This window comes from Microcoleus sp. POL10_C6 (assembly GCF_036701585.1).
GTDB lineage: Bacteria > Cyanobacteriota > Cyanobacteriia > Cyanobacteriales > Microcoleaceae > Microcoleus.
Genome location: NZ_JAUBRB010000007.1, coordinates 57,672 through 161,528 on the forward strand (window position 1 = coordinate 57,672; position 103,857 = coordinate 161,528).

Here is a 103,857-nt window from a genome sequence, read left to right on the forward strand (position 1 = left end):
GCGGTTGGTTAGTTCCTCCCGGTTCCGCAGAAGCATTAGCCGTCGCGATGCGCGCGGCACTGGAAGCACCTTTAGAAAAGCTAGAACAAATGGGGAAAACAGGAGCAGAACGGGTTGCTCAACAACACAATGTTGATTTAGAGGCAAAAAAATTAGTGGCGCTGTTTGAGAGTGCTTAAGAATGTTGCAAAACCTATGGATTAACTGACATCTTGCACCATTATTAATAAGTCTTTCAAGGGCGGGCAGGATGCCCACCCCACAGGAAAATTAATTGTTTGTGGAACAGGCATCTTGCCTGTTCCTTTAATTAAGCTGTAATTGTTGGTGGAACAGGCATCTTGCCTGTTCCTTTAATTAAAGCAACCTACTTACAAACTTTTTAAGGAATAGGAACAGACCGCAACAACTTGTCAACAATCGTCTTAGCCCTTCTTCCCCCCGCCGGAATCAACCGGTGAGAAAGTACGTGCGGCGCCAAATACTTCACATCATCCGGGGTAGCAAAATCCCGGCCCTCCATAAATGCCAAAGCCTGGGATGCCCGGTGCAAAGCCACCGCACCCCGGGGACTCACCCCCAGAGTAATCTCCTCATCCTCTCGCGTCGATCGCACCAAATCTACAATATACTGTTTCAAAGAGCCTTCCACCTTCACAGCAGCGCACAAACCACGCAATTCCTGCACTTCTTCCAAAGAAATACAAGGCTGCAAATCTTCAACAGCAAAACTATCAGAAAGCCGTTCCAACATTTGCAACTCTTCCAACGCAGCGGGATAGCCCAAAGTCAAAGACAAAGTAAACCGATCCATCTGCGCTTCCGGTAGCGGAAAAGTGCCTTGATATTCGATCGGGTTCTGAGTCGCAATCACAAAAAACGGCGTCGGAACATTTCGAGAAACTCCATCTACTGTCACCTGCTTTTCTTCCATCACTTCCAGCAAAGCTGACTGAGTTCGTGGCGTCGCCCGATTGATTTCATCGGCAAGCAAAACATTAGCAAAAACTGGTCCGGGCAAAAACTCAAACTCTCCGCTGCGCGGATTCCAAATATTAGTACCCGTGATATCCGTCGGTAACAAATCGGGAGTACACTGAATCCGCTGAAACTTCCCATCGATCGATCGCGCCAAAGACTTCGCCAGCAGCGTTTTTCCCACACCAGGCACGTCTTCCAGCAGCGCGTGTCCGCCGGAAAGCACGGCTACCAACACCAAGCGAATAGCATCGGCTTTGCCAACAATAGTTTTGCCTAGATTTTGTTTGAGCCGCTCAATATGTTGTCTCATATCCCTGATTTCTAATTGTTAATTGCTAATTGCTAATTGCTAATTGTTGAAAAGATATCAAGATTGCCAAAATCTTGAGTCTTTGCCTTGCGGACTTCGTATTTGTACAACTAGAATTTAGTCTGACTCATCTTGCACCATTTTTAAAACCGATCGCCTGTTCTAGATCACATAATTATTAGACTTTAGCAGCTAATACGCTTCTAGCAATATCACAATCTGCCTGAATTTGAGTTTTGAGAGCATCCAGAGAAGCGAATTTTTGTTCGGGTCGCAAAAACTCTACCAAATTCGCGCTCAAGGTTTGACCGTACAAATCCCCAGACCAATCTAACAGGTGAACTTCCACAGTGGGTTGCAGCCCGTCTACCGTCGGGCGGCAACCAACATTCATCACCCCATTGACAAAAGACAAGTTTGATGGAGTGCCGGGAAATAGAGATTTGGGATTTTCCCCCTGATAGGAAGAACTTTCATCTTTGATCTTTTCCCATCCATGCTTCACCGAGACTCGCACCGCGTACACGCCAAAACGTGGCAAAAATTTTTCCGGCGGCAGTTCGATATTAGCAGTAGGAAATCCGATCGTCCGGCCCAGCCGCTGTCCCCCAACCACAGTCCCGACTAAACTGTAAGGTCGCCCCAGCAACTGATTGGCTCTTGTGAGGTCGCCGGATGCCAGACCTTCGCGGATTGCAGAACTGCTGATCCGATCGCCCTCACCGCAATTATGCAGCGGTACAAGAGCAACATCAATACCGTAACCAGAGGCGATCGACTGCAAATCCACAGCCGTCCCAGCGCGTCCCCGTCCAAACCGAAAATCTACCCCCACACTAATTCGACTCGCTTTTAGTTGTCGCACCAAAATTTCCTCGACAAACTCAGAAGCAGTCAAAGCCGCAAGTTCTCGATCGAACGGCAGCAGCACAAGTTGCTCGACGCCCATTGCTGCGAGCAATTCTACCTTTTCTGCCAGAGGCGTCAGCAGTTTTTTCGGTTGACCCGTAAAAAATTCTTGCGGGTGCGGATCGAATGTCACCACAGTGCAGTAAAGCCGATCGACCCCATCAGAATCGATCCCAGAGAGGCTGTTGCCCTCTGCCTTGGGGGCTATCAAACTATCGAAATTATGGCTGCTGCCGGCTCGATCGGGCGGTGCTGCTGAGTCGTTGTAGCAGGTCGCCGGAGGTTCGCTTTCCAAATTTTCATCTCTGCCAGCGTAGGAGCGCAAGTTTGGCCCCGACGCAAGAATCGTCGCAGAATTTTGCTCAGGCGATCGATTTAAAATTGGCTGCACGACTTGTCGATGCCCTAGGTGCAAACCATCAAAGTTTCCCAAGGCAACAGAAGTTGGAGTCAGAGCAGCGGTACAAGAAGAAGTTACCCACACGCTTAAAATTTTGACATACTTAGCCAGATTGCGATCGCCAGTCGATGTTAGATTTTAGATTTTAGATTTTAGAATTGACTCCACAGATAAATCTGGAAGCTGGAACTTTGGTCTAAACTTTTTGGTTTTCCACGACAGAAGTACGTGGCACGGTATCCGTCTTTAAGTGAGGTCAGCCCTCGCTTAAATGTCAGATTTCACCGATCAATATTTCAGAACCATCTGACAAGCTCAAATCCATCAGACATGAACTTGAGGCGCTTGCACCGACGCTTCAGACAAATCGTTATCAGGAGGCAACAATTGTAACGACAAACCTTCCCGCGCCATCAAACTGTTCGGGAACCTTTGAGCCACTTGTTCTCCCACCCTGTCTAAAAACTCGTCATTGTGCAGCGGATCGTGGTGAAAAATCACCAACTTTTTGACATTAGCAGCCTTTGCTACCTTCACCGCTTCCTGCCAAGTCGAATGTCCCCAGCCGACCTTGCTGCTCTTCTCGGCATAATACTCCTCATCGGTATAAGTAGCGTCGTAGATCAGCACCTCAGCATCCTGAGCCAAATGCAGCACATTTTCGTCTAAACGGTCGGGAAAATGTTCGGTATCAGTCACGTAAGCAGCCGCATACCCCCGCCAGTTGACGCGGTAGCCTATAGCTTCCCCAGGATGGTTCAGCAAAGCAGTTTCCACCTTAATCTCTCCGATTTCCAGCGGTTTGCCCACTTCTATATCGTTAAATTTCAGGTCTGCCCCCATAATTTGCAGGGGTACCGGAAAATTGGGGTGCAGCATCTGGTCATGGAGGCGCTGCTGGATAGTAGCCTGATTAGGAGCAATAGCCCCATAGATGTGAAAGCAGTTCCCAGGAATAAAAGCTGGGACAAAAAATGGGAATCCTTGAATGTGATCCCAGTGAGAGTGAGTAAAAAACATATGAGCTTTTACGGGCATCTGGGACAGGAGAGTTTGTCCCAAAACCCGCAATCCAGTACCGCCATCGAAAATTAGGCGGCTGTCACCCACTCGCATTTCTACACAGGGCGTGTTGCCCCCGTAACGTACTGTTTCTGCCCCGGGAGACGCTATGCTACCTCTAACGCCCCAGAAGTGAACCGTGAATTGGTTTTGCATACTAGACATGGGTTTTCTTGCAAGATTGTTCTGGCGAGTTGGCGAGTTATCGATAAGGTGTTTACATATTACTAAGGGCTTTATCATCAAACCCAAGTTCTTTAACGGTCGAGTTCCCCACTTGTTGGAAGTGCCAAGAGTCTCGCTCATCGCGAGAATGCAAAACTGTTGGGCTTGACAACTGAGCAATAAATTACAAGGTAGACTAATGAAGTCTCGATCGTAACTATTCTTTTCGTCTCTTCACTAGCCTAACCTCCGCAGACACACTTTGGGGCAGTAGTTCTGTATTAGTTTGGTCAAAAGCCGCTGTTTTTCCAGCCTCCGCACTTGGCGAACACGATCGCGCGGTCGGTTGTTTGCCTTGCTGCTTTACGGGTTAGAACGCGGATGATGGGCTTCCTGCTATCTACTCCGGTCGATCAACCATAATATGCAGGTGTCGGGACTTTTTTGCGCCGATATCTGGCTGATATTGCCGATCGGGCGTAAAGGCGCCTCTACAAGAATGACGGTTAATTTACCCGACTGGAGATGATCCGGCCATTTAACCGCTGCCCATGAGCATCAGGGACTCGTTTTTACCCGAACCCGGTTTAATTAACTCAACTCCCATTAATTCAAAAATCTTAGCAGTTTAGGAATGCTTCTGCTATTAATTATCAACTAATACTGTCTGGATTCTCGGCCCGCCCGGAGGCTGCGGTTCGTCCCGCCAGCGGTCAAGCTGAACCCAGCCTCATCTGACACCGGAGTAGCAGCGAGAGTCCGGGCCTGCTGGCAAAAGGCTAAATTTTCGTCGTGCATTTCTTGGCGGACGAATTGAATCACTCAAAATTCCCCTATTTTCGGAAATTAAAAAATTTTGATTTTTTGCCATCATGCCAACTCCGATCGCCTTTCTGTCTCCAGAGTGATGCAGAAATATTCGCTGTTAACCTCTAGTGATTTTCTCAAAAATCTTCAATAGCTCTATTTTTGGTAAGGATTTCTCGGAATTCAGCGCAGTTGCGGTACTCGCCACGGGGTTGAATTTCCGGTATCATAGAAGCTTAGAGTCTTATTTGCCGAGAATCTAAATCAGTGCTAAAAAAGCCTGGATAACTTTAAGTTATTTTTCAAAAAAGTCAGTATGAATCAAGTTAAAAAAACTACAACCAAGCTGAATAGATCGCCTGTGAAAGTGTCCGATCGCACTTTAGAACTCGGTAATCTTCCGTTGAGCGACCTGTCTTTAGAAATAACTGATGGTCAAGCTTTGAGAGAATTTAGTTTGGACGATCGCCCGCCGGCAACCCCAACAGCCACAGGCCGGACTGTCGAAACAAGACGCCAGAGGGTAAATGGCAAGACCTCCTGGGCCCGATCGCCTGTGGTTTCTACTGCGTTTCTCAAGTGGCTGCTAGAGAGTTTGACTCGATCAAAAGGTTGGCTGGGAGTTGTCACCCTGGCAGCAGTTTGGGGGTGGTGGAACAGTCAGTTACTTTTTTCCACAGGCCTGGGGATAGCAGCGATGATGCTGGTTTACCGAGGGCAGTCGTGGGACTGGCAATTGCTGCGGGCAAAAGGCGAGCAATTTTGGGAGGGCCCGAACCGTCGGTTCGTTTTAGCCGTCGGCACCGGCGGCATTGCTACCTTGGGCGCTTACATGAGTTTGGCGATTTGGGCGGACTCAAGCAGCCACTGGATGGCTTTGAGCGTGATTTTGCAGAATTTGGGCACGATCGCGATTGCAGGGCTGTTGCTGCGGCAAGGGTTGAGTCTGGGGGCCGCAAAAGATGAAGTGGCGCTCGATCGCATTCTGGCGGATTTGACTGATGCTGACCCCGTGAAGCGTTTGATTGCAGTGCGGCAAATGACCGATTTGGTGAATCAGGGTGGGTTTGGCCCTGTGAGTTCCGTCAAAAGTTCGATCGCCCGTTCCCGCGCTGCCGAGTGCTTTCGCCTGATGCTGAGTCGGGAACCAGAAGCTGTAGTCCGCAATGCCCTTCTCGAAGGTTTGCAGACTTGGGACGCTACTTATGGCTTTGTTGCTTCGGACAAATTATCTAAACTTATCTAAAGCTATTTTTAGATCGTCCGAGTTTACTTCCTACGCTATTGAGTGGAACGTAGTGGAAAGAGTCGGCTATCCCTGGCTGCCGAGGGTTCCCAGTTCAAAATATTAACGCTTGCATTCCAATTGCGATCGATATATCTACCACAAGCAGGACAATCATAAGTCCGAAGACGAGCGTGGCATATTTTTTTTATTCCCACAATTCGATCAAGTTTTAGAACTAGGGTACCATTGGTCTACTAGGATTAAATTTGCTCCATACATTTGGCATTTGTAATCGAGTTGACGCTTGAACTCGTAAAACCCAAGATCGGATATTGCCCCGCCCGTTTGTGATTAGCCATCATCCCTTTTATATTCAAGTCTTCTATTTTGATGAGCTTGAAAGTCTTGGCTAAGTAAATTGTTAACTTGTGCAAGAAATCTTGACGAATACAAGCTATTTGTGTGTGAATTAGGCTAATTTTATTGTAGGTTTTGCGCTGGTTATTGGAGCCTTTTACCTGCTTTGACGCTTGACGTTGTAAAGTAGCAAGTTTGGTTTTCGCACTGCCTATCAACGGTTTTGGTGCGGCGTTGCTGATTCACGGTAGGAATTACCTTTTCGCTTGAAGTTACAAAACTCACCCTGCGAGGGCTGATCGCAATTGGGACATCTTTAATTCATAGTTAATGCCTAGGTCGATTCCCACGGATGCCTGAGATTGCTGAACTGGTAAACGTTCTGCATCAACACACAATGAAATAAACCAACGACTGCCTTATTTTGAAAGAGTAAAAGTTTGAGACACGTAACCACATTCTAGTGGCACACGCCAAGCCGAAACGTTCCCAATGTAGGAATCTTAATGGTGTTAAGCTGTTGTGGCATTTAAATTGTATGTCAAAAAAATTTAAAGTCTTGTGGGGAGTAGGGGTTGGGCGTCCCGCCCGCCCTGAATATACAATTTAAATGCGCGACAGCTTACCACCTTTTAGAAGAACTTTTGGGCTAGATGAGTCAACTGTAAAAGATTGACTATTCCGGCGACTGGCGAAGTTTGGATGACCTGCTTTCCCGGAACGATACCGAGTAAACGCATCTTTCCAGTCAATCAAAGCGTTTTGGTAGACTCCGCTAGACAACCGATTCATCCAAGCGAATTCAGGTTGCTTCTTGACGTGGTTGGTGAGAACTTTTTTGACTTCATTTATCACCTTCGAGTCCGAAAGCTTGCCCTCACTATATATTTGAGTTCGCAAGCTTAACCCGAAATTAAACACAACCCGCCTTCATCCTGCGTGTTTTGCCATCAAAGTCGCTTCGTTGTTATTCAATTTTAGCGATCGTTTGACGGCAAACATAGTTAAACTTACTTGGAATTCTTTACTTGGTGAAGTATATGGGACTCTGAACAAGGATCTATATCCTCTACAATATTCTTAACTTTTGCTTGATATTTCCGTAACCCGTAGATGCGGGAAGAAAAGCAGTCGATAATCGAGAGTAAATCTTGAGTCAATTCTTCATGCGGTGAAAGGGTTTCGGCGTTGGCGACGATAATCGTTCCGCCATTCCACTGTAGAATTTGCTCGACCAATTCAAATCCAAATCGGCAGAGTCGATCTTTGTGAGCCACGTATAGCATCTTGACTTCGCCCTGTATTGCCCATTGTATGATTTGCAGGAATTTGGGACGATTGAAGTTCAGTCCTCCCCCAATCTCTTGAATGGAGTCCGTGATGGAGACACCTTGGGCCAAGCAAAATTGTTCCATAGCCTGTGTCTGGCGAAGTAACTCTGGTTTTTGTGCAGTGGATGAGACGCGGCAGTAGACGATAACTCGGTTTGGTGTTTTACCTGTTTTCAGATTTCGGGCGATACTCAGGTGACTTTCTGTATAAAGACGCTGGTTGCCTAGTGTCCTATTGGGGACTAACTTGCCTTCACTTTCCCAACGCCGTAAGGTAGAAGACGAAACTCCAACTAACTTTCCAAATTCTGCCACTTTCCACATAAAACTTCTTCTTAAGGATTAACTATGGATAAGTTTAGCGAACTATTTGGCAATTTAGTTCAAATCTAAAATCCAAACATTAAGTCATCGACTATTAGCTGACCGTCAAAAGCGTAAAAACTAATTCGATGAATATTCGGAGCTTTTACGCGCAGGGGAGCCCTAGGGGCGATCGGAGAATTAGACCCGACCAGATTGGGCGCCGGCATTTCATCCTGAACAATTGGGTTGCCGTCAATGTCACAAGCTGATAAAACAGTTCGTCGCGAACTGGTGACAAGTCCTGACACCCAGCGAACTGGATACTTAAAAGTTACTTCTATCAGTCCGCTTTTGGGGGCGCCCATTAACACTGTTGCCCCAGAACCCGTGAAAAATGCTGGGTTTGAAGGTTGGATGGCGACGGCATTGCTAAAAGTCACCCCCCAATGTGCAAACTGGTGTTCTACTACTTCAAAGCATTTCAAGTCTTCTAAAGCTACGCGGACGATCGCAGGTACTGTGGCACGCGATCGCACCTCTGACCCTGCGCCTGAGCGTTCTGGAGTGGCGACAACAGACTTTTTGCCGTTTAAATCCATGCTTCGACAGGCTGTGTCAAATTCTGCAAACCCGTCCGATTGAAGACTTTTCGCATCAACCATAAAACCCTCGCGATCCCTTTTTCTGAGCAGTTGCATTTTAGTAGACCTCCCTGAGATTAGTTGTTTCTTCTGTTTTGGAATTGATAACGGCGAGGTCAGTGATTGCCAAACCTGCAATTAGGAATCGAAACCCCATTGCCCGCCCTCCAACAAAGACTTTCGACCTCAAAAGCCACTGCTCCGCAAAATATCGTGATTAATGATTTGTGATTGGCGAGCGTCGGCAAACCTGCCGCCTGCCTGAAAGCCAGTTCTAATAGTCCTCCTTTCCGAGCGCCTGCTTTCCCAGTTAGCGAACAGACTCTATTTTGTTGAGGGGTCTTACCCATCATTTTGCTATTATCTCCCATCAGCGGTAGTTTGCAAGGGTAAGGATAACTACACAGCCGAATTGCCCAAATCGCAAAACTTACTTGCTGTCTGTAGTTTCACGCTTCACCTGTACTAAAATAGATTTAAATCATTACTCAATCTTTACAAAAACGCCACCAGCTTTGCAAGTTTTTTAAACAAAGACGGGGCGACGGAAAAGAATCTAAAATATAACAGCGATTAAGGTTAGTTTATGCTTGTACCCCTCGGCTTCGGTCAGCGATCAATAGTTACTTCTCTCGGCAGAATGGTTTACTACACTGCTGAAAAAATGCCTTGGATGGGGTTGCCGACCTCAACTTCGGAAAATAAGCCGAACTTAGTATTTTTTCACGGTTTTGGCGGCGGGTCGAGTGCCTACGAATGGTCGAAAGTTTATCCGGCTTTTGCGACAGAATATCGAATTTTAGCACCTGATTTAATCGGTTGGGGGCGATCGGAACATCCGGCAAGAAATTATCAGGTTGAAGATTATATCACAACTTTGATCGAATTTCTCGAAAAAACTTGCGGCAGTCCGACAGAGGTGATTGCTTCTTCGCTAACAGGGGCGATCGCGATTCGAGCTGCGATCGCACGGCCGGATCTTTTCAAATCTCTGATTTTGACCATACCCAGCGGTTTGTCGGACTTCGGACAAGATTACGGCAGCAGTTTCTTCGCTAAGCTAGTCAACACGCCGATTTTAGATCGCTTGCTCTACAGTACCGGAATCGCCACAGACGGCGGCATCCGTAGCTTCCTAGAACAACGCCAATTTGCCGATTCGCGTCGCGTTTACCAAGAAATTGTTGATGCTTACCTCCAATCTGCTTTGGAACCAAATGCAGAATATGCCGCCCTGTCTTTTGTGCGGGGAGATTTGTGCTTTGATTTGTCGCTGTACATCACTCAGCTAACAAGGCCGACAGCGATTATTTGGGGAGAAAAATCGCAGTTTACCGGGCCCGATATCGGCCAGCGGTTGGCAAATCTCAACCCCGAAGCAATCAAAGTTTTTCAACCTCTGGAAAACGTAGGTTTGACTCCGCAGTTAGAAATTCCCGCTGTCACGATTGGCTTAATTCGGCAATACTTAAAATTGCTTTCGGAAGGGTGAAAAAGTTCGGCAACGGATTTTTAAATGGATGTAACGGATGGAGGAAAAAGGAAGAAGGAAGTTCGGCAACGGATTTTTTAACGGATGTAACGGATGGAGGAAGAGGCAACAAGGAAGATTAATTACCCATTACCCATTAGTCCTTACCCATTACTAAGGACTAATGACTAATGACTACTGACTACTGACTACTAATTATTCTTTTACTCGCACGTCGATAACGCTGGCGTTGAAAATGTACTTGTTGCCTTCAAGCTCTAGCGTAGTGCCAATTTTGACTTTCGTATTACCTAAAACAGGGCCATTTTCAGTAAGTTGACCTTTTCCCTCTAAGGTAAACATCATATTTTTGCTGAAAGCTTCTTCTTCTCTGGGATCGGGGAGAGCTTTCAGAGTGCCGTTGGGCTGAGGAACTGCTAGGGTTCTGGTGAGAGTTTTGACCGATTTGATGGTAATCTGACCGGAGGGTTGATTGCGGATTACCACATTGATTTTATCACCTGGTTTGAACAAATCTTGAACGTTTGTTCCTTTGAGACCGATCGCAATTGCATCAATTTCTACAGGTTTGACACTGGTGCCGACTTGGGCGACGGAACCGCCAGAAGTGCCGGGAAAGAAAAAGATTCCGACTGCAACTAGCAGTACGATCAGAGCGGCAGCTACGTCTAGAATACTGAGTTTGCCGAATAGCCGGCCTTGAGAATCCAAAATTTTCATAATCGCCTATTATACTGATAGCGACAGGAGTATGTTTACAAGCTCAGGACTTACGCAGACATCGATGAAAAACAGATGGTGCTATTGCTGAGCTACCGCTGGCAATGACATACTTTATTGATGCGTAAGTCCTGAAGCTAAAAGATATTACCACAACGATCGCCCAAAATCCGCATGACTGGGGCACTTAACCCAGAAGGCAGTTAACGGCGGTTGGTTAGCCTTGGCTGGATCGCCCAGAAGCTGGTGGCGACGTTAAAAATTGACAAAAAGCTAGAATAGCAACTAAGCAGCCTCAAATTACGTCTGCCTATTTAGTGACTTTTCGAGTTTTTCCTACAATTTTATCTAACTTCTGGCACCTATCACTCATGTTAAAAAATTTTTGGTTGACTTGCCGGCGTACTTGCGGCCGGGGGATTTATCTGTTTCTGTCCCTGATTGTGGCTGCGGGTATCGGGGTGGTTTCCCCGGAACCGACTCAAGCATTTTCTTTGCCTGAACTGATTTTTCGGGGCATTCAAGTTATTCAATTGTCGAATATGTCCGATCGCCAAGAGGTGACTATTGGCCGACAAATTAATCAGCAGTTGACAAGCAGCGAGTTTAAGATTGACCGAGATCGCGACACTACAGAATATATCAACCGCATCGGTCAACGACTCGCTCAAGAAAGCACTCGCCCAAATATTCCTTATACTTTTCAAGTGATTGACGACGACACGATTAATGCTTTTGCAACTATGGGCGGTTTTGTTTATGTGAATAAAGGTTTGATGACGGCGGCGGACAATGAGGCAGAATTGGCAAGTGTAATCGCCCACGAAATCGCTCACATTAATGCTCGCCACGCGATTAAACAAATGCGTCAAATGGCCATAGCTTCAGGCGTAGCTTCGGCGACAGGGCTCGATCGATCTCAGGCGGTTCAGATTGGCGTGGAATTGGCTTTGCGCCGTCCCCACAGTCGCCAAGCTGAGTATGAAGCGGATCAGTTGGGATTGCAAACTATGGGGCGAGCGGGCTACGCTCAATCTGGGATGGTTGATTTTATGAAAAAGTTGCTCAATAAGCCTTCTCCTCCGAGCATTTTGAGCACTCACCCGGCAACTGGCGATCGCATTGCTGCTATTTCGCAGGCTATAGATCCAGATCTTGCTAGCGGTGAAGGTTTGGATAATGAGAATTACAGGCTAGAAATCCGCAGACTTTTAGGTTCGTAGAAATGTAAATCAGTCAGGCACTCTCTTATTTTCTCTTCTCTTCTCTTCTCTTTTCTTACTTCGCGATCTAGCGCTAACGCGCCGCTTCGCTAACGCGTCTTCGCGGTTCGTTAAAAAATAAATCCAGTTACTAGGGTAAGTCAGCAGCAAATTAATTTCGATTTAATAGATCGGACTTAAGCTGACATACCCTACAACTAAAACTTGATTTAACACTCCTGTGGAACAACAGAATCGATCGCAGGTTCCGGGGGTGCAATCGGCTGCGGCTTCAATTGCCTGACAACTTCGTCAAACGGCAAAATTCGGACTTGATGGTTAAATACATTTACTTGATAAACTCTGCGGTAGCTGAGGTCAAATCCTGTCAGCCAGCCGCTTTTGGGATGATAAGCACCCGTGTCAATATCCAACCACCCTTCGCCCCTGACTAATTCGCCCGGTCTCACCCCATGAAAGGTAAAGGTGATCGTGTGACCTGTGATAATTAATTTATTGGGAAAATAGGGTTTCGACATGGTGTGAAATTCCCTGCGAATCCAACAAAGTTGTTCGATCGACTGTTCATCGATCGACAGATGGGGGTCAACGCCCGCGTGAACCAGCCAGATGTCCCCTAAGTCCCGGTACGTAGGGAGCGATCGCAGCCACTCTAAGTGTTTGTACGGCATCATCCCTGTATCTCTGTAGCTTGCTACTGTCGCATCGCCGCCGCTGTAGAGCCAAGATTGCCACGCTCGCATATCCATCGGCACCCCTGACAAAGCCTCCAGCATCAGTTGTTCGTGGTTGCCCAACAGAGTTTGGTAGGGGCTTTGCTGCACAAAATCTAATACCTGAGCGCTTTTGGGACCACGATCAATTAAGTCTCCCAAAAAATAGACGCGATCATTCGAGCTGGGGGCAAGTGCCTCTAGCAGGGTCATTAAGCCGTCGTAATGCCCGTGTACGTCCCCGATAACAATGCGCCGGTGCTCCATTGTGTTTATCCGCTTCCCTGACTCAAAAGCCCCATCTCTAGCTTATAGCATCTGATTTTGCTGTTATTTGCCTCCCCTCTTTTACGGTGGAGGGGTGTCACCCATTATACTGCTTTTTATAAAGATTCTGTAAAGCTCACCAGTAGCTGTTTGCCTAGCTACTGATAGAAAAACAGGCAAGCTGTTAATTTTGCTTCTGCAACTGCTGTTACTGAGGCAAAGCTTTGAGTTATTTCACCGAAAAACGAGCGAGAAGCCCCGGGCTACCGACATCGGGAGGAAAGTGGCTGCGACTTCAGTCGCCTCGAATCAAAATCCATATGAATAACCGTCTTTTTTATGAATTGGTTTGCAATATTTATGACTAATCCCTGCTACTCTTCCCATCGTGGTGGCGATATCAAACGAGCCGGATGCACGGCATAGAACTCGTCCCGTGTAAGAGCCGATTTTCTTGCCGGCGGTGACGGTCGCACTGATAATATCACCAGTTTGAAAACCTTGATGAATTTGCTTTCTTGATTTATGACGAATTGGGAAGCCAAACTTATCTGTACCGCACATTTGTCGGGTTCCATGTCCGGCTGCCTTGATTAGCAGCGGTTGAGAAGTCAGCACCTTCAATTCTTCGACTTTGCTTACACACGCTGCATCTAACCAGTGGCATTTAGGCAGTTGTAAACGAGTCCGATTAAACTTCGTTTGACCGCCAGAACCCGTGGTCACAGGAAGTTCCGTTTTTTTGAGCCGATTGAGCAATGCCCAACGTGTCGAGTTGACCGCAGCAGCATCTTTAAGAGAGCGTTTTCTTTGTGCTTGGATACGTTTGAGAACATCAGATTTCTGGGATAGAAATTGCTCAATTTCTTGAGTATCTTTCTTTTTGTTGCAAGAATCGCAAGCCAGACAAAGATTCGAGATACGATTCGTCCCGCCTTTAGCTTTAGGGTGAATATGTTCAACCTGTAATGGTGTATTTGTAACACCACAATAAGCACAGTTTCTATCCCATTTCTCAAGAAGATATTCGCGAATTTCGTAACCCAAAAGTGTGCCTTGTTGGTATTCAATACCTGAGATTTCAGGGTTTTCAAGTTGTTGTAAATCAAATCGCACAAGTTCTTGAGCTATTGACCCAATCGGCGCAAGTTTGATTAGTTTGTTGACCCAGGTAAGTGTGGTTTCGACCCGATGTTGCAGACTGGGTGCTAGCCAACCTTGAGGGCGGGTGCGATTCAAGAATCTTGGTTGACGATAACGAGTGTGCCGATTGCGCCGTCCCCTCCGCAGTTGACGGCGTGAGAGTAGAGCATCTTTAATTGCCTGACCTCTATGAGTTAGTTCTGCTGCCCAAATGACTTGTGCGCCCTTCAATATGGCAAAACCTGTCACCCTGGAGCCAGGATCGATCTTGATCTTTAAATTGGGTAAGGTTGGATCATCCTGGTATTCTTTAAGTATCAGAGTGAAAGGAAACTTACGGTAAACCGCCGCTTGTTTTTGCTTCAGAAGTCGCCGTGCAAAGCCGGGATGAACTGGTGCTAGCGGTTGTTTCTTGGCATCAATTACAAAAACAAAATTAGACATTTTAAGTCCTCCATTGCTGGGTAAAGTTCGCTTCGAGAATGTTTTCTGAGCTTGTTATGCCAAAAGCACTGGTTTAACCCCGTTAAGCCTGTTTAACTTTTGGCGATAGAGCGGAAAACTAGCGTCGTATTCTCCGGTATCATGACTCGAAAAACGTAGGTCTAATCCTGTCTCTGGTAAGGTTCGGGCTTTCTCCTTGAACCGCTCGGCAAGAGTCGGACTTCTTGAAAGCCCCTAGCTTTAGCTATGGGGTTCCTTACTGAGTCAAAGCTTTGAGGAATGTCTGGAGTTCTGCCAAAAAACCTTTCTTTTTTAGAGGTTTTGCAGGTGTGGTGGAGTCAGGATCGTCGGTTCCGAGAGCTTTGGCTAAAATCCGCTCTAAGTCGTCTCCGACAGGTTTTTGGGCGGTTTCAGAAATTAGTTGGTATTCGTCGTTTGTTTCCAGCCACACTTGCCACGATTGGGGGTAGCAGCGGAATAAAGCAGCAGTGTCTAGGGGTCTGATGTAGTAGCAGGATTCAATTTTGCTGAGGAATCGATCGCGCAATTGTCGGCCCGCATAGCCTATACCTATGGTGGCAACATCTTCCAGGCGCGGGTTGAGTAGAATTACTGGGCGACCGGCCGCAGCTATATAAATTTTTTCAACTTGGGCCACTTCTACGGCTGCTGGATTGATCAAAATGAAAAGTTGATCTTCCGGTGATATTTTATCTTCAACAGGGGTGCGACTGCTACCCAAATCAGTGACTTTAAACGGTGTTTCTCCCCAGTCGCGGCGCGCGAGGGCTGCCGCACCAGTGTCGGGAAAAAAGACTTTTACTCCGGGGTAGATTTCCTCAAATTCTGGGAGAAATTGTAGGGTGATAGACTGTGCTTGCAGGGCGATTTCTGGAAATACTAATTCGACTTGCAGTAGATTTTTGCCGTCCGAGAGGGCAGCGGCGGTGGCAATGCGGGATTGGGCGATCGCCTCGTTGAGATCCTTGGGCAGTTCTGTCATTAATCTTATTGTTTTTACTCGACTTCTCTCAATCTAATTTTACCTGAGATATTGCACCATTCTCAATTACCTGTTTAGGAACAGGCTTTTCGGCCTGTTCCACAATAAAATTCACTCTTTGTGGAACAGGACGAAAAGCCTGTTCTTGAGAATGGTACAAGATGTAAGTTTGACCGCACTAAGCAACAAAAGCTAACACCGATACGGGCGAACCGGAACCTCCCACAAGGCGCAATATTCCGATAACTAAAGTGATGTCAGCCGCAGGTAACAAGTCGAGATTTGCTAGATTTTCCAGCACTATTCGCTGCTTTTCCAATACCAATTTGTTAACCGCAAAACTTTCATCTCGCCCGGTATCGACTCCGTGGGTGTCGGTTCCAACTCCGGCGATCGAGCGTTCATCTAGCAAAAATTGAGTGGCTGCTTTCCCAAATCCGGGAAAGTGGCAAATTCCGCGCTCGTCTCGGTTAAAAAATGCTCCCTGATTATCCCATTTTTCTTGCCAGCCAGTATACAATAAAACTAGATTTCCCGGTTCTATAAGTTTGTGCTGCCGTTCCCAAGTCAATATATCATCAATTGTTAAAGTGTAGTCGGGATTGGCAAGACTTTGCTCTCGGATGTCGATCGCAATTGCCGGCACAACTAGCGACTGCGGGGAATAACTATCAATGCTGGCACCTCCTGCATAAAAGCTGTTGGGTGCGTTGATGTGAGTGCCGCTGTGTTCTCCCATCGAGAATTTTCGCAGGAAATACCCGTCTGTTTCTATTTGAGCTACTGTGGCAATTTCTGTCGCTGGATCTCCTGGCCAAATGGGAATATTTGGGTGAATTGCATGGGTTAAGTCTACAATTTTGCTGTAGGCGATCGTTTTTAAGTTATTTGAGTTTAAGTTGTTTGTCATCAGGTTAAATATATCTATTATTTATTAAAAACAGTTGAGTTTTTGACACTCGGCGAGCTCAATATAAAATATAAAATCTAAAATCTAAAATTCGATTAGTCGATCGAGCGTTGCTTCCATCACATCCTTTGTTTGCCCGGAAACAGTATACACCAAAGCTTCTCGATAAACTCTCCCGGCTGGGTGTACCGCACCGTTAGCAGCACCGCTAGAAACTGCAACCGCAGCGTGCCCGCAACGCACGGCTAAATCAATGGCTTGAGCTCGCAGCGCTAATTGTTCTGCTTTCGAGCTATGTTGAGATTGTTGGAAATTCTCTGTTAGCCGATCGAGCTTTTGCTCTAGTTTTTGGCAAGCTGTCGTTATAAAAGGTGAATTCTTAGCCGCCGCCGCTGCTGCAATTACATCCAATCCCGCTCGAATACAGCCAAAAGTACCCGGAACAAAATTCAGTATATTTTTGCTGTCGTTTTCCGAAATCCAGCCGACAGGTTTAACTGAAATTATTTCCGATTCATGCAGCAACCAATTATCGAGAGTGGCTGTCACAGTATTAGTCGAGTTCATAGCGATTAACTGCATGATTTCGCTACAAGCTATTTTACCGTATTCGCGTTCAATATTGGCAAAAGGCACTAAACCGAAAACAGCGCGTTCGTCAGGAATTACCGCAGCTACAATAAACTTTTGAAACAATCCAAAACCTGTTACCCAAGGAACTTTTCCTGACAGTAAATAGCCCGCTTTTGTGGGAGTTGCGGTGACAGCCGGATCGCCCGATCGCCTTAAATGCGAAAACCCAATACCCAAGCGTAACTCTTTTTGGGCGATCGCGGGCAAGTATCTGCTTTTTAGCATTTCATTGTCGCTGTTGGCAAGCATCGCAGTTGCGCTGTGGTGCTGAGTTTGCAGGAAAGACAAAGCGCCGGAATATCGAGCCGTCAATTCCTGATATTGGTAAAAAATCTCCGGTGCAACTTCGGCACCGCCCCATTTTTGGGGAACTCGCAATGCTAAGAGCGATCGATCTTCCAATCCCGCAACTGCTGTTTTTAGCGCTTCCGAGTCGCTGTCGATAATTTCCGCGTGGGGTGCAACGCACTCTTGTAAGTAAGTTTTTGTGCTGTTGAGAATTTCTTGCGAATCCATTTTTTATAATTATTTTATAGTGAGTTTCACCTTATTTGGGAAAGTTTCACTTCCCACGGATAGGGATCTATAAAAACCCAGTTACTACGATTTTTGCGACAACTCACGAAAAATCTACGAAGCAACCGCATTTATGAGGTAATTTTATAGTAATTTTTATTCAAAATTGTGTGGGGCGGAAATCTAATTTCGCCCCAAAACTAAATTATTTCCACACTTTCCAAGGAGCCTTCCCTTCATCCCAAAGTTCGTTTAAATACTTGTACTCTCGAAAAGTATCCATCGCAAAGAAGAAGCCCTCATGACGGTAAGCCATCAACTGTCCATCTGCCGCCAAACGCTGCATCGGCTCTTGTTCTAAAATACAATCATCTCCCCCCAAATACTCAAATACCCGGCGGTTAAATATCATATATCCAACACTGATCCAGCCGTCGATTTGAGGTTTTTCAGTAAATTGAACTACGCGGCTATCGCTGTCTACCTCCAAAATTCCAAAGCGAGAAATCGGGCGAAATGTAGTGACAGTTGCCAGCTTCCCGTGAGATTTGTGAAAATCCATCAAGGCGTCAATATCGACATCAGCTACTCCATCGCCGTATGTCACCATGAAATTCTCGCGATCGATATATTTTTCGATCCGTTTTACCCGCCCTCCTGTCATGCTTGCGGCGCCAGTTTCAGCTAGTGTCACTTTAAAATCTTGTTCGAGATGTTCCTCGTGATAAGTGATGGTATGTTGGCGTCCCAGACAGATAGTAAAGTCATTGTTCATGGCTTCATAATTTAGGAAATATTCTTTAATCATGTTGCCGCGATAGCCCAAGCACACAATAAAGTTTTGGAAACCGTAGTGTGCATAGATCTTCATGATGTGCCAAATAATTGGATGCCCCCCCACCTCAACTAAGGGTTTGGGACGAAATTCTGTTTCTTCTCGGAGACGAGTACCGAGACCGCCAGCTAGGATAACTACTTGCATTTTGTCACATTTTTAAAGATGATAAATTAATTTATCATCAATCATCAGGGATTTTTTCAAAGAATTATTAACATTTTCTCATAGTGAGTGAAGCTTTGTAAACCGCCGAAATCACGAACTCTTATAAATAATTCTAGGGTGCGCGCGACCGCACCGTGTATTTGAATGCTGCGCGCAATTTATAACTAACAGTAGGGTGGGTACTGCGGACAGTATATTTGAATACAGCGCAATTTCTAACTTACGAATGGTAGATTAGGAAATAGACAAAAAAAGCCAACACCTATACTAAATATAAGAAATAGATTCAACAGCAATGAAAAATCAACTCGATCGCCTAAAAAAGTTTTTAGGTATCCTCTGTGCGATCGCCTTAATAATTATATTATTCCAATCGGCTATACCTGGTGTTTACGCCACGGTTGTTGTACCGGAAAGATCAACTATACCACAAACCACCCTAGCTTTTGTGCCCAACATACCGGGCGGCGGATTAGACTTTCACGAATCAGCAGGAGGACACACTTTAGAAAGACACGTTGGCAAAACAGAAGCAGCACTAGCACAGCGACTCGCAAGCGAAACGAGAATTTCTGCAGCATCTTCTTTTACTGACCGTTCCGTCGCTGAAGCGGCTATTGGAGAAGCAATGAACAGAAATCAAAGTGCGATCGACTCTTGGGTGAAAAGTCGAGGCAATCGTTATACGATCGACTACAACGCCAACAGAATAATTGGCATTACTCTGCGTCGCCGCGCATCCAAAGCAACTTCAACATCTCGCCTGAGAATCGTCCTCCAGCGCAGCGCCAAATTACCTCCCGGATACTTTATTCTCACAGCTTATCCCCAATGATCAATCCATTTCCTCATTTAACCCAATTTTTCAGTTCCTACTTTCACCAAGACTGGCCATTAGAAGCTGACACTCCCAGCGATGTAGTGAACAACTACCGCAGCAGCGAACCGCCCGCAAGTGTTGAAGCTGCATCGCAAGAACTCAGCAAACTGCTAGAAATGCCGATCGCCCCACCCGATTTAGAAGCATTAATCCTTGATGAATTAGGGTGTTACTACGACCCACAATCCGAAAATCAAACAGTCCGAGAGTGGTTGGAATCGGTGCAAAAATCTTTGAATAATCCTAGATAAAATCTATATATTTGTAGGGACACGGCACTGCCGTGCCCCACAATTTGTCTATATATTTGTAAGGACACGGCAGTGCCCAAAGCGTGTCAACTTAAGCTTTTCGTCCGCTAGTCCTCGCGCCTACCCGCCAGTCCGCCAGGGAATGAATTCCCTGTCTAATAGCCAAAGTCCTCTAAAAGAGGACTGAATAATTCATTAGTCCTCTTTTAGAGGACTTCAGCTTTGAGGCAGGGGTTTCAACCCCTGTCGGACTATCGGTTTAACGTTAAGTTGACACAAATGGGCGCCGTCGTGTCCCTACAAGTTGTCCACAATTTAATAGGATAGCTAGCTCACTTGCTAACCGTCAATAAGTAGCCTTCGTGGACGTTGAAATTAGGGATAACATAAGCCAAGCTGCCGCTACCCACCGACAAACTTTCTTCTTTAACGGTGACAAGCTTTGGCACTGATCCTTCTTGATTGTTGGGAATTTTTTCTAATTTGAGAGTGATTTTCTGACCTCTTTGAATACCTAGCTGCTCCAAATTCCCGAGGGTTAATGTTACCGTTGTTGCTGAGGAAAAATTGGGGTCGAAATAACCTAAAAGTATCTGTGCTTTACCTTCAGGATTTGACTTGCTGGCTAAAGCGACAAGGCGATTGTTATTTGACCAACTCCGCACCCGCGAATTAACTCCGTCAGCATAAGCTTTGTAAGTCCACCAAGCGGCTCTCGGCTCAAAAGTATTAGGCGTGACCATCCCACTCAGCGTATTGTTGAAGCAATTGCTAACTTTATTTGGCCCTTTACTCTCCCAACAAGCTCTGCAAGCACCGTCAGCTTTTGCATACTCTAAGTTATACAAATAACCTAAGATTTCTCCCGGCTGGTACTGCGCTAAGTTCCCGACAATTTCGTTGACGTAAATTTTTTGCAATTTCAGTTCCTTGTAAGAGGGACTTTGCTGAAAATTGCGTTTAGCCTCAATTACGTGATCGTCAATAAATAAAATCATCGTGTCGTTAAGTTCGTGCCATGAGAGGAAGTTTACTTCAAGTTTGTTAGCCTTGCAGTAATCCAAAAAAGCGGCGAGATATTCTTTGCTGTAGCGGCCGAGGCTTGGCCCGCCAATCATTGCTGACGGCCCCAATTCTTCCCGCAAGATTTTGTAAGCTCTTTTGTAAGTTTCAAAGAATTGTTCTCTGCTTCCGTTCCAAAATGGATCTTTCCAATCTGGTTCATTCCATACATCCCAAATAATTTTTTTGCCTTTATTTTGCTGTGCTAACTGTCGGATGAATGCTTCCCACGCGGGGTAGTTTTGATAGGGCCAGCCATTGGGATTGCTACCGTAGCCCCACAAGTCGCTGACTACTAACTGAAACTCGGCTCCGCTGGCGATTACTCGATCGTAAATATCGAGTCTCCCCGCCCGCCAAAGTTTGGGCTGCAAGGGTTTGATCGAGCTATCCGGCGGTTTGGCAGTGTCGATTCCGTGCAGGATGCCACTCATGGAAATTGTACCGGTGGCTGGCTGTCCAAAATCTACTGTAACGTTCGATCGCAGTTGGGCGATCGCTCTTGGCTGTCCCAAATAGGCTATTAACAGAACAGTGACAATAGCTAAACCAATTGGCAGCAGTTTATTAATACGTGGGAACTTGAATGTAAATTGCATATCTTTTCTTTGGTTGATGTTTGTGGAATGGGGATATTGCCCGTTCCTAAGAATGCTGCAAGAGCTCTATTTTAACGAACAGATGAAAACACTTCAAAACCCTGTATTAATCCTATCACTTGTTGCCACGATCGGGAGTTAATCAGCTCGTTGGCATCGAACGGAACTCCTTTCTCCGCAGCAAAAATACCAAAATTTTTCACCCAATCAAAGATAGTTTCTGTGGTAAAATAAGGTGTGCAGGCCCAAGCAGATTGCAAATTATTCACCATCGCGGACATATCTCCCCGCTCGTAAGCTTCCCAAGCTTTCCACACTAAATAATAGTATTTCAGCAGGCTATCCACTTGCTGTACCTGCTTTTTGAGTTTCGGACTAATAGAGAAACTGTCGCTCTCATCGTCACTTACAAATGCCTGCTCAATTATTTCTCCATATTCCCGAAGCATCCGTTCTTCTTTGAATAATTCTTGGGCTCGCGCTTTGCACGATTGTCCTGCAAGCCTGCGGGCTTCGGGATTTTCTGCCCATATTTCGACCGTTTCTACCAACTCTTTTACTGTTCCTGCTGGATCGATTGTAGGATCGGGCAGTAACTTTCCCGTGTCTCCCAATTCTTCGGGAATACCGCTGACGGCTGTGGCAATTACGGGCAATCCTTTCGCCATTGCTTCCATAATTGCTAGTGGCATTCCCTCAGCTTCGGAAGATAAAATAAAGATGTCGCTGGCGTCGAGCCAATCGGCAATATCCCAGCGCTGTCCTAAGAATTTAACCTGTTCTTCTACTCCCAATTTGCTCACAGTTGCTCTTAATTCAGGTTCCAGATTGTCGTGAGTAGTAGACCCAGGCCCAGCCCACACAAAGTAAATTTGGGGCCATATTGGACGATTTTTCAATTGGGCGATCGCCTGCAATTGATACTGATATCCTTTAATTGGAGTCAATCTCGCCGCCGTGAAACAAACAACAGCATCTTCGGGGATTCCTTGTTCTTGACGCAGGCGTTGGCGAGTTGAAAGATTCGGTGGCTCAAAATAACTATTTGGTCTGCCATAATAGATTACTTTGCCCCGTTCGAGACGTGCTTTAAATAGACTTTGGAACAAGTTTAAATTCTCGTGGGAAACCGCTACTGCTGCTTTGGCTACAATGTACTGGTAGGCAACTGCATCGAAATAGGGAATTTGATCGCCGCGATCGAAGGTCTCATAATTGCGATTGATATAACCCAGACTGATTATGTAGGGTATATTTTGCTCGATCGCAACTTGTTTTGCTGCAAAGTTAGCCATCGGCCAGCCGTCACTAAATATAATTAAATCCGGTCGAGCCTGGGCGTAAATCTTTTGAGCATCATCCAAATTGTAAGCTATTCGCAAAAACTCTTTCATCGTGTCGAACTCTAGCCAAATATGTTCGATACCTAGCTGTTTTTGTTCGGTAATTAAAGGATTAGAAGCTTGACTTTGAACGCTGGTTACTAGGTAGCCATCCGCAGCTAATTTACACATCAGCGAGTGGTTGAACTGAGCCAAACCGCCGACTCCTGAGTCTTCTGTGTACAGGAGTACGTGCTGTCTTGGCTGCCTAGAAGTCGAACTGGGAGCCGATTGAAACTGATAAGGATTGTTCGCTGCGATCGCCACTATGTCTTGCCATTCCTGTAAATTGGTTAAGGCATAGGCATCAAAGTTGTAGCCGTACTGTTCTGAAACCCCCTTAAAAGTTTCCAGCCAATTAAAAACAGTTTCAGTACCTGTCAAATGAGTGTAATACAGAGATTTTTCCAGACATTCGACCATTGCTGGCAAATATCCGTCGCGGTACATCCGCCATGCTATCCATACGAAACACTTGTAACGTTCCGCGCGTTTCAAGTCACGGATGTGCTGAGGCAAATCTGGCCGAGCAAAAAATTGCTCCATCAAAATTTCGGTATTTTTCATTAATTTGGAGCCGTTAGACATGATATTGCTGTCGTGCTGACGATAGCAGGTTAATATCTCTTTTAACCAAACTGACTTGCAGCCTTTTAAACCTAAACGTAGCACAAAATCTAAATCTTCGGTTGGCGGCAAGCGATGATCGAAACCGCCCAAGCGTTCCCACCACTCTCGCCGCAGCATCATTGCGCTGGGACGCACGGATTTGTAGAAAACAAAGGCTTCTAAATCTAATTTTGGTTCTTCTTCCCAAGGCTTGACTCCATAGATGCCTTCGTCGTTTTTGCCAACGATAACCCAACCTGTTTGCACCATATCTAATGTGGGGTCAGCGTCAAAGCAAGCTACTTGTTTTTCTAGTTTTTCAGGTAAGAAGAAGTCGTCAGCATCTAGAAAAGCTAAAAATTCCCCTTGTGCTAACTTGCAAGCATGATTTCGAGCAATTGCTGCTCCTTGGTTATCTTGATAGATGTATTGAATTAAATCGAGGTAAGGTGATAAAACTTGGCGAGTGTTGTCAGTTGAGCCGTCGTCTACGACGATAATTTCCCAGTTTTGATAAGTCTGGTTCAGAACACTTTCTAAGGCTCTGACAATGTAGCGCTCGCAGTTGTAAGCCGGGATAATGACACTGACGCGCACTTTTTTTTGAGTCATAATAGTAGTCATTAACTGTTTCCATTCTGGTAATTGTCTGAGAGAAATGGCATCAATGTTGCAACCGTAGGTCTTAGCAATTTCAGTAATGCGCTTTACCCAATCTGCTATAGTTGCTGTCAGGGAGTACGGGGTATAATCTAAAGATTTTTGCAAATAGTCAGTCATTTCTGCCGGATAGCCGCTGTAGTAAAGTTGCCACGCCATCCATGTCAGAGCTTCATACAACGCCTGATTTTCTAATTGGCGGATGTCCTCTGGCAAGTCGGCTCGACTGAAGAAATTTTGCTTTAATTTAATACAAAGGTTGGCCTGTTTTAGCGCTCTCTGGATGGACACATTTTGCCCGTGCTGGCGGTAGCATACTGTCACTTGAGGCAACCAAGCAGCTTCGCAACCAGATAGTGCTAAACGCAAGATTAAGTCGGCATCATCTACTGAATCATACTGAGAATCAAAGCCACCAACTCGTTCCAGCCACTGCCGCGAAAACATCATGGCGCTGGGAAGTAGGGGCATATAAACAATCCAGGTTTTTAAGTCTAGCTGAGGCAAGTATTCCCAGGGTGTTACATCGAAAATACTTTCGCCTTGCTCTTTAACCATTCGCCAGCCACTATTCACAATTCCTAGTGATGGCTGAGCGTCAAATAACGCAATTTGTCCAGCCAACTTATCTGACAGTAAAAAGTCATCTTGATCTAAAAAAGCAATTAATTCACTTCGGGATTCCTGAATTCCTCGGTTGCGGGCGGCGGCTACTCCTTGGTTTTCCTGATAAATATAGCGAATTTTGTCAAAATAAGGCTGCAATGCTTGGGGGGTGTCGTCGGTTGAGCCGTCGTCTACGACGATAATTTCCCAGTTTTTATAGGTTTGGCTGATGACGCTTTCTACCGCTTGCGCGATGTAGCGATCGCCATTATATGCTGGAATAATTACACTTACTCGCGGTGTCGGATTTGCCATTGACATGAATTTTATTGCTGATAAGGAAGGGTTCGGGAAAGGATTCTGAAACGGATGTAACGGATGTAACAGAGGTCAGGCAGAATGCAGATGCAATTCTACTGCTGACAGCAATCCGAATTTAAAAGGTAAATCGGGTATTTTAGCATGCATAAAATACAGATTCAATACCCTGTACTTCCTCGACTAATTGTTGCCATTCTGCTGAATTAATTAGAGAGTATGTATCTAATTTATGCCCTTGAGCTGACGAAAAATTGCCAAAATATTCTACCCAGTTTAATAGCGTTTCTGTACTCAAGAAAGGTGTGTACTTCAAAGACTTTTGAAGCGACTTCTGCATTCCGCTTAGATCTTTTTGACAGTAAGCCTGCCAAGCATTCCATACTAAAGAGCTGTAGTTGACCAGGCTTTCTATTTTCGCCATTGACCTCTGCACCTTTTTTTGAGTAACAAATGGATCTGTTTGGCGATCATCGCAAACTAAAGCTTTTTCGATCGCCTCCATCGACTCTGCCAACATCCGTTCCTCTTTAAACACTTTCTCGGCCCGCTGCTTGCAAGCTTGACCGATTTGATGTCGCAATTCTGGATTCATTGCCCAAGATTCTACAGTTTGCGCCAATTTCCTTGCGGTTCCCTCTGGATCGGTATTCGGATCGGGCAACAATTTCCCAGTATCGCCAAGCCCTTCAGGAATGCCGCCCACAGCCGTTGCAACTACCGGCAATCCCTTAGCCATCGCTTCCATAACTGCAAGAGAAGGCGCTGCATCTGCCAGAGAAGTCAAAATGAATATGTCGCTAGCATCCAGCCAATCTAGGATATCCCAGCGCTGTCCGATCAACTTTATGCGATCGCTCACCCCTAACTCTTTAATAGTTTCCCTCAATTCTATTTCTACATTGTCAGCGCTTCCCTCACCAGTTCCTGCCCACACAAAATACAGTTTAGACCACACCGGAGACTGCTGCAACTGCTTGATGGCTTCAATCTGATATCGATGCCCTTTAATCGATGCCAATCGAGCCGATGTGAAACAGACAATCGCATCTTCAGGAATGTTTATTTCTTGTCGCAGGCGTTGACGAGCCGCAGCATTAGGAGGTGCAAAATATTTGGGAGAACGCCCCAAGTAAATCACTTGTCCTCGCTCTTTTGGCAACTTGAAATCTTGGCATAATAAATTCAAATGTTCGTAAGCGCCAACAATCAAGGCTCTAGCTTGCAGGCAGTGGTAGAGCACTCCTTCTACATAAGGCACTACATCCCCGCAGGCAAAAGTTGCGTGTTCTGGCATAACTAATCCCATCACCATCATGTATGGTATTCCCATTTCAATAACTACCTGTTTAGCTGCAAAATTGGAAAATGGCCAACCATCGCTAAAAATAATCATATCCGGTTGATTGCTAGCAAAAAGCTCTCGTGCATCCTGAGTATTTCTTAACACCCGCTGTAAATCTTTATGACCGCTAAAATCCAGCCACAAGTGTTCTATACCTAACTCTCTTTCTCGCTCCAGCAAGGGGCTAGAATGTTTGGTTTGCACGCAAGTGACTCGATAGCCTAACAAGGCTAACTGACAAAGAATGGCATGATTGTACTGTGCTAATCCTCCCACTCCCGGATCGTCCGTGTTGTAGAGTAAAATGTGCGCTTGCGCTTTTGAATGTGTGGGAATATAACTCTGTTGAGATTGGGGTGGATTAGTCATCACCATCATAATAATCTCTTGCCATTCCGCTAACTTACTCAGCGAATAAGCGTCAAAATTTTCACCATATTCTTCCGAAGCCATCTGAAAACTTTCTAGCCAATTCAAAACTGTTTTTGTGGGCGAAAAAGGCGTATATTGCAATGACTCTTCTAAACACTGTGCCATCTCTGCTAGATGACCGTCGCGATACATCCGCCATGCCAGCCACTTTAAGCATTGATAGCGTTCCGGGTTTTGTAACTGCCGGATTGACTGAGGTAAATCGGGTCGAGCGAAGAATTTTTTCATCACAATTTCTATATTCTTCATTACGCGAAAACCGATTGACATGAGATTAGAATTGTGCTGGCGATAACAGGTAAGTGTTTCTTCTAACCAAACTGCTTTGCACCCCTTTAAAGCTAAACGCAAGGCAAAGTCTAAATCTTCTGCTAGTGGAAACTTAGCATCGAAACCGTCCAATTTTTCCCACCACTTTCGGTGCAGCATCATCGCACTCGGTCGCACGCATTTATAGAGAATAAAGCTTTCTAAATCTAATTTAGACGCTTGCTGCCAAGGCTTGACAGCAGAAATCTCTCGCCCGGTTTCATCGACGATCAGCCAACCTGTTTGCACCATATCTAAGGTGGGGTCAGCGTCAAAGCAAGCTAGTTGTTTCTCTAGCTTGGATGGTAGGAAATAGTCATCGGCATCTAGAAATGCCAAAAACTCGCCTTGCGCTAGTTGGCAAGCAATATTTCGGGCGGCTGCTACTCCTTGATTTTCCTGGTATATGTAGCGAATTCTGTCAAAATAAGGCTGCAATACTTGCTGCGTGCGATCTGTGGAACCATCGTCTACAACTATAATCTCCAAATTAGTAAAAGTTTGACCTAGGGTGCTTTCCACCGCTTGTACGATGTAGCGATCGCCATTATATACAGGTATAATTACGCTGATTAGCGGTGTTGGATTGACTGGTGACATTATTTAGCTCGCTGTTAACCTATTAATGTCTAGTTTATATTAATCTCGCGGAAATTCAGAACGATTCTCAGCTCGCTAGCTCTACTTACAGAAACTTGAAGTTTGGCAAAGTGTAGCATATAATTTTACATGGAATGATAACTCAAAAGGAAAATAAAAAATGAATTCGGAAACAGCGCAGGTGAATTTTCAGCAACAGGCAGAACTTTATTTAGCAACAGGCAACTTCGATCGGGCGATCGCACTTTGCCAACAAGTTTTGGCCTCTGAACCCAACTCTGCAGAGACTTGCAAGACCTTGGGAAAGGCGCTGCAAGCTCAGGGTAAACTAGAAGACGCAAGGTATTGGTATAAAGTTGCGATCGCCCTGCAACCCGATTTTGCCGAAGCTTTTGCTAACCTCGGCACTCTCTGCGCTACATTGGAACAGTGGCAAGAGGCGATCGCCTGTTACCAAAAAGCCATCTCCCTGCAACCAAACTTTGCAGGATTTTACCGTAATTTGAGCCGGATATTTACCCAAGTCGGCAAAGCTGAAGAAGCAGCAGACTGTTGGTATCAAGCACTGATCGTGGAACCGATAGAAATAGCAGAAGAATATCTCGATTTAGGTAATACTTTGTTGACCCAAAATAAACCCGAAAAAGCGCTAGTTTGTTACCACCGCACCATTTTTTTAAACCCCAGTTGTTGCGAAGCTTATTGTAAAATAGCAGAAGCTGCTAGCAACTTGAAACAGTGGGACGAAGCTATTGTTAACTACCGCAAAGCTATTAAACTCCAGCCGGATATTTCGGAGTTTCATTACAAATTAGGCAATATTTTACAAGCTAAGGAACTCTGGCGCGAAGCGGAGGCTGCCTACCGAAAAAGTATTGATTTAAATCCCAATTCTTTTTTGTCATACTACAACTTAGGCAGCGTGCTGCTCAATTTAGAAAAATGGCAAGAAGCTGCGATAGCCTACCGCACGGCTGTTGAAATTAACCCGGATTATTCTTGGTCTTACTACAGCATCGGTGCAGCTTGCGATCGATTAGAACAATGGTCTGAATCCGCCGCAGCTTACCAGCGCGCTACTGAAGTAGACCAGAATTTCTTCGCAGCTTTTCACCAGTTAGGAGATGCTCTTTTTAAGCTAGAAAAGTGGTCAGAAGCTGAGGTTGCCTACGAACGGGCGATCGCCCTAAATGCAGATTTATTTTGGTCTCATTATAAATTAGCTTTGACTTTAGTTAAACTTCAAAAGTTTGCAGAAGCAACACTCGCTTATCGGCGGGCGATCGCACTCAATCCACAATTCTCTTGGACTTACCACAATTTAGGAGAAGCGCTGTTAAAAACCCAACAGTGGAAAGCCGCAGCTACCGCTTACCAACGTGCTATTGAACTTAATCCTACTATTTCTTGGTCTTATTACAATTTAGGCGATGCTTTGAGTGGAAGTCACGCATGGAACGATGCTGTTTCCGCCTACCTTTGTGCGATTCAAATCGAGCCGTCTCTACCGGGAATTTACATAAAATTAGGTGAGGCTGTAATTAAAAGAACTCCGGTAGATTCAGATGTAGCAACTAGCTACTATCACCACGAAATGCAGCCGCAGCACGCTCCTGAATTTTACTGCGAAATCGCCCAAAAGTTTGCTGAGAGCGATCGGCTTAACGAAGCCATAATGTTGTACTTGATGGCATTAGAAATTAGACCAAAAGATCCAGAAATATCCCCCAAATTAGAGGAGATTTTAGAAAAACAGCGTCAAACAGGGGAATCTACTCTATTATTAGAGTTAGAGGCTAAGGATATTCGCGATCGCTACATTGCCCGAGTAGTCAAAGGCAAGACTTTTGCAGAAGTCGGCGGCTTGTGGGGAACAGTCAGCGAAAAAGTATCTGTAGCTAGCAAATACGGTGCAGTTTCTCTGACAATGATTGATGCCATGCCGGCATCCCTCAACTGGTGGCAAGATTTTCACGATCGGATGACAAGTTTAAATATTGCTAATTATCACTGTATCAATCAAGATATCACTCAGATTCAACTTGCAGACATTGGCGAACCTTACGATGTAGTTCACTGTGCAGGAGTTTTGTACCATCACCCCCATCCGTTGCAGATTTTAGTTGCCTTGCGTCAGATAACTCGCGAGCATTTAGTTTTCACTTCAGCTATTACCCAAGAAGTTATAGAGAATGAGTTAGGACGCTATGAACTTCCCCCTTCTGGAGTAATGTTTATTCCCGCTTTGGACGACGCCGAACGAGCTATTTTAACAGCTTATTGGCAGCTATACATCAACAACAACCCACTTATAGGGATAACTGAGAAAGCAGTTTTTGACATGAACAATTTTGCGGCGTGCTGGTGGCTGCCTACAGCTACTGCTTTAGAAGCTATGTGCGAAGTCGCGGGATTTAAAGTTTTAGACAAAGGATTGACTTGGAGCAATAATGCTCTGACTCTGCTGCTGGGGATTTGAGGATTGCTAAACGAATAATAAGAGGACTTGCTTGTGCACAAACGCCTAAACACCCGGTTTATGAGCGGATTCCTCGTTTTCTTTCCCCAATATTCCTACTAGAAACCGGGTGTTTTCCGTAAGTCCTAAATAAAATAGCTGCCAACATTTTTTGTGAATAAAACAGGAACTGGGAAATAATCAATGAACAATCAGCAACCAGGGACGCCGTTAGGAAACATTTTAGTAGTAGACGATACAGCAGAAAACCTGCGTCTGTTGTCTACGATGTTGACTCAGAGGGGATACACCCCCCGCTGCGTGATTAACGGAAAAATGGCTTTGAGAGCCTGCAATTCTAATCCACCAGATTTGATTTTGCTCGACATAATGATGCCGGAAATGAACGGTTATGAAGTTTGTCAGCACTTGAAACTAGAGCCTAAAACTCGCGAAATCCCGGTAATTTTTATCAGCGCTAAAGATGAAGTTTTCGACAAAGTAAACGCATTTGCTGTGGGAGCTGTTGACTATATCAGCAAGCCATTTCAGTTTGAAGAAGTGCTCGCCCGCATCGAAAGTCACCTTAGCCTGCGGAATTTACAAAAGCAGCTAAAAGAACAAAATATGCTGCTGCAAGAAGAAATCACGAGCCGCTTAGCCGTCGAAAAAACTCTTCAGGAAAAAAACCAAATCTTGCAACAAGAAATCAGCACCCGTCGCGCTGTTGAAAAAGCTCTGCAAGAGCAAAATTTGGTACTCCAACAAGAGATATCCCACCGCCAGCGCGCCGAATCTGCTCTATTAAAATCTAACCAAGAATTGGCGCGTTCAAATGCAGAACTAGAACAATTTGCTTATGTGGCTTCTCATGACTTGCAAGCACCTTTAGCAACCATTGCCAGTTACGCTCAACTTTTAGAAAAACGCTACAAAGACCAACTCGACAGCCAAGGTAGTAAGTTTATCGGCAATATCGTTCAGGGCTGCACCAGAATGCAAACTTTAATTGACGATTTACTCGAATATTCGCGCGTTGGCCGGAGTCGGAAACCTTTTCAAATGACAGATTGTAATCACGCAGTCGAGCAAGCACTCGCGAACTTGCAAGGGGCGATCCGCGAGACTAAAGCCGTTGTCACCTACAGCGAATTACCCTGGGTAATGGGGGATATTTCTCAACTCGTACAGCTATTTCAAAATTTAGTCAGCAATGCGATTAAATATCGCCACGATGCACCGCCTGTGGTTCATATTGCCGCTTGTAAACAGGAGGAAAACTGGTTAATTTCTGTCTCTGATAATGGAATTGGGATTGCTCCCCAGCATCAAAAACGCATCTTTCAAATTTTCCAGCGCTTGCACACTCAAAGAGAATATTCTGGGACAGGTATTGGTTTAGCAATTTGTCAAAAAATTGTGGAACTTCACGGCGGATGTATCTGGGTAAAATCGGAACCGGAGCAAGGTTCAACTTTTTACTTTACTCTCGCTTAATAGAGACATAACTTCGGCCACAGTTATAATCTATAAGGGAGGTAAAATTAATTACTTTCTATATTCTAAATCCTAACCTAGAAGATATAATCTAGAAGGTAATACTATTGAATATGGCCGATGAAAGCAGTAAAGAATTGGGAAGGAATGTGACTATCGGGGTGGGGAGATGGGCTATAGTTGCATTTTTTTAAACTGGTATAAATGCCCAGTTATAATAAAAATTATTTTCCGTTGACAGTCTAGTTGGTGCGTGATATAATTTTAATTATTAAACAAAATTTTTGTAGCGCTTGCTTACCCTCCCCAATCTGACGGTCAATGTATATGTACGTGCAATTGAATGACTGCCTTGAAAATAAAAGGTAAAATTCAAGTTAGTTTAACATTTTTTTGATTAATAAATATTATGAAAGCAGTTTTTAACTTAGCTTTGCCTCCTATCTGCTTTAAAGTTCTGTTAGTAGAAGACAACCCTCATGAAGCGGAGCTGATTGAAGATTTGCTGTCAGAAATTGGCGGCGCGCAGCGTATAGTGCTGACGAAAGTAGAGCGTCTCAGCGAAGCGCAGCAGCGATTGAATCAAGAAACTTTTGACATAATTTTATTAGACCTTTCATTGCCAGATAGTCTGGGAATCGAGACGGTGGCTCGGGTACAAGAGTACGGGGTAAATGTGCCGATCGTAGTTCTGACCGCCCAAAACGACGAAGAACTTGCCCTGCGGTTGATTGCGGTCGGCGTACAGGATTATTTGGTAAAAAGAAAAATCGACAGCGAACTGTTAATTCGATCGCTCCGTTACGCCATAGAACGCCAGAACAGTCAAGATGCTTTGCGAAAAAGTGAAGAAAAATATCGCTCGGTGGTGGAAAATTCCCTGATCGGCATTGCCATCATCGCTCCAATTATTGACAGCGAAATTCCTCTAAATTGCCACTGGATAGAAGTTAACGATGCCCTGTGCAATTTGCTGGGCTATGAGCGCTACGAACTCGTGCAAAAGAATTGGCTAGAGTTGACTCATCCAGAAGATTTGGAGGCGAATTGTGAAAATTTTTCTCAGATGTTAGCAGGTAGGCTCGACGGTTACATCTTAGACAAAAGGTGGCTCAGAAAAAACGGCGGAATAGTTCACACGCGAGTTTCCCGGCGCTGCATCCGTCGCCTGGACGGGTCTATCGACCGGATAATCGAAGTAGTGTTGGACGTGAGCGATCGTTACCGCTACGAAGCCAAACTGAAAGCGTCAGAAGAATTTTTAAACCACACCATAAATGCTACGCCAGACCCAATTTTTGTCAAAGACGAGCAACACCGCTGGATGATATTAAATGATGCTTTTTGTCAGTTGGTCGGCAAATCGCGACAAGAACTGATGGGCCAATCAGATTATGACTTTTTCCCCCAATCAGAAGCTGCTGTTTTTTGGACAAAAGATGAAGAAGTATTGACAACGGGTGTCTGCTTGGAAACCGAAGAAAAATTTACAGACTCTGCCGGGAAAGAACACATAATTTCTACAAAAAAAAGCGTCTTCCAAATAGCAGATGGTAGTAAAGTAATAGTGGGTACAATTAGAGATTTTACCGCATATAGGCAGCAACAAAAAGCCCTGGAACAAAGCGAAGCTCGCTTTCAAAAATTGGTAGCTAATCTGCCGGGAATAATTTATCAATTACGAATGTCAGCCACTGGAAAAATGTCTTTCCCCTACATCTCTTCAGGCAGCCGGCAACTCTACGAATTAGAGGCAGAAGCAATAGAGCAAAATGCGGAACTGATTTCCAGCGGAATTCACCCAGACGATCTCTTAGATTTAAAAGCATCGATCGCAATTTCAGCCACTACGCTGGAACCTTGGCAGCAGCAGTGGCGGCAGACTTTACCATCTGGAAAAGTTAAGTGGCTGCAAGGAGCTGCGAGACCAGAAAGGCTCACTAATGAGAGCAAATCTGGCAACGAAGGCGATATTCTCTGGGACGGTTTAGTGATGGATATCACTGAATTAAAGCAGGCACAAACAGAGCGAGATCGTTTTTTTACCATCTCCTTAGACTTGCTTTGTATTGTAGGTTTTGACGGTCATTTTAAACGTTTAAACCCAGCTTGGTCAACAGCTTTAGGCTACAGTATTAGTGAATTGTTTGCCAAGCCAATGATCGAATTTGTTCATCCAGACGATCGAAAAGTCACGGCAGCCGAAGGAGCAAAACTAATCGCGGGTAAGTCCAGTATCTCCTTTGAAAACCGCTACATCTGCAAAGATGGTTCTTACAAATGCTTCCTGTGGACATCATCGCCATTTAGTGAAGAAGGTTTAATCTACTCAGTCGGTCACGACATTACCTATCGCAAACAAGCAGAGTCCCAACTCCAGCGACAAGCAGTAGCAATGGCCGCTGCTTATGACGGAATCGCCATTTTTAATAATAATAAAGAATGTATTTATTCCAACGACGCTTATCTCAAGATGTACGGCTTGGCTAGCCCTAGCGAACTGTATGGGAAGAAATGGCAAATGCTCTACAGCAAAGCAGAAAATTTATTTTTTGAAATCCAAATAATGCCGATGCTCCTGCAAAAAGGGTACTGCAATATAGAAGCGATCGGTCAGCGTCGGGACGGTACTAAGTTCCCGCAAGAATTGTCACTGACCATGCTTGCCGGTGGCGAAATTATTTCTATAGTCCGAGATATAACTAATAGAAAACAGGTAGAGTCAGCCCTGCGATCGAGCCAGCGCCGCTACCAAACTTTAGCCGAAGCATCGCCAGTTTGTATATTCCATACCGACACCTTGGGAAATTGCCTTTATGTGAATAAACGGTGGAGCGAAATTACGGGATTAAACGCAGAATTAGCAGCAGAAATTGGCTGGATGAATGCCATATATCCCGATGATGTCGAGCGGGTAAAAAATGAATGGCATCGAGCAATTAGTGAGAAAATTCCTTTTAAATCAGAATACCGCTTTCAGCGTCCAGACGGTCGGGTAATTTGGGTGATCGGTCAGGCAATTGCAGAAATCGGAGACAAGCAGGAGATTAAAGGCTATATTGGCACTATTACTGATATTAGCGATCGCAAACAAGCAGAATTAGATTTGCTGCGAGTTACTCAAGCGGTGGAAAGCACCAGCGATGCGATCGGCATTGCTGACTTGACAGGGCGATCGCTCTACCACAATCAAGCCTTTGTTCAAAAGTACGGCTACACCGCAGAAGAACTAAACACAGCAGGCGGATTAACAGCAATTTACCCTCAAACTAAAGTGCTGCTAGAAATGTTTAAAACGATCCGTAAAGGCAAATCTTGGCAAGGCGAACTCAAAATCAACACTAAAAACAACGAACTGGTAACAACTTTATTTCGCGCCGACGGCATTAAAGATGAAACTGGTCATTTAATCGGGTTAGTGGGAGTAATTACCGACATCAGCGAACGCAAGCAAGCTGAGATGGCGCTGCTGCACCAATTAAGGCGAGAGCGGCTGGTAGTTGCCATGCTCGATCGCATTCGCTCCTCCCTCAATTTAGAAGAAATCCTCACCGCTGCTGTCGAACAAGTGCGGCAATTTTTGCAAACAGACCGCACAGTTATTTACCGCTTTAATCCAGACTGGAGCGGCGTTGTAGTTGTGGAATCCGTGGCACATAATCGAATTTCGATGCGAGATTTTAACAATCTTGACGGCTGTTTTAGAGAAAGATTTGTTGAGATTTACCAGCAAGGCTGTATTCGTGCTATAGAAGATATTTACGCTAAAAATATGACCGAATGTCACATTAAATTCCTCGAACAATTAGAAGTTAAAGCTAACTTAATAGTGCCGATTCTACAAGCACGAGAAAGCATTTCCCAAGTGCAACCGACGGCAGAAAATCAGCTCTGGGGACTCCTGATCGCCCACGATTGCAGTGGCCCCCGTTCCTGGGATTCCTCAGAAATAGAATCCCTCCGACAATTGTGCGTGCAATTGGCGATCGCGATCCAGCAATCCACGCTATTTCAACAAGCACAAACCGAAATTGCTGATCGCAAACTTGCAGAATCTGCCCTCCAACAAGCTGCATTAGCTGCTGAAAGCGCCAACCGCGCCAAAAGCGAATTTCTTGCGAATATGAGCCACGAACTACGCACGCCTTTAAACGGCGTTTTAGGTTACACTCAAATCCTCAAAACCGACAAAGACTTAAGCTCTGATCACCAAGAAAGTCTCAGCAATATTCAACAGTGCGGTCAACACCTGCTGATGTTAATCGACGATGTTTTAGATCTTTCCAAAATTGAAGCTAGAAAAATGGAACTCTACCCGGAAGAGTTAAATTTTATAAATTTCATGAAAAACATTGCTGATCTCTTTCAGATGCGGGCCTCTCAAAAAGAAATTTCCTTCAATTACGAACAAGTATCTCCCCTGCCTAGCTGCGTTCGTGTCGATCCAAAAAGACTGCGCCAAATTCTCATAAATTTACTCAGCAATGCCGTTAAATTTACTAACAGCGGCGGTGTGACTTTCAAAGTCGGCTATGTCGGCACAGGGGCCTGGAATCGAGGGCAAGAAGAAAATTATGAGTTCTCGACTTTGAGTTCGGAACTGAAAGAAAATTATATGCGCTTCGCCCACAATCCGATCGCAGCCAAACACGCTTTAAAAATCCGCTTTCAAGTCGAGGATACCGGCACGGGAATAGACCAAAGCAAGTTAGAAGAAATATTTTTTCCATTCCACCAAGTAGGAGGCAATACCTTTGTTGAAGGTACAGGTCTCGGACTCTCGATTACCCAGAAATTAGCGAAACTAATGGGTACCGAAGTTCGCGTCCACAGCACTTTAGGAAAAGGCAGCACTTTTTGGGTAGATATAGAATTGCCAGCAGCTAAACGGTACTTGGAGGTGTCTCCTTTGCAGGAAAAACGCTGGCTTGTCGGTTTTATCGGCAACAAGCGGAAAGTGCTAATCGTGGATGACAATCAACAGAATCGCGATTTGTTGTGCAGGCTGCTGCTGCGTTTGGGGTTTGAGGTTGCAGAGGCCCAAAACGGTCAAGAATGCCTCTGCAAAACAGTTGAATTTCAACCAGATGTCATTTTAATGGACTTGCGGATGCCTGTAATGGATGGCTTAGAAACGGCAAGAAGACTGCGGCAGTTGCCGGAAGTAAAAGATGTTGTGTTAATCGCTATGTCAGCTAGCGTTTTCGAGGCTACGCAGCAAGATAGCATCCTCGCAGGGTACGATGCTTTTCTTCCCAAACCGATCGAAGCAAATCACTTTTTGGAACAGTTGCGCGTGCGTTTGGGACTAGAATGGATTTATGGGGAATCTTCGGAAAACAAAAAGCGCAAACCTCCCAGTTTGTCACCAGCCTCTGATTTTCCTGCTTATTCTTCTCTGTTACCTGCGGCTTCTGAGTCGGTAGTAAAACTTTTGAAACTCGCAGCTATGGGCGACATTGAAGAAATTTTTGATGAGAGTGCTAAGCTGGAGAGTTTAGAACCTAATTTAATGCCGTTTGTCTCGAAGCTGCGCCAACTTGCTAAGGGATTTCAGCTCAAACAAATTCGGAATACTTTAAAGCAATATATCGATGGTCAGTAGTCAGTGGTCAGTAGTCAGTGGTCAGTGGTCAGTGGTCAGTGGTCAGTAGTGATATCATGTGCGATCGCTCGATCGGACATGATATCACTCTAATAGCCAACCCAATAAATCTCCTACTGTCAGTTGCAATTCCCTGGAAAAAGATGGCATGGGCAATAACTGTTCCGGTTCGTCAAACACCTCCGTGGATTGAGTCGGCCGATATACAAAAACCGATCGCTCCTCTGGATCGATTAACCAACCCATTTGAGTTCCATGTTTGAGACAATATAAAATATTTTTAGTAACTTTAGTTTGGCTTTGGTCGGGGGAGAGGATTTCAATTGTCCAATCCGGGGCGATCGCAAACACATTTGCCACACCACCATTTTCTTTACGGGGAATGCGCTCCCAAGTGAATACAGTCACGTCGGGAACGATCGCTCGACCGCCAAAAATGCACCGTAGTTCTGGAAATGCTCGCGCCACCTTTTGAGGTTTAAGAGCAGTATTAGCAGCGCTTGTCAACTCGCCTTGAATGACACTATGTTCTCCTTGAGCCATTGGTTTTTGAATGATTTCACCGTCAATGTACTCGCTGGCTGGTTTGGTTTCTGGCAACTTCAGAAACTCTTGGAGTGTCAAAGATTTTGGCAGGGTTTGTACCATCCAATTTTACCTATAAAATAGGAGTTTCATCTGCTATTTTACCAAAAAGTCCCCGACTCGTGCGGGTCTACTTACTTCATTTTTTCCGCTATATAGTAGTTCTCAAAAAAGTGAGGTATGCCCAATGCCCCATGCCCCATGCCCAATGCCCCATGCCCCATGCCCCATACCCCATGCCCGATGCCCAATGCCCGATAATATGAGAGACAGTTTTTGAGAGAGTTGGGATTGAAATTACTTTGCCTCAGTAACGGCCACGGAGAAGACGCGATCGCCCTTCGCATCTTGCAGGAACTGCAACAGCACCCGCATCCGCCAGAATTAGCCGTGTTTCCGCTAGTGGGTGAAGGGCAAGCTTTCGCTCAACTAGAAAACGCCCGCATCATCGGCCCGGTGCAGCGGATGCCTTCGGGCGGCTTTATTTACATGGACGGGAGGGAATTTTTGCGCGATGTCAAAGGCGGCCTGCTGCAGTTGACAATCGCTCAGTTTAAAGCCATCCGCGCTTGGGTGCGGACCCAACAACAGTCTGGGAATCAAGACGGCGTTATTTTAGCCTGCGGGGATATTGTACCGCTGCTGTTTGCTTGGCTCAGTGGCGCGCCCTATGCCTTTGTCGGTACTGCCAAGTCCGAGTATTATTTGCGGGACGAGGACGGGCCTCTGGCTCGCAAATCCAGGGTCTTTGGTGGGTGGAATTGGTCGCGATCGGTTTATTTGCCTTGGGAGCGCTGGTTGATGACTCGATCGCGCTGTCGGGCCGTTTTTGCCAGGGACGCGCTGACCGCCGAGACTTTACAAAAGCTGGGAATTCCCGCTTACAATCTCGGAAACCCGATGATGGACGGACTCGAACCGGAAAACCCCGCCGGTTTTTACGGCCCTGACGCAGAGTTTCGGGAAATCGAGCGATCGCTTATCATCACCTTACTCCCCGGTTCTAGAGCGCCGGAAGCCTATGCTAATTGGCTGCTAATAGTAGAGGCTGTAGCCGGAATTTTATCGCTGTTTGCCGATCGCAAATTGTTATTTTTCGGAGCCATTTCTCCCCAGTTAAACTTAGAAGCTTTGCGACCTAGTTTAGAATTTTTCGGCTGGCGACAAGACGGCGAAATTAGAACGCAGCGGCGAGAAGGAAGTATTTTGCGACCTCCCGTTTCTAGCGCTCAAGAAATGCAGCAAGAATCTCCTAATTTACTATTGCCCATGACATTTGTGCAGAGAAACGCCACGATGATTTTGACTCAGCAAAGTTTTAACGATTGTTTGTACGAAGCCGATTTAGCAATAGCAATGGCAGGAACGGCTACAGAACAATTTGTAGGTTTAGGAAAACCCGCGATCGCCATTCCCGGAAACGGCCCGCAATTTACTTTCGCTTTTGCAGAAGCTCAAAGTCGCCTGTTAGGCCCGTCATTAATTTTAGTCAAACATCCCGCCGAAGTTGCCGGCGCCGTGCAGTCTTTGCTCCGCGACCCCGACAGGTTGCAGCTAATCGCTGAAAATGGCTGGCGTCGCATGGGAGAACCTGGTGCAGCAGCCAGAATTGCCGAATGTTTAATTCAGCGGTTCGGCGGTGAATGCAGCAATTCTCAATTGCCTGCAATAGACTAGGGACAAAACAATGTTTTGTCCCTACCAAATATCTTTAATTCTACTTTTTAAACAAAAATCTCGTTGGCTAACTACTAACTTCCGTTGTCTGTTGTCTGTAGTGAGGAATGCAAGTCCTCTGATTTTTATGAGGACTTGCATTCCGATGCTGCAAACCAATTTTATTGTGGTTGTTCGAGTAGGTGTGCAGGGCCGCGCACCTTACTAATAAGCTGTTGCGGCATTGAAATTGTATGTCAAAAAAAATCCAAGTCTTGTGGGGTGGGCGTCCCGCCCGCCCTGAATATACAATTTAAATGCGCGACAGCTTACACCACTGGCAGAAAAATTTAATTCGCCGTTTTTTCCGAAGATGGAACCCAGAAATTAGCTTGAGGAATTTTAAAATCCGACTTAACCAACACTCCCGGTTCTCGCTGCACAGGCAGCACATCTAAAGTATCCGTTTGCGCGCAATATTTTAAATCTTCAATAACACCTAAACCGAGGAGGCGCTGACCGTGGCTGGCCCTTTCCAATAATTCGTGCAACCTATCTTGCCACTGCAAATAAAGAGCAATAGCCCCAAATACTTCATCGTTACCAGCAAAATCGCTCGCAGGAATACCGCTTTCTGCCAGGAGACTTTGGGCGATCGCACCAGCACAAACCGTATCTTCCAACGAATAACTCCCTTCCCAACCAGAACCCACAATCCAAATAGTTTCCGGCTGTTTATTTAACAAAAACTGCACCACTGATTTGCGGTTAATCAAAGCCGCCGTTAACACAGTTGCAGCAGCTTGCACTCGTTCCAGAGCGCGGGTACCGTTAGTTGTGCTGATAAAAATTCGCTTCCCCGTCACCTTTTCTGGCGTGCAGTCCAGCGGAGAATTCCCCATGTCAAATCCGTCAACTTTGCCGCCGCCACGCTCTCCAGCGCGAATCCGCTTATCTGCAGGCCATTTTTCGCTCTCGGCCATTAGCTTATCTAAGTCGCTGAAAACTTGGACAGCTTCCGCCCCATTATTCAGGGCCGTTGCCATTGTCGTAGTCGCGCGCAGCACATCAACTGCGATCGCGCAAGCCGGCATTTTGTCGCCTGGCGTAAGTTCCGGGGTATGGTAAATAAAAAGCTTCACTTTTGGGCAACCTGCGATAAATCCTCATCAGTCATAATAATAGAATTTGTACCCTGAGCGTAGTCGAAGGGCTTTCTTCCTTCTTCCTTCTTCCTTCTTCCTTCTTCCTTCTTCCTTCTTCTTTCTTCCTTCACCTATATGTCAAAACAGCTAAATTCAAACCCCGCCCACGCCGCCATTACCGCACCAATTGGACTTTTGGCAGGTTTCACCTATCCTTTGCGAGCTTTCACGCTGATTTTGCAAACTCCCAAGCTGTGGACTTATGTATTAGTTCCCGTGGTACTAAATTTTATAATTGGTGTCGGTCTTTATTTAAGCTTGCTATTTCCCAGTTTGGCAGGGATAGACGTTTTAGTTGCCGATTTGTCCGTCCGATTTAATGCTCTAATTGCGAGTTTTCCCGCTTGGCTGAGCTTTCTGGGCGTGTTAACAGTTGCTTTCGGCTGGCTGCTGCGCGTACTCCTAGTGTCAGGACTTTTGCTAATAATTGGATTTTTGTTAGTGCAGTTTGGCGTGATTTTAGGTTCGCCCTGGTACGGCAAACTTTCCGAACAATTGGAACTGCTGCGGAACGGTCAATTGCCCGCAGAAGCACCAATGAATTTGGCGAGTAGTTTTGGGGATATTCAAAGGGCGATCGCCTTTGAACTGCGAAAACTACAAATTTTGTTGAGCGTCGGTATACCGCTGCTGCTACTAAATTTTATTCCAGGAGTCGGCTCTATTCTTAGCAGTTTGGGTGGCGTAGCTTTGGGCGCGACTATTGTCTGTTTGGACTTTTTAGATGCACCTTTGGAGAGGCGCAGGCGACCTTTTCAGGAGAAACTGGAGATAATTTGGGCTAGTTTGCCTGCCAGTGGGAGTTTTGGTGTGGTTTGTTTGGGTTTGGTGAGCATTCCGCTGTTGAATCTGTTGGCGATTCCGCTGTGCGTGACGGCGGGAACTTTGTTTTTTTGCGATCGCATTTGGCCGGCGCGCTTTGCCCCAGAAGAAAGAAAGAGCGATCGAGAAACTAACATTACAACTTAAAAACTAGGGAGATGCTTCTTCCTTCGGCTGACTCTGGGAGTTAAGGCCCAAAAACGGGCTTAAAAACAGCCAGCTAATGAAGAAAAATGATGCTGTAAATAGCTGGACAATATCGATCGCCGACAAATATCCGTCAGATAATAGTGCAATAGTTCTATCTGTCAGCCCGAATATCCAAGAGAGAATCCCAAACAGCCAAATGCCTTTTTGGAGCATGGGCAAAAATGCTGAAACTTCGGAGTTTTGCTGCTTGTTCATTGATTTAGCCCTTGTTTGCGAAAAGTCTGATTAACCGGGGCACCCCAAGGGCTTAAGGATTTTTGGTGTCTCCTCGGATTCCCTTTGTTATCTATATGTTAAGAAATATTTCCCGATATGACAACGCGCCCTGAGAGGGATTCCCGCATCTATCTCAAGAGGTAGTTGGAGCGCTGACAAAGAGTTATATTTGCTACACTTTGGCAGCGACGCTAGAGATTTTGCCGATTTTTTGAGAGATAAATTGCTGACCACGGGTAGCGGCGGGATCTCTTGGCACAAAAAAAAGCTTGTAATTTATATTGAATTATGCAATACTACAGAATGAACAAGTCTGGTTAAAGAACGATCGTGAAGTTTGTACTGAGGAGGGAGAGTTATCAAAGCCCTAAAAGCCACAGGACAAACCATTTGATTATCAAAATCAACCGGACTTGATGTGAGTTCAGCGTCAATAAAATCGAACAATGGCACGCTTAAATCAGATTATTGCGATCGAAAAAGGCATCAAAAGCCGCTCGGTTCAAGAACTGGCAGAAGCTCAAAAAGCTCTCCAGAAGCCCGCTGTGCTTTCTGGAATCTCCCGCACTTACCGTCCCAAAGACGAAGAAGGCGAACAACTGCCGCCAGAGTCTAAAAAAGTTGAAGTCAAAGCCGAAGAGATTATCCGCAAAACGACTGAAGTTTTGACCAAACTCTTCGACGTAACCGCAACCAAAGATTGGACAAATTGTAGCGCCCGCGCAGACGTAACTGTAGATGGAAACGTGCTTTTGAGCCAAGTTCCCGTCAGCTATTTGCTATTGATTGAAAAGCAGTTAGCAGATTTGCAAGCATTCATCAAAAAACTTCCAGTCTTAGATGCTTCCGAGACTTGGAACTTCGATGCTTCGGCAGATTGCTGGGCCACAGAACCGGTGCAAACTCTCAAGACTTTTAAAACTCCGCGCAATCACGTTAAAGCTGAAGCTACCGAACACCATCCGGCTCAAGTCGATGTTTATTACGAAGATATTACGATCGGCTATTGGCGGACTGTCAAGTTTTCTGGAGCTTTGCCAGCGCGGCGGATCAATGAGTTGCTGCAAAGGGTGGAAATCTTGCAGCAAGCTGTTATGTTCGCCCGCGAAGAAGCTAACAATTCTGAAGTTGAGGAACAGAGAGTGGGAGAGCGAATTTTTCAGTTTATTTTTCGCTGATTGCTTGCTTTTTTGATAGTTATGGTTTAAGATATAAACAGAGTACAAGTTTAAACTCAAACTTCAACTTAAACCGTACAAATGTGACAGTGCAGGTTCGACTCCTGTCCCTCCTACCCAAAATAGAGCGCAAAATAGGGGGGTAGCCCAATTGGCAGAGGCAGCATTGCGTACAAATTCAACAGCAAGCTATTACTCTAAACTCAGCATTCACCGCCGATCGCTAAAACGAATGTCAGGAAAATCACATCATCGAGGTTGCTGGCTCATATCCAGCCCCCTCTACCAAACGCAGGGGGGTAGCTCAATCGGTAGAGCGCGATGCTATTAATCTTAAATCCTTGACTTAAATGTGATAGCGTGCCCAAATGGGCGGTAAATAGAAACCCAGTAGTAAGGTCAGAACTACTGGGTTTTATGCTAATTTATCAATCAAAGTGATCCGACTTCCCCAAAAAAGAATGCAAAAGCAAGCTCTAAACCGATACAGCGTCAGTCATTGCCAATCTAAAATCTAAAATCTAAAATCTAAAATGGTATGATTTATTGCATCAATCCTCAATGCGAACAACGCGAAAATCCTGCTGCTGCTCAAAATTGTCAGGCTTGTGGCACGGATTTGTTAATTGGCGATCGCTATCGTATCCTTAAACCAGTGCGATCGCCCAATCCCGCACGCCCCACAGACATCTTTGAAGTCGAAGATTTGGGAACCGGGGAAAACGAATGGGGCACTGTCAAAATTTTAAAAGTCTTGAAACACACCCACAATCCCGATTTAGTTCGCGTGTTCAAGCAAGAAGCGCGAGTTTTGATTTGGCTGGCCGGAAAGGGCTCAGTTCCCCAAGTCGAACCTGACGGTTATTTCCCAATTAAACTCCCTAATAATTTCCAGAAATTGTCTTGTTTGGTGATGGAAAAAATTACCGGAGAAAACTTAGCAGAATTCTTAAATAAAAACCAGCAGGTTTCTCAAAAACTAGCTCTTGATTGGCTGCAACAAATGACCAATATTTTGCAGGAAATCCACAAATATCATGTAGTGCATCGGGATATTAAGCCATCCAACCTGATGGTTGAAGCTAATGGAAAATTGAGATTAATTGACTTCGGCGCCGCCACAGAAGCAGATATAGATGCCGCACCCATAGGTTCTGCTGGATACGCCGCACCGGAACAAATTCTAGGTAAAGCAGGCGTGCGCTCGGACTTTTTTGCCCTAGGGCGTACTTTTGTACATTTATTAACAGGCATAGAGCCGATCGACTTTCCCGTTAATGAAAAAACTGGTAAAATTAATTGGAGGAACCAGGCTGTAGATATTGACCCGTTACTCCTAGAGTCGATCGACGAATTGATGGAACCGCTACCAGAAAACCGACCTGAAAATACCCAAGTTATTTTAGAAAAATTAAAAATTCACGACGCAGACCCCCTGCAAAAGGGGGACGCAACGTCGCTTCAATAAATCTCTTCCAACCGGCGAAAATCCCGCTCAACTTCCGCCCATAAAGCTCGATTGTGAGGGTCAGTTTTCACAGCCTTTTTCAAATATATTCTCGCCTTATCAACCTGCTTTTCTCCGATCAAATGCCGTCCCCAGCGCTGATAGGCGATCGCCTGCCACTGACGCACCTCCAAATCTTCGGGAACCCGCTGGGCCAAACCCTCAATCAAGGCGATCGCCCGCGGGAACCTCTGATATTTCAGCAACTGCTGCAACTCAAAATAAGCATCTTGCTTTAACTTTTGTTCTACCGCCGACAGATCCGTATGAGATTGAACCGCAGCCTCTTTTCGAGTCACCTTAACTGCCTGCGGTTGAGCTTTCACCCCCTGATCCGGCGGTGTCGAAGTAGGCGGCACAGTTGAATTGGCAACTTTCGACTCCGCAACATCGGGGGGGGCAACATTCACCAGGAACTTATAAGCCTCAGTAATAGCAATAAACTTATTTTTAGCCTGTTCGTTTCCCGGATTCACATCGGGGTGATACTGTCTCGCTAACTTCCGATAAGAGGTCTTAACTTGCGATAAACTCGCACCTGACCTCAGTCCTAACTGTCGGTAATAATCTGCAATATCCATCTAGCATGAATGAGCGTTTATAATACCATTAAATATGGCAGAATCCTTAAATGTAAAGATTCTGCCAAAATTTACTGCGAACTAGGTTGTAGTGCGAGGGTTGCCCACACTACTGAGGCAAAAAAATAGCTTACGGACGATCTTCGATCACTCTGTCAATCAAGCCGTATTCTCTAGCTTCCTCAGCGGACATGAAATAGTCGCGATCCATGTCCTTCTCGATTTTCTCGATCGGCTTGCCAGTATTCTTAGCATAGATATTATTGAGTTCGTGGCGCAGCCGCAGAATCTCTTTCGCCTCAATCTGAATATCCGTTGCTTGTCCCCGCGTGCCCCCAGAAGGCTGGTGAATCATGATTCGCGAGTGAGGCAAAGCTAACCGTTTTCCTTTCGCACCGGCAGCTAACAGGAAAGAACCCATCGAAGCAGCCAAGCCTACACAAATCGTCACCACGTCCGATTTAATGTGCTGCATGGTATCAAAAATAGCCATGCCTGCCGACACCATCCCGCCTGGGGAATTGATGTACAAAATAATATCCTTACCTGAATCTTCCGAATCAAGATAGAGCATCACAGCGATGATTTGATTGGCAATTTCATCGTCAATGTCCCTGCCCAAGAAAATAATTCGTTCCCGGTAGAGGCGATCGTAGATATTAATCCACTGAGTATCATAACCACCCGGCATTTTGTAGGGAACTTTTGGCACACCTATAGGCATAATTCGGAACTCCGTTTAGTTGGTAATTGGTGATCGGGCAATTGGTTATGGTTTATTAGTTATTTGTTACTTGTTATTTCAGGTTTTTTATTTTGTGGTTATAATGACCAATAAACAATAACCAATAACTAATAACTAATAACTAATACCCCCTAACCGAATTAGATGACTCCTGCAGGCAGCGGTTTCGGCAATTCTTCCGAACTTTCAAGAACGCGATCGATCAAACCGTATTCTTTCGCTTCATAAGGCGTCATGTACAGCAACCGATCCATATCTTTAGTAATCTTTTCGATCGGTTGGCCAGTACAGCTTGCAAAAATATCAAGCATTGTCGCTTTATTTGCCAGCACTTCCTTAGCCCGAATTTGAATGTCGCTTGCTTGACCCCGCGTGTAAGCCTTGGGTTGATGCAACACAATCGAAGCGTGGGGCAAACTCGCCCGAAAGCCTTTTGTACCGGCCGCTAACAGCATCGCAGACATCCCCATTGCCGAACCGAGGCAAATAGTGTGCACAGGCGGCTTAATGTACCTGATCGTATCGCAGATAGCGAAGGCTTCTGTTTCAAAGCCGACGGGTTCGCCACTGTAACCAGAAGTGCCGGTCGAGTTGATGTAGATTTTGATCGGCTTATCCGGGTCTTCGTACTGCAAGAACAACAGTTCAGCGATAATCAGTTCTGTTACCGCAGGCACCAGAGGCATCCCCAGATAAACGATCCGCTCCTTCAGCAACAGGGATGGCAAATCGGGAGGTGGCGTCCGAGAGTTCCCTTCCCCGTAGTATGGCGATTGCACAGCTTTAATTGGTGTGTTCATATAACCGAAATGTTGCCTGAACTGATGGAGCTATTCTTAAAGAAATAGTAACGCAATCTTTAGGTATCCCGCATGAAAGTTAGTTTGCTCCCGGTTTTAAACGACCCTAACCTTGACGCTGCTGCGCCCTCGACGCAGCGCCAGCTAGCTATTTCAGTGTCGGCGACGGCAAGCTCGATCGACTCCAGCGTACCCTTAAACCTGTGCCTGATTCTCGACCACAGCGGTTCGATGGGTGGACGCCCCTTGGAAACCGTCAAACAAGCCGCCGGACGGTTGCTAGACAGGTTGAAGCCCGGGGATCGCTTTTGCGCGGTGGCTTTCGACCACAAAGCCAAAGTCCTCGTCCCCAATCAAATTGTGGGAGACCCCAGTAGCATTAAACGGCAAATTGAGCAATTGCGCCCGGCCGGTGGCACAGCAATTGATGAGGGCATTAAGTTAGGTATTGAAGAGTTGGGCAAAGGCAAAAAAGAAGCTATATCTCAGGCGTTTCTGCTGACTGACGGCGAAAACGAACATGGCGACGACAGCCGTTGTTTGAAGTTGGCGAAACTGGCCGCCGAGTATAATATGACTTTAAATTCTCTGGGATTTGGCGATAACTGGAACCAGGATATTTTGGAAAAGATTGCTGATGCAGGCGGCGGTGCTCTGGCTCACATTCAGCGTCCTGAAGATGCGGTTGACGAGTTTGGTAAACTGTTTAGCCGCGTCCAAGGTGTAGGTTTGACTAATGCTTATTTGCTATTTTCCCTAATGCCAAAAGTGCGGTTAGCCGAACTCAAACCGATCGCCCAAGTTGCCCCGGATACGATCGAATTACCGGTACAGCAAGAGGGCGATCGTTTTATGGTACGCCTGGGAGATTTAATGAAGGATATAGAGCGAGTAGTTTTGGCTAATATTTATATTGGACAGTTGCCGGAAGGTACACAGGCGATCGGGCAATTGCAAATTCGCTACGACGATCCGACTGTCGGTCAAGGTTTGCTTTCCGATCCTGTTGCAGTTTCCGCTAATGTCCTGAAAGTTTATCAGCCGGCACTTAACCCGATGGTGCAGCAGCACATTTTAGCTTTGGCTAAATATCGCCAAACTCAACTCGCAGAAACGAGATTGCAACAGGGCGATCGAGCCGGCGCGGCGACAATGCTGCAAACTGCTGCGAAAACTGCTCTGCAAATGGGCGATAAAAGTGCCGCAACTGTGCTGCAAACTTCTGCTACTCGCTTGCAATCTGGTGAACAATTGAGTGAAGCCGATCGCAAGAAAACTCGGATTGCTTCTAAAACTATTTTGAAGTAATCGCGCGATTTGAAATTTTAAATAATTTTAAATTGGGCGATCGGACAATTTGGTGATGCGAAATCGCCTCTACAAAAACGAAACCCGCACCCAGGCGGGTTTCAATATTCTGAGTCTCGCCTGCAAAAGGCGAAAGTCAGTGTATGCCGATTGTTTCAAGCTGTGGATCGTGTAGAAGCTCGATCGTTTAGAATGTTTGTATCACCTCTCAACAGTGCTTGTAAGCTGTTGTGCATTTAATTTTTAGGTTGAGGGCGGGCAGGATGCCTACCCCATAAGAGGAAAAATTTATTTTAGTATGCAATTTAAATGCGGATTAGCTTATGAGCCAGACAATATCTGATAAAGTACGCTGGACTACCGCCGATTTAGAACTATTGCCCGATAACGGCGATCGTTACGAAATTATTGATGGAGAGTTATTTGTGACATGGGCAGCACACTGGAATCATCAAGAAGTTTGTGGTAACATTTGCATAGAGTTAAATAATTGGTCACAAAAAACAGGATTAGGAGAATCAGTAATTAGTCCAGGGGTGATTTTTACAGATGTAGATTGTGTTATTCCTGATGTGGTTGGGATTAGCAACGAACGCTTGGCTATCTTGCTAGACGAAGCGGGACATTTAACCGCCGCACCAGAGTTAATTGTTGAAGTGTTATCCCCCGGTGCAGACAATCAGACACGCGATCGAGACGTGAAACTCAGACTCTATTCGGTGCGACGAGTGCAGGAATACTGGGTTGTGAATTGGCAATTGCAGCAAATAGAAGTTTATCACAGGGAACAAGCAAGTTTAAGGCTCATTGCTACACTGTTGAGCAATGATGAACTAACTTCCCCTTTGTTGCCCGGTTTTAGTTGTTCGGTCGCTCAAATTTTTGCCTAAATTATGAAATCATCATTTTACAATTTAATTGCTACTCTAGTAATCTTTACTATCTTTGGTAATATATCCCCTGCTGTCTCTGCTAAATACTCAGCAATATTAATAGCTCAAAAAACGATTGTTCAAAATCCTGCTGAAGATTTATTCAAGAGTGCTTTAGCCAAATCAGAGGCAGGAGACATTCCAGGGGCGATCGCCGATTACACCGAAGCTATTCGCCTCAACCCCAACTACGCCAAAGCCTACAACAAACGCGGCATCATCCACGGCCGCAATCTCAAAGACTATCCAGCAGCTAAAGCAGATTTCGATCGCGCAATTGAAATTAACCCCAACTACGGCGACGCCTACTACAACCGCGCCAGAGTCCGCGAGTTCTTAGAAGACAAACCGGGGGCGCTCGCCGATTATCGTAAAGCAGCCGAACTCTATCAAAAAGACGGCAATACCAACGATTATCAAGATGCCATCAAGCATCTTGAAATGCTGCAAGAATAAATGGCTTTTGAAAACATAGTATAATATCCTGCGATCGGCGTTCATCCGCATTCATCTGCGGTTAAACACTCCAAATTAACTATTCAAAAAATGCCCGAAACTTCCACCGTCACCATCACCGTACCCGCCACAACCGCCAACCTAGGCCCCGGCTTTGACTGCATCGGCGCCGCTTTAAGCCTCTACAACCGCTTCCAATTCTCCCGACTCGAACCCTCAGCAACCGAGAAACTAAAAATTACCGTTACGGGCCAAGAAGCCGCCAAAGTCAAGACAGACGACAGCAATCTCGCTTATCTAGCCTTTGTCAAGTTATACGAATACCTGAACCAATCGCCGCCCCCTGTAGCGATACATATAGATATGCAAGTGCCGCTGGCTAGAGGTTTAGGAAGTTCCGCCACAGCTATTGTCGGTGGGTTAGTCGGTGCAAATGAGTTAGCCGGTGCGCCTTTGAGTCAAGTGGAAGTGATGCAATTGGCGATCGAACTTGAAGGACATCCCGACAACGTTGTCCCCGCTTTACTGGGAGGATGTCGCCTCGCTGCTAGCAATCCACCCCCCCAACCCCCCCTTAGTAAGGGGGGGCTAAGAGAAGAATTCCCCCTCCGTGAAGCGGGGCTAACAGAACAATCACCCTTAGATTTAGATGCGGAAATTCTACCATCACCCCCCCTTAGCAAGGGGGGGCAGGGGGGGGGTTCCTGGGAGATTTGCGATATTCCCTGGCATCCAAATATTGTGCTCGTGGTAGCCATTCCCGATTTTGAACTTTCTACAGCCGAAGCGCGCCAAGTTTTGCCCGCGGATTACAGCAGGGCTGACGCGATTTTTAATGCCGCACACCTCGGTTTGCTAGTGCGGGCTTTGGAAACTGGGAATGAAAACTGGCTGCGCTGCGCCCTCCAAGACAAAATTCACCAACCTTACCGGCAATCTCTGATTAAGGGATATGAAGCGGTGCAACAAGCCTCCGTGAATGCAGGGGCCTATGGAATGGTAATTAGCGGTGCCGGCCCAACGCTTTTGGCTTTAACGGATGCTACTAATGCTGATGCGGTTGTGAGGGAAATGGCTGCTGCTTGGATGGAATTTGGGGTAAAGGCAGATGTAAGGGCGATCGGCCTTGATACTCAGGGCGCGCAAGTCTCCCTTTAGTTATTCCAATCCTAGACACACAACATCTACATAACCGTGTTTTGTAGGGGCAATCTCTCGTGGTTGCCCCTCTCGATGGAATTATTCATATTTCTATTCTCTTTTCGGTAACTTCTGCCATTCCCTCTACAAAATTTTACCTGAAAAAAGTGCAGTCATTGTAGGGGCGGATTCACAAGAATTTCCGGCTACAACCAACCATTTCAAAAACCCGCCCCCACCAACGGTAAATACTGTTAATTAACTGTGACGCAGCGGAATCTCTATCTGAATTTTAGTGCCTTTACCCGGTTCGGAAAAACACTTGAACTCTCCTTTGTGCTGCTCTACAATTATCCGATAGCTGAGAGCAAGTCCCGATGATATGGGTGGTTCCGCAGGTTTTGCTCCCAAAAATGGATCGGAAATTTCGGCTGTGGTATCTTTGCTATGTGCGATGTCGTTATCAGCAATCTCAATCGCAATTCGCTGAGCATCTACCACCTGAGTGGTAATCAAAATCACAGGCTTAAATTTGATGGATTCCAACTCCTCTAACTCTTGAGCCGACTCTTCCAAAGCATCGATCGCGTGATTGATGATATTCAGAAAAGCTTGATTGAGCAGCCCTGCATAACACTCAATCTGTGGCAAATTGCCGAATTGTTTCATCACCTTGATGTCTCGCCTTCCCTCGCGAGCCGGCAAGCGGTGCTGCAACAACAACAGAGTATTTTCTAAACCGTCGGAAACATCAAATAACTGCCAGCCCGATCGATCGCTGCGGGAGAAATCCTGTAGCGACAAGATTATTTGACGGATGCGATCGCTCCCGGTACGCATGGAACTCACAATTTTTAATAAATCGTCGAGTACGAATTCCACATCCATATCTTGTTGTTTTTGCAGAATTTCCGCTCCGGGATTGACTAGATCTTTTTGATACAATCGCAGCAGTTCTATTAAATCGGTCGCGTAGCTTTGGACGTGAGTTAGATTGCTGTAAATAAAAGTAATTGGGTTGTTAATTTCGTGGGCTATCCCAGACACCAATTCGCCCAAACTAGACATTTTTTCAGTTTGCAGCATTCGATCGCGCGACAGTTGCAATTCTTGCTGGGTTAACTCCAACCGCGCCCTCAACTCGCGCGATCGCTTAGACGCGCGCACCCGCGCCAATAATTCCTGCTTAACAATCGGTTTAAACAGAAAATCGTCAAAGGGCGCATCCAATTCTTGGATTTCATCAAATTGCTCCGGTGTTGTCAGCAGAATAAAATAGGCTGTCGCCAATTCTCGTGAAGCGAAGCTATCCCGTAGGGAATCGGCTTTCACCAGCCGGCACACCTCCAAAAAGTTGATTTGAGGCGAAGTCCCGTCGCAAATTATCGCATCCGGGGACAATTCCCTCGCCAAGTCTAAACCCTCCTTGTCGTCGGAAACGACTCTCACCTGATGTCCCTCTTGGGTGAGTAACTCTTGCACAACTTCAAAAGTCACAGTATCCGCGATGATCGCCAGAATCTTTGCCATACTTCTACCACCTCCACAAATTACTTTTTAGGATACAACCGCCAGAATTGCGCTGACAGATTTAAAATTCCAAAATAGTTCAATTCCCTCAAAAAACAGTCCATCCCCGCTCCCTCAAAACCAAAAATAGCTCATACCATTTTAGATTTTATATTTTAGAGTAAAAAATTGGGAATGACTTACTGTATAATAGTTGGGAGCTTGCCTAAAGTTGCATATTTTTTGGGGACTGCTATCACGAGAAGGTATAATTTTAGACGGGTAATGCAAAAATGCAAATTTTCTCCTTCGTAATTAATGTTACATCAGAGCTTTCTGCCGAAAGACTGCTGAGGGCGATCGCAGATACTTTCTCAAATTGCGCCAGGAAACAATAAAAAACTTTAAAATCAATTAATAGTATCGTTAAATTCACCTTCTCGGTCAGCGCCTGAGAATGCCAATTACCAAAACCACCTCAACTTTGATTCAAGCCGAAACACTAGAACTATTAGAATGGCCGCGCCTGTGTCAGCACTTGGCTACCTTCGCGGCCACCAAACTCGGCGTCGCCGCCGCCCTCGACCTCGAAATCCCGACAACGATAGCTCAAACAGCAGAACTCCTAGCCCAAACTCAGGAAGCTTATCAGTTAGAGAGCCGCGCTGGCGGTGCTTTGAGTTTTGAAGGAATCCAAGACATCGGCACTTCTCTGCAGCGAGCAGAACTGCAAGGTTTGCTCAGCGGCGAAGAATTGCTGGCAATTGCTACTACCCTCGCCGGAGCAAGGCAATTGCGCCGGATAATTGACTCTCAGGCAGATGTGCCGACGCTCAAAGAACTGGCAGCCCAATTGCGGACTTATCCCGAACTAGAGCAAGAAATCCATCGCTGTATAGATGATCGCGCTCAAGTAGCAGACAGAGCAACTCCTAAGTTAGCAGGAATTAGAGTTCAAATGCGACAGTTGCGCGATCGCATTTATCAAATATTGCAGGGGATTTTGCAGCGCCAATCCAACGCGGTACAAGAACAGCTAATTACCCAAAGAAGCGGACGCTTTGTCATTCCCGTCAAAGCTCCCCAAAAAGATGCCATACCGGGCATCGTTCATGACTCCTCGGCCAGCGGTGCGACACTGTACGTAGAACCCCACAGCACAGTTAATCTTAACAACCAAATGCGGCAGTTGCTCAGGCAAGAACAAGCCGAAGAAGAAGCAGTCCGCCGCGCCCTAACGGAGCAAGTCGCAGCGGTAAAACCCGATTTAGACAGATTGGTGGTGGTAGTTACAACTTTAGATTTAGCGGCCGCTAAATCGCGTTATAGTTTTTGGTTGCAAGCAAATCCGCCGAAATTTATCGAATTGGGAGAGCCAGAATTAGCACCAAAAAATCCCGAAACAGAAGATGAGGAAAACTCAGAAAACAGTCAATTATTAATTCGCAACCTGCGATCGCAAATTACCCTGCGCCAGTTGCGCCATCCTTTATTAGTTTGGCAACAACAGCACGAGCAAGGCTTTCCAGTCGTGCCGGTCGATTTAACGATCGGGCCGCACATCCGCGTCGTCGCCATCACTGGCCCCAACACGGGCGGCAAAACTGTCACCCTCAAAACCTTGGGATTGGCAGCTTTAATGGCGAAAGCAGGAATGTTTGTTGCCGCCCGCGAACCCGTAGAATTGCCTTGGTTCGACAATATTTTGGCTGATATTGGTGACGAACAATCTTTGCAGCAAAGTTTGTCTACTTTCTCCGGCCATATCCGCCGCATCAGCCGCATTTTAGAAGTTTTACACAATAAATCGCAGGCTGAAGGGGAAGAAAAATCAAACCTTCCAATTACTAATTCCCAACAGCAAGACGAAGAAGTCATAGATACACAGAACACTGTTTCTGCTCTCCCAATTCTCAAACCTAAATTACAAATTCCCCAACCCCAAATCCCAATTACCAATTCCCAATTACCAATTCCCAAATCTTTAGTTTTGTTAGACGAAGTAGGAGCGGGAACAGACCCCTCAGAAGGCAGTGCATTGGCGATCGCCCTGTTGAAATACCTCGCCCAACATTCCCTATTAACAGTTGCAACTACCCACTTTGGCGAACTCAAAGCCCTCAAATATCAAGACTCCCGCTTTGAAAATGCCTCAGTAGAATTTGACGACAATTCCATGCAGCCAACCTATCGCTTGCTGTGGGGAATTCCCGGACGTTCCAACGCCCTCACCATTGCCAAAAGACTCGGTTTGCTAGCATCCATAGTCGATGAAGCTCAAACCTATGTCGGGGGAGCCTCTCAAGATGTCAATCAAGTGATTGCTGGACTCGAAGCACAGCGCCGGAAACAGGAAACCAAGGCCAGAGAAGCAACTCAACTGCTACACCAAACCGAAAAACTGCACAGAGAAGTTTCTCAAAAAGCAGCCGCTTTGCAAGAGCGGGAGCGAGAACTAAAAATAGCTCAGGAAGTGGCAGTAAATGAGGCGATCGGGTCGGCAAAATCAGAAATTGCTCAAATCATTCGGCGCTTGCAGTCGGGCAATCAAACGGCTCAAAATGCCCAACAAGCGACAGAAACCTTAAATCAAATTTCCCAAAAACATCTCCCCTCTCGACAGCAACCGGCTAAACCCAAACCGAGTTTTATGCCGAAAGTGGGCGATCGCATCCGCATTCCCAGCTTGGGCCAAACCGCCGAAGTCCTCAGCGGCCCAGACGCTAACGAAGAGTTGAGCGTTCGGTTTGGGATTATGAAAATGACTGTGAAACTGGGAGAAATTGAATCCCTAGACGGTCAAAAACCGGAAACTAAAGCTCAATTAGCCAAGGTAGCAGCCCAAGCCCAAGCACTCGCGGCGGCTAAAGCTAAGCAAGCAGCGGCGGAACCTGCAAAACCCAATCCCGAAATCGCCATTCGCACTGCTAATAATTCGATCGACCTGCGGGGCGCGAGAGTCTCAGACGCAGAAATCGAAATAGACAGAGCTCTTTCCAAAGCCGTGGAATACGGAGTCCTGTGGATAATTCACGGCAAAGGTACGGGACAGTTGCGGCGCGGCGTTCACGAGTTCCTCGCGAATCACCCGCAGGTTTCCCGCTTTGAACTCGCCAGTCAAAAAGAAGGAGGTGCAGGTGTGACGGTGGTTTATTTGAAGTAGTCAGAATTGAGGGATTTCTGGTGGATTACTAATTATATGTTTGGATGCAGCAAAACAAGCTGGAATGAATCTATGATTTAGACTGCCTATAGCGAGTGTAAATGAGTTGTGATTTTTTTTACGAACCGCGAAGACGCAAAGAACGCGAAGTTTGGAAAGAGAAGAGTGTTTCACGACTCATTTAGATTCACTATCTACTGCAAATGTGGCATAATTTAAAGTTTAGTTTCCACTTGAGTAACTGCCTGACTAATGAAAAAAACTCCCTCAAATGAAGTTTTGGTTGGCGACTGTCGTGAAGTGATGAAGACATTGCCAGAAAATTATATTTCTGCCTGTATCACTGACCCACCTTATAATTATGAATTTATTGGTCATAAATGGGATGACTCAGAAATTCAAAGGCGTATTGAAAAAGTCAATGGCAAGAAAAATAAAACCCTTGTTAAAAACATTCCCTATGGCAGTGGTTTAGCAGGTGGAGTCAGAAACGAAAAATGGTATCAAAGGAATCGTAACAATACTCTGGATTATGAAAAGTGGTGCTTTGAGTGGGGTGAACAGCTTTTTCGGATCTGCAAACCGGGTGCGACAGTTTTAGTTTTCAACAGCACGCGGACTGTTGCTCACGTACAAGTAGCGCTTGAAAATGCTGGTTTCTATGCGAGAGATATTCTTGTTTATAAAAGATCGAGTGGTATCCCTAAAGGTGTCAATATTAAACAACAGTTAGAGAAGAAAGGATATGAAAATTCTGAACAATGGGATGGTTGGCACAGTTGTCTGAGGAACGAATGGGAAGCAATCTGCGTACTTCAAAAACCACTGGTAAATAATTACTTGGAAACTCTACAGGAGTATGGTACTGGTCTATTTTATACTAAAGATCAGTTTGGTGGTTTTCAATCAAATATTTTAGAAGGTATACAGCGTGAGAAAACCGAGGAGTTTAACGTCCATTGCACAGTTAAACCAATCGCTCTAATGAGAAAGCTGGTCGAAATATTTGTACCGCGTTTGGAAAATTCTATTCTAATCGATCCTTTCGCAGGATCGGGAACTACTTTGCTGGCGGCGCAAGAATTTGGCATTAGGTATGTTGGGATTGAAATAGTACCTGACTACATAGAGATTATCAACAAGCGCCTTGATAGTTTCAGCGGTATACAGGGAATTCTCCCACTTTTTCAATAAGAAATGACTTTAAATCAAACCCGCTTATTGTTTTTATGAACTCAAACGAATCGTCCCCTGTGTAAACTTTCCAAGTCCCTACTTGGCACGCTGTAATAGCTGCGGGCAAATTATCTTGTCTAAGGATTAAAAATACGGGTTCGTAATTATAAGTACGAAGTAGTGGGCCATAAGATTTGAACTTTTTCAGTGTTCCAGAGTCTCCTGAGCCAATACGATATTTTGTATCTATTGCGTACCCATCAACAATTAGATCGCACGGCTGATCGCTTCCAACTTTAAATGCTGGCTGAAAGCTACTGCAATATGTTCTACACGTTTCAGTAACTAACAATTGCCAACACATACCTAACTCACGTCCCCAATATTGCCTATTTTCTTTTTTTATTATTGGATAAATACCAAACACATCCATTAAAATATCGTGTTCTTCATTCTCTTCTGCATAAATTTTATCGGTAAATGAGTTTTGGTATCTTGCTAAAATTTGCTCTAGTCTTCTTTCAGTCATCATCAATTACCAGATCAGCTAGACTAACTGATAATGCCTTGGCTATTTTGCTGGCATTAAGTAGCGTTATATTCCTTTCACCTCGTTCAACTGAACCAATATAGGTGCGATGTAATTCAGATAGTTCTGCAAGCTGATCTTGGGAAAGATTTCTGAGCTTTCTGAAATGTCTAACTTTTTTACCAAATTGCTCCGTAATACCCATAGAACGTGCCAGATGAAGCAATGACAACTATAATCTGACAGACTATAAGTAGCGACAGACTATAAGTAGCACTCGCTCTCGCGAGGATAGATATAAGCCCCGATAGTTTCAAAGCACTGATTTGATTTCGGTCACTCTGCGGCGTAGGATGGTTAGGGGTAAAAATATCTGGGTTTTGCGGATTGTGATCGATCGAACTTGAAGCCGCAACTTTTAACCCGCAACTCCGTCCAGCAGTTAGGATTGCCGGAATCAAAGCAACGAGCTATGGAGACAACTTAACAGATGTGCTGTTGCCCACAGGCCCAAAAGCTTTAATCAGTGCATACTGTTTGATATCCTGCCTCAACCAGTCTTAATTTCCCGTGCTGAAGCCATGCGCTCGACCGTAAAGTCCTCCGCTCCCAACGAAACGGGCCAATCTCCCAACTGGGAAGAATTGACCCAAAAAGCACCAGAACCTACCCAGTTGGACAACATTAAAGCCCAACTGGATTTAGTGCTGTTAGCCCTAGAAGCACTGGCAGAAATTGGCTCAGAGGCGATGCTCAAGGTAGCAGCCGAACTGAATTTAGAGCCAATGGTAGCCGATCGGGTAGCTTTGTGGCGGCTGCGCCAATCTAACCCGCTGCGGAAAGGCCAGGGAGGGCGCAAAAAACTCGATGTGGAGGAAGCTCGATCGCTCGTTTTGATAAGCTGTCATTTGGCAAAACAGCACCAAGCTTTAATCCGCCGCGCTGTTGCTTTGCTGGAACAAATGGCCGAGCAAAACCGCGAACCTCACACCATCGCTTTGTTGGGAGATTATATTGACAGGTTCAGCAACACTTATGGCTCGCGCATGGAAGATGCAGAAAATTTATCGGCCCGAGAGTTGACTGATTTGGCCCTCAAACTCCTGATCGATTTGCTATTTTACAGCAGTCCCGGCGGCCACCGCCGCCTCTGGCTGGCTCTTCTAGACCGTGCTAAGAATTAAACAACAGTCAGTAGTCAATAGTCAGTAGTCAGTAGTCAGTAGTCAGTAGTCAGTAGTCAGTAGTCAACAGACTTTCGGCTCTAAGAATTAAACAACAGTCAACAGTCAACAGTCAACAGTCAACAGTCAACAGTCAACAGTCAACAGTCAACAGTCAACAGTCAACAGACTTTCTGCTATGGTTCTCAAACGGTTCACGCCCCCCACTTGCACGCTGGAAATTACAGCCAAAAGTTCGCCTCTATCTCGCTGGGCGGGCCAACCGGTGTTTAAATCTTTAAGTTTCGAGCTGCGACTCGACGACCCCAGGCTGCCAGATACCCAACACGTTACTCTCAGGGGTGATCGAATTCAACTCGAAACCCTCCACGAAGCTGTCAGCAACTACGTCCAAAACTTGCTCGGCGAATCCCGCGATTGGGAAAGCAACCTCACATCTCAAACAGGCCGTATCCCTGCGGGTTCAGACTCGCCCGAAGTCGCGCGTAATGCCGTTATATTCGATCGATCCGTCAACACTTCCGAACTAGCCACTTCCAACCCCTACTCTCTCCCAACTTCCTACCTTCCGGTTCCCCCCCGCTTAGAACCCCGCGGCTTGCTTGCCCACAACTTGTTTTTAGGCTCATTGAGCGCCGTAGAATCCGGGCCAGTAGTTCCCTTGAGCACCCTGCAACTGTTTGACTTGGCCACAGCACTAGATGACTGCGCCGCCGAAGTGATGGCGCTTCCCAACCTCAACCGTGAGTCCCGACGGCCGTTGTCCTCACCCTGGCTCAAGGTGGCAGCAATGCTGGTCGCCAGCGCGGGCCTGACGACAGGAATTATCAAATTGCTCGATCGAACCGCCACCTCCCCCCAAACCGCCTCAGCCCCCGCCAATCCACAATTGAGCACCGCTCCAGGAAACCCCCAGTTAGCTGCAGGCGTTTCCCCCAGTCCAGTTCCCGCGCTACCGACACCCCCAGCACCAACACCCGCAGCCACACCCGGTTTACCGCCCCTGCCGCCCCCGCCCATCAACACCGCCACCTCCCCCAGTCCCAGCTTGCCCCCCATCGCCCTCGCCCCAAATCCCCCCAGCAACAGACCCAGCCCCATCCAGCAGCCACCCCTGCTATTTCCCGCCAACGGCAGTGCAGCCAGCGCCCCACAGAGCGCCCCAGCATTCCCTCAAGGGTCAACAATCACTATTCCCGCCCCCGAAGAACCACCCATTTCCGCCCCCCAAGCACCCGCACCAGTACCCTACGTGCTGCCCCCATTACCGCCGAGACTAGCTCCCGCCGTACCGCCCCCCCTGCCGCCCTCCCTGTCGGCTTCCCGATTTCCCGTTCCCCCGCCCCAAACCTTCCCCAGCCCCATCGAGCCGATTGTCCCCCCCGCCAGTACCGAACTCCCACCCCTTGAGGACGGTCAACCAACCACCGAGTCTGAGAATAACAACGAGGTGGCTGCAAGCAAAAAAAACCGCACTTTATTTGATACAATTCCTCAAGTTTCAGAAGCTAGAACTTACTTTGAGGAACGCTGGAAGCCTCCAGAAGGAATGGAACAAACTTTGGAATACAGCGTGCTGATCGATGAAACTGGGTCAGTTCAAAGTATTGTGCCGATGGGAAAAGCAGCAGCAGATTATATCGAGCAAATTAATATGCCATTAGCTGGTGAGCCGTTTGTTTCTGCAGTTTCTAATGGCAAAAACCCGAAAATTCGAGTTGTTTTGCGACCAAACGGTCGAGTACAAACCTTTTTGGAAGAGAGTGATTAAACGCTCTCAAACACATTGTCGAGATGGGCAAATCCCGGTAAATTGCTAATGTTAAACAATTTCAAATCAGATTTAATTTGTTTTCACTGTCAAGACTTGCGGCGGCGACGCATCGGGCGGATAAATAAAATCCACTTCTACAAGTCGCTTTTCTCCCGATTTCATCTCTAATTTTACCAAAGGTTCCCCCTGCTGTCCCCGCCGCTGCACTAAATGCACGTACCGAGTTTGAGGCACTTTATTGTCATCAGTATACCGCACTCGAACCGTCCCCCTAAAAAAAGTTTGAGGTGCCGGAGCTTCTAAAAAATTAAGTCCTCCTGAAGTTAATTTGTCTGTCTTAATTGGAGTTTGAATTGCGACAGTTACAGTTTGATTGTTGCTGGTAGAATTGTACAGCGGCAAGCTGAGATTGTATTGAATTCCGTAATTGCCGTGGGCGCGGTATGCTGTATCTGGGTAGCGGACTAGCATTCTCGCACTTTGCACTTGATTTGTTCCCAGCATTCCGCGCGGGAGGCTACTTAATGGGTAGGAAAATGCTGTTCCGGGTTGGGGAATTGCTAGGTTTGATGTGGCGGGGTTGTCTGAGAGAAGTGCTCGCCATTCTGAACCTAATGCTACACCGGCAACTCGGCCGTAAATTATTTGACCTTCGGTGATTTCTGGCGGTGTGGGAGTTCGATCGCGCGGCCCGGCTATATTACCATTGTCTAATAAGTTTTGCCATTCTGCTAAGTTGGGCGATCGCTCGTTTCCCTGTCCGTTCCCCTGTCCGTCAACTCGGGCAAACATCGCCAGACTAGCAACATAGACTATACCATCGCTCCGTAACCGCATCAAGGTCGATCGACCGTTTAGCGGCGGTACCAATCCCCGCACCGGTATCGGATGATTCATCAACAATTGGCTTTTTCCAGGTGGAATAATTAACCCCGGCTCAAAGTCAGACTGTCTCCTTCCTCTGAGAATATCATTCACAGCGCGACTTCCCGGCCCCGCATAAATATTACTGTTTGAATTATCGACTTGCGGCGGCAATTCAATAAAAGGTGCATCGGGTTGACTGAGATAACTCGCAGCTTGCAATATATCTAATTTTACTGGTTTGTTGCCCGGATTGTAAACAATTACTCCTTGATATAATGTTCGCAAATCTTCCGGGGAAGGTGCGCGGGCTATGTGGTGGGCAAATATGTCGAAACGTCCTTGAAACGGAAAGTTTAAATGTGCCGCCGGAAATCTTTTACCATCTGGGGGAAATGTCGAAAGCAAAATTCCTTCTTGCAGCACTAATTCTGGACTGTTGCTGTTAAATACTGGTATATTGTCTAACTGTCCGGGGAGAGGTCGCACTTCTTGGATTTGAACTTTTTCTTGAGGTGCGGGAGGGGTTTGGGCTAAGGGGATGATTGATATAATTGGCAGCATTTTTGAGATGAGTTTTTTTTACCGCAGAGGGCGCAGAGGACGCAGAGGAAGAGAGGGAAGAGAAGACTCCGTAAATATTGGCGTTAGGGCGGGTTTTGTACGGAGATTTTACGTACCAGTCCTAGCAGATATTGTGATTTTTACCTCGCCCACTGTTGTAATATGTAATTGTAAAAGTTTTCTAGGTCTACTTTATCCATTGCTTGAATTTTTCGCCCACCCATTTTAACTTTTGTGCGTCCTTGACTGATGCCTTCGGTAATAATTTCTGTTTCCCATTCTCGCAGTTGGTAAAATTCTGGATGTGCTAAATAAGCGGTTGCCAAAATGTCCCAAAAATAGTAATCTTGAGATATTGCTATGGCATAACACTGTCCTGCTAAGTCGGAAATTGGACATTTGCGCTGTTTTGCTAAGAGATTGGAAAATTCTACAGTCAGCGGTACATTATTAGTGATGTCTAAAGGACACATGACAACGGGAATTTGGGTTTGCCAAATTCTCTCGATTGCTATCGGGTCCCAGTAAGCATTCCATTCCGCCGACATATCTTGTCCGGGTTCCATATCTTTGCTAACATTGCCCATAACATTGAGGGCGCCTCCCATCCAGACAATTTCTTGAATTTTGCTTTCAATTTCGGGCGCGATATCTAAAGCTTGCGCTACTGTTGTTAACGGCCCCGTTACCATTAATGTGACTGGTGCGGCTGCATCTTGCAAAACTCGCACCATAAAGTTTTGTCCGGGTTCTGATATTAACGGCGTGTCAATGCTTCCTTTTTCATTTAGAATGGGAAGTCGATCGACTGCAAAGGAATCTCGCCGAAATAACACCGGAAATGGATTCAGTCCCCGCACCGTACTCGCCGCCACCGGAACCTCTGAACGCCCCATCAAATCGAGGATTTTGCGCGTTGCACTCACCGCCGGTTGAATGTAGCAGTCCGCAGGAGTTACAATTACTCCCAGAGTTTCGACTTCTTCCATTGTCATCAGCAACACGACAGAGAGATAGTCGTCAACTGCACCGTCGTGATCCATTAGTACGAGTTTTTTGGACATTTTGCTTCCCCGGTGACTGAATTACTGTAAACTACAAATATTAATTTTTTTGTGCCAGAAACACAACTGCCTCAACTATATGAATACAGTATCACCTTACGGCTCTTGGAAATCACCTATTTCTTCCGATTTAATTGTTTCTGGAACTGTCGGACTCGGACAAATTGCTATTGACGGCGATGATATTTATTGGGTTGAGGGAAGGCCTTCGGAAGCGGGGCGAAGCGTCCTCGTGCGGCGCACTCCTGACGGTACAATTAGCGACGTGACACCGCATCCTTTTAATGTTCGCACTCGCGTTAACGAATACGGCGGCGCTGCTTTTGCAGTTGCTGGCGGTGTGGTCTATTTTTCTCATTTTGCCGACCAACGTATTTATACTCAAACATTAAATTCTCAACCAGAACCTCTGACACCTACTGCTAATTATCGCTATGCAGATGCGATAATTGACAAGCAAAGAAATCGCCTGATTTGCGTGCGCGAAGACCATGCAGGTGAGGGCGAACCTCTCAATACTATTGTTAGCATTAATTTAGATAACGGCGAAGATATTCAAATCTTAACTCAGGGTAATGATTTTTATGCTTCCCCTCGTTTAAGTCCTGACGGTTCTCTACTTTCCTGGATTTGTTGGAACCATCCAAATATGCCGTGGGATGGCACAGAATTGTGGGTGGCAGAAATTAATGCTGACGGTTCTTTAGGTGAAAAATACTTAGTTGCTGGCGGGGTTGAGGAGTCGATTTTTCAACCGGAATGGTCGCCCGATGGAGTTTTGTATTTTGTTTCTGACAAGTCTAACTGGTGGAATTTCTACCGCTGGCAATCTAGAACCCCCCTCAATCCCCCCTTGGTAAGGGGGGAAGCAGAGATAGAAACCAGCTTGTGCGAAATGGCGGCTGAATTCGGACTTCCTCAGTGGGTTTTTGGAATGTCTACTTATGCCGTTGTCTCGGAAAGCAAAATTATTTGCACCTACACTCAGCAAGGCCAGTGGTATTTAGCGAGTCTTGATTTAACGACAAAGCAGTTGACAACAATTGAAACGCCTTACACTGATATTTCCTCCGTCAAAGCGCAGGGACAAAGAGTTGTTTTTCTGGCAAGTTCGCCGACTGAATCTACTGCTATTGTACAACTCAATTTAGCAACAAGCCAACTAGAAATATTGCGCCAATCGAGCAATTTAAGCATCAATCCGGGTTATCTTTCTGTACCGGAACCTATCGAGTTTCCCACGGAAAACAATTTGACGGCTTTCGGTTTCTTCTATCCCCCGAAAAATCAAGATTTCGCAGCACCTGCGGGTGAAAAACCGCCGCTTGTTGTTAAAAGTCACGGCGGCCCAACTGCTGCTACTTCTAGCAGCATGAATTTGAAAATTCAATATTGGACGAGTCGCGGTTTTGCCGTACTCGATGTTAATTACGGTGGCAGCACTGGTTACGGCCGAGAATACAGAAAAAGACTGCAAGATAGTTGGGGAATTGTCGATGTTGACGACTGCGCTAACGGTGCTAAATATTTAGCTCAAAAGGGTTTAGTTGATGGCGAAAGAATGGCGATCGCCGGAGGCAGTGCAGGGGGGTACACCACTCTGTGCGCTCTTACTTTCCGTGATGTGTTTAAGGCCGGTGCGAGCTATTATGGAGTTAGCGATTTGGAAGCTTTGGCAACGGATACTCACAAGTTTGAAGCGCGCTATCTGGATGGATTAATCGGGCCTTATCCTGAAAGAAAAGATTTGTATGTAGCTCGTTCGCCCATTCATTCCGCCGAACGTTTATCTTGTCCCGTTATCTTTTTTCAAGGATTAGAAGATAAAGTGGTTCCGCCTAATCAAGCGGAAATGATGGTAGAGATATTGAAAGCTAAAGGTTTGCCGGTGGCTTATGTTGCTTATGAAGGGGAACAGCACGGTTTTCGCCGCGCTGAAAATATCAAAAGAACTCTTGACGGCGAATTCTATTTCTATTCGCGGGTGTTTAAGTTTGAGTTAGCTGAACCTGTGGAGGAAGTGCAGATTTACAATCTTTAGCAAAAATTAAGTTTGCAGTTGCTATGTTTGGGCTAAAACGCAACTGCAAGCTTTAGCATATTTCGCAAATAGGGAATGTGATGTCGTTCACAATTTTTGCTGTTTGCTGTCACAAGTTTTGGCGGTTGATTGTCACACCTTTTAAGGAAATATACTGACAGAATATCAGAGTGCGATCGCCTTTTGTTACCGAAGAAACGCCCGATCGCGCCATCCTCGATTTTAGAGTCAATCGCTATGCAAACTCCTATCAACCTGATTCCATCTGCTTTGGGCGAGCTGTTTGCCGAAGTGAATCATAATGGCTACATTACTCTAGCCGATAGATACGGTTTGATGGCTGCTATTTTTGACGAAAATTTGACGGAGGAAGACAAACGCTCGATCGATCGGCTCCTGCGCTCTGTGTGCCGAGGAAGGATAAAATTAGTTAACGAATTGTCTATGATCAGGTAAGTGACGAGAATTTTCCTTAAGAGTAATTTTAAACATCTCAATAATCAAAAAAAAGTCTCAATTGTATCGTAATTGGGACTTCGAGGGAGGAAACTATTGTTATTTTGTGATCGATATAGAACTTATGCAAAAAAAGGTTGGGCGCGCGAATTATAGTCGTAGGGTGCGCTGCACCTTACATAATTAAATTCTGCCCCAACGAGGGAACAAGTTTAACGTGCAGGTATAGTTGTCGCCAACTGTAACTTGCTCAAACTTTCTTCAGGCTGAACATCCATCTGATAGCTAAGTGCCGAAGGAATCCCGAGTACGCAGCAGGGAAAATTATTGCCTAGTTCCCTAACCAGCCGATGGTTGCCAGAACCACAGCCCAAGAATAGTAAATTTGCTGATTCTAATTCAACCACGTTTTTCAGTTCTGTAGCAACCCGCCCGATGCGTAAATGAGCTTTAAATAAACCGCGCCATTCCTCAGCCAAACAGCGCGCTTGCCACAGCAACTTATCTGCTATCTCATACTCATTCTTTTGACCAAAAATTTCTCGAAAATAATGCGGATCTATCCAAGTTTTTGGCGGGAATACCGATTGGATTTCCCCTGGTAAAACCATCGCAGGCGCTGCACAATTAAGGGCGAATGTTTCCTCTAAATTAGACACTTTTACCTGGGCAGCCAAGGCATTTGCTACAGCCAATTTGCAAGTATCTTCGCCGTAACTTTTGGGCGCTTCGTCTATAACGTAGACGACTTGAACCGTGACTTCTTTAGTTGTTACTAAACGAGTTTGATGCGCCATCCAAAGGGTAATATCCAGAGCTATTTGACTTTGGGGAGAACTGTTGTAACCGACAATAAAATTGATTGTTTTGGTCGATTTTGAGGATTTTGATTTCTTAGAAACTGGTAATATTGGCTCCGGCAGCAACACCATTTCTTCTGCTAAATTTTGGTATCCCAATGCACTTTCAAAACGCGCTAACATTGTTTTGAGATTCACAGGCTTAACCTCTCTTAAGTGAATTGTTATGTCGATCCGTCGGGTGTTATTCGTCTTGAGTAAAGTAGCGATCGAGAAAATTCAAAGCATAGTTGCGGAGTTCGTAATAATCCTTCGATTCCCGCAACTCCTGGCGATCGCGCGGGTGTGCAAACGGCACTGACAAAATCTCCCCTATTGTCGCCGCCGGGCCGTTTGTCATCAGCACAATACGATCGGACATATAGATAGCTTCATCCACATCGTGAGTAATCATCATTGCAGCTTGTCTGTGATTTTCCCAGATATCCAGCACCTGTTTCTGCAACTTGCCACGAGTTAGAGCATCCAACGCTCCAAACGGTTCGTCCATTAATAACATTTTCGGTCGAATCGCCAAAGCTCGCGCAATCCCAACCCGCTGTTTCATGCCCCCTGAAATTTCGTCTGGATATTTATCGGCTGCCGATATTAAGTTTACCATTGCTAGGTGTTCGTTGACAAGACTAATCTTCTCCGGGCGGCTAAGACTTTGCAAAACTTCATCAACTGCCAGCCGAATATTTTCCCGCACCGTCAGCCAAGGCAGCAATCCGTAGTGCTGAAATACCATCATGCGATCGGCTCCCGGTTTGCGAATTTCTTTTCCTTCCAGTGTCACTATTCCCGCGCTCTGTTTTTCCAAACCTGCCACTATTTTTAGCAGCGTTGATTTGCCACACCCGGAGTGACCGATTACCGAAATATATTCGTTTTCTCCAATACTTAAATTGATATTTTCCAAGACGCTAAATTCTGTACCGTCAGCATTTTTATACGACTTAAACAAGTTGTTAATTTCCAGAAATTCAGGGTGCTTCTGGACTTGGCTGCTGGCTTCGATAGAAGTAGAAAAGTATTGAGTCACGGTATTCTCCTAAAAAGTAGTAAAGTGCTAATTGAATTTTCTGGCTATACCCTAAATCCTAAAATTTGCCAGTCGGTTTCAACCGACTTTTGCTATTAGCCAGGGACTTAAGTCCCTGGCGGGACATTAGGAAAAGCGCAACATCTCAAACATTAAGACTGATAAAAAGACTGAGGGCGGTTTGCTCGAATTTCAAAACTATTCAAATAACCCACCGGATCGCTTGGATCAAATGCCTTTTTATCAATAAAAAGTTCAGCCGCTTCCACTTGGTAATCCTCCTGGGGACAATCGATACCCATTTCGGCAACAATCTTGCGGTAAAGGTCGGTTCTCCAAGCTTTTTTAGCTAATTCCTCAGCATTTTTGGGAACTTCTTTAATCTGTCCCCAGCGAGCGGCTTGAGTCATCAACCAAATACTCTGAGACTGCCACATAAATGTTGAATGATTTCCGGCTATTTGAGGTAAGTTCTTAGGAATGTCATAGAAAATAGTTGCATCTTCCGATTGTATGGTGCGGTCTTTTTCGTCAAACCCTCCATAGTTGTAGTCGCCAACAATTGCTGGTCGCGTAAATTTGTCGATCGCCCCTTTTTTCGGTCTCGCCCCCGTAAACGATCGCTCAGTCAGCAGCGCCGATATTTCACTGCGATTTTCCGGCTTGCTGCAATACTGACAAGCTTCCACCATTGCCTTAACCAGCGAGTAATAAGTCTTCGGATTTTCATCAATGAATGATTCCATTACTCCCAAAAGGCGATCGGGATGTCCCAGCCAAACTTCCTTGCCTTGCACGAAGGTAAAACCCACTCCCAAATTGCCTTGAATTGCCCGCGTATTCCAAGGTTCGGCCACCATGTAAGCCTGCATCGCGCCAATCCTGATATTAGTTACCATCTGCGGCGGCGGCACAATAATTACCCGAAATTCTTTGAACGGATCGACACCGGCAGCCGCCGATATGTAGCGGACAAAGTATTCGTAAATCGAAGAACTCAGAACCACGGCCCAAACCCTTTTTTCCGACGGCTGACTGTCAAAAAAGGCTCGAAATTGTTTGCCAAATTCTTCCAAATTGCCGTTGTATTCGTGCCAGGGGCGTAAACCGGAATCCCACATAGCTTTGTTCATCGTCATGGCGTTGCCGTGGCGGTGAATTGTCATTGCCGCGCACAGGGGTGCGTGGCGCGCTCCTTCGGCGCCAACTCGGGCGTTTGTGACGGCGCCGGATACAACTGGGGATGCGTCGAGGCGGCCGAAGATTACGCCGTCGCGGGAGGTTGCCCAGCTTGCTTCGCGGTTGAGTGTGACGTTTAAACCGTATTTGCGGAAAAAGCCTTTTTTCCAGGCGATCGCAAATGGTGCACAATCGTTAACCGGCACGTATCCTACGGTTAAATTGGGTTTTTCTAAGGTTCGGGAATCGACAACCGGCTTTACGGCTGAGGCTTCTTCTGTGAGCCCTTTTGCCGATCGATCCGCGCTAATTGCACAACCAGATAAAGCCATTCCCGCCGCCACCGAGCCCATTCCTTGCAAAAACTCTCGGCGCTTCCATTCATTGGAAAACTTGTCACTCATATTTAATTCTCGATCGCTAATAGCTAAATGTCCGTCATCAAAAGCCCTAAGCTTTTAGCTAGCTAATGACTAATGACTAATGACTAATGACTAATGATTAATGATTAATGACCGAGCGATGCGTTACCAATTCCTGAACTTTGTCAACCGCAGCGTCGAGCAACAATCCAGTTAAGCCAATTACAAACACCGCTAAAAATACTGAACTCAGGTTCAAACGGCTCCATTCATCCCAGACAAAAAAGCCAATTCCCACACCACCTGTCAGCATTTCCACCGCCACAATCACCAGCCAAGCAATCCCCAAACTAATCCGCAAACCTGTAAAAATGTATGGCAAACTCGCCGGCCAAATTATCTTGGTAATCCGCCTCCAGCGCGGCATTTCCAACACTCGCGCCACATCCAGATAATCCTGGGAAACGCTAGAAACTCCCAAAGCGGTGTTGATAATTGTCGGCCACAAAGAGGTAATGAATATGACAAAAATTGCCGACGGCTCTGCTAAATTAAAAATCGATAAAGCTATCGGCAGCCACGCTAGCGGCGACACCGGTTTGAAGATTTGAATCAGCGGATTGAGCGCCATCATTGCCGGTTTCGACATCCCGATCAGAAATCCCACGGGAATCGCAACTGCTGCACCCAGCAAAAATCCCACCAACACCCGCCGCAAACTCGCTAGCAGCAGCCAGCCAATGCCTAAATCTCCAGGCCCGCGCTGGTAAAATGGATGCAATATGTAATCTAAATTAGCTATTAAAGCCTGATAGGGAGTGGGAATCAAATCGCTGTTGAAGCTGGCAACCATCCACCACAAGCCAAGAATTCCCAAAAAACCAGCCGCCGGCAACAAAACTGCATCTCGGATAACAACGGGTTTGACCCGCTTCCACGTTGCAACTCCTGCAAGTACGATCGCAGATAAATTAAGCTGTATGAACATTTCAATCTCCTTCAGAGTCAGGGCAGGTACAAGAATCTTGAACAATACCAACCTGAGACACTGACGAAGCCAAACAATCTTGTTCAGAAAGTTGGCTTTTCAGTCTCTTCTCAATGCCTGCGAAGTTAGCTGACGGGCTAGGACTGAGAGATGTCCTTCTCCTTAGATTTCAAAATCAAAAATTACACTCAAATTTGGCAATTTTTAACTTTGATTTTTAATTCTGTAGAGATTCGCCCCGAAAATTGGTTCCTCCGCTCCAGCCACACGCTTGGTTTGATCGCGCATTGGTGGATTAGGCTTGACGTTTTAAGCCAATTTAACTTAAGCTAGCACGACCATTTGATTTTGTCAATATGTCTTTAGAAGTAGCTATTGGCGATCGGCAAAGCTAAAAAGTTGAGATAAAATTCAAAAAATTAATTATTAAACTAACCTAGAGATAAAATACGATCGCTCACTTGATTTATATCTAAGAGCCATGATAGATTTTAGCCAAGCTCTACAAGGTCAAATTGACATAATTATCGAAAACTGGATTGAAGCTGTTCGGGGCGACGAGAAAATCGACACCGCCAAGCAACTCACCTACGATTCCGTGCGCGACAGCCTTCCCATCGTACTGAATGCGATCGTAACTATGCTGTCCCAATCAGAAGACAGTGACATGGGGAAAGTCATAGAAGAAAGTTTAGACCACGGAACTGTCAGGGCAAAACAAGGCTACGATGCCGAAGAAATTGCGCGGGAATACCGCTTGCTGCGGAGGGTAATTTTCGATGCTTTAGAGCCAGAATTGCTAAAAGGCTCAGCCGCTGAAGTGAACCGAGCTTATCGCTTAATTGACAGTGCGCTCGACGAAGCAATTGCTGACTGTTTCCAAACCTATACTCAGGCAAGATTCCAAGAACTACAGGAGTTGCAAAACCAATTGGAACTTACAAATCAAGAGCTGACTCGCTTACTTCGCGCCAGTCAAGAGAATCTATCTCACTTAGCTCACGAATTGAAAACTCCCCTCACCTCTATTATTGGCTACTCAGAATTGTTTTTGCGCCAAAAAAACAATTCTGAACTTAAAGATTCTGCTCCCAATTTGGCACATATTGATAAAGTCCTCAACAACGGCAGACGGTTACTTAGATTAATTAACGATACTCTCGAAATCTCGCGGTACGACGCGGGACGTATAAAATTGCAGTTAACTGCCACAAATGTGCGATCGGCGATCGGCACTGTTGTCGAAATACTGGAACCTGTGGCTAAAGCAAAAAATTTAGATATCGCCGTTGACTGCGATCCGGTTCTCGATCAAGTAATGACAGATTACTTGCGCTTGCAGCAAATTATCACCAACTTGGCGAGCAACGCCATTCGCTACACCCAAGTTGGCACTATTATCATAAAAACCGAATTATTGTCAGACACACATTGGAGTATCTGCATCACAGATACAGGAATTGGCATTGCTTCAGAAGACTGCGATCGGATTTTTACGCCCTATTTTCGAGCCAACAGCTCCCTGGGTTCTAGCATTCCTGACAGTACGGGCTTAGGGCTAGCAATTGTCGCTCGATTAGTCAACCTCTTGCAAGGTAAAATCGAATTAGTTTCTGAAGTAGGAGTTGGCTCCTCCTTCACTGTAATTTTCCCCTTAGAATTGGATGGAGTTTAGATTACTGTTAACTGTTGACTGCCAACTGCCAACTGCCAACTAATGACTAATGACTTCTTTAAATCAGAAACCGAAGAGTTACATAAACAGCCGCACTTATTAATTGCACAGCCATCACAGGAAGCCCGTAACGCAGAAAAGTTTGAAAAGAAATCCGGCGTCCGTGCTGTTCAGAAATTCCCGCTGCCACTATATTAGAAGAAGCTCCTACCAAAGTGCCATTTCCTCCTAAAGTTGCTCCATACATCATCGCATAAAACAGCGGCAGCACAGCAGGTGGAAACTGCCCTGCAAAATCCGGCGCCAGCACTTCTGCCGGTGCAAGCCCGACATTGACAACATACTGTTTTAGCAGTGGCACCATCGCCACTACCAACGGAATATTTGGCACCACGCTCGACATCAAACCCACAAAAAATAACAAAACTAAAGAACCCAGAAAAATATTTTTACCTAAAATCACTGCTAATATTCCAGATATACTGCCGATTACTCCGGTTTTTTCCAAACCGCCAATCAGCACAAAGATAGACATAAAAAATAGTAGCGTGCTCCAATCTAAATCCCGCAAAATATTATTAACAGAATCAATTTGGGAATGGTGAGCTAAAAGCATTGCCAAAGCAGCCCCCAACAAAGCAACGGCTGCCGGTGAAATAGGCACGGGCAGAGACTCTCCTATTACAAAAAATGTCAGCACGAAAGCTATAATTACACCGCCCACTGCTAAAACTCGTGGGTGATTGATTTTTGGGTGCGGCAAATGTTCCAAATCGTCTAACTTTTTGTTCCAAATTTCGCGGAACAGCCAAGGCAACATAACTACTATCACTCCTACTGCAATTGCCCCGCCCAAACTTAACTTTACCAGGTAATCTGCAAAGCTCATGTTAATAGCATCACCGACAATGAATGTCGCCGGATCGCCCACGATTGTCAGCAGTCCCGAACTGTTAGCTACAAATACCATTAAAATCAGTAACGGCACAAAATCTACACCGACTTCTTCTGCCATTGGCGGAATTAAGGGTGCTAGCAGCATGACTGTCGTGGCATTGGGCAAAACAGCACAAATTGGGGTAGTAATTGCGACAATACCCAGTAAGAGATTTTTGCCTTTGCCTTTAGCCAAAAGCACAATTTGAGTTGCCAAATACTCGAATACTTTGGTAGGCTCAAAGGCTCTCACCATTACCATGACTCCGAAAAATAAGCCCAGGGTGGCGTGACTCCGACCGATATATTCGATCGCGTTGTTTAACGTCATCACGTGGGTAAAAACCAGAATCACCGCTCCCAGAAATGCCGCAACTGTGAGGTGTATCCATTCTGTAATTATTAAGAAAACTACACATATAAATGTTGTTGCAGCAATCACAGCTTGCACGTTTTCCATTTAGTCCCCTGAAAATAATAGAACTTAAAAATTAAAAAGTCTCGGTTCGAGTGAATATACTACTTTCTGGCTCTTCTGTCAATAAATTTAAGTGCTGATTTTGGCAGCAACAAGCTGGGAGCGACTCATCAAGAGCTCTCCGGTACACGGAAAAAATCACCTCAAAACTACTTCTTTTGGGAGGGTCGTGAGCGGCAGAAGTTTGGTATGGCGATCCGGCGATCGCTCAACTACAATGAAGCATGGGCAATCTCTGCCAAACTCAACCCCCACGCAGACATCATGGACTACAGCCAAGTGCTCGCCGACAAAACCGATACTATCGTCCAAAACTGGATTGAAGCAGTTCGTCAGGATCGGAAAATTGAAACCGCTGACGCCTTACCGCACTCAGCAATCGAGAATCACATACCTCACCTGCTGGCGGCGATGGCCACAGTGCTTTCCCAATATCAACACAGCGAAATAAAAGTAATAATAGAAGCCAGTTTAGATCACGGATTTCTCAGAGCCGAACAAGGCTACGACGCCGCAGAAGTAGCCCGCGAATACCACTTATTGCGTCAAGTAATATTCTCCCAATTAGAAGCAGATTTGCTAGCAGGCACCACCACCGACGTATTCAGAGCTTTTCGGCTGATAGATGCCGTAGTAGACGAAGCAATTGCCCAGTGTTTCAATAGCTACGTTGCTCAGAGGCTGCTGGAACTTCAACAAATTCAAACTCAGTTAGAACTCACCAATCAAGAACTCTCTCGCCTTGTCAGCGTCCATCAAGAAAACGTCTACCATTTGGCTCACGAACTCAAAACTCCTCTCAACTCAATTATTGGTTATTCCGAACTATTCCTGCGAAAAGAAAAATGGCAATCAGAAGTCAAAGATACCCTCCCCGGCATCGAACACATCGAGCGAGTATTGCGTAACGGCAGACAGTTGCTCCGCATGATTAATGACACGCTAGAACTTTCTCGCGCCGATGCCGGAAAAATTAAACTTAACCTGCAGCGAACTAATGTACGATCGGTAATTAACACCGTAGTAGAAATGATGCAGCCAATTGCTGATGCTAAAGGACTAAAGCTCGCTGTTACCAGCGACTGCGGCCCAACACAAGTAATCTCCGACTTTGGGCGGCTGCAACAAATTATGATCAACCTGCTGAGCAATGCCATTCGCTATACAGAAGCTGGTAGCATTGAATTAAGTTGCCACCCTGCTGGAGAAGGAAATTGGGCGATCGCAATTACAGATACCGGCATTGGCATCGCCCCCGAATATACAAACCGTATCTTTGACCCCTTCTTTCAAGCAGGAGAAGCGGGCAAACAGCTCTTTCCTGCCGAAAGCACCGGCCTGGGATTAGCAATAGTATCCCGGCTCGTCACGCTGCTCCAAGGCAAAATCGAGCTAGTATCAGAAATAGGAGTCGGCTCAACTTTTACCGTGATTCTGCCCCTAGAAGTTAAAATACTCCAAGAAGTAAGCTAAACATTAAGTTCAAATTTTTACATCCGAAAATCCTATGCCCGCAGCCAACCTTAGCCCTTCCACCACAGCCTTTCCCCTCACCGCCGTAGTCGGGCAAGAAGCAATCAAATTAGCCCTGCTGTTAGCAGCAGTCGATCCTGGATTGGGAGGAGTGGCGATCGCAGGCCGCCGCGGCACAGCAAAATCAGTAATGGCCCGCGCCTTGCACTCCTTACTGCCACCCATTGAAATTGTTAAAGATTCTTTTTGCAACGCCGAACCGAATGAAATTATTGCAGAACAGGCATCAGGCTTGTTACCAGAAAATGGCGGGCAAGATGCCCACACCACCGATACTAATTACTTAACTACTGAAATAATTCCCACACCATTCATTCAAATTCCTTTGGGTGTCACAGAAGACAGACTCTTAGGTTCAGTCGATGTCGAACAATCAGTAAAATTCGGCCAAACCGTATTTCAACCAGGACTCTTGGCCCAAGCAAATCGAGGCGTACTTTATGTAGACGAAATTAACCTCCTCGATGACAACATTTCCAACCAATTGCTAACAGTATTAACCGAAGGACGCAACCAAATAGAGCGCGAAGGTATTAGCTTTCAACACCCCTGCAAACCTCTATTTATCGCCACCTACAACCCCGAAGAAGGGCCGCTGAGAGAACATTTGCTCGATCGCATCGCGATCGTACTTTCAGCCGACGCAGCACTCGAAATAGAAGAAAGAGTCTATGCAGTAGAACAAGCTTTATCCTACTCCAGCTCCCCCCAAGAATTTCTCAATCAATACAGCGAAGACACCGACAACCTCAAAACCCAAATCATCCTCGCCAGAGAATGGCTCAAAGATGTCAGTATTAAACGCGAACAAATTGCCTACCTAGTAGAAGAAGCCATCCGGGGTGGCGTTCAAGGACACCGCGCCGAAATATTCGCAGTCCGCGTCGCCAAAGCCGCCGCCGCCATCGAAGGACGCACAGAAGTTAACGCCGAAGACCTGCGCCGCGCCGTAGAATTAGTCATCGTACCCCGCGCCACCATCATCCAAACTCCCCCAGACGAAAACTCTCCCCCTCCTCCCCCCCCACCGCCTCCCCAAAAGCAGTCAGAACAAGAACAAGACGAACCAGAAAACGAGCAAGAAGACGAAGAAGACCAAGAGGATGAAGACAACCCGGAACCTGAAGAAGAACCAGAAAAAGATACCATTCCCGAAGAATTTCTCTTCGACCCCGAAGGAGTAATTCTCGACCCCAGCGTGCTTTTCTTCGCTCAACAATCCGCCAACAAACAAGGCAAATCCGGCAGCCGCAGCACCATTTTCTCCGAAGATAGAGGCCGTTACGTCAAGCCAGTATTGCCCAAAGGCCCCGTCCGTCGCATCGCCGTTGACGCCACCCTCAGAGCCGCCGCACCCTACCAAAAAGCTCGTCGCGACAGGAATTCCAACCCCCCCCAAGCTTCGGGGGTACAAGGGGGGGTTGAGCGCCGTGTATTTGTGGAACAGGGAGACATTCGGGCGAAGCGCTTGGCCAGAAAAGCTGGAGCTTTAGTCGTCTTTGTCGTCGATGCCTCCGGCTCGATGGCCCTCAACCGAATGCAGTCGGCCAAAGGTGCAGTCATGCAGCTACTCACAGAAGCTTATCAAAGCCGCGACCAAGTTGCTCTGATTCCCTTTCGCGGAGAACAAGCAGAAGTGCTGCTACCGCCGACTCGCTCAATAGCCCTGGCCCGCAAGCGTTTGGAACGTTTGCCCTGTGGCGGCGGTTCCCCCCTGGCCCACGGTTTGACTCAAGCCGTGCGCGTGGGAGTCAACGCGCGTCAGTCTGGAGATATCGGTCAAGTTGCGATTGTCGCTATTACCGACGGACGCGGTAATATTCCTTTGGCTCGTTCTTTGGGCGAACCGATTGTAGATGGAGAAAAGCCTGATATTAAAAAGGAATTGTTAGAAATTGCTGCCAAAATTCGTGGGTTGGGAATGCAGTTGCTGGTGATTGATACCGAGAGCAAGTTTATTTCGACTGGCTTTGCGAAGGAATTGGCCAAGACTTCTGGAGGGAAATACTATCACTTGCCGAAAGCTACCGAACAGTCGATCGCAGCTATGACTAAAAATGCTCTGCGTGACGCGATCGGCTAAAATCCTGATAGCCACATTTATCTGCGTTTATTCGCGTTTATCTGCGGTTAAAAATCCAAAAATTAGACTTTTTGCCAAAAAAAGTCTAATTTTTAACTCTCACTCTCCGGCGAGTCACTGCCAGCGAACCCGCAACTAAACCCAGCCCTATCACCGCCGAAGGCTCAGGAATTCTTACGGGCAGAGGTACGCGGTTTTCCGTCCCCCGGTTCGGGGTTGAAGAAATTGTACTTTGGGGGAGTTGACCGGTCTGAGCCAGCAGCAAATTTTCTGAACCCTGCCAGGAAGCAGCGGTAGAAACGGCTTGGACATTAGCTGCAACGGCAGCTTGACCGCCGGAAATAATGGCGGCGACAGCCAATAAAATCCCGGCTGTAGGGGGCAATAATTTTCGCTCAAAAAAGGTGGGCATTGGAAATTACCTATTTAGCAGTTTGTCGATAGAACTCGATCTATTCATTAATTTTATGGTTATCCTCTGTCTGAGCTACTGTGTGAGCTACCTTAGCAATTAACGGAACCGATTTTAGATTTTAGATTTTAGATTTTATATTTTATATTTTAGATTATTGAAGTTTCTGGTCTCTAGTTTCAACTAAGTCGCAAATCAAAAACCTAAAATCAACTGTGATCCCTGCCTCTAGCATATACTCCTTAATCCCCAATCGTAAATCCCCCATCCAAAATTGATTTACATCAGCTATTTGCGATTTAATCGACTTTAAGCTAGCCCTTGGCCGCAGATAGCGCCGACCCTTCAAACTCAATTATAGCTTTGCCGCGAGGCGCAACGGTGCGAGACAGCGACACGGCACAGACCTATACGCAGTCGATTATAAACAATCGATCCCTGGTTTGGAGTGATTTCACCCCCGTTCTTTATCAAATCTTTAAACTCTTTCAGGTTTTGCAAACAAAGTGTAAAGCTGTCACAATAATAGATAGAAATTCTCAGCCAAAATTAGGTAAATCCTCGTGAGTAACACTAGCAATTTCCGCGAAGCCGTGCGCGAGGCCAAAAACCACGCGCTGGTAGGCCCGAACGTCATCTCCAACGCTCTCCCCTTCGTGGGCGGCGGACTTGTCTTAACTGCTGTCGGCACCTACGGCGGCCTCGGAGTGATTCGTAACTATCCCGGGATCTTCTTTCCCACCTTCATTGCTGCGATCGTCCTACAATTAATTCTGTTCTTTGTCGCCCGCGGCGCAGCCGAACAAGGTAACAAAAATACCGCCTTGCCTCTGCTGGCAACCTACAGCTTGCTTACAGGCTACACCCTCAGCGGGTTGGTGTCTATAGCCCTCAGAAGCGAAGGCGTCGGCATCGCCGGTATTGGTTTTGCTGCACTTGGATGTGGCATTACCTTTATCGCCGCCCGCCAAATTGGCTCCAACCTTTCTGAACAAGACGGCATGGCCCTCACCAAAACTATCAGTTTAGGTGTCATTGCTTTGTTAGTCGTCGTTGGCGGTCAGTTTCTGCTCTCTCTATTTGGCGTCTACACCCCAACCTGGTTGGAAATTGGCATTTCTGGCATCGGCGTGTTTATATTTGCCGGCGCTGCGATCGTCGATTTTTACATATTACCCCGCAGCTACCGCGACGACCAGTATTTGCCCGCTGCTCTGTCGATGTACTTGACCTACATCAACTTGTTCATCTTTATTCTGCGCCTGCTGATTGCTCTCAACGGCCGCGAGTAATTGAAACTTTAGCTTATTAAAAAAAACCGCGGCTCGATCGACATCCTGCCGCGGTTTTTTTTTATTAAGATTTGGAATCAAGATAGTCGTCCTCGTTTCCTCTGTCCCTCATACAAAAAACTTATATCATGTTCACAGCGGGCAGACATAAGGTATAATTTTACTTTTTAATCACTCAATCAAAACTCTTGCTATCTAATTGTGTCGATCGCGATTTCAATATTAATCACAAATTAATCGGGGAAAACTCATGTACTTAAAATATGAAGATATTAGGAGAGTCAGCGTAGAAATTACCTCCAGGTGCAATGCAGCTTGTCCGCAGTGTCCCCGCACCGGCAACCCGATTTTGCCGGGGGCGGAATTAAAGATGGAGGATATTGAGAGAATTTTCCCACAAGAGTTTTGCTCTCAGTTGGATTTGGTGTATATGTGCGGCAACTACGGCGATGCTATGACTAGCAATACCACAATTCCGGCGATCGAATATTTGCACCGCATGGGAGTTCCTCATATCTGCCTGTACACCAACGGTAGCGGACGAAACCCTGACTGGTGGCAAGCCCTGGCAAAAGCGATGACAGGAGAACACGATCGCGTAATTTTTAGTATCGACGGGTTGGCCGATACTAACAGCATCTACCGCCAAAATACCAACTGGGACAGGATAATGCAGTCGGTTAATGCCTTCATCCAAGCTGGCGGAAAAGCTGTATGGCACTACTTGATATTTGAACACAACCAGCACCAAGTAGAAGCAGCACGCGATTTAGCCCAACAACTAGGATTTGTCGAGTTTGTACCGAAAGCAACCTCTCGTTTTGTAGCGAAAGAGATTTATGACAAAGAGTCCGCCAATCAACAGCCTCAAAAAGCAGAAAACTCTCAGGTAGAGGCTAAGAGCGATCGCCCCAACCAACCAGCAACAAATAATGCGTCAGCCCCTCAAAATCAAACACAGACGGCTGTTGGGTTGCACAAACAAGCTGAGGACTGTTTGAAACAAGGACTGCTCTCAGATGCGATCGCAGCCAGCCAACAAGCCCTAAAAATTCAACCTAATTTTGCAGCAGCCTGGAAAACCTTGGGCAATGCTGTTCAAGGTTTGGGGAAGATGCAAGCAGCAGCAGACTGTTACGCCAAGGCCCTCAAAATTCAGCCTAATTTTCCAGAAGTTTATGCTAATGTCGGCAGTCTTTATGCTCAACAGCAACAGTGGCAGCCAGCTAGTGCTTATTACCAAAAGGCGATCGAGCTTAAACCCAATTTTGCCGGAGCTTATCGCAATTTAGCTCAAGTTTTGACACAGTTGGGGCAACCAGAAAAAGCAAATTATGCTTGGTATCAAGCTATAGCTATCGAAACCTCTCAAGCACCAGAACCAACTCCTTCTGTCCCACCAAAGCGAGCCAGCGAAGAACTCCAACCCCCATCATTGGAACAATATAAAAATCCCCAGGGAGACCAATTTATCCAAGCTGTAGAAAAATTTGGTAGCCTAAATAATTACTACCGCAATGTAGAAATTAGCTGTCAAACTCAAGCCAGCCAAGAAATTTTCATTAGTTTTGAAGGGGAACTCTGGCCTTGCTGTTGGGTAAGCCATACTAAATACGCTGTTTATAACCACACTTACAGACCGCAAATGCTGGCTTTAATTGAAAAGTACGGAAATGGCTTTAATTCTCTCAGAACTCAATCGGTGAAAGATGCGATCGCCAGAGATTGGTTTCGCGAAGACCTCACAAAAAGTTTTTCCTGTTCTAAAAGGTTGGACGTATGCGCTCACGAATGCGGTAAAACTTTCAATTCAACAGGTTCGCAGTATATATAAGAAGGAAGGCACGACACGGATTTGGACACTGATACACCGATTAGTTGCTGAAATGTCGAAATTTCAGCTAAACTTAAAAATACACCCCACAACTAGGAGAACTCACAGTGGAAGTTCTAGACATCAAACACAATATCGAAACATTGTCCGATCGACTGGGTACAACCCAGGACTATCTTTGACATCCCCGCACTCACAGCCAAAATTCAAGACTTAGAGCAAATCTGCGCCCAACCAGCATTTTGGGACGACCAAGATCGAGCTCAAGAAACTCTCCAAGAACTGAATGACCTCAAATCTCACTTAGAACAATACAGCAATTGGCAAACTAGCTTAGAAGATGCTAGAGCTATTTTAGAACTGCTGGAGTTAGAAGCCGACGAGTCCCTGTTCCAAGAAGCCTCATCGAGTCTTTCTCAGTTAACCCGCGAACTCGACCAGTGGGAACTGCAACAATTACTATCTGGGCCCTACGATGAAGGCGGCGCTGTTTTGACAATTAACGCCGGGGCCGGCGGTACAGATGCTCAAGATTGGGCCGAAATGCTGCTGCGGATGTACACCCGCTGGGGGGAAAGTCAAGGTTACAAAGTACATTTAATGGAAATTTCCGAGGGAGAGGAAGCAGGTGTTAAATCTGCTTCTTTGGAAATTGTCGGCCGTTACGCTTACGGTTATATGCGATCGGAAAAAGGCACTCACCGCTTGGTCAGAATTTCGCCTTTTAATGCTAACGACAAGCGTCAAACCAGTTTTGCTGGCGTTGAAGTGATGCCAATTCTCGATCGATCCGTACAGTTGGACATTCCCGAAAAAGATTTGGAAGTAACTACTTCCCGCGCGGGCGGCAAGGGCGGGCAAAATGTTAACAAGGTAGAAACCGCAGTCCGCATCGTTCACCTTCCTACCGGTTTGGCCGTCCGTTGCACGGAAGAACGCAGTCAGTTGCAAAACAAGGAAAAAGCTTTGGCATTACTCAAGGCTAGGCTGTTGGTGATTGCTAAGGAACAGCGGGCTTCGGAAATTGCCGAGATTCGCGGCGACATGGTGGAGGCGGCTTGGGGCCAGCAAATTCGCAATTATGTTTTTCACCCCTATCAAATGGTCAAGGATTTGCGTACTGGAGTAGAAACAACCGCCATCGCAGATGTGATGAACGGCGAATTAGACCAGTTTATTCAAGCTTACCTGCGGCAGGAAAATCAGTTGATAGCCCAAACTGATTCAACCGCGCGAATCTAATTCGCGCCTTGACATACAAAGTCTGGCTGTGCAAACTAAAGAATCAAGAGCGGGGATGGCAGCGGATTTGCTATAATTTTGGGGTTTTGGCCGATCGCCCGACCTTCAACAGGTCGCGCGGTCAAAAACCTTGATATGATAAAACTTGATCTGACAAACACTAAGGAGAAATAATGACCCAAGTTGTAATAGGCGAAAATGAAGGGATTGAGTCAGCCCTGCGACGGTTTAAGCGACAAGTTTCTAAAGCGGGTATTTTCCCCGACATGAGAAAGCACCGCCACTTTGAAACTCCGTTGGAAAAGCAGAAGCGCAAAGCTATTGCCAGAAGGACTAAGAGACGCTTTCACCGCAATAACAAGCCCTAGAATTATTAGCACTAAATTGATTCGGCAGATATAATGCCTTGCGATTCTAGTACCGCAGCGACTCGGAGAATCACCGCTTCGCTGTAGGGAGCACCAATAATTTGTACCCCCAAGGGCAAAGCGCCGGGCCGCTGTACGGGCACGCAAAGAACGGGCAAGCCAATAAATGATAGGGGTTGGGTGAACAGTCCGAGATTGGGACGCACTAAGATTTCTTGTCCGGCTATTACCATTTTCTCGACGCCAATTTCAGGGGCAGCTACCGGGGTTGCGGGTGCGAGGATGATGTCTGTGTGTTGGAATATTTCGCGAATTCGATCGCGGTACCACTGTCTGAATCTCTGGGCTTGCAAGTACCAAGTCGCAGGGATCAGGGTTCCCGCTAGAAAGCGATCGCGCGTGGCAGGATCGAAGTCTTGAGGGCGCGATCGCAAATTGTCTAAATGCAAGTTTCCCCCCTCGCAAGCGGTAATGATAAATGCCGCAGCCCTGGCGCGATCGGATTCCGGTATGCTGACTGTTGCAAGCCCCCCTATTTTTGGGGGGTTTGTTGTTTTTTCTGTGTCTACACCACAATCCAAGACATTTGTCAAGGCTTTAGCAACTATTTCTACAGCATCCATTGCTTCCGGTTGAGTTCCTGTAGCGAAATACCCGTCAGCAACAGCAATTCGCAATCCTTCGATACCTTGATTTAACTGCGGCGAACAAAGTTCTGGCGGGCGTGGAGTGCAAACTGGGTCACGAGAATCAGGGCCTTGCAGGATATCGTACAGCAGCGCCATATCTCTGATCGATCGCCCAAACGGCCCCACACAATCCAAACTACCCGAAAATAAATAAGCGCCAGCCCTGGACAAACGGCCGTAAGTAGGCTTAAACCCAAAGACACCGCACAAAGCAGCCGGTACGCGGATGGAACCGTTAGTATCAGAACCGAGGGTGATGGGTACAAAACCGGCGGCGACTGCTGCTGCGGAACCGCCGCTGGAACCGCCGGCGATGCGCGCAGTATCGCGGGGATTGCGAGTCGGGCCGTAGTGGCTGTTTTCCGTGACGAAACCGTAGGCGTACTCATCCATGTTGAGCGTACCCACGAGCACAGCCCCGGCTTGTTTGAGTCGGGCGACCACAGCCGCGTCCTGGGTAGCCGGAGGATTGTCAGCGTTAATTTTTGACCCTGCTAGAGTAGTAATTCCGCCGATATCGAACAGGTTTTTGACTGCGAAGGGAACGCCTGCTAAAGGGCCTGGGTTTTGGTTATTTGCGATCGAATTATCAATATTTTCGGCTGCTGCGAGTGCGCTTGATGCAGTGATTGCAGTAAAGCAATTAAAAGCTTTATCCTTAACAGCAATCCGTTCCAAAGCAGCACTTACCGCCTCTGTAGCCGTAACCTTACCACATTTAACAGCCGCTGCCGTAGCAACCGCATCAGCCTTCTCTAAAAAACATCTGCGTTCATCTGCGTTCATCGGCCCTCATCTGCTGTTAAAAATCTAAGGTTCAAACACCGGCGCGACTTCTACTTCTTGAGGTAAAGGGAATTCAGTAACGAGTCGGGCGATCGCAGCTATTCTCTCGAAGTTTACCACAACACCGGGGCGGTGTTCCGGGTCTAAGGGTAAGTTTATCAGTTCAGCGGTGCGATCGACATATTCTTCTATATTTGTCATTAGTCCATCCCAAACAACATCAGCGTTCATCCGCGTACATCTGCCCTCATCTGCGGTTGAAAATCTAAGATTCAGATATACGTGCGATCGATTATTGTATTGTAATTGCGATCGGGCTGTCATTTATTATTGCTCAGTTTTTTGTATTCCTCGGATTGTCTGATATCATCTAGAGGCGATTTTTTCTCAGGTGGTTCATCAGGAGAAAACTTTATACAGACCTGCGTTTGCCAAGACTGCAAAGTTTGATTAAGTTCTATTTGAAGCTTTCCTTTTTGCCAACCCTTGGAACCAATTTTTAGAATTTGACAATCAATTCCTTCTGGAGGCGATTTCCAGTTTATATCTCCTCCCATAATTTTTGTTTCTTCGTTAATCGACAGATATTGTATCCACTGAATTATCGATTTCTCACGTTGGTTAGTTTCTGCTACATAAGTCTGAAGCATTATCTTGTTAAACTTACTGTAGGCTAGCTCTTTAAATCGGCGAACCGTAAAAGTAGCTTGACCCAATAACAAAACATCATCATCGCCGTCTAGTGTCTCATAGCTTCTATTGATTTCAACTTTTTCGTCCATTTTATTTCACAATATTCTGCTACTTGATATTTTATACTATTTGGAGGTGTGTGAGTCAAGCTGGTTAACAAAATCAATTGACTATCGCACTTTTCCAATCAAACACTGACAGTTTCCCGCAATTTCTCAACGGCAACATCCAGCGCAGGCAAAGTATAATCCTCAGCATCCATCAATTCCTTAACCTTCTCAAAAATCTCAACCTCCGCCTCTTCCTGATCCGTTAGCTTATCATAAAAACAAGGGTCAGTAAACCACTGCTCAAAAGCAAACCTTAACACCCCATTCTGGTCAAGCATAAACTGCCAATACTTAGAAACGCGGTTATCAACTACTTCAAACAGCGGTGCCGGAGTCTGTATGGGATAATAGGTGTAATTATCATCACAAATATAGTACCAAACTATTCCCTGCCACGAGCGGATTGCATAAACAACATATTCCTTGCCAACTGTCAACGGCAATTCAACCTTTTTAGTATAACCTCGGGCCGGATCAATATAATTTTCCGGTAGAGCTTCCCCAGTATTAGCAATACAGCGAACAATCATAACTTGTCTACCTATAAATTCTTAGGTGCTATTTTAGGATATTGTCGTTTAAACTTTAATTCAACTTGTTGCGAAATTTCCCCGTTTTCAAACCAGTGCACTTGTACGGAAGCTCCATTAATTACAAAAGCCTGAATGCTGGTTATTTTGTACCAGTCTTCGGGATTACCTCCATAGAGGGCAACCAGTCTGGAAACATCACCTAGTATATCGCCAGGCCCGCCCTGAATTGCTCTACAATTACCCGCTTTAGCATCTTGCAGGAGCAATTGCTCTGGTAAATTTCTCGGACTTTCATCGGGAATAGCACCTTGATTCACAATTTAACAGCTTCAAATATTGTTTGTCAAACAGGATAAAAACTAATTTTAGCAGGTTCAGTTTCCGCGAGCAACTTTCCCCGCGAAATCACATACCGAACCGCAGCGCGCCTCCTAATTGCATCATAACAATCCTCAGCATCCAACACAATCAAATTTGCAGGTTTCCCCGCCTCTATCCCATAATTATCCTCTCCCAGATTAAGAGTTTTAGCACCGTTGACAGTCACCATATTAAAACAAGCTGCAATCTCAGCCATTCCCGTCATCTGACAAACATGAACCGCCATATGAGCGACATCCAACATATTTCCCGTACCTAAACTATACCAAGGATCTTGCACGCAGTCGTGACCAAAACTCACATTCAATCCCTGCTGCCACAACTCCTTAACCCGCGTCACCCCACGGCGTTTGGGATAAGTATCAGCGCGGCCTTGCAGGGTGATATTAATTAAAGGATTGGCAATAAAATTAATTCCCGATTTTGCCAAACTTCCCATCAGCTTAAAGGCATAAGCATTGTTGTAAGAACCGAAAGCCGTCGTGTGGCTAGCCGTCACCCGCGAACCCGCCCCGCTTCTAATCGCACAAGCTGCTACCACTTCCAAAAATCTCGACTGTTCATCATCGATTTCATCGCAGTGAACATCTATTAATCTATTGTATTTTTCAGAAAGTTCAAAAATTCGTTCAACCGACTTCACCCCATCTTCCCGCGTCAACTCATAATGCGGAATCCCGCCCACAGCATCCGCACCCATATCCAGAGATTTCTCTAAAAGTTTGTCATTTTCTGGACTTCCATAAATCCCGTCTTGGGGAAAAGCCACAACTTGCAGAGTCATCCAATCTTTGACTTGTTCTCGGACTTCCAAAAGTCCTTGCAAAGCAGTCAGCGTCGGTTCGCTAACATCAGCGTGACTCCTGACAAACAAAATCCCTTGAGACGCTTGCAGCCTTAAAGTTTCAACAGCCCGTTTTTTGACATCATCCAGCGTTAAACTTTGCTTCCGTTCCCCCCAGATTTGAATTCCCTCGAACAAAGTGCCGCTTTGATTCCATCGCGGTTCCCCCGCAGTCAAAGCCGAATCGAGATGAATGTGCGACTCCACAAAAGGAGGACTAACTAAATTGCCTTGAATGTCGAGTTCGCGTTCGCCAAATTCTGAGATGTGCGGCGAAACGGCAACTATTTGGTCATCATCGATAGCAATATCTACCGTTGGGCGATCGTCGATCGCACCTAACAAACGACATTGCCGCAGAACAATGCTATACTTTTGCTCAGGCATGACAATTGCACCTAAATTTAACACTTGTAAACGCGATACTTCCTAGTTGCTACTCAGCCTAGTGAGACCAAAAGAATTCCCCAATCACTTGCGAACCCCCTCCTTCTCCTCCTCTGCGGTTAAAAAATCTTACTCAAAAAACCCACCTATAACCATAATCACCCAGAAAAAAACGCAACTACAAATCGCCAACATCAGACAATCTCAAACTCCAGATTGTGATTTTTCACCAAATCAAAGGTAAAATGGTCAACCACATTAGTATTGCTCAACTCCAGATTGTAAAAATCAACAAAATCCGCATCAAAATACGGCCCAGCGTGCCAAGTACCCACATCTAACTTAATAAAACAATTGCCCGGAATCCGAAAAGCAGCCATATCCTCTAAACTCGGTTTATAACTATCCCCAGGAGGCGCAACCGCCATCAACCAATCCTTCCCCTCCAAAGAACCCAAACACTGAGTACATTGAACGTGTCGTGTAATTTTGCCAAACTTGCGACCTTTATGGTGCAGCCGCATAATGTAAAATCTAGGAATACCATTTTGCAAACTTAACTGAGCATCCTCACCATCGAAAGACTTACCATCAACAGCCGCAAAGATAACTTGACCGTAACGCCGAAAATTCTCCGGTGTCACCCATTGTGCGGATAACTGCTTAGTCGAAATTGATTCGCTCATAAATCCCAACATCCCTAGCTTGATCCGTCATGAACATTCTAATACAGTAAATCCTCTCTCTTCTCTTCTCTGTGCCCTCTGTGTCCTCTGCGGTTTAAATAAAAAAATCTAGTTCGCTTTCTCGATCGCGCAAATTACCCTTACAATCAAATTTAGCGCACTGCTCTCTTCTCTTCTCTGTGTCCTCTGCGGTTAATTAAATAAAAAAATCTAGTTCGCTTTCTCGATCGCCCAAAACACCCTTACAATCAAAATCAGCACACTGCTGCAAAAAACGAGCCGGAATATCAGGTCGAGCACCCCAATGCAAATGCAAATAAGAAGCGTGTACCTGACAAACTCCCCAACCTTCAGCAACCGCCTCAACTTCCCCCCGCTTGCCATACCTCCAACTGTGATAAACTGGATTACTCGGTTCCACAGTTAAGTGCGATCGATGAAACTCATGTCCCCAAACCTCATCAAGAGCAGTTAACACCGAACTATCCCTCACCGCCACAGCTTCTCGGTATCCCAGCGTCAAACGCTTTCCCATCGCAGCAGCAGTTTTCAACACTCCCACCCCTGACCAATAATTGCCATCGAAGTCTACAATAGAATCACACAAGTACATCAAACCGCCGCACTCCGCATAAGTCGGCATTCCCGAAAAAATAGCACTTCTTACCGCATCCCGAATTAAAACATTACCGCTCAATTTTTGAGCAAACACTTCGGGAAAACCACCACCAAAATATAACCCTTGTACATTGTCAGGAAAAACCGAGTCATCAAGGGGACTCCAAAATACTAACTCCGCACCCAACTCTTCCAACAAATCAAGATTGTCCTGATAGTAAAAATTAAAAGCCCGATCGCGCGCAACCGCAATCCTCACTCCAAATTGTTTTCCCAAAGAGTTGACAACAGCATCTTTTTGAGTTACAATAGGCGAAGGGAGAGTGTGCCTACCCAAAAGTTGCTCAGACCCCTCACCCCCCGCATTTCGAGTTGCAGCCAACAAAGGCAAAAGTTGCTCCCAGTCAAAACTAACAGCAGCCAAATCAGCCAGTTTATCGATCGCAGCATGAAGATTCGGCAACTCCTCAGCAGGAATCAGCCCCAAATGTCGATCGGGAATAGTAACAGCCTCATCCCTACGCAAAACGCCCAAAATAGGTAAATTGAGCGGTTGGAGAGCATCTTGAAGCAGTTCCAAATGTCGATCGCTCGCCACCCGATTCAGCACCAAACCAGCGAATTTAAGGTCAGGGTTAAAAGAACGAAAACCGTGGGCGATCGCAGCCACCGAACCAGAGAGCCTGCTGCAATCTATCACAAACAATACCGGCAAATTCAGCAAATGAGCAACATGAGCCGTAGAAGCAAAGGAAATAGAATAGTGTTGTTTTCCTTCTGGCTTCCTTAAATCCGTTAAATCCGTTACATCCTTTACATCTCGTACAACCGTTGCCGAACTTCTATCCGTTACATCCGTTACGAAATCCGTTGCCGAACTTTCTTCTTCCTTCTTCCGAGAAACCCCATCAAATAGCCCCATCACCCCTTCAACTAAGGCATAATCGACATCTTGAATATGACGAGAAAAACACTTTTTTACATAAGATTCAGACGTTAATACCGGGTCTAAATTTCGACAGGGGCGACCAGTAACAAAAGCATGAAACATGGGGTCAATGTAATCGGGACCAACCTTAAACGATTGAACATTCAAGCCGCGACGGATTAAAAAAGCTAAAATGGCGATCGTTACAGTAGTCTTTCCCGCACCGCTGCGTTCGCCAGCAATTACTAAAGTCATAGTTATAGTTAGTTAAAATAAATAATACATAAGATTGCCAAAGTCGCTTTCCAATCAGAAAATCATCTGTGTTAATCTGCCTTGCATCTGCGGTTTCTGTATCAATCAAAGATTTATTCAATCTTTCCTCATAAAAATAGACAGTTGATAAAGTTATGAGTATTGCTCTCGCACCGCTCAAATAATAACTATTTAACGAACCGCGAAGACGCTAACTAAGAGCGCGAAGGAAGAAAAGAGAAGAATAAAAGTAGGGCAGACATTGCCTGCCCCACTGAATATTAACTCAATCCGTCTTGCTTATTTTTTTCTCCTTTCTCCTGATTCCATCCATCCGTTACATCCGTTACATCCGCTACACAATCCGTTGCCGAACTTCTCTTTACCGCTTAGCTAACTTCAGCATTTGAGCCGTCACTGCCAAACTTTCTTCGTAAAGCACATCTCGGCCCCAACTCTGGAGGTGCTGACCCAGCAACTGTTCCGTTACCTGATCGAACAGAGGACTCACCTGGTTAAACCGATCGGTTTGAGCGCCGCCCTTCGTTTCCATCCGCATACAGCCACCGACTTCCGAACACAGAACCGTACCGCAGTCAGCCTTTTCGTTTGTAGAATTCAAACGCACAGCAATCAAATCGCCCGCGACATCGCCCGAATCAGCAGTAGGAATAGCAGCCAACTCAGCTTCGACAACCCGTTCGTCCGGCCCCGCGAATTTAATTCGCTTGATCTGGTAATCGCCTTCCTCTTGTTTGAAAGCAACCGGACGCCACTGAAGCCGACTCGCCAGCCAACCCAAATACATCAGCGCTTGCGTAGAATTGTCCTGTTCGTAATCGATCGTCACGCGATCGATTTCCCGAATCGCAGCCCGACGTTCCGGCGCGTCAAAAGCCTCAGCAGCCAACTCCTGCCACGCGGCCAGCCGGCGCCAATTGAGATCCGCGATCGGAATTCCCTCCTCGATCAGACTTTGCATCAACAGCAATTCAGCTTCACACTCGGCAAAGCTGCTAGAGTCAACAATCACAGAACTGCTAATTGCCGCCAGCCGCTGGAACAAACCTCGATCGGCATCAGGATTCGCCTTCCACCACAGCAGCGTCGGCAAATCAGCGATAGTCAACGCCGTCACGATGCCGCTCACCCGTTCCAAAGCAGCTTCCGTACCCCGCAGCGTAATGTACTCGCAGCAGATCAGATTGCCAGTGGTGCGCTTGTGAACCGGACAATAAGCAGCCACTTGAGCCTGCACGCCCGTATCTTCCCCCGCCGTCGGGCACAGAGCAATAATCCGGCAGGGATTGGCAGCCACAATCGCGTCAGCCACGCCCGAACCCCCGGAACCCAAACCACTCGATCCCATCTCCTCGCCTTTTGAATTTTTGCGAGCCACTTCTTCCCGCAAAGTCGCCAGCAATTCAGCGTTAGGTTTACCAGTTCTCGGCAGCCCGTAAGCTTTTTGAGCAGCCCTGATGCTAGATGCCGTCATCGGCCCAGTAATACCGTCTACCGGCCCGTCGTAAAACCCCAGATCCGCTAATAAACGCTGAGTTTCTTCCGGTTCGTAGACTACAAAAGTAAAAGTTGTTGCCCTAGTAGCGCTCGGAAAATCGCCATTTGACCCCGATTCTCTGTAACTTTCCCAAATTTGACTCAATTCGGCCTCTATTTGGTCGATCGACACATCTTTAGGACTTTGTAGCGAAACCAGAGGCGGAGCTTTCATCGGTGTCATCGTCATAAATCTTCTCTCCTTTCTTATTAGTTATTAGTCATTAGTCATTAGTCATTAGTCATCAGTCATTAATTAGTTAGCCGTTCTTAGTTAGCCGTTCTTAGTTAGCCCTTCTTAGCTAATCACTAATACTAATGCTGACCTATAACTAAGGACTAATGACTGCTGACTAATGACTCTTAAAGTCTTCGCCACTTGCGGCCGTCTCTGTTAATTAGCAGTTCTGCTTCCGTCGGTTCCCAAGTACCCGCTTCGTATTTAGGAACCAAATCTTGGTCGTTGGAGGATTCCCAAGCCATCAGGGCCGGCGTTACCACGCGCCAAGCTTCTTCCACTTCATCAGAGCGGGTAAACAAAGTTTGGTCGCCTAGCATACAGTCAATTAACAGTCGATCGTAAGCATCCGAAGATGTCACCCCAAAGGAAGAACCGTAACTGAAATCCATATCCACCGTCCGCGTCCGCAAATCCGGTCCCGGCATTTTCGCCTCGAACCTCAGCGAAATCCCCTCATTGGGATGCACGCGCATGGTCAAAACGTTTGGAGTAGTTTGTTGGGCCGCGGACTGAAAAATTAACAGCGGCACTTCCCGAAACTGAATCGCAATTTCGCTAACTTTTTTCGGCAACCGCTTGCCGGTTCGCAGGTAGAAAGGCACTCCCTGCCAGCGCCAGTTGTCAATCATAAACTTCATCGCCACAAAAGTCGGCGTTGTCGAGTTGGCAGCCACCCCCGGTTCTTCGTGATATCCTGGCACCGGTTTGCCCTTCATCCAACCTGCTGAATATTGACCCCGAATCGCTGAGAACTCTAAGTTATTCAAATCTGCCAAGCGAGTTGCTTGCAGAACTTTCATCTTTTCGGTGCGGATGCTGTCAGCGTCGAGCGAGTTCGGCGGTTCCATCGCCGTCAGACAGAAAATCTGCATCAAGTGGTTTTGCAGCATATCGCGCAACGCCCCAGAGGATTCGTAGTAACCAGCCCGGTCTTCTACGCCTACTGTTTCTGCAACTGTAATTTGTACGTGATCGACAAATTGCCGATTCCACAGCGGTTCAAAAATCGCGTTCGCAAACCGGAATACCATTAAATTCTGAACAGTTTCTTTACCCAAATAGTGGTCGATCCGGTAAACTTGCTGTTCTTGGCAAACCTTCTGCACAACTCGGTTGAGAGCTTTTGCTGAACTCAAGTCGCGGCCGAAGGGTTTTTCAATTACTAAGCGGTTTTTTAGTGGATCTGCCAGCATTTGAGCAGCGCCCAGTTGCCTAATTGCTTCTGGGAAAAAGTTCGGGGAAACTGATAGATAAAATATGTGATTGCCGCGAGTTCTCCTTTCTTCGTCGAGTTCCGCTAAGAAAGCTTTGAGTTTTTGATAGCTTTCCGGGTTATCAATGTCGCCCGGACAATAGTACAAACCTTTAGCGAATTCTTGCCAAAATTCTTCATTGCCAATGCCGCCGCCAAATTCTTCAATGCCTTCGCGCATTTGCTCTCGGAAGTAATCGTGACTCCAAGGGCGGCGGGCTACTCCCACGACTGTAGTTTCCGGTGGCAAGCGTCGATCGCGCTTCATCTGATAAATTGCAGGTACCAGTTTGCGCTGGGTGAGATCCCCAGAAGCTCCGAAGATTACCAGAATTTGTGGTTCCGGCACCCGTTCTTTTCGCAAACCGACGCGCAGTGGATTTTCAAGTAGCGTTACCATTTATTTTCCTTTTTCTAGTGCTGTTAACCGTGCCAAGACACCATGATAGTTTGCGGTCATTTCTGCTAGTTGCTGGGTCAGAGAGTTAATCGATTCTTAATACTGCTAGAGGAGGCAGATGATTTTGCTCTCTAGGAACTCTGACACCCATTAATCTCAAAATTCCTAGAGAGGATTTAAAACTCAGCCTTTAAGAACCCAAATAATTATCTACTCCGATTCCTAAATGCTTCTGCCTTTCAGGATACAGATATCTGCCTAAGCGACGGGTGACAACTTCTGCACTTTCTCTTGCAAGGAATCCATCAGGGATTGGAACGGATTGACGAATTTCTCAATCCCGTCGATGAGCAAGTCTGCCATCACTTTGTCCAAGTTGATGTCGATGTCGGGATCTTTGAGACTTTCGATCAGGGTGTAAGCTTCTGCAACGTTGTTCTCAATCCGGGGTGCGACATCGCAGTGGTCGAAACAAGCTTCAACGGTGTTCGGTGGCAAAGTGTTAACGGTGTCGGGGCCGATTAGTTCATCGACGTACATCACATCGCTGTAGTTGGGGTTTTTGGTGCTGGTGGAAGCCCACAGCAAGCGCTGTACTTTCGCTCCTTTAGCTGCTAAAGCTTGCCAGCGATCGCTCGCTACGATCTCTTTATACTTCTGGTAAGCTATCTTCGCATTGGCGATCGCCACTTTCCCCTTCACCGCTTCGAGTTTAGCTTTTGTGGAAATATCTGTGACATTTTTGAGTTTCTCGTCAATCTTGCCATCGACATTGATGTCGATCCGGCTCAAGAAGAAACTGGCAACAGAAGCAATATTGCTCACATCCAAACCTTTAGCCACCCGCGCTTCCAAACCGCGAATGTAAGCCCAGAAGGTTTCGACGTAGCTGTCAACGGAGAACAGCAAAGTCACGTTAACGTTAATGCCTTCGCTGATGACTCGCTCGACTGCGGGCAAACCTTCAGCGGTTCCCGGAATCTTAATCATCACGTTTTCTTTGCCGAGGGCTTGGTAATAGCGCAGGGCTTCGCTAATCGTGCTTTCTGTATCGTTGGCGATCGTCGGTGGCACTTCAATGCTAATGTAGCCGTCCAAACCCTTCGACTCTGCGTAAACTGGGGCGAAGATGTCGCAAGCGTTGCGGATATCTTCAAATACCAGAGATTCGTAAATCTCCATGACAGATTTACCCGCCCGGATGCCCGCTTCGATATCCGCGTCGTAAATCACATTGCCCGCGATCGCTTTCTCAAAAATAGCTGGATTAGATGTAATCCCACGCAGTCCCCTACTTTCAATCATCTGTTTGAGTTCGCCGGACTCGATCAGATCGCGAGTCAAATTGTCCATCCAAATACTTTGGCCAATTTCTTTGATTTCTAACAGGTGATTCTTTGTTGTTTCCGCCATTACTGTAACTCCTACCATTTGATAATTGGGAATTGGGAATTTAGGATGGGGTCTAAAAGCATTGGGCATTGCTTAGTTGTTAGTTGTGATTTTTTGGTTTTAATCACCAATGACTAATGACTAATGACTAATGACTAATGACTAATGACTAATGACTTCACTCTTGGACTGTTCTAGGATTGCGCGATCGATCTTGAATAAAAGACTCAACCATCGCTACATTTTCTTTACTGCCGACAATCAAGGGCGATCGCTCGTGCAGTTTGGTCGGCACAACGTCTAAGATGTCTTGAATGCCCGTACTGGCGCGCCCGCCGGCTTGCTCCATCAAAAACGCCAAAGGAGCCGATTCGTAGAGCAAGCGCAATTTGCCCTCCGGTTGTTTGACCGTTCCGGGGTACAAAAACACGCCTCCCTGGAACAAAATCCGGTGGAAATCTCCCACCAAAGCCCCACCGTACCGGGCGCTGTAGCCTTCGCTGCGGTGTACATACCGAATGTAGTCTCTCAGAGATTCCTCCCACTGCCAGAAGTTGCCTTCATTAACGCTGTAAATTGGGCCGCGATCGGGAACCTTAATGTTTTCGTTAGCTAGAATAAACTCGCCCAAACTGGGATCGAGGGTAAAGGAATGAACACCCTGACCGATCGAATAAACCAGCATGGTACTGGGGCCGTAGAGTACATAACCAGCGGCAATTTGTTTGCGTCCATGTTGCAGCAAGTCGGAAGCAGAACCATCTTCATCGTCCCCCTCTTGCTTGCGGATGCTGAATATGGAGCCTACATTGAGATTGATGTCAAGATTGGAAGAACCGTCTATGGGGTCGTAGAGCAGACTGTAACGCCCGATCGGACAATTTTCGGGAATGTAGTAGGGTTTTTCCATTTCCTCCGAAGCCAAGCGGCATACCAGTCCGCTTTGCTGGAATACCGAGATAAACACTTCATTGGCATAGATATCCATCTTTTTGACGGATTCTCCCTGCACGTTCGTAGCCCCTGTAAACCCCAAGGCATCTGCCATTAATCCGGCTCTGCTGAGTCGCCTCGCGATCAGCTTGGCTGCGAGCCCGATGCGATTCATCAGGGCACTGAGATCCTGAGCATCTGCTGAAAAGCTTTGAAGTTGCTGGAGTACGTGACGAGATAGGGTTGTGCAATCGCGGTCTAAGGCTTGCACCTGATCTATCGGCCCCAAGCGGGTTTCCCCTGTCGGCGCGTTTACCATGATTTTGATGTCCTCCCTGTCTTGCTGCTCTGGATTTGGGTTCGATGGAGTCCTTGACTCTTGCTCCTGAATCGGCTAAAAGACCGATCGTCCCCCAACTTCTATCTTAGGGAGGGTTTTGCGAAAGGGCGTCGAACTTTAGGTGAATTTTAGATCCCCATCGAAAATTGAGGCGTTCGATCGACTGTTGAGTCGGGAATTGTATCCAAAATCACTACTTTTTTTGATTAACCGCAGAGGACGCAGAGGGCGCTGAGAGAGAAAGTGGCGATAGAGAAGCCTACGAACGTTGGCTAGCATCTCAAAAAGACCGACAACTTCCTTTGCGCGAAGAAGATGTAGAACCTATTGTTAATTTGCCGGAATTGCTTGCAGGCATTTACGATCGCGCCGGCTATGATTATCGGCTCGATTACGATCAAGATCCCGTACGCAAATTTTCGCCAAAGGTGATATGACACTCCAAAATTCTGGGTAAGCTCTCCATAGAAATACGGTAATTGAAATTTAAGCAAATATACAGAGTCCGTCATTGACTTTTCTATTGACTTGTTTGAAATATACTCAAACACTCAATTTACATTGCATAAATTTTTCAAAATTTGGGTTTTTAAAACCCAAGTATAAAATGTTTGTTGGTACTCATCAACCCAGGATAATGCTATGGATATTGTTGAACAAATTCCCCATAACTTAGTCAAACACTATCAAATTAAAAAGCTACTCGGAGAAGGCGGTAGTAGCACAACTTATGAAGCCGTTGACCTCCAAACACACCAGCGAGTCGCACTCAAAGCTTTGTCTTTACAGAAGATGAATGACTGGAAAGTCCTGGAACTCTTTGAACGAGAAGCCAATGTTTTATCAAAATTGAATCATCCGGGAATTCCGCGTTATTTGGATTATTTTTATGTCGATACTCCCGATAACCGTTGTTTTTATATAGTACAAGAACTGGCCCAAGGGCAATCTCTAGCCAGTTTAGTCGAAAATGGCTGGCACGCTAGTGAACCTGAAATTCAACGCATTGCAACACAAATTTTGGAGATTTTAGTTTATCTCCATTCACAGACACCACCTGTTATCCACCGGGATATTAAACCCGAAAATATTGTTTTCAAATCGCCGATCGATTCCCACAAACAAAAAGATTGGTCAGTCTGCTTGGTAGATTTTGGAGCAGTGCAAAACACTTATTACAATACTTTAATGCGAGGAAGTACCGTAGTTGGAACCTATGGTTATATGGCTCCAGAACAATTTCTCGGACAAGCCGTACCTGCAACAGATTTATATGGTTTAGGAGCGACATTGTTGTATTTACTAACCCACCGTTCCCCCGCCGAATTACCGACAAATATACTAGAGAAAGATTTTCGCTCTCAAATTCAGATTTCTTCAGCATTTGCCGATTGGTTAGAAAAAGCGATCGCCTCAGATTTAGAAAACCGCTTTGAATCGGCACAAGAAGCGCTTGAATCTCTTCGCAATCCTCGAATAGTTAACGTTAAATCCAATCCGACGCAATGGAAAAAGCGCCTCAAAATAGGAATTGCTGCTATTGCTACTGTTGCTGTTTTCAATCACTTTAAATATCCCATCCTCAACCGGATTGGATTTACCCCCAATGCAGTTGTCAAGGCTGTTGAACGGGGAGATACTAAAACTGTTAGGCATTATCTGGATATTGGTATTAATGCTAATAGTAGGGTAAATAACAAGAATTTACTACACTTTGCTGGCTCAAAAGAGGTGGCAGAATTGTTAATTGCCAAAGGTGCAGATGTCAACGCTAAGGGTCCATATGGCTGGACCCCATTACACATCGCTGCTATGTTCGATCGCATAAAAGTGGCACAGACGCTAATTGCTAAAGGTGCAGATATTAACGCCTGGGGAGAAGCTCAATTTGAGCCGTGTAATATTACATGTACAACTCCTCTGTTCTTTGCCCGATCGCCTGAAATGGCCAAGTTGCTGATTGCTAAAGGTGCGGATGTCAATGCCAAAAACAAAAATGGCTTGACTCCTCTACATAGAGCGCGATCGAAGGCGATCGCAAAGATACTACTCGCCGCAGGCGCAAAAATTAACATCAAAGAAGACAATGCCCAAAATGGCAAGAGTACAGCTTTATTACATAAGGCAGCCCAAATAGGTTTTAAGGAGTTGGTACAACAGCTAATTAAAGACGGTGCAAATGTGGCGATCCGCGATGACTATCGAAGAACTCCACTGCACTATGCAACCACAAAAGAAGTTGCTGCTTTGCTAATGTTGGATGTCAATGCTAGGGACAAATCTGGAAATACTCCGTTACACCTAGCTGTCGATCGAGGATCTCAAGATATCGCTGAACTGCTAATTGCTAATGGTGCAAGGGTTAACGTTAGAAATGAGAACGGTCAAACTCCATTGTATCGAGCGATCGCGATCGGACACAATGAGATTGCTGCACTGCTAATTAACAACGGTACAGATGTCAATAATATAGATGGATCTGGCACAACTCCACTGCACAAAGCCGCACATTATGGCACTGTAAAAATCTTAAAATTGCTGATTGCTAAAGGTGCAGAAATTAATATCCAGGATAATCAAAGAAAAACTCCACTGGATATCGCCGTAGACCTGAAACTTCAGGATACAGTGGTGCTGCTAATTAGTAAAAACCCAGATGTTAATAGTGAAGACAAAGAAGGCAGAACTTTACTGCATATCGCTGTCGATTTCAAACTTGAGGATGTAGCCAAACAACTCATTGCCAAAGGTGCATTCGTTAATGCCAAAAATAACTTGCTTCAAACTCCCCTGCATCTTGCTGTCGATCGAGGCTATCAAGATATCGCTGAACTGCTAATTGCTAATGGTGCAAGGGTAAACGCTAGAAATGCGAACGCTCAAACTCCATTGTATCAAGCGATCGCGATCGGACACAATGATATTGCTGCACTGCTAATTAAAAACGGTGCAGATGTTAATAATAGAGATATGTGTAACACAACTCCACTCCACCAAGCCGCACATTATGACACTGTAGAAATCTTAGAGTTACTGATTGCTAAAGGTGCAAAAATTGATACTACAAACTGCTATGGCGACACGCCACTCAAGATAGCAGAAACTAACTTGAACCCCGCCCAAAAACCAACAGTTAAAATACTCAAATCTCGCGGTGCAACCTATTAATTATCCACAATCAACCCAGGCAGAAAAATATGGAAAAACTACAACGAACGGAAAAAATTATTGCTGAAAGATATCGCATTCTCGGCAAATTAGGACAGGGTGGAGTTGGAATCACCTATGCTGCTGTAGATTTAAACAGCAATCAAAAAGTTGCACTCAAAGCTTTATCCTTGCGTCTGACAACTGAATGGAAGAAAATCGAGTTATTTGAACGAGAAGCAAAAACTTTATCGGGATTGAATCATCCGGGAATTCCTCGCTACATTGACTACTTTCAAGTTGATACTTCCCAAGATCGTTGTTTTTATATCGCCCAACAACTCGCACCGGGAAAATCTCTCGCACAGTTGATAGAAAATGGCTGGAAACCAAATGAAGCTCAAGTGCGTCATATCGCCTATCAATTGCTAGAAATTCTAGCTTACCTGCAATCGCTGTTACCTCCTGCGATCCACCGAGATATTAAACCCCAAAATATTATTCTGCAAAAAAATGGGCGAGTCTTCCTAGTTGATTTTGGCGCAGTTCAAAATACTTACCATCATACTGTTACTGGAGGCAGTACCGTTGTCGGAACCTACGGTTACATGGCACCTGAACAATTCAGAGGAAAAGCTGTATTATCAACAGATTTGTATGGATTAGGGACAACGCTGCTTTTCCTGTTAACCCAGAAATTTCCATCTGATTTACCCAGACAAAAGCAAAAGGTAAAATTCCGCGCTCGCGTCTCTATTTCTACAGAGTTTGCCGACTGGTTAGAGAAGATAATTGAACCCGCAATTGAAGATCGATTTCACTCAGCAAAAGATGCTTTATCAGCATTGCGAGGGGAACAGCCAAAGGGGATTAATCCCGAAAAAATGTTTAAGCGCTCGCCCCAATCCCGAATTACTTTAATTGACGCTAAATGGTGGTTATTCATCAAGATCCACCCCGATCGTTCACCTAGCAAACTCAAAGGTTTTTTCCAATTCATTCATCTTAGTTATAAAGTTTTACTTCCATTCTCTTTGATTCTGGGATTTTTGCTAATTTTGCTATTTAGCTTGTTTGAATACACTTCTACCGACTGGCTATTTACATTATCTGATCGATTTTTCCTTATATCAATCCTGGCTATAACAACATTTACCCTATTTTATGCTTTGATGTGGTTGTGTAGGTGCTTGTGTAGGATTGCTTATCGTCGATTCGCTCGGAAAATTCAAATCAGTCCTCAACATATCCAGCGGGTAAAGTTGAGCGGAATTCATCTGCCATTGCTCAAAATATCGATGACTTTTTGCCGGATTCGCGCCAAGTCGCGTAACTATTGTTTTGGCTTATTTTTGCCGCAAGCTGAGAAAGAATGGTTGGTAGGGGAATTGAAGGATTGTTTAAGTAAACTAAAATAAATCATTGTTGTTATCCACAGATTTGATAAAGAAACCGTTTTTTTTCTGAGTGCGTGGATTAAATAAATGCGGAAGTATAGAAGATTTTATGTACTAATTTAGGCAATAATAATCAAAAAATCCTGGATATGGCATGAGAATAAAACTATAAAGAATCTCGATATTTATGAAATAGGACTGCAAAAGGGGAAGCCGATCGCACTTGTTGAATACATAGCTAAAAAGATTAGTTGAGAGTAGCGATCACCTTTTCGATTGGTTATGCTTGAGTCAGGGCGATCGTTTCTGCCAGTTTACTGTTCAACAAAAATAAAGATGTTTGTGGTTAAATACCGTATAAAGGCAAGAAATATCTCGCCCTGACTGAGGTAGTGTCGTTAAGCTCCTGTATCTCCTCTCCTAAAGGTTCCATTAATGAGAATTTCCTCTAAAAACAAAAAAACTATCCTGTTTTTGGCAGCCAACCCCAAAAATACCACTCCTGTGGACTTACAGAAAGAGGCGAAGGAAGTTGCAGAGGGGTTACAACGCTCTAAAAAGGCCGACAAGTTCCAACTGGAGCAACAGTGGGCGGTGACACCCAGAGAAATGCAGCGAGCCATATTAGATTATAAACCAGAGTTTGTGCATTTCTCTGGGCATGGTGCAGGAGAAGGCGGTTTAGCCTTGGAAGATGAGGGGGGACAAATTAAGCTGGTAAATACCAAAGCTTTGGCAGCTTTATTTGAGGCGTTTAAAGAGTACGTGGAGTGCGTAATACTCAACGCTTGCTATTCAGAAGTGCAAGCTGAGGCGATCGCACGTCACATTCCCTATGTGATCGGCATGAACCAAGCGGTGGGAGATAAAGCCGCACGAGAATTTGCTGTAGGTTTTTACGATACCTTGGCGACGGGGGAGTCGATCGAACGTGCCTATAAGTTGGGTTGCGTTAGCATCAGCATGGCAGGTATTCCAGAAGAACTTACTCCGGTATTAAAGAAAAAGTCGGATTTTTCTGAGTTGGATGCAGCAGATCGATCGCGCGATGTTTCTGTTGGTGATATCGTTGAGAAGTCGTCGCCTGTGGTGGAAAATGCGCGATCGATCGCCGCACCTCCGGTTTCTCTTCTCAATTTAGATAACCCAGAAGGTTCTGTTAGTTTAGATTCACCCCTATATATCGATCGTCCTCCCATCGAATCGGACTGCTACCAAACTATTGTAAAACCCGGAGCTTTAATCCGAGTCAAAGCCCCCCGGCAAATGGGAAAAACTTCCTTAGTGCAGCGAATTTTATACCACGCCAAGGAACAGGGATATCAAACAGCTTATTTAAACTTTCAATCGGCTGATGGCTGTTTGCTCACCAATCTTGATGAGTTGTTGCAGTGGTTTTGTGGTGAGATTACCAATGAATTAAATTTAGAAGACAGGTTAGGAGAATATTGGAAAGGCGTTCTCGGTAGTAAAAATAAAAGCACCAAGTATTTCCAACGCTATTTATTATCTAACACTGTTCAGCCTCTTGTTTTAGGGTTAGATGAAGTTGATCAGATTTTTCATCATTCGGAAATTGCCACCGACTTCTTTGGATTATTACGAGCTTGGCACGAGCGGGGAAAAAATGAGGAAATTTGGAAAAAGCTGAGGTTAGTCATTTCTCACTCTCAAGAAGTTTATATTCCTCTCAACATTAATCAGTCGCCATTTAACGTGGGATTGCCCATAGAATTACCTGAACTCAATCAGAGACAGGTAACAGATTTAGTGAATCGACACCGATTAAATTGGTCAAATCAAGAGATTTGTGACCTGATGGAAATGGTGGGTGGTCATCCTTATTTAGTTCGAGTTGCTCTCTACCAAGTTGCCAGGGGAAGAATTACCTTAGAGCGCTTGCTAGAAGTCGCTCCTACTGAAGAAGGCCCTTACTACGATCATTTACGACGGCATTTAGTTAACTTGGAAACAGATGCAGAACTAGCAGCAACAATTAGACAAGTGATTAACAGCGAACAACCTGTAGAGATTCACACCGGAGAGGCTTTTAAATTGCGAAGCATGGGATTGATCAAATTTCAGGGAAATGCTGTAATGCCATTGTGTGGTTTGTATCGTCAATATTTTAGCCATCGCCTAGCCTCTCCCCGAGCGAATATGACTGCTGTGCAACCACCTAATAACTCATCAAGCTTGCCCGTAGAGAGTAATTTAGCAGCTATTATTTTTTCGGATGTAGTTAATTCTACCGCCTTATCAGTTGCCAACCAAAAGCTGACACTAGAATTAGTGAATCGAGATTTCAACATCATCCGAGGCATCTGCGCTAAACATCAAGGCAAAGTGCTTAAAGAAATGGGCGATGGTTTATTAATTTGCTTTCCAGAAAGTGCCGTAAAAGCAGTTGCCTGTGCGCTAGAAATACAGCGAAGTCTCGCCGAAGCTTCTACAACCTTACCTCCGAGTCATGTCCTGCAACACCGGATTGGTATTCACTTGGGGGAAATCTTCTTTTTTAATAATGATATCAGGGGGGCTGGTGTAAATTTAGCTGCTCGTTTAGAAGGGAAAGCAGAGCCAGGAGGAATCTGTATTTCTGAAACAGTTTATCAAGTCGTTAAAACCCACTCACCTTTAAATGTGATTGACTTAGGAATGCTACATTTAAAGGGAATTCCTGAACCTGTACGACTCTACAAATTGATTCCTTGATTCTCTGATTTTCCCCCTATGAATTAACAATGACCTATGAAAGATTATCAATATCAAGTTGGAGGGAGCCTGCCTGCAAACGCCCCAACTTATGTCACTCGAAAGGCGGATGAAGAACTTTATCAAGCTTTAAAAGCCGGAGAATTTTGCTATGTTCTTAATTCCCGACAAATGGGAAAATCATCCCTGCGAGTGCGGACAATGCAGCGGTTACAAGCAGAGGGAATCGCCTGTAGTAGCATTGATATCACAGAGATTGGCACTTCCGATATTACGCCAGAAGAGTGGTATGCAGGCGTGATTGATAGCATCGTCAGCCGATTAGATTTGTATGAAGTTTTTGATTTAGATGAATGGTGGGAGCAGAACAGCTTACTATCGAACGTTAAACGATTTAGTAAATTTATTGAAGAAGTATTACTCAAGAATATCTCACAAAAAATAGTAATTTTTGTTGATGAATCGGACAGTTTAATCAGCTTAAGTTTTAAAATAGAAGATTTTTTTGCTGTGATTCGTGATTGCTATAATAATCGAGCTGATCAACCAGACTATCGTCGCTTAACATTTACGATGTTAGGCGTGGCCACTCCATCAGATTTAATTCAAGACAAGCGACGCACTCCGTTTAATATTGGTCGAGGGATAGAGTTAACGGGGTTTCAATTAGAAGAAGCACAGCCTTTGGCAGTTGGGTTAGAAACTCAAGCAGAAAATTCTCAAGCATTGTTAGAAGCGGTGTTATATTGGACTGGGGGACAGCCGTTTTTAACCCAAAAAGTCTGTAAATTACTGCTCGACTATGCTAACTCTGCATTCAGGCAAACTCCCACTGAGTGGGTAGGAGATTTAGTTCGAGAAAAAGTGATTGATAATTGGGAAGGGCAGGATGAACCAGAGCATTTAAAGACGATTCGCGATCGCATTTTACGCAGCGAACAACGGGCAAGTAGGTTATTGGGGCTATATCAGCAAATTTTGCAGCACAATGAGATAGCGACCGATGATAGTCCCGAACAAATGGAACTACGATTAACTGGGTTGGTGGTTAAGCAGTCTGGCAAACTGAAAGTTTATAACCGGATTTATCAATCGGTTTTTAACCTAGATTGGGTGGAAAAGCAATTAGCGAATCTCCGCCCTTATAGCGAAAGTTTTAAAGCTTGGATAGAGTCTGATTGTAAAGATGAATCGCGACTGTTGCGGGGTCAAGCCTTGCAAGATGCTCAAACTTGGGCCGCAGATAAAAGTTTGAGCGATTTAGATTATCAGTTTTTAAATGCCAGTCGGGAAGTACAACAACGGGAAGTTGAACGAGAGTTAGAAACACAGAGACAAGCAAATCAAATTTTGACTGAGGCGAATCAGACGCTAATTAAAGCACAGCAATTTGCGATGTATCAAGTCACTCAAGCCCAGAATTTAGCAAATGTAATTCAGGAAACTGCTTTTTCTAATCAATCATTTCGTTCAGGACAGACATTTCAAGCACTGCTGGAAGCATTGAAGGCAGGGTACGCATTCAAACAACTAGATGCTTCAGTCGAGACTACAAAAGACATCAAACCGCAAGTGATAGCTGCACTGCAACAAGCCATTTCCGAAGTCAAAGAGCGCAATAGTTTGGAAGGGCATAGTAGTACGGTCAACAGCGTCGCCCTTAGTCCCGATGGCTTGACTTTGGCTTCTGCAAGCAATGACAACACCATCAAACTGTGGCACTTGCAAACCCAAAAACAACTCGCGACCCTCACCGGGCATAGAAGTATGGTCAATAAGGTCGCCTTTAGTCCCGATGGCTTGACTTTGGCTTCTGCAAGCAATGACGACACCATCAAACTGTGGCATCTGCAAACCCAAAAAGAGTTTGCCACCCTCACCGGGCATAGCAGTTCGGTCTATAGCGTTGCCTTTAGTCCCGATGGTAAAACTTTGGCTTCTGCCAGCTCTGACAGGACTATCAAACTGTGGCATCTGCAAACCCAAAAAGAGTTCGCCACCCTCGCCGGGCATAGCATTAGGGTCAATAGCGTCGCCTTTAGTCCCGATGGCAAAACTTTGGCTTCTGCCAGCGATGACAGGACTATCAAACTGTGGAACCTGCAAACCCAAAAAGAGTTTGCCACCCTCACTGGGCATAGCAGTACGGTCTATAGCGTCGCCTTTAGTCCCGATGGTAAAACTTTGGCTTCTGCCAGCTTTGACAGGACTATCAAACTGTGGAACCTGCAAACCCAAAAAGAGTTCGCGACACTCACCGGGCATAGCAGTACAGTCTATAGCGTCGCCTTTAGTCCCGTTGGTGACAGTTTCCAGTCAGGTATTGGCAAGGCATTGGCTTCGGCAAGCTCTGACAATACCATCAAACTGTGGGCTCTACAAAGTCAAAAAGAAATCGCCACCCTCACCGAGCATAGCAGTTCGTTTCTTAGCGTTGCCTTTAGTCCCGATGGTAAAACTTTGGC

Annotated in this window: 85 protein-coding genes and 1 riboswitch (1 of these 86 cut by a window edge); of the genes, 35 read left to right on the forward strand and 50 right to left on the reverse strand. The window is 45.7% G+C overall.

Features of this window, described 5'->3' with window-relative positions:
- Positions 1–179: the final stretch of a glycosyltransferase gene (locus QUA34_RS05955; protein ID WP_333384828.1), read on the forward strand. Its footprint begins 1,021 nt before the window's first position; the window shows 179 of its 1,200 coding nt (coding positions 1,022–1,200); its start codon lies beyond the left edge, outside the window; it ends in the stop codon at positions 177–179.
- Positions 180–382: 203 nt separating this feature from the next.
- Here QUA34_RS05955 and QUA34_RS05960 read toward each other — a convergent pair whose 3' ends face one another.
- From QUA34_RS05960 to QUA34_RS05975, 4 genes are all read right to left on the reverse strand, one after another.
- Complete coding sequence (locus QUA34_RS05960) at positions 383–1,291, reverse strand: MoxR family ATPase (protein WP_333384831.1); 909 nt, start codon at positions 1,289–1,291, stop codon at positions 383–385.
- Positions 1,292–1,469: 178 nt separating this feature from the next.
- Positions 1,470–2,684 (reverse strand): bifunctional riboflavin kinase/FAD synthetase, encoded by a 1,215-nt coding sequence (locus QUA34_RS05965; RefSeq protein ID WP_333384835.1) that lies wholly within the window; start codon positions 2,682–2,684, stop codon positions 1,470–1,472.
- A 240-nt stretch (positions 2,685–2,924) separates the two neighbouring features.
- Positions 2,925–3,827, reverse strand: coding sequence for an MBL fold metallo-hydrolase (locus tag QUA34_RS05970; protein ID WP_333085160.1), 903 nt, complete (start codon positions 3,825–3,827; stop codon positions 2,925–2,927).
- A gap of 657 nt (positions 3,828–4,484) precedes the next feature.
- Entirely contained in the window at positions 4,485–4,649 is a 165-nt protein-coding gene (locus tag QUA34_RS05975) for a hypothetical protein (protein WP_333384838.1), read from the reverse strand.
- Positions 4,650–4,950: 301 nt separating this feature from the next.
- On the opposite strand from QUA34_RS05975, the gene QUA34_RS05980 reads away from it, so the two are divergent.
- Positions 4,951–5,880, forward strand: coding sequence for a hypothetical protein (locus tag QUA34_RS05980; protein WP_333085162.1), 930 nt, complete (start codon positions 4,951–4,953; stop codon positions 5,878–5,880).
- A 35-nt stretch (positions 5,881–5,915) separates the two neighbouring features.
- Here the strand turns inward: QUA34_RS05980 and QUA34_RS05985 are convergent, their stop codons facing one another.
- The 6 genes from QUA34_RS05985 to QUA34_RS06010 form a co-directional block, all read right to left on the reverse strand.
- Entirely contained in the window at positions 5,916–6,077 is a 162-nt protein-coding gene (locus tag QUA34_RS05985; protein ID WP_333085163.1) for a zinc ribbon domain-containing protein, read from the reverse strand.
- A 7-nt stretch (positions 6,078–6,084) separates the two neighbouring features.
- Complete coding sequence (locus tag QUA34_RS05990; protein WP_333322245.1) at positions 6,085–6,141, reverse strand: hypothetical protein; 57 nt, start codon at positions 6,139–6,141, stop codon at positions 6,085–6,087.
- The gene (locus QUA34_RS05995; protein ID WP_333322008.1) at positions 6,123–6,437 is read right to left on the reverse strand and encodes a transposase; all 315 of its coding nucleotides are present in this window, start codon (positions 6,435–6,437) and stop codon (positions 6,123–6,125) included. Before QUA34_RS05995 ends, QUA34_RS05990 begins: the two co-directional genes overlap by 19 nt.
- 388 nt (positions 6,438–6,825) lie before the next feature.
- Positions 6,826–7,119 (reverse strand): hypothetical protein, encoded by a 294-nt coding sequence (locus QUA34_RS06000; RefSeq protein WP_333384843.1) that lies wholly within the window; start codon positions 7,117–7,119, stop codon positions 6,826–6,828.
- Between the two features lie 110 nt (positions 7,120–7,229).
- On the reverse strand, positions 7,230–7,874 hold the full coding sequence (locus QUA34_RS06005) for an IS607 family transposase (protein ID WP_333322004.1): 645 nt from the start codon (positions 7,872–7,874) through the stop codon (positions 7,230–7,232).
- Between the two features lie 65 nt (positions 7,875–7,939).
- The gene (locus tag QUA34_RS06010; RefSeq protein ID WP_333384845.1) at positions 7,940–8,518 is read right to left on the reverse strand and encodes a hypothetical protein; all 579 of its coding nucleotides are present in this window, start codon (positions 8,516–8,518) and stop codon (positions 7,940–7,942) included.
- Positions 8,519–9,083: 565 nt separating this feature from the next.
- Between QUA34_RS06010 and QUA34_RS06015 the strand changes: the two genes are divergently transcribed.
- Positions 9,084–9,989 (forward strand): alpha/beta hydrolase, encoded by a 906-nt coding sequence (locus tag QUA34_RS06015; RefSeq protein ID WP_333322000.1) that lies wholly within the window; start codon positions 9,084–9,086, stop codon positions 9,987–9,989.
- 195 nt (positions 9,990–10,184) lie between these two features.
- On the opposite strand, the gene QUA34_RS06020 is transcribed toward QUA34_RS06015, so the two are convergent.
- Positions 10,185–10,709 (reverse strand): DUF4330 domain-containing protein, encoded by a 525-nt coding sequence (locus QUA34_RS06020; protein WP_333042459.1) that lies wholly within the window; start codon positions 10,707–10,709, stop codon positions 10,185–10,187.
- Between the two features lie 371 nt (positions 10,710–11,080).
- On the opposite strand from QUA34_RS06020, the gene QUA34_RS06025 reads away from it, so the two are divergent.
- On the forward strand, positions 11,081–11,932 hold the full coding sequence (locus tag QUA34_RS06025; protein WP_333321996.1) for a M48 family metallopeptidase: 852 nt from the start codon (positions 11,081–11,083) through the stop codon (positions 11,930–11,932).
- Between the two features lie 209 nt (positions 11,933–12,141).
- Here the strand turns inward: QUA34_RS06025 and QUA34_RS06030 are convergent, their stop codons facing one another.
- From QUA34_RS06030 to rfbF, 6 genes are all read right to left on the reverse strand, one after another.
- The gene (locus tag QUA34_RS06030; RefSeq protein ID WP_333321994.1) at positions 12,142–12,912 is read right to left on the reverse strand and encodes a metallophosphoesterase family protein; all 771 of its coding nucleotides are present in this window, start codon (positions 12,910–12,912) and stop codon (positions 12,142–12,144) included.
- Between the two features lie 309 nt (positions 12,913–13,221).
- Entirely contained in the window at positions 13,222–14,499 is a 1,278-nt protein-coding gene (gene iscB / locus QUA34_RS06035) for an RNA-guided endonuclease IscB (protein ID WP_333321991.1), read from the reverse strand.
- 256 nt (positions 14,500–14,755) lie between these two features.
- The gene (locus tag QUA34_RS06040; RefSeq protein ID WP_333321989.1) at positions 14,756–15,502 is read right to left on the reverse strand and encodes a DUF1995 family protein; all 747 of its coding nucleotides are present in this window, start codon (positions 15,500–15,502) and stop codon (positions 14,756–14,758) included.
- Between the two features lie 178 nt (positions 15,503–15,680).
- Positions 15,681–16,412 (reverse strand): cyclase family protein, encoded by a 732-nt coding sequence (locus tag QUA34_RS06045; protein WP_333384850.1) that lies wholly within the window; start codon positions 16,410–16,412, stop codon positions 15,681–15,683.
- Positions 16,413–16,496: 84 nt separating this feature from the next.
- Positions 16,497–17,561, reverse strand: coding sequence for an acyl-CoA dehydrogenase family protein (locus QUA34_RS06050; protein ID WP_333384853.1), 1,065 nt, complete (start codon positions 17,559–17,561; stop codon positions 16,497–16,499).
- A 205-nt stretch (positions 17,562–17,766) separates the two neighbouring features.
- Positions 17,767–18,543: a glucose-1-phosphate cytidylyltransferase gene (gene rfbF, locus QUA34_RS06055; protein WP_333085176.1), complete on the reverse strand. Its 777-nt coding sequence runs from the start codon at positions 18,541–18,543 to the stop codon at positions 17,767–17,769.
- Between the two features lie 316 nt (positions 18,544–18,859).
- Here rfbF and QUA34_RS06060 point away from each other — a divergent pair, with 316 nt between their 5' ends.
- On the forward strand, positions 18,860–19,399 hold the full coding sequence (locus QUA34_RS06060; protein WP_333384857.1) for an RNase A-like domain-containing protein: 540 nt from the start codon (positions 18,860–18,862) through the stop codon (positions 19,397–19,399).
- Positions 19,396–19,695: a contact-dependent growth inhibition system immunity protein gene (locus tag QUA34_RS06065; RefSeq protein ID WP_333321981.1), complete on the forward strand. Its 300-nt coding sequence runs from the start codon at positions 19,396–19,398 to the stop codon at positions 19,693–19,695. Before QUA34_RS06060 ends, QUA34_RS06065 begins: the two co-directional genes overlap by 4 nt.
- Positions 19,696–20,027: 332 nt before the next feature.
- Here QUA34_RS06065 and QUA34_RS06070 read toward each other — a convergent pair whose 3' ends face one another.
- The 3 genes from QUA34_RS06070 to QUA34_RS06080 form a co-directional block, all read right to left on the reverse strand.
- The gene (locus QUA34_RS06070) at positions 20,028–21,356 is read right to left on the reverse strand and encodes a GH39 family glycosyl hydrolase (protein WP_333321978.1); all 1,329 of its coding nucleotides are present in this window, start codon (positions 21,354–21,356) and stop codon (positions 20,028–20,030) included.
- A 71-nt stretch (positions 21,357–21,427) separates the two neighbouring features.
- Entirely contained in the window at positions 21,428–24,934 is a 3,507-nt protein-coding gene (locus QUA34_RS06075; protein ID WP_333384860.1) for a glycosyltransferase, read from the reverse strand.
- 136 nt (positions 24,935–25,070) lie between these two features.
- Complete coding sequence (locus QUA34_RS06080; RefSeq protein ID WP_333384863.1) at positions 25,071–27,617, reverse strand: glycosyltransferase; 2,547 nt, start codon at positions 27,615–27,617, stop codon at positions 25,071–25,073.
- 160 nt (positions 27,618–27,777) lie between these two features.
- Between QUA34_RS06080 and QUA34_RS06085 the strand changes: the two genes are divergently transcribed.
- The 3 genes from QUA34_RS06085 (at position 27,778) to QUA34_RS06095 (ending at position 37,177) form a co-directional block, all read left to right on the forward strand.
- Positions 27,778–30,096: a tetratricopeptide repeat protein gene (locus QUA34_RS06085; RefSeq protein ID WP_333321971.1), complete on the forward strand. Its 2,319-nt coding sequence runs from the start codon at positions 27,778–27,780 to the stop codon at positions 30,094–30,096.
- 183 nt (positions 30,097–30,279) lie between these two features.
- Positions 30,280–31,572 (forward strand): ATP-binding protein, encoded by a 1,293-nt coding sequence (locus tag QUA34_RS06090; RefSeq protein ID WP_333321969.1) that lies wholly within the window; start codon positions 30,280–30,282, stop codon positions 31,570–31,572.
- A 409-nt stretch (positions 31,573–31,981) separates the two neighbouring features.
- Positions 31,982–37,177, forward strand: coding sequence for a PAS domain S-box protein (locus QUA34_RS06095; protein ID WP_333384866.1), 5,196 nt, complete (start codon positions 31,982–31,984; stop codon positions 37,175–37,177).
- Between the two features lie 84 nt (positions 37,178–37,261).
- Here the strand turns inward: QUA34_RS06095 and QUA34_RS06100 are convergent, their stop codons facing one another.
- Complete coding sequence (locus QUA34_RS06100; protein ID WP_333321964.1) at positions 37,262–37,825, reverse strand: Uma2 family endonuclease; 564 nt, start codon at positions 37,823–37,825, stop codon at positions 37,262–37,264.
- Between the two features lie 228 nt (positions 37,826–38,053).
- On the opposite strand from QUA34_RS06100, the gene QUA34_RS06105 reads away from it, so the two are divergent.
- Entirely contained in the window at positions 38,054–39,439 is a 1,386-nt protein-coding gene (locus QUA34_RS06105; protein ID WP_333321962.1) for a lipid-A-disaccharide synthase-related protein, read from the forward strand.
- Positions 39,440–39,768: 329 nt separating this feature from the next.
- On the opposite strand, the gene QUA34_RS06110 is transcribed toward QUA34_RS06105, so the two are convergent.
- Both QUA34_RS06110 and QUA34_RS06115 read right to left on the reverse strand, forming a co-directional pair.
- The gene (locus tag QUA34_RS06110) at positions 39,769–40,560 is read right to left on the reverse strand and encodes a 2-phosphosulfolactate phosphatase family protein (RefSeq protein ID WP_333384870.1); all 792 of its coding nucleotides are present in this window, start codon (positions 40,558–40,560) and stop codon (positions 39,769–39,771) included.
- Entirely contained in the window at positions 40,557–40,694 is a 138-nt protein-coding gene (locus tag QUA34_RS06115) for a hypothetical protein (protein WP_333384872.1), read from the reverse strand. Before QUA34_RS06115 ends, QUA34_RS06110 begins: the two co-directional genes overlap by 4 nt.
- A 4-nt stretch (positions 40,695–40,698) precedes the next feature.
- On the opposite strand from QUA34_RS06115, the gene QUA34_RS06120 reads away from it, so the two are divergent.
- On the forward strand, positions 40,699–41,592 hold the full coding sequence (locus QUA34_RS06120) for an EI24 domain-containing protein (protein WP_333384875.1): 894 nt from the start codon (positions 40,699–40,701) through the stop codon (positions 41,590–41,592).
- A gap of 3 nt (positions 41,593–41,595) precedes the next feature.
- Here QUA34_RS06120 and QUA34_RS06125 read toward each other — a convergent pair whose 3' ends face one another.
- Positions 41,596–41,850 carry a hypothetical protein gene (locus QUA34_RS06125; RefSeq protein WP_333058797.1) on the reverse strand — a complete coding sequence of 85 codons (255 nt, stop codon included), beginning with the start codon at positions 41,848–41,850 and terminating at the stop codon, positions 41,596–41,598.
- A 467-nt stretch (positions 41,851–42,317) separates the two neighbouring features.
- Here QUA34_RS06125 and QUA34_RS06130 point away from each other — a divergent pair, with 467 nt between their 5' ends.
- Both QUA34_RS06130 and QUA34_RS06135 read left to right on the forward strand, forming a co-directional pair.
- Positions 42,318–43,049: a DUF7873 family protein gene (locus QUA34_RS06130; RefSeq protein WP_333384878.1), complete on the forward strand. Its 732-nt coding sequence runs from the start codon at positions 42,318–42,320 to the stop codon at positions 43,047–43,049.
- Between the two features lie 538 nt (positions 43,050–43,587).
- Positions 43,588–44,517 carry a serine/threonine-protein kinase gene (locus QUA34_RS06135; RefSeq protein WP_333384881.1) on the forward strand — a complete coding sequence of 310 codons (930 nt, stop codon included), beginning with the start codon at positions 43,588–43,590 and terminating at the stop codon, positions 44,515–44,517.
- On the opposite strand, the gene QUA34_RS06140 is transcribed toward QUA34_RS06135, so the two are convergent.
- The 3 genes from QUA34_RS06140 to QUA34_RS06150 form a co-directional block, all read right to left on the reverse strand.
- Entirely contained in the window at positions 44,511–45,137 is a 627-nt protein-coding gene (locus tag QUA34_RS06140) for a DnaJ domain-containing protein (RefSeq protein ID WP_333384883.1), read from the reverse strand. The genes QUA34_RS06135 and QUA34_RS06140 overlap by 7 nt on opposite strands.
- Before the next feature lie 130 nt (positions 45,138–45,267).
- Entirely contained in the window at positions 45,268–45,861 is a 594-nt protein-coding gene (locus QUA34_RS06145; RefSeq protein WP_332983122.1) for an ATP-dependent Clp protease proteolytic subunit, read from the reverse strand.
- Positions 45,862–46,022: 161 nt separating this feature from the next.
- On the reverse strand, positions 46,023–46,682 hold the full coding sequence (locus QUA34_RS06150; protein WP_333209298.1) for an ATP-dependent Clp protease proteolytic subunit: 660 nt from the start codon (positions 46,680–46,682) through the stop codon (positions 46,023–46,025).
- 72 nt (positions 46,683–46,754) lie between these two features.
- Here QUA34_RS06150 and QUA34_RS06155 point away from each other — a divergent pair, with 72 nt between their 5' ends.
- The 4 genes from QUA34_RS06155 to thrB all read left to right on the forward strand — a co-directional run bounded on the left by QUA34_RS06155 (position 46,755) and on the right by thrB (position 50,536).
- Complete coding sequence (locus QUA34_RS06155) at positions 46,755–47,990, forward strand: VWA domain-containing protein (RefSeq protein ID WP_333384886.1); 1,236 nt, start codon at positions 46,755–46,757, stop codon at positions 47,988–47,990.
- A 323-nt stretch (positions 47,991–48,313) separates the two neighbouring features.
- Positions 48,314–48,880 carry a Uma2 family endonuclease gene (locus QUA34_RS06160; RefSeq protein WP_333384889.1) on the forward strand — a complete coding sequence of 189 codons (567 nt, stop codon included), beginning with the start codon at positions 48,314–48,316 and terminating at the stop codon, positions 48,878–48,880.
- 3 nt (positions 48,881–48,883) lie between these two features.
- Positions 48,884–49,378, forward strand: coding sequence for a tetratricopeptide repeat protein (locus QUA34_RS06165; RefSeq protein WP_333384892.1), 495 nt, complete (start codon positions 48,884–48,886; stop codon positions 49,376–49,378).
- A gap of 90 nt (positions 49,379–49,468) precedes the next feature.
- Positions 49,469–50,536, forward strand: coding sequence for a homoserine kinase (thrB, locus tag QUA34_RS06170; RefSeq protein WP_333384895.1), 1,068 nt, complete (start codon positions 49,469–49,471; stop codon positions 50,534–50,536).
- A gap of 240 nt (positions 50,537–50,776) precedes the next feature.
- On the opposite strand, the gene QUA34_RS06175 is transcribed toward thrB, so the two are convergent.
- Positions 50,777–52,048: an ATP-binding protein gene (locus QUA34_RS06175; protein WP_333384898.1), complete on the reverse strand. Its 1,272-nt coding sequence runs from the start codon at positions 52,046–52,048 to the stop codon at positions 50,777–50,779.
- 463 nt (positions 52,049–52,511) lie between these two features.
- On the opposite strand from QUA34_RS06175, the gene QUA34_RS06180 reads away from it, so the two are divergent.
- Positions 52,512–55,190 (forward strand): endonuclease MutS2, encoded by a 2,679-nt coding sequence (locus QUA34_RS06180; protein ID WP_333384992.1) that lies wholly within the window; start codon positions 52,512–52,514, stop codon positions 55,188–55,190.
- A 252-nt stretch (positions 55,191–55,442) separates the two neighbouring features.
- Positions 55,443–56,384, forward strand: coding sequence for a site-specific DNA-methyltransferase (locus QUA34_RS06185; protein WP_333321924.1), 942 nt, complete (start codon positions 55,443–55,445; stop codon positions 56,382–56,384).
- Here the strand turns inward: QUA34_RS06185 and QUA34_RS06190 are convergent.
- Positions 56,347–56,898 (reverse strand): hypothetical protein, encoded by a 552-nt coding sequence (locus QUA34_RS06190; RefSeq protein ID WP_333321922.1) that lies wholly within the window; start codon positions 56,896–56,898, stop codon positions 56,347–56,349. The genes QUA34_RS06185 and QUA34_RS06190 overlap by 38 nt on opposite strands.
- Entirely contained in the window at positions 56,888–57,100 is a 213-nt protein-coding gene (locus tag QUA34_RS06195) for a helix-turn-helix transcriptional regulator (RefSeq protein WP_333321920.1), read from the reverse strand. Before QUA34_RS06195 ends, QUA34_RS06190 begins: the two co-directional genes overlap by 11 nt.
- 376 nt (positions 57,101–57,476) lie before the next feature.
- Between QUA34_RS06195 and QUA34_RS06200 the strand changes: the two genes are divergently transcribed.
- A complete protein-coding gene (locus QUA34_RS06200) occupies positions 57,477–58,079 on the forward strand; it encodes a DUF3038 domain-containing protein (RefSeq protein WP_333384901.1) in 603 nt (200 codons plus the stop codon).
- Positions 58,080–58,257: 178 nt separating this feature from the next.
- Positions 58,258–59,850 (forward strand): DUF4335 domain-containing protein, encoded by a 1,593-nt coding sequence (locus tag QUA34_RS06205; protein WP_333384904.1) that lies wholly within the window; start codon positions 58,258–58,260, stop codon positions 59,848–59,850.
- A 72-nt stretch (positions 59,851–59,922) separates the two neighbouring features.
- Here the strand turns inward: QUA34_RS06205 and QUA34_RS06210 are convergent, their stop codons facing one another.
- The gene (locus QUA34_RS06210; protein ID WP_333384907.1) at positions 59,923–61,281 is read right to left on the reverse strand and encodes a DUF3370 domain-containing protein; all 1,359 of its coding nucleotides are present in this window, start codon (positions 61,279–61,281) and stop codon (positions 59,923–59,925) included.
- A gap of 140 nt (positions 61,282–61,421) precedes the next feature.
- Complete coding sequence (locus QUA34_RS06215) at positions 61,422–62,345, reverse strand: nucleoside hydrolase (RefSeq protein ID WP_333384910.1); 924 nt, start codon at positions 62,343–62,345, stop codon at positions 61,422–61,424.
- A gap of 79 nt (positions 62,346–62,424) precedes the next feature.
- Here QUA34_RS06215 and QUA34_RS06220 point away from each other — a divergent pair, with 79 nt between their 5' ends.
- The gene (locus QUA34_RS06220) at positions 62,425–64,386 is read left to right on the forward strand and encodes a S9 family peptidase (RefSeq protein WP_333384913.1); all 1,962 of its coding nucleotides are present in this window, start codon (positions 62,425–62,427) and stop codon (positions 64,384–64,386) included.
- Between the two features lie 237 nt (positions 64,387–64,623).
- A complete protein-coding gene (locus QUA34_RS06225; RefSeq protein ID WP_333084085.1) occupies positions 64,624–64,842 on the forward strand; it encodes a hypothetical protein in 219 nt (72 codons plus the stop codon).
- A gap of 212 nt (positions 64,843–65,054) precedes the next feature.
- Here QUA34_RS06225 and QUA34_RS06230 read toward each other — a convergent pair whose 3' ends face one another.
- The 4 genes from QUA34_RS06230 to ntrB form a co-directional block, all read right to left on the reverse strand.
- Positions 65,055–65,840 (reverse strand): universal stress protein, encoded by a 786-nt coding sequence (locus QUA34_RS06230; protein ID WP_333384915.1) that lies wholly within the window; start codon positions 65,838–65,840, stop codon positions 65,055–65,057.
- Between the two features lie 46 nt (positions 65,841–65,886).
- A complete protein-coding gene (locus tag QUA34_RS06235) occupies positions 65,887–66,726 on the reverse strand; it encodes a nitrate ABC transporter ATP-binding protein (RefSeq protein ID WP_333321905.1) in 840 nt (279 codons plus the stop codon).
- A gap of 152 nt (positions 66,727–66,878) precedes the next feature.
- The gene (locus QUA34_RS06240) at positions 66,879–68,309 is read right to left on the reverse strand and encodes an ABC transporter substrate-binding protein (protein WP_333384918.1); all 1,431 of its coding nucleotides are present in this window, start codon (positions 68,307–68,309) and stop codon (positions 66,879–66,881) included.
- 97 nt (positions 68,310–68,406) lie between these two features.
- Positions 68,407–69,255, reverse strand: coding sequence for a nitrate ABC transporter permease (ntrB, locus tag QUA34_RS06245; RefSeq protein WP_333384921.1), 849 nt, complete (start codon positions 69,253–69,255; stop codon positions 68,407–68,409).
- Between the two features lie 99 nt (positions 69,256–69,354).
- Positions 69,355–69,567, reverse strand: a riboswitch (cyclic di-AMP (ydaO/yuaA leader).
- A 169-nt stretch (positions 69,568–69,736) separates the two neighbouring features.
- On the opposite strand from ntrB, the gene QUA34_RS06250 reads away from it, so the two are divergent.
- Positions 69,737–70,930: a sensor histidine kinase gene (locus QUA34_RS06250; protein WP_333384924.1), complete on the forward strand. Its 1,194-nt coding sequence runs from the start codon at positions 69,737–69,739 to the stop codon at positions 70,928–70,930.
- A 58-nt stretch (positions 70,931–70,988) separates the two neighbouring features.
- Here the strand turns inward: QUA34_RS06250 and QUA34_RS06255 are convergent, their stop codons facing one another.
- Complete coding sequence (locus tag QUA34_RS06255) at positions 70,989–72,326, reverse strand: ArsB/NhaD family transporter (protein ID WP_333321896.1); 1,338 nt, start codon at positions 72,324–72,326, stop codon at positions 70,989–70,991.
- 207 nt (positions 72,327–72,533) lie between these two features.
- On the opposite strand from QUA34_RS06255, the gene QUA34_RS06260 reads away from it, so the two are divergent.
- Both QUA34_RS06260 and bchD read left to right on the forward strand, forming a co-directional pair.
- Positions 72,534–73,817 carry a HAMP domain-containing sensor histidine kinase gene (locus tag QUA34_RS06260; protein WP_333384927.1) on the forward strand — a complete coding sequence of 428 codons (1,284 nt, stop codon included), beginning with the start codon at positions 72,534–72,536 and terminating at the stop codon, positions 73,815–73,817.
- Positions 73,818–73,851: 34 nt separating this feature from the next.
- Positions 73,852–75,960, forward strand: coding sequence for a magnesium chelatase ATPase subunit D (gene bchD, locus QUA34_RS06265; RefSeq protein ID WP_333384930.1), 2,109 nt, complete (start codon positions 73,852–73,854; stop codon positions 75,958–75,960).
- Between the two features lie 85 nt (positions 75,961–76,045).
- Here bchD and QUA34_RS06270 read toward each other — a convergent pair whose 3' ends face one another.
- Positions 76,046–76,372, reverse strand: coding sequence for a PEP-CTERM sorting domain-containing protein (locus tag QUA34_RS06270; protein WP_333084074.1), 327 nt, complete (start codon positions 76,370–76,372; stop codon positions 76,046–76,048).
- 563 nt (positions 76,373–76,935) lie between these two features.
- Between QUA34_RS06270 and QUA34_RS06275 the strand changes: the two genes are divergently transcribed.
- The 4 genes from QUA34_RS06275 to rpsU all read left to right on the forward strand — a co-directional run bounded on the left by QUA34_RS06275 (position 76,936) and on the right by rpsU (position 81,108).
- A complete protein-coding gene (locus QUA34_RS06275) occupies positions 76,936–77,664 on the forward strand; it encodes a Bax inhibitor-1 family protein (RefSeq protein WP_333321890.1) in 729 nt (242 codons plus the stop codon).
- A gap of 250 nt (positions 77,665–77,914) precedes the next feature.
- Entirely contained in the window at positions 77,915–79,498 is a 1,584-nt protein-coding gene (locus QUA34_RS06280; RefSeq protein ID WP_333321887.1) for a tetratricopeptide repeat protein, read from the forward strand.
- Positions 79,499–79,605: 107 nt separating this feature from the next.
- Positions 79,606–80,740, forward strand: a protein-coding gene (gene prfB, locus QUA34_RS06285; RefSeq protein ID WP_333384934.1) for a peptide chain release factor 2 whose coding sequence is annotated in 2 segments (ribosomal slippage) — positions 79,606–79,677 and positions 79,679–80,740 — 1,134 coding nt in all. Because the reading frame shifts where the segments join, the coding sequence is not laid out codon by codon here.
- 173 nt (positions 80,741–80,913) lie between these two features.
- The gene (gene rpsU, locus QUA34_RS06290) at positions 80,914–81,108 is read left to right on the forward strand and encodes a 30S ribosomal protein S21 (protein WP_006632476.1); all 195 of its coding nucleotides are present in this window, start codon (positions 80,914–80,916) and stop codon (positions 81,106–81,108) included.
- An 11-nt stretch (positions 81,109–81,119) separates the two neighbouring features.
- On the opposite strand, the gene QUA34_RS06295 is transcribed toward rpsU, so the two are convergent.
- The 12 genes from QUA34_RS06295 to fbp all read right to left on the reverse strand — a co-directional run bounded on the left by QUA34_RS06295 (position 81,120) and on the right by fbp (position 94,112).
- Positions 81,120–82,583, reverse strand: coding sequence for an AtzE family amidohydrolase (locus tag QUA34_RS06295; protein WP_333384936.1), 1,464 nt, complete (start codon positions 82,581–82,583; stop codon positions 81,120–81,122).
- Positions 82,584–82,607: 24 nt separating this feature from the next.
- A complete protein-coding gene (locus QUA34_RS30165; protein ID WP_445242803.1) occupies positions 82,608–82,907 on the reverse strand; it encodes a DUF4089 domain-containing protein in 300 nt (99 codons plus the stop codon).
- On the reverse strand, positions 82,904–83,365 hold the full coding sequence (locus tag QUA34_RS06305) for a KGK domain-containing protein (protein WP_333384939.1): 462 nt from the start codon (positions 83,363–83,365) through the stop codon (positions 82,904–82,906). Before QUA34_RS06305 ends, QUA34_RS30165 begins: the two co-directional genes overlap by 4 nt.
- A gap of 98 nt (positions 83,366–83,463) precedes the next feature.
- Positions 83,464–83,916, reverse strand: a complete 453-nt coding sequence (locus QUA34_RS06310) for a hypothetical protein (protein ID WP_333384942.1) — start codon at positions 83,914–83,916, stop codon at positions 83,464–83,466.
- Positions 83,917–83,927: 11 nt separating this feature from the next.
- Positions 83,928–84,236, reverse strand: coding sequence for a hypothetical protein (locus tag QUA34_RS06315; RefSeq protein WP_333384945.1), 309 nt, complete (start codon positions 84,234–84,236; stop codon positions 83,928–83,930).
- Between the two features lie 26 nt (positions 84,237–84,262).
- Entirely contained in the window at positions 84,263–85,531 is a 1,269-nt protein-coding gene (gene codA, locus QUA34_RS06320) for a cytosine deaminase (protein ID WP_333384948.1), read from the reverse strand.
- Between the two features lie 194 nt (positions 85,532–85,725).
- Positions 85,726–86,217, reverse strand: a complete 492-nt coding sequence (locus tag QUA34_RS06325) for an ureidoglycolate lyase (RefSeq protein ID WP_333321863.1) — start codon at positions 86,215–86,217, stop codon at positions 85,726–85,728.
- A 196-nt stretch (positions 86,218–86,413) separates the two neighbouring features.
- Complete coding sequence (locus tag QUA34_RS06330) at positions 86,414–88,018, reverse strand: cobyrinate a,c-diamide synthase (RefSeq protein WP_333384951.1); 1,605 nt, start codon at positions 88,016–88,018, stop codon at positions 86,414–86,416.
- A gap of 382 nt (positions 88,019–88,400) precedes the next feature.
- Positions 88,401–89,765 carry a glucose-6-phosphate dehydrogenase assembly protein OpcA gene (opcA, locus tag QUA34_RS06335; RefSeq protein ID WP_333384954.1) on the reverse strand — a complete coding sequence of 455 codons (1,365 nt, stop codon included), beginning with the start codon at positions 89,763–89,765 and terminating at the stop codon, positions 88,401–88,403.
- Positions 89,766–89,938: 173 nt separating this feature from the next.
- Complete coding sequence (gene zwf / locus QUA34_RS06340; protein WP_333384957.1) at positions 89,939–91,468, reverse strand: glucose-6-phosphate dehydrogenase; 1,530 nt, start codon at positions 91,466–91,468, stop codon at positions 89,939–89,941.
- Positions 91,469–91,726: 258 nt separating this feature from the next.
- The gene (gene tal / locus QUA34_RS06345) at positions 91,727–92,881 is read right to left on the reverse strand and encodes a transaldolase (RefSeq protein ID WP_333384995.1); all 1,155 of its coding nucleotides are present in this window, start codon (positions 92,879–92,881) and stop codon (positions 91,727–91,729) included.
- A gap of 157 nt (positions 92,882–93,038) precedes the next feature.
- Positions 93,039–94,112, reverse strand: coding sequence for a class 1 fructose-bisphosphatase (fbp, locus tag QUA34_RS06350; protein WP_333384959.1), 1,074 nt, complete (start codon positions 94,110–94,112; stop codon positions 93,039–93,041).
- 323 nt (positions 94,113–94,435) lie between these two features.
- On the opposite strand from fbp, the gene QUA34_RS06355 reads away from it, so the two are divergent.
- The 5 genes from QUA34_RS06355 to QUA34_RS06375 all read left to right on the forward strand — a co-directional run.
- Complete coding sequence (locus QUA34_RS06355) at positions 94,436–94,570, forward strand: DUF4058 family protein (RefSeq protein ID WP_445242804.1); 135 nt, start codon at positions 94,436–94,438, stop codon at positions 94,568–94,570.
- A gap of 205 nt (positions 94,571–94,775) precedes the next feature.
- The gene (locus QUA34_RS06360) at positions 94,776–97,301 is read left to right on the forward strand and encodes an ankyrin repeat domain-containing protein (RefSeq protein ID WP_333321848.1); all 2,526 of its coding nucleotides are present in this window, start codon (positions 94,776–94,778) and stop codon (positions 97,299–97,301) included.
- Positions 97,302–97,330: 29 nt separating this feature from the next.
- The gene (locus QUA34_RS06365; RefSeq protein ID WP_333384962.1) at positions 97,331–98,698 is read left to right on the forward strand and encodes a serine/threonine-protein kinase; all 1,368 of its coding nucleotides are present in this window, start codon (positions 97,331–97,333) and stop codon (positions 98,696–98,698) included.
- A 414-nt stretch (positions 98,699–99,112) separates the two neighbouring features.
- A complete protein-coding gene (locus QUA34_RS06370) occupies positions 99,113–101,392 on the forward strand; it encodes an AAA-like domain-containing protein (RefSeq protein WP_333384965.1) in 2,280 nt (759 codons plus the stop codon).
- Between the two features lie 36 nt (positions 101,393–101,428).
- On the forward strand, positions 101,429–103,857 hold a 2,429-nt coding region (locus QUA34_RS06375), incomplete at its 3' end, for an AAA-like domain-containing protein (RefSeq protein WP_333384967.1).

Bases quoted from the DNA above. Each gene is read 5' to 3' on its own strand.
- QUA34_RS05960 (WP_333384831.1), bottom strand. From the start codon at position 1,291: ATGAGACAACATATTGAGCGGCTCAAACAAAATCTAGGCAAAACTATT.
- QUA34_RS05970 (WP_333085160.1), bottom strand. From the start codon at position 3,827: ATGTCTAGTATGCAAAACCAATTCACGGTTCACTTCTGGGGCGTTAGA.
- QUA34_RS05980 (WP_333085162.1), top strand. From the start codon at position 4,951: ATGAATCAAGTTAAAAAAACTACAACCAAGCTGAATAGATCGCCTGTG.
- QUA34_RS06005 (WP_333322004.1), bottom strand. From the start codon at position 7,874: ATGTGGAAAGTGGCAGAATTTGGAAAGTTAGTTGGAGTTTCGTCTTCT.
- QUA34_RS06010 (WP_333384845.1), bottom strand. From the start codon at position 8,518: ATGGTTGATGCGAAAAGTCTTCAATCGGACGGGTTTGCAGAATTTGAC.
- QUA34_RS06015 (WP_333322000.1), top strand. From the start codon at position 9,084: ATGCTTGTACCCCTCGGCTTCGGTCAGCGATCAATAGTTACTTCTCTC.
- QUA34_RS06020 (WP_333042459.1), bottom strand. From the start codon at position 10,709: ATGAAAATTTTGGATTCTCAAGGCCGGCTATTCGGCAAACTCAGTATT.
- QUA34_RS06025 (WP_333321996.1), top strand. From the start codon at position 11,081: ATGTTAAAAAATTTTTGGTTGACTTGCCGGCGTACTTGCGGCCGGGGG.
- QUA34_RS06030 (WP_333321994.1), bottom strand. From the start codon at position 12,912: ATGGAGCACCGGCGCATTGTTATCGGGGACGTACACGGGCATTACGAC.
- iscB (WP_333321991.1), bottom strand. From the start codon at position 14,499: ATGTCTAATTTTGTTTTTGTAATTGATGCCAAGAAACAACCGCTAGCA.
- QUA34_RS06040 (WP_333321989.1), bottom strand. From the start codon at position 15,502: ATGACAGAACTGCCCAAGGATCTCAACGAGGCGATCGCCCAATCCCGC.
- QUA34_RS06045 (WP_333384850.1), bottom strand. From the start codon at position 16,412: ATGACAAACAACTTAAACTCAAATAACTTAAAAACGATCGCCTACAGC.
- QUA34_RS06050 (WP_333384853.1), bottom strand. From the start codon at position 17,561: ATGGATTCGCAAGAAATTCTCAACAGCACAAAAACTTACTTACAAGAG.
- rfbF (WP_333085176.1), bottom strand. From the start codon at position 18,543: ATGCAAGTAGTTATCCTAGCTGGCGGTCTCGGTACTCGTCTCCGAGAA.
- QUA34_RS06060 (WP_333384857.1), top strand. From the start codon at position 18,860: ATGAAAAATCAACTCGATCGCCTAAAAAAGTTTTTAGGTATCCTCTGT.
- QUA34_RS06065 (WP_333321981.1), top strand. From the start codon at position 19,396: ATGATCAATCCATTTCCTCATTTAACCCAATTTTTCAGTTCCTACTTT.
- QUA34_RS06070 (WP_333321978.1), bottom strand. From the start codon at position 21,356: ATGCAATTTACATTCAAGTTCCCACGTATTAATAAACTGCTGCCAATT.
- QUA34_RS06075 (WP_333384860.1), bottom strand. From the start codon at position 24,934: ATGTCAATGGCAAATCCGACACCGCGAGTAAGTGTAATTATTCCAGCA.
- QUA34_RS06080 (WP_333384863.1), bottom strand. From the start codon at position 27,617: ATGTCACCAGTCAATCCAACACCGCTAATCAGCGTAATTATACCTGTA.
- QUA34_RS06085 (WP_333321971.1), top strand. From the start codon at position 27,778: ATGAATTCGGAAACAGCGCAGGTGAATTTTCAGCAACAGGCAGAACTT.
- QUA34_RS06090 (WP_333321969.1), top strand. From the start codon at position 30,280: ATGAACAATCAGCAACCAGGGACGCCGTTAGGAAACATTTTAGTAGTA.
- QUA34_RS06095 (WP_333384866.1), top strand. From the start codon at position 31,982: ATGAAAGCAGTTTTTAACTTAGCTTTGCCTCCTATCTGCTTTAAAGTT.
- QUA34_RS06100 (WP_333321964.1), bottom strand. From the start codon at position 37,825: ATGGTACAAACCCTGCCAAAATCTTTGACACTCCAAGAGTTTCTGAAG.
- QUA34_RS06120 (WP_333384875.1), top strand. From the start codon at position 40,699: ATGTCAAAACAGCTAAATTCAAACCCCGCCCACGCCGCCATTACCGCA.
- QUA34_RS06125 (WP_333058797.1), bottom strand. From the start codon at position 41,850: ATGAACAAGCAGCAAAACTCCGAAGTTTCAGCATTTTTGCCCATGCTC.
- QUA34_RS06130 (WP_333384878.1), top strand. From the start codon at position 42,318: ATGGCACGCTTAAATCAGATTATTGCGATCGAAAAAGGCATCAAAAGC.
- QUA34_RS06135 (WP_333384881.1), top strand. From the start codon at position 43,588: ATGATTTATTGCATCAATCCTCAATGCGAACAACGCGAAAATCCTGCT.
- QUA34_RS06140 (WP_333384883.1), bottom strand. From the start codon at position 45,137: ATGGATATTGCAGATTATTACCGACAGTTAGGACTGAGGTCAGGTGCG.
- QUA34_RS06145 (WP_332983122.1), bottom strand. From the start codon at position 45,861: ATGCCTATAGGTGTGCCAAAAGTTCCCTACAAAATGCCGGGTGGTTAT.
- QUA34_RS06150 (WP_333209298.1), bottom strand. From the start codon at position 46,682: ATGAACACACCAATTAAAGCTGTGCAATCGCCATACTACGGGGAAGGG.
- QUA34_RS06155 (WP_333384886.1), top strand. From the start codon at position 46,755: ATGAAAGTTAGTTTGCTCCCGGTTTTAAACGACCCTAACCTTGACGCT.
- QUA34_RS06160 (WP_333384889.1), top strand. From the start codon at position 48,314: ATGAGCCAGACAATATCTGATAAAGTACGCTGGACTACCGCCGATTTA.
- QUA34_RS06165 (WP_333384892.1), top strand. From the start codon at position 48,884: ATGAAATCATCATTTTACAATTTAATTGCTACTCTAGTAATCTTTACT.
- thrB (WP_333384895.1), top strand. From the start codon at position 49,469: ATGCCCGAAACTTCCACCGTCACCATCACCGTACCCGCCACAACCGCC.
- QUA34_RS06175 (WP_333384898.1), bottom strand. From the start codon at position 52,048: ATGGCAAAGATTCTGGCGATCATCGCGGATACTGTGACTTTTGAAGTT.
- QUA34_RS06185 (WP_333321924.1), top strand. From the start codon at position 55,443: ATGAAAAAAACTCCCTCAAATGAAGTTTTGGTTGGCGACTGTCGTGAA.
- QUA34_RS06190 (WP_333321922.1), bottom strand. From the start codon at position 56,898: ATGATGACTGAAAGAAGACTAGAGCAAATTTTAGCAAGATACCAAAAC.
- QUA34_RS06195 (WP_333321920.1), bottom strand. From the start codon at position 57,100: ATGGGTATTACGGAGCAATTTGGTAAAAAAGTTAGACATTTCAGAAAG.
- QUA34_RS06200 (WP_333384901.1), top strand. From the start codon at position 57,477: ATGCGCTCGACCGTAAAGTCCTCCGCTCCCAACGAAACGGGCCAATCT.
- QUA34_RS06205 (WP_333384904.1), top strand. From the start codon at position 58,258: ATGGTTCTCAAACGGTTCACGCCCCCCACTTGCACGCTGGAAATTACA.
- QUA34_RS06210 (WP_333384907.1), bottom strand. From the start codon at position 61,281: ATGCTGCCAATTATATCAATCATCCCCTTAGCCCAAACCCCTCCCGCA.
- QUA34_RS06215 (WP_333384910.1), bottom strand. From the start codon at position 62,345: ATGTCCAAAAAACTCGTACTAATGGATCACGACGGTGCAGTTGACGAC.
- QUA34_RS06220 (WP_333384913.1), top strand. From the start codon at position 62,425: ATGAATACAGTATCACCTTACGGCTCTTGGAAATCACCTATTTCTTCC.
- QUA34_RS06225 (WP_333084085.1), top strand. From the start codon at position 64,624: ATGCAAACTCCTATCAACCTGATTCCATCTGCTTTGGGCGAGCTGTTT.
- QUA34_RS06240 (WP_333384918.1), bottom strand. From the start codon at position 68,309: ATGAGTGACAAGTTTTCCAATGAATGGAAGCGCCGAGAGTTTTTGCAA.
- ntrB (WP_333384921.1), bottom strand. From the start codon at position 69,255: ATGTTCATACAGCTTAATTTATCTGCGATCGTACTTGCAGGAGTTGCA.
- QUA34_RS06250 (WP_333384924.1), top strand. From the start codon at position 69,737: ATGATAGATTTTAGCCAAGCTCTACAAGGTCAAATTGACATAATTATC.
- QUA34_RS06255 (WP_333321896.1), bottom strand. From the start codon at position 72,326: ATGGAAAACGTGCAAGCTGTGATTGCTGCAACAACATTTATATGTGTA.
- QUA34_RS06260 (WP_333384927.1), top strand. From the start codon at position 72,534: ATGGCGATCCGGCGATCGCTCAACTACAATGAAGCATGGGCAATCTCT.
- bchD (WP_333384930.1), top strand. From the start codon at position 73,852: ATGCCCGCAGCCAACCTTAGCCCTTCCACCACAGCCTTTCCCCTCACC.
- QUA34_RS06270 (WP_333084074.1), bottom strand. From the start codon at position 76,372: ATGCCCACCTTTTTTGAGCGAAAATTATTGCCCCCTACAGCCGGGATT.
- QUA34_RS06280 (WP_333321887.1), top strand. From the start codon at position 77,915: ATGTACTTAAAATATGAAGATATTAGGAGAGTCAGCGTAGAAATTACC.
- rpsU (WP_006632476.1), top strand. From the start codon at position 80,914: ATGACCCAAGTTGTAATAGGCGAAAATGAAGGGATTGAGTCAGCCCTG.
- QUA34_RS06295 (WP_333384936.1), bottom strand. From the start codon at position 82,583: ATGAACGCAGATGAACGCAGATGTTTTTTAGAGAAGGCTGATGCGGTT.
- QUA34_RS30165 (WP_445242803.1), bottom strand. From the start codon at position 82,907: ATGACAGCCCGATCGCAATTACAATACAATAATCGATCGCACGTATAT.
- QUA34_RS06305 (WP_333384939.1), bottom strand. From the start codon at position 83,365: ATGGACGAAAAAGTTGAAATCAATAGAAGCTATGAGACACTAGACGGC.
- QUA34_RS06310 (WP_333384942.1), bottom strand. From the start codon at position 83,916: ATGATTGTTCGCTGTATTGCTAATACTGGGGAAGCTCTACCGGAAAAT.
- codA (WP_333384948.1), bottom strand. From the start codon at position 85,531: ATGCCTGAGCAAAAGTATAGCATTGTTCTGCGGCAATGTCGTTTGTTA.
- QUA34_RS06325 (WP_333321863.1), bottom strand. From the start codon at position 86,217: ATGAGCGAATCAATTTCGACTAAGCAGTTATCCGCACAATGGGTGACA.
- QUA34_RS06330 (WP_333384951.1), bottom strand. From the start codon at position 88,018: ATGACTTTAGTAATTGCTGGCGAACGCAGCGGTGCGGGAAAGACTACT.
- opcA (WP_333384954.1), bottom strand. From the start codon at position 89,765: ATGACGATGACACCGATGAAAGCTCCGCCTCTGGTTTCGCTACAAAGT.
- zwf (WP_333384957.1), bottom strand. From the start codon at position 91,468: ATGGTAACGCTACTTGAAAATCCACTGCGCGTCGGTTTGCGAAAAGAA.
- tal (WP_333384995.1), bottom strand. From the start codon at position 92,881: ATGGCGGAAACAACAAAGAATCACCTGTTAGAAATCAAAGAAATTGGC.
- fbp (WP_333384959.1), bottom strand. From the start codon at position 94,112: ATGGTAAACGCGCCGACAGGGGAAACCCGCTTGGGGCCGATAGATCAG.
- QUA34_RS06360 (WP_333321848.1), top strand. From the start codon at position 94,776: ATGGATATTGTTGAACAAATTCCCCATAACTTAGTCAAACACTATCAA.
- QUA34_RS06365 (WP_333384962.1), top strand. From the start codon at position 97,331: ATGGAAAAACTACAACGAACGGAAAAAATTATTGCTGAAAGATATCGC.
- QUA34_RS06370 (WP_333384965.1), top strand. From the start codon at position 99,113: ATGAGAATTTCCTCTAAAAACAAAAAAACTATCCTGTTTTTGGCAGCC.